Source organism: Citricoccus sp. NPDC055426, assembly GCF_040677445.1.
Lineage (GTDB): Bacteria > Actinomycetota > Actinomycetes > Actinomycetales > Micrococcaceae > Citricoccus.
In genome coordinates, this window is the sequence record NZ_JBFARZ010000001.1 from 1 (window position 1) to 114,448 (window position 114,448).

Annotated in this window: 104 protein-coding genes and 3 tRNA genes (1 of these 107 cut by a window edge); 55 read left to right on the plus strand and 52 right to left on the minus strand. The window is 70.1% G+C overall.

Features of this window, described 5'->3' with window-relative positions:
* Positions 1-141: 141 nt before the first annotated feature.
* The 5 genes from hpt to dacB all read right to left on the minus strand — a co-directional run bounded on the left by hpt (position 142) and on the right by dacB (position 5,340).
* On the minus strand, positions 142-693 hold the full coding sequence (hpt, locus tag AB0K08_RS00005; RefSeq protein ID WP_363350379.1) for a hypoxanthine phosphoribosyltransferase: 552 nt from the start codon (positions 691-693) through the stop codon (positions 142-144).
* Between the two features lie 27 nt (positions 694-720).
* Positions 721-2,019, minus strand: coding sequence for a tRNA lysidine(34) synthetase TilS (tilS, locus tag AB0K08_RS00010; protein WP_363350381.1), 1,299 nt, complete (start codon positions 2,017-2,019; stop codon positions 721-723).
* Complete coding sequence (locus AB0K08_RS00015; RefSeq protein ID WP_363350383.1) at positions 1,989-3,170, minus strand: zinc-dependent metalloprotease; 1,182 nt, start codon at positions 3,168-3,170, stop codon at positions 1,989-1,991. Before AB0K08_RS00015 ends, tilS begins: the two co-directional genes overlap by 31 nt.
* Before the next feature lie 44 nt (positions 3,171-3,214).
* Complete coding sequence (locus AB0K08_RS00020) at positions 3,215-3,685, minus strand: DNA-binding protein (RefSeq protein ID WP_363350385.1); 471 nt, start codon at positions 3,683-3,685, stop codon at positions 3,215-3,217.
* 119 nt (positions 3,686-3,804) lie between these two features.
* Positions 3,805-5,340, minus strand: coding sequence for a D-alanyl-D-alanine carboxypeptidase/D-alanyl-D-alanine-endopeptidase (gene dacB, locus AB0K08_RS00025; RefSeq protein ID WP_363350387.1), 1,536 nt, complete (start codon positions 5,338-5,340; stop codon positions 3,805-3,807).
* 119 nt (positions 5,341-5,459) lie between these two features.
* On the opposite strand from dacB, the gene AB0K08_RS00030 reads away from it, so the two are divergent.
* Positions 5,460-6,038, plus strand: a complete 579-nt coding sequence (locus AB0K08_RS00030; RefSeq protein ID WP_363350389.1) for an inorganic diphosphatase — start codon at positions 5,460-5,462, stop codon at positions 6,036-6,038.
* 28 nt (positions 6,039-6,066) lie between these two features.
* Complete coding sequence (locus tag AB0K08_RS00035) at positions 6,067-6,723, plus strand: hypothetical protein (RefSeq protein WP_363350391.1); 657 nt, start codon at positions 6,067-6,069, stop codon at positions 6,721-6,723.
* 74 nt (positions 6,724-6,797) lie between these two features.
* Here the strand turns inward: AB0K08_RS00035 and AB0K08_RS00040 are convergent, their stop codons facing one another.
* Both AB0K08_RS00040 and serS read right to left on the minus strand, forming a co-directional pair.
* Positions 6,798-7,625: an HAD family hydrolase gene (locus tag AB0K08_RS00040; protein ID WP_363351804.1), complete on the minus strand. Its 828-nt coding sequence runs from the start codon at positions 7,623-7,625 to the stop codon at positions 6,798-6,800.
* 120 nt (positions 7,626-7,745) lie between these two features.
* Positions 7,746-9,032 (minus strand): serine--tRNA ligase, encoded by a 1,287-nt coding sequence (serS, locus tag AB0K08_RS00045; RefSeq protein WP_363350393.1) that lies wholly within the window; start codon positions 9,030-9,032, stop codon positions 7,746-7,748.
* A 62-nt stretch (positions 9,033-9,094) separates the two neighbouring features.
* Between serS and AB0K08_RS00050 the strand changes: the two genes are divergently transcribed.
* A complete protein-coding gene (locus tag AB0K08_RS00050; protein WP_363350395.1) occupies positions 9,095-10,327 on the plus strand; it encodes a diacylglycerol kinase family protein in 1,233 nt (410 codons plus the stop codon).
* Positions 10,328-10,390: 63 nt separating this feature from the next.
* Here the strand turns inward: AB0K08_RS00050 and pheA are convergent, their stop codons facing one another.
* On the minus strand, positions 10,391-11,314 hold the full coding sequence (gene pheA / locus AB0K08_RS00055; protein ID WP_363351806.1) for a prephenate dehydratase: 924 nt from the start codon (positions 11,312-11,314) through the stop codon (positions 10,391-10,393).
* Positions 11,315-11,382: 68 nt separating this feature from the next.
* The gene (locus tag AB0K08_RS00060) at positions 11,383-11,709 is read right to left on the minus strand and encodes a rhodanese-like domain-containing protein (protein ID WP_363350397.1); all 327 of its coding nucleotides are present in this window, start codon (positions 11,707-11,709) and stop codon (positions 11,383-11,385) included.
* A gap of 25 nt (positions 11,710-11,734) precedes the next feature.
* Here AB0K08_RS00060 and AB0K08_RS00065 point away from each other — a divergent pair, with 25 nt between their 5' ends.
* Both AB0K08_RS00065 and AB0K08_RS00070 read left to right on the plus strand, forming a co-directional pair.
* A complete protein-coding gene (locus AB0K08_RS00065) occupies positions 11,735-13,795 on the plus strand; it encodes an AarF/UbiB family protein (RefSeq protein WP_363350399.1) in 2,061 nt (686 codons plus the stop codon).
* A gap of 41 nt (positions 13,796-13,836) precedes the next feature.
* A complete protein-coding gene (locus AB0K08_RS00070; RefSeq protein ID WP_363350401.1) occupies positions 13,837-15,240 on the plus strand; it encodes an amidase in 1,404 nt (467 codons plus the stop codon).
* A gap of 98 nt (positions 15,241-15,338) precedes the next feature.
* On the opposite strand, the gene AB0K08_RS00075 is transcribed toward AB0K08_RS00070, so the two are convergent.
* Positions 15,339-15,902: a DUF4190 domain-containing protein gene (locus AB0K08_RS00075; protein ID WP_363350403.1), complete on the minus strand. Its 564-nt coding sequence runs from the start codon at positions 15,900-15,902 to the stop codon at positions 15,339-15,341.
* Between the two features lie 261 nt (positions 15,903-16,163).
* Between AB0K08_RS00075 and pgm the strand changes: the two genes are divergently transcribed.
* A complete protein-coding gene (pgm, locus tag AB0K08_RS00080; RefSeq protein ID WP_363351808.1) occupies positions 16,164-17,870 on the plus strand; it encodes a phosphoglucomutase (alpha-D-glucose-1,6-bisphosphate-dependent) in 1,707 nt (568 codons plus the stop codon).
* Between the two features lie 89 nt (positions 17,871-17,959).
* Here the strand turns inward: pgm and AB0K08_RS00085 are convergent, their stop codons facing one another.
* Positions 17,960-19,516, minus strand: coding sequence for an aldehyde dehydrogenase family protein (locus AB0K08_RS00085; RefSeq protein ID WP_363350405.1), 1,557 nt, complete (start codon positions 19,514-19,516; stop codon positions 17,960-17,962).
* Positions 19,517-19,639: 123 nt separating this feature from the next.
* A complete protein-coding gene (locus tag AB0K08_RS00090; RefSeq protein WP_363350407.1) occupies positions 19,640-20,497 on the minus strand; it encodes a glycerophosphodiester phosphodiesterase in 858 nt (285 codons plus the stop codon).
* Between the two features lie 107 nt (positions 20,498-20,604).
* On the opposite strand from AB0K08_RS00090, the gene AB0K08_RS00095 reads away from it, so the two are divergent.
* Complete coding sequence (locus AB0K08_RS00095) at positions 20,605-21,045, plus strand: universal stress protein (protein WP_363350409.1); 441 nt, start codon at positions 20,605-20,607, stop codon at positions 21,043-21,045.
* 1 nt (position 21,046) lies between these two features.
* Here AB0K08_RS00095 and AB0K08_RS00100 read toward each other — a convergent pair whose 3' ends face one another.
* Together AB0K08_RS00100 and AB0K08_RS00105 are read right to left on the minus strand one after the other, a co-directional pair.
* Positions 21,047-21,898: an HAD family hydrolase gene (locus AB0K08_RS00100; RefSeq protein ID WP_363350411.1), complete on the minus strand. Its 852-nt coding sequence runs from the start codon at positions 21,896-21,898 to the stop codon at positions 21,047-21,049.
* 1 nt (position 21,899) lies between these two features.
* Positions 21,900-22,850 (minus strand): carbohydrate kinase, encoded by a 951-nt coding sequence (locus AB0K08_RS00105; protein WP_363350413.1) that lies wholly within the window; start codon positions 22,848-22,850, stop codon positions 21,900-21,902.
* Positions 22,851-22,903: 53 nt separating this feature from the next.
* Between AB0K08_RS00105 and AB0K08_RS00110 the strand changes: the two genes are divergently transcribed.
* Positions 22,904-24,295 (plus strand): solute carrier family 23 protein, encoded by a 1,392-nt coding sequence (locus AB0K08_RS00110; protein ID WP_363350415.1) that lies wholly within the window; start codon positions 22,904-22,906, stop codon positions 24,293-24,295.
* A gap of 9 nt (positions 24,296-24,304) precedes the next feature.
* Here AB0K08_RS00110 and AB0K08_RS00115 read toward each other — a convergent pair whose 3' ends face one another.
* Both AB0K08_RS00115 and AB0K08_RS00120 read right to left on the minus strand, forming a co-directional pair.
* On the minus strand, positions 24,305-25,237 hold the full coding sequence (locus AB0K08_RS00115) for a LysR substrate-binding domain-containing protein (RefSeq protein ID WP_363350417.1): 933 nt from the start codon (positions 25,235-25,237) through the stop codon (positions 24,305-24,307).
* Between the two features lie 6 nt (positions 25,238-25,243).
* Complete coding sequence (locus AB0K08_RS00120) at positions 25,244-25,966, minus strand: dienelactone hydrolase family protein (protein ID WP_363350419.1); 723 nt, start codon at positions 25,964-25,966, stop codon at positions 25,244-25,246.
* Between the two features lie 180 nt (positions 25,967-26,146).
* Here AB0K08_RS00120 and aqpZ point away from each other — a divergent pair, with 180 nt between their 5' ends.
* The gene (gene aqpZ / locus AB0K08_RS00125; RefSeq protein ID WP_363350421.1) at positions 26,147-26,932 is read left to right on the plus strand and encodes an aquaporin Z; all 786 of its coding nucleotides are present in this window, start codon (positions 26,147-26,149) and stop codon (positions 26,930-26,932) included.
* Positions 26,933-27,039: 107 nt separating this feature from the next.
* Here aqpZ and AB0K08_RS00130 read toward each other — a convergent pair whose 3' ends face one another.
* Positions 27,040-27,603: a YceI family protein gene (locus AB0K08_RS00130; RefSeq protein ID WP_363350423.1), complete on the minus strand. Its 564-nt coding sequence runs from the start codon at positions 27,601-27,603 to the stop codon at positions 27,040-27,042.
* A 211-nt stretch (positions 27,604-27,814) separates the two neighbouring features.
* Here AB0K08_RS00130 and AB0K08_RS00135 point away from each other — a divergent pair, with 211 nt between their 5' ends.
* Both AB0K08_RS00135 and AB0K08_RS00140 read left to right on the plus strand, forming a co-directional pair.
* Positions 27,815-29,071, plus strand: coding sequence for an NAD-dependent epimerase/dehydratase family protein (locus tag AB0K08_RS00135; protein WP_363350425.1), 1,257 nt, complete (start codon positions 27,815-27,817; stop codon positions 29,069-29,071).
* Positions 29,072-29,146: 75 nt separating this feature from the next.
* A complete protein-coding gene (locus AB0K08_RS00140; protein WP_363350427.1) occupies positions 29,147-30,349 on the plus strand; it encodes a glycosyltransferase family 1 protein in 1,203 nt (400 codons plus the stop codon).
* Between the two features lie 10 nt (positions 30,350-30,359).
* Here the strand turns inward: AB0K08_RS00140 and AB0K08_RS00145 are convergent, their stop codons facing one another.
* From AB0K08_RS00145 to AB0K08_RS00155, 3 genes are read right to left on the minus strand one after another with little or no spacing between them, the layout of a single operon-like run.
* The gene (locus AB0K08_RS00145) at positions 30,360-31,415 is read right to left on the minus strand and encodes an ABC transporter permease (RefSeq protein ID WP_363350429.1); all 1,056 of its coding nucleotides are present in this window, start codon (positions 31,413-31,415) and stop codon (positions 30,360-30,362) included.
* Positions 31,412-33,046: a sugar ABC transporter ATP-binding protein gene (locus AB0K08_RS00150; RefSeq protein WP_363350431.1), complete on the minus strand. Its 1,635-nt coding sequence runs from the start codon at positions 33,044-33,046 to the stop codon at positions 31,412-31,414. Before AB0K08_RS00150 ends, AB0K08_RS00145 begins: the two co-directional genes overlap by 4 nt.
* A complete protein-coding gene (locus AB0K08_RS00155; protein WP_363350434.1) occupies positions 33,043-34,251 on the minus strand; it encodes a substrate-binding domain-containing protein in 1,209 nt (402 codons plus the stop codon). Before AB0K08_RS00155 ends, AB0K08_RS00150 begins: the two co-directional genes overlap by 4 nt.
* A 276-nt stretch (positions 34,252-34,527) precedes the next feature.
* Here AB0K08_RS00155 and AB0K08_RS00160 point away from each other — a divergent pair, with 276 nt between their 5' ends.
* The 7 genes from AB0K08_RS00160 (at position 34,528) to AB0K08_RS00190 (ending at position 41,606) form a co-directional block, all read left to right on the plus strand.
* On the plus strand, positions 34,528-35,547 hold the full coding sequence (locus AB0K08_RS00160; RefSeq protein WP_363350436.1) for a VOC family protein: 1,020 nt from the start codon (positions 34,528-34,530) through the stop codon (positions 35,545-35,547).
* 4 nt (positions 35,548-35,551) lie between these two features.
* The gene (locus tag AB0K08_RS00165; RefSeq protein WP_363350438.1) at positions 35,552-36,496 is read left to right on the plus strand and encodes a fumarylacetoacetate hydrolase family protein; all 945 of its coding nucleotides are present in this window, start codon (positions 35,552-35,554) and stop codon (positions 36,494-36,496) included.
* Entirely contained in the window at positions 36,493-37,500 is a 1,008-nt protein-coding gene (locus tag AB0K08_RS00170; protein ID WP_363350440.1) for a cyclase family protein, read from the plus strand. The genes AB0K08_RS00165 and AB0K08_RS00170 overlap by 4 nt, the downstream gene beginning before the upstream one ends.
* A 62-nt stretch (positions 37,501-37,562) precedes the next feature.
* Positions 37,563-38,687 (plus strand): FAD-dependent monooxygenase, encoded by a 1,125-nt coding sequence (locus tag AB0K08_RS00175; protein WP_363350442.1) that lies wholly within the window; start codon positions 37,563-37,565, stop codon positions 38,685-38,687.
* Entirely contained in the window at positions 38,684-39,751 is a 1,068-nt protein-coding gene (locus tag AB0K08_RS00180) for an amidohydrolase family protein (RefSeq protein WP_363350444.1), read from the plus strand. The genes AB0K08_RS00175 and AB0K08_RS00180 overlap by 4 nt, the downstream gene beginning before the upstream one ends.
* Positions 39,752-39,783: 32 nt before the next feature.
* The gene (locus AB0K08_RS00185) at positions 39,784-40,830 is read left to right on the plus strand and encodes a fumarylacetoacetate hydrolase family protein (RefSeq protein ID WP_363350446.1); all 1,047 of its coding nucleotides are present in this window, start codon (positions 39,784-39,786) and stop codon (positions 40,828-40,830) included.
* A complete protein-coding gene (locus AB0K08_RS00190; RefSeq protein ID WP_363350448.1) occupies positions 40,827-41,606 on the plus strand; it encodes an SDR family oxidoreductase in 780 nt (259 codons plus the stop codon). Before AB0K08_RS00185 ends, AB0K08_RS00190 begins: the two co-directional genes overlap by 4 nt.
* A 57-nt stretch (positions 41,607-41,663) precedes the next feature.
* Here the strand turns inward: AB0K08_RS00190 and AB0K08_RS00195 are convergent, their stop codons facing one another.
* From AB0K08_RS00195 to AB0K08_RS00205, 3 genes are all read right to left on the minus strand, one after another.
* Positions 41,664-42,446: an SDR family NAD(P)-dependent oxidoreductase gene (locus AB0K08_RS00195; RefSeq protein ID WP_363350450.1), complete on the minus strand. Its 783-nt coding sequence runs from the start codon at positions 42,444-42,446 to the stop codon at positions 41,664-41,666.
* Between the two features lie 68 nt (positions 42,447-42,514).
* Positions 42,515-43,471 carry a LysR substrate-binding domain-containing protein gene (locus AB0K08_RS00200; RefSeq protein WP_363350452.1) on the minus strand — a complete coding sequence of 319 codons (957 nt, stop codon included), beginning with the start codon at positions 43,469-43,471 and terminating at the stop codon, positions 42,515-42,517.
* A 128-nt stretch (positions 43,472-43,599) separates the two neighbouring features.
* A tRNA-Leu gene (locus AB0K08_RS00205) sits at positions 43,600-43,683 on the minus strand.
* Positions 43,684-43,918: 235 nt separating this feature from the next.
* On the opposite strand from AB0K08_RS00205, the gene AB0K08_RS00210 reads away from it, so the two are divergent.
* Genes AB0K08_RS00210 through pknB form a run of 7 tightly spaced genes read left to right on the plus strand, consistent with a single transcriptional unit; the run spans position 43,919 to position 53,769 of the window.
* On the plus strand, positions 43,919-44,833 hold the full coding sequence (locus AB0K08_RS00210; protein ID WP_363350454.1) for a DUF3662 and FHA domain-containing protein: 915 nt from the start codon (positions 43,919-43,921) through the stop codon (positions 44,831-44,833).
* Positions 44,830-45,366 (plus strand): FHA domain-containing protein, encoded by a 537-nt coding sequence (locus tag AB0K08_RS00215; protein WP_363350455.1) that lies wholly within the window; start codon positions 44,830-44,832, stop codon positions 45,364-45,366. The genes AB0K08_RS00210 and AB0K08_RS00215 overlap by 4 nt, the downstream gene beginning before the upstream one ends.
* Before the next feature lie 5 nt (positions 45,367-45,371).
* Entirely contained in the window at positions 45,372-46,946 is a 1,575-nt protein-coding gene (locus AB0K08_RS00220) for a protein phosphatase 2C domain-containing protein (protein WP_363350457.1), read from the plus strand.
* The gene (locus tag AB0K08_RS00225; RefSeq protein ID WP_363350459.1) at positions 46,946-48,361 is read left to right on the plus strand and encodes an FtsW/RodA/SpoVE family cell cycle protein; all 1,416 of its coding nucleotides are present in this window, start codon (positions 46,946-46,948) and stop codon (positions 48,359-48,361) included. Before AB0K08_RS00220 ends, AB0K08_RS00225 begins: the two co-directional genes overlap by 1 nt.
* Positions 48,358-49,806, plus strand: coding sequence for a penicillin-binding transpeptidase domain-containing protein (locus tag AB0K08_RS00230; RefSeq protein WP_363350461.1), 1,449 nt, complete (start codon positions 48,358-48,360; stop codon positions 49,804-49,806). Before AB0K08_RS00225 ends, AB0K08_RS00230 begins: the two co-directional genes overlap by 4 nt.
* Positions 49,803-51,596, plus strand: a complete 1,794-nt coding sequence (locus AB0K08_RS00235) for a protein kinase (RefSeq protein ID WP_363350463.1) — start codon at positions 49,803-49,805, stop codon at positions 51,594-51,596. The genes AB0K08_RS00230 and AB0K08_RS00235 overlap by 4 nt, the downstream gene beginning before the upstream one ends.
* Positions 51,597-51,645: 49 nt before the next feature.
* The gene (gene pknB / locus AB0K08_RS00240; RefSeq protein WP_363350465.1) at positions 51,646-53,769 is read left to right on the plus strand and encodes a Stk1 family PASTA domain-containing Ser/Thr kinase; all 2,124 of its coding nucleotides are present in this window, start codon (positions 51,646-51,648) and stop codon (positions 53,767-53,769) included.
* Positions 53,770-53,817: 48 nt separating this feature from the next.
* On the opposite strand, the gene AB0K08_RS00245 is transcribed toward pknB, so the two are convergent.
* Positions 53,818-54,480 (minus strand): aminodeoxychorismate/anthranilate synthase component II, encoded by a 663-nt coding sequence (locus AB0K08_RS00245; RefSeq protein WP_363350467.1) that lies wholly within the window; start codon positions 54,478-54,480, stop codon positions 53,818-53,820.
* Positions 54,481-54,695: 215 nt separating this feature from the next.
* On the opposite strand from AB0K08_RS00245, the gene AB0K08_RS00250 reads away from it, so the two are divergent.
* Entirely contained in the window at positions 54,696-54,983 is a 288-nt protein-coding gene (locus AB0K08_RS00250; protein WP_363350469.1) for a cell division protein CrgA, read from the plus strand.
* A gap of 31 nt (positions 54,984-55,014) precedes the next feature.
* Here AB0K08_RS00250 and AB0K08_RS00255 read toward each other — a convergent pair whose 3' ends face one another.
* The 3 genes from AB0K08_RS00255 to AB0K08_RS00265 form a co-directional block, all read right to left on the minus strand.
* The gene (locus AB0K08_RS00255; protein WP_363350471.1) at positions 55,015-55,626 is read right to left on the minus strand and encodes a DinB family protein; all 612 of its coding nucleotides are present in this window, start codon (positions 55,624-55,626) and stop codon (positions 55,015-55,017) included.
* Positions 55,627-56,021: 395 nt separating this feature from the next.
* Positions 56,022-57,083, minus strand: coding sequence for a rhomboid family intramembrane serine protease (locus AB0K08_RS00260; protein ID WP_363350473.1), 1,062 nt, complete (start codon positions 57,081-57,083; stop codon positions 56,022-56,024).
* A 6-nt stretch (positions 57,084-57,089) separates the two neighbouring features.
* The gene (locus tag AB0K08_RS00265) at positions 57,090-57,635 is read right to left on the minus strand and encodes a peptidylprolyl isomerase (protein WP_363350475.1); all 546 of its coding nucleotides are present in this window, start codon (positions 57,633-57,635) and stop codon (positions 57,090-57,092) included.
* Between the two features lie 198 nt (positions 57,636-57,833).
* On the opposite strand from AB0K08_RS00265, the gene AB0K08_RS00270 reads away from it, so the two are divergent.
* Positions 57,834-58,664, plus strand: coding sequence for a hypothetical protein (locus AB0K08_RS00270; RefSeq protein ID WP_363350477.1), 831 nt, complete (start codon positions 57,834-57,836; stop codon positions 58,662-58,664).
* Positions 58,665-58,801: 137 nt separating this feature from the next.
* Here the strand turns inward: AB0K08_RS00270 and AB0K08_RS00275 are convergent.
* The 10 genes from AB0K08_RS00275 to dnaA form a co-directional block, all read right to left on the minus strand.
* Positions 58,802-58,874: transfer RNA gene (locus AB0K08_RS00275), tRNA-Ala, on the minus strand.
* Between the two features lie 9 nt (positions 58,875-58,883).
* Entirely contained in the window at positions 58,884-59,051 is a 168-nt protein-coding gene (locus AB0K08_RS00280; RefSeq protein ID WP_363350479.1) for a hypothetical protein, read from the minus strand.
* Between the two features lie 47 nt (positions 59,052-59,098).
* Positions 59,099-59,172 (minus strand) — tRNA-Ile (locus AB0K08_RS00285).
* A gap of 199 nt (positions 59,173-59,371) precedes the next feature.
* Positions 59,372-59,965, minus strand: coding sequence for a DUF3566 domain-containing protein (locus AB0K08_RS00290; protein ID WP_363350481.1), 594 nt, complete (start codon positions 59,963-59,965; stop codon positions 59,372-59,374).
* Positions 59,965-62,604, minus strand: a complete 2,640-nt coding sequence (gene gyrA / locus AB0K08_RS00295; RefSeq protein WP_363351810.1) for a DNA gyrase subunit A — start codon at positions 62,602-62,604, stop codon at positions 59,965-59,967. Before gyrA ends, AB0K08_RS00290 begins: the two co-directional genes overlap by 1 nt.
* A gap of 236 nt (positions 62,605-62,840) precedes the next feature.
* Positions 62,841-64,985 (minus strand): DNA topoisomerase (ATP-hydrolyzing) subunit B, encoded by a 2,145-nt coding sequence (gyrB, locus tag AB0K08_RS00300; protein WP_363351812.1) that lies wholly within the window; start codon positions 64,983-64,985, stop codon positions 62,841-62,843.
* Between the two features lie 376 nt (positions 64,986-65,361).
* On the minus strand, positions 65,362-65,955 hold the full coding sequence (locus AB0K08_RS00305; RefSeq protein ID WP_363350483.1) for a DciA family protein: 594 nt from the start codon (positions 65,953-65,955) through the stop codon (positions 65,362-65,364).
* Between the two features lie 10 nt (positions 65,956-65,965).
* Entirely contained in the window at positions 65,966-67,120 is a 1,155-nt protein-coding gene (gene recF / locus AB0K08_RS00310; RefSeq protein ID WP_363350485.1) for a DNA replication/repair protein RecF, read from the minus strand.
* Between the two features lie 30 nt (positions 67,121-67,150).
* On the minus strand, positions 67,151-68,281 hold the full coding sequence (gene dnaN / locus AB0K08_RS00315; RefSeq protein ID WP_363350487.1) for a DNA polymerase III subunit beta: 1,131 nt from the start codon (positions 68,279-68,281) through the stop codon (positions 67,151-67,153).
* A gap of 671 nt (positions 68,282-68,952) precedes the next feature.
* Positions 68,953-70,401 (minus strand): chromosomal replication initiator protein DnaA, encoded by a 1,449-nt coding sequence (gene dnaA, locus AB0K08_RS00320; RefSeq protein WP_363350489.1) that lies wholly within the window; start codon positions 70,399-70,401, stop codon positions 68,953-68,955.
* A 402-nt stretch (positions 70,402-70,803) separates the two neighbouring features.
* Between dnaA and rpmH the strand changes: the two genes are divergently transcribed.
* The 8 genes from rpmH to AB0K08_RS00360 all read left to right on the plus strand — a co-directional run bounded on the left by rpmH (position 70,804) and on the right by AB0K08_RS00360 (position 78,507).
* Entirely contained in the window at positions 70,804-70,941 is a 138-nt protein-coding gene (rpmH, locus tag AB0K08_RS00325; RefSeq protein WP_115932474.1) for a 50S ribosomal protein L34, read from the plus strand.
* 37 nt (positions 70,942-70,978) lie between these two features.
* Complete coding sequence (gene rnpA / locus AB0K08_RS00330) at positions 70,979-71,386, plus strand: ribonuclease P protein component (RefSeq protein WP_363350492.1); 408 nt, start codon at positions 70,979-70,981, stop codon at positions 71,384-71,386.
* Positions 71,383-71,748, plus strand: coding sequence for a membrane protein insertion efficiency factor YidD (gene yidD, locus AB0K08_RS00335; RefSeq protein ID WP_363350494.1), 366 nt, complete (start codon positions 71,383-71,385; stop codon positions 71,746-71,748). Before rnpA ends, yidD begins: the two co-directional genes overlap by 4 nt.
* Before the next feature lie 6 nt (positions 71,749-71,754).
* A complete protein-coding gene (yidC, locus tag AB0K08_RS00340; protein ID WP_363350496.1) occupies positions 71,755-72,723 on the plus strand; it encodes a membrane protein insertase YidC in 969 nt (322 codons plus the stop codon).
* 2 nt (positions 72,724-72,725) lie between these two features.
* Positions 72,726-73,403, plus strand: coding sequence for a R3H domain-containing nucleic acid-binding protein (locus AB0K08_RS00345; protein WP_363350498.1), 678 nt, complete (start codon positions 72,726-72,728; stop codon positions 73,401-73,403).
* Positions 73,404-73,473: 70 nt separating this feature from the next.
* Positions 73,474-74,136 carry a 16S rRNA (guanine(527)-N(7))-methyltransferase RsmG gene (gene rsmG, locus AB0K08_RS00350; RefSeq protein ID WP_363350500.1) on the plus strand — a complete coding sequence of 221 codons (663 nt, stop codon included), beginning with the start codon at positions 73,474-73,476 and terminating at the stop codon, positions 74,134-74,136.
* Positions 74,137-74,277: 141 nt separating this feature from the next.
* A complete protein-coding gene (locus AB0K08_RS00355) occupies positions 74,278-75,165 on the plus strand; it encodes a ParA family protein (RefSeq protein ID WP_363350502.1) in 888 nt (295 codons plus the stop codon).
* A 1,815-nt stretch (positions 75,166-76,980) separates the two neighbouring features.
* Positions 76,981-78,507 carry a ParB/RepB/Spo0J family partition protein gene (locus tag AB0K08_RS00360; RefSeq protein WP_363350504.1) on the plus strand — a complete coding sequence of 509 codons (1,527 nt, stop codon included), beginning with the start codon at positions 76,981-76,983 and terminating at the stop codon, positions 78,505-78,507.
* A 111-nt stretch (positions 78,508-78,618) separates the two neighbouring features.
* Here the strand turns inward: AB0K08_RS00360 and trxA are convergent, their stop codons facing one another.
* From trxA to AB0K08_RS00385, 5 genes are all read right to left on the minus strand, one after another.
* The gene (gene trxA, locus AB0K08_RS00365; protein ID WP_363350506.1) at positions 78,619-78,942 is read right to left on the minus strand and encodes a thioredoxin; all 324 of its coding nucleotides are present in this window, start codon (positions 78,940-78,942) and stop codon (positions 78,619-78,621) included.
* 42 nt (positions 78,943-78,984) lie between these two features.
* On the minus strand, positions 78,985-79,959 hold the full coding sequence (trxB, locus tag AB0K08_RS00370; protein WP_363350508.1) for a thioredoxin-disulfide reductase: 975 nt from the start codon (positions 79,957-79,959) through the stop codon (positions 78,985-78,987).
* 233 nt (positions 79,960-80,192) lie between these two features.
* Entirely contained in the window at positions 80,193-82,064 is a 1,872-nt protein-coding gene (locus AB0K08_RS00375) for a hypothetical protein (RefSeq protein ID WP_363350510.1), read from the minus strand.
* A 184-nt stretch (positions 82,065-82,248) separates the two neighbouring features.
* Positions 82,249-84,087: a lipid II flippase MurJ gene (locus tag AB0K08_RS00380; RefSeq protein ID WP_363350512.1), complete on the minus strand. Its 1,839-nt coding sequence runs from the start codon at positions 84,085-84,087 to the stop codon at positions 82,249-82,251.
* A complete protein-coding gene (locus AB0K08_RS00385; RefSeq protein WP_363350514.1) occupies positions 84,084-84,683 on the minus strand; it encodes an NUDIX hydrolase in 600 nt (199 codons plus the stop codon). The genes AB0K08_RS00380 and AB0K08_RS00385 overlap by 4 nt, the downstream gene beginning before the upstream one ends.
* A gap of 106 nt (positions 84,684-84,789) precedes the next feature.
* On the opposite strand from AB0K08_RS00385, the gene AB0K08_RS00390 reads away from it, so the two are divergent.
* The gene (locus AB0K08_RS00390; protein ID WP_363350516.1) at positions 84,790-86,373 is read left to right on the plus strand and encodes an HD domain-containing protein; all 1,584 of its coding nucleotides are present in this window, start codon (positions 84,790-84,792) and stop codon (positions 86,371-86,373) included.
* A gap of 138 nt (positions 86,374-86,511) precedes the next feature.
* Here the strand turns inward: AB0K08_RS00390 and AB0K08_RS00395 are convergent, their stop codons facing one another.
* The 4 genes from AB0K08_RS00395 to AB0K08_RS00410 form a co-directional block, all read right to left on the minus strand.
* Positions 86,512-88,302, minus strand: a complete 1,791-nt coding sequence (locus AB0K08_RS00395) for a formate--tetrahydrofolate ligase (RefSeq protein WP_363350518.1) — start codon at positions 88,300-88,302, stop codon at positions 86,512-86,514.
* 190 nt (positions 88,303-88,492) lie between these two features.
* A complete protein-coding gene (locus tag AB0K08_RS00400; RefSeq protein WP_363350520.1) occupies positions 88,493-88,654 on the minus strand; it encodes a hypothetical protein in 162 nt (53 codons plus the stop codon).
* Between the two features lie 249 nt (positions 88,655-88,903).
* Positions 88,904-89,026, minus strand: coding sequence for a hypothetical protein (locus AB0K08_RS00405; protein WP_363350522.1), 123 nt, complete (start codon positions 89,024-89,026; stop codon positions 88,904-88,906).
* Between the two features lie 239 nt (positions 89,027-89,265).
* The gene (locus AB0K08_RS00410) at positions 89,266-90,351 is read right to left on the minus strand and encodes an inositol-3-phosphate synthase (protein WP_363350524.1); all 1,086 of its coding nucleotides are present in this window, start codon (positions 90,349-90,351) and stop codon (positions 89,266-89,268) included.
* Positions 90,352-90,591: 240 nt separating this feature from the next.
* Between AB0K08_RS00410 and AB0K08_RS00415 the strand changes: the two genes are divergently transcribed.
* From AB0K08_RS00415 to rplI, 6 genes are all read left to right on the plus strand, one after another.
* Positions 90,592-92,196: a glycosyltransferase 87 family protein gene (locus AB0K08_RS00415; protein WP_363350526.1), complete on the plus strand. Its 1,605-nt coding sequence runs from the start codon at positions 90,592-90,594 to the stop codon at positions 92,194-92,196.
* Between the two features lie 5 nt (positions 92,197-92,201).
* A complete protein-coding gene (locus AB0K08_RS00420) occupies positions 92,202-93,593 on the plus strand; it encodes a M18 family aminopeptidase (protein ID WP_363350528.1) in 1,392 nt (463 codons plus the stop codon).
* A 272-nt stretch (positions 93,594-93,865) separates the two neighbouring features.
* Entirely contained in the window at positions 93,866-94,180 is a 315-nt protein-coding gene (rpsF, locus tag AB0K08_RS00425; RefSeq protein WP_363350530.1) for a 30S ribosomal protein S6, read from the plus strand.
* A gap of 86 nt (positions 94,181-94,266) precedes the next feature.
* Positions 94,267-94,845: a single-stranded DNA-binding protein gene (locus AB0K08_RS00430; RefSeq protein WP_363350532.1), complete on the plus strand. Its 579-nt coding sequence runs from the start codon at positions 94,267-94,269 to the stop codon at positions 94,843-94,845.
* Between the two features lie 217 nt (positions 94,846-95,062).
* Positions 95,063-95,302 (plus strand): 30S ribosomal protein S18, encoded by a 240-nt coding sequence (rpsR, locus tag AB0K08_RS00435; protein ID WP_010144869.1) that lies wholly within the window; start codon positions 95,063-95,065, stop codon positions 95,300-95,302.
* Between the two features lie 31 nt (positions 95,303-95,333).
* The gene (gene rplI, locus AB0K08_RS00440; protein WP_363350535.1) at positions 95,334-95,798 is read left to right on the plus strand and encodes a 50S ribosomal protein L9; all 465 of its coding nucleotides are present in this window, start codon (positions 95,334-95,336) and stop codon (positions 95,796-95,798) included.
* A 117-nt stretch (positions 95,799-95,915) separates the two neighbouring features.
* Here rplI and AB0K08_RS00445 read toward each other — a convergent pair whose 3' ends face one another.
* Positions 95,916-96,359, minus strand: a complete 444-nt coding sequence (locus AB0K08_RS00445; RefSeq protein ID WP_363350537.1) for a DUF1801 domain-containing protein — start codon at positions 96,357-96,359, stop codon at positions 95,916-95,918.
* Between the two features lie 627 nt (positions 96,360-96,986).
* On the opposite strand from AB0K08_RS00445, the gene dnaB reads away from it, so the two are divergent.
* The 3 genes from dnaB to AB0K08_RS00460 all read left to right on the plus strand — a co-directional run bounded on the left by dnaB (position 96,987) and on the right by AB0K08_RS00460 (position 99,792).
* Positions 96,987-98,363, plus strand: coding sequence for a replicative DNA helicase (gene dnaB, locus AB0K08_RS00450; protein WP_363350539.1), 1,377 nt, complete (start codon positions 96,987-96,989; stop codon positions 98,361-98,363).
* Between the two features lie 86 nt (positions 98,364-98,449).
* A complete protein-coding gene (locus tag AB0K08_RS00455) occupies positions 98,450-99,175 on the plus strand; it encodes a M50 family metallopeptidase (protein ID WP_363350541.1) in 726 nt (241 codons plus the stop codon).
* Positions 99,176-99,198: 23 nt separating this feature from the next.
* Positions 99,199-99,792, plus strand: a complete 594-nt coding sequence (locus tag AB0K08_RS00460) for a GNAT family N-acetyltransferase (protein ID WP_363350543.1) — start codon at positions 99,199-99,201, stop codon at positions 99,790-99,792.
* A 78-nt stretch (positions 99,793-99,870) separates the two neighbouring features.
* Here AB0K08_RS00460 and AB0K08_RS00465 read toward each other — a convergent pair whose 3' ends face one another.
* Positions 99,871-101,142 (minus strand): patatin-like phospholipase family protein, encoded by a 1,272-nt coding sequence (locus tag AB0K08_RS00465; protein WP_363350546.1) that lies wholly within the window; start codon positions 101,140-101,142, stop codon positions 99,871-99,873.
* 128 nt (positions 101,143-101,270) lie between these two features.
* Between AB0K08_RS00465 and AB0K08_RS00470 the strand changes: the two genes are divergently transcribed.
* Positions 101,271-103,391, plus strand: coding sequence for an FAD-dependent oxidoreductase (locus AB0K08_RS00470; RefSeq protein ID WP_363350548.1), 2,121 nt, complete (start codon positions 101,271-101,273; stop codon positions 103,389-103,391).
* Positions 103,392-103,443: 52 nt separating this feature from the next.
* Positions 103,444-103,767: a 4a-hydroxytetrahydrobiopterin dehydratase gene (locus AB0K08_RS00475; RefSeq protein ID WP_363350550.1), complete on the plus strand. Its 324-nt coding sequence runs from the start codon at positions 103,444-103,446 to the stop codon at positions 103,765-103,767.
* Between the two features lie 44 nt (positions 103,768-103,811).
* On the opposite strand, the gene AB0K08_RS00480 is transcribed toward AB0K08_RS00475, so the two are convergent.
* Both AB0K08_RS00480 and AB0K08_RS00485 read right to left on the minus strand, forming a co-directional pair.
* On the minus strand, positions 103,812-104,300 hold the full coding sequence (locus AB0K08_RS00480; RefSeq protein ID WP_363350552.1) for a pyridoxamine 5'-phosphate oxidase family protein: 489 nt from the start codon (positions 104,298-104,300) through the stop codon (positions 103,812-103,814).
* Between the two features lie 178 nt (positions 104,301-104,478).
* Positions 104,479-105,672, minus strand: coding sequence for a ScyD/ScyE family protein (locus AB0K08_RS00485; RefSeq protein WP_363350554.1), 1,194 nt, complete (start codon positions 105,670-105,672; stop codon positions 104,479-104,481).
* A gap of 200 nt (positions 105,673-105,872) precedes the next feature.
* Between AB0K08_RS00485 and AB0K08_RS00490 the strand changes: the two genes are divergently transcribed.
* The 4 genes from AB0K08_RS00490 (at position 105,873) to AB0K08_RS00505 (ending at position 109,182) form a co-directional block, all read left to right on the plus strand.
* A complete protein-coding gene (locus AB0K08_RS00490; protein WP_363350556.1) occupies positions 105,873-106,808 on the plus strand; it encodes an NADP-dependent oxidoreductase in 936 nt (311 codons plus the stop codon).
* Positions 106,809-106,891: 83 nt separating this feature from the next.
* Positions 106,892-107,326, plus strand: coding sequence for an OsmC family peroxiredoxin (locus AB0K08_RS00495; RefSeq protein ID WP_363350558.1), 435 nt, complete (start codon positions 106,892-106,894; stop codon positions 107,324-107,326).
* 10 nt (positions 107,327-107,336) lie between these two features.
* The gene (locus tag AB0K08_RS00500; protein ID WP_363350561.1) at positions 107,337-108,476 is read left to right on the plus strand and encodes a serine hydrolase domain-containing protein; all 1,140 of its coding nucleotides are present in this window, start codon (positions 107,337-107,339) and stop codon (positions 108,474-108,476) included.
* Positions 108,477-108,510: 34 nt separating this feature from the next.
* Complete coding sequence (locus AB0K08_RS00505; RefSeq protein ID WP_363350563.1) at positions 108,511-109,182, plus strand: DUF6198 family protein; 672 nt, start codon at positions 108,511-108,513, stop codon at positions 109,180-109,182.
* A gap of 28 nt (positions 109,183-109,210) precedes the next feature.
* Here the strand turns inward: AB0K08_RS00505 and AB0K08_RS00510 are convergent, their stop codons facing one another.
* Complete coding sequence (locus tag AB0K08_RS00510; RefSeq protein WP_363350565.1) at positions 109,211-110,239, minus strand: MsnO8 family LLM class oxidoreductase; 1,029 nt, start codon at positions 110,237-110,239, stop codon at positions 109,211-109,213.
* Positions 110,240-110,345: 106 nt separating this feature from the next.
* Between AB0K08_RS00510 and AB0K08_RS00515 the strand changes: the two genes are divergently transcribed.
* The 4 genes from AB0K08_RS00515 (at position 110,346) to AB0K08_RS00530 (ending at position 113,288) form a co-directional block, all read left to right on the plus strand.
* Positions 110,346-110,912 (plus strand): dihydrofolate reductase family protein, encoded by a 567-nt coding sequence (locus AB0K08_RS00515; protein WP_363350567.1) that lies wholly within the window; start codon positions 110,346-110,348, stop codon positions 110,910-110,912.
* A gap of 68 nt (positions 110,913-110,980) precedes the next feature.
* On the plus strand, positions 110,981-111,325 hold the full coding sequence (locus AB0K08_RS00520; protein ID WP_363350569.1) for a PadR family transcriptional regulator: 345 nt from the start codon (positions 110,981-110,983) through the stop codon (positions 111,323-111,325).
* The gene (locus AB0K08_RS00525) at positions 111,325-112,317 is read left to right on the plus strand and encodes a hypothetical protein (protein ID WP_363350571.1); all 993 of its coding nucleotides are present in this window, start codon (positions 111,325-111,327) and stop codon (positions 112,315-112,317) included. Before AB0K08_RS00520 ends, AB0K08_RS00525 begins: the two co-directional genes overlap by 1 nt.
* A gap of 260 nt (positions 112,318-112,577) precedes the next feature.
* Positions 112,578-113,288 (plus strand): C40 family peptidase, encoded by a 711-nt coding sequence (locus AB0K08_RS00530; protein WP_363350573.1) that lies wholly within the window; start codon positions 112,578-112,580, stop codon positions 113,286-113,288.
* A 111-nt stretch (positions 113,289-113,399) separates the two neighbouring features.
* Here the strand turns inward: AB0K08_RS00530 and AB0K08_RS00535 are convergent, their stop codons facing one another.
* Positions 113,400-114,448, minus strand: partial view of a hypothetical protein gene (locus tag AB0K08_RS00535; protein WP_363350575.1) — the final stretch only. 1,618 nt of this gene lie beyond the right edge of the window; the window shows 1,049 of its 2,667 coding nt (coding positions 1,619-2,667); its start codon lies off the right edge, out of view; its stop codon occupies positions 113,400-113,402.

Below are 114,448 nucleotides of genomic sequence, written 5' to 3' on the forward strand. Positions count from 1 at the left end.
CAGGATCGCCAGCGATCCCTCGTCCAGGTCCGCCTCCTGGCCGGAGGTACGCAGCGCGTTCGTGCCGGACCCCTGCTGCCCGGCGGCCGCCAGGAACCCCCCGAGATTTTTCGGGCCAGTACGAACGCCGGACAAGTGGCCTCAGGAGTAGACGTGCGGGGACAGCGTCCCGATGAAGTCCAGGTTGCGGTACTTCTCGTCGAAGTCCAGGCCGTAGCCGACCACGAACTCGTTGGGGATGTCCCGGCCCACGTACTTGCAGTCGATCTCGACCTTCATGGCCTCGGGCTTGCGCAGGAACGCACAGATCTCCACGGAGGCGGGGCCGCGGGACTCGAGGTTGGTCTTCAGCCAGGACAGGGTCAGGCCGGAGTCGATGATGTCCTCCACGATCAGCACGTGGCGGCCCATCAGGTCCGCGTCCAGGTCCTTGAGGATCCGCACCACGCCGGAGGACTGGGTGCCGGAACCGTAGGACGATACGGCCATGAAGTCCAGGGTGACGTGGGAGTGCAACGCGCGGGAGAGGTCGGCCATGATCATCACCGCCCCCTTGAGCACCGCCACCAGGAGGACGTCCTTGCCCTCGTAGTCTCGGTCGATCTGCGCTGCGAGGTCCTTGACGGTGTCCTGGATCTGCTCTTTGGTCATGAGCACGTGATCCAGGTCGCCATGCACGTCCTGTGCTTCCATGCGGGCTGCTCCTGCGGGGTGTATTCGCTACGGGAAGACGCCTTCGGCCGGCCCGGTCCGACTCGGACTGAAGGGCCTGACGGCGCTGAAGACCAGTCTCGCATACCCGCCCGGGCCCCGGCGGTGGGAGACGACCCCGCCCGCCAACTCGACCGGGCCCGCCGAGGATCCCCCCGTGGATCGGGTGGCCACCAGGCGGTCCACGGCCAGCACGCGTTCCCGGCTGGGCCGCTCGCCCCCGGCGTCCAGCACGGCGTAGCCGATCACGCGGTACCGGATGGCCTCCGGCAAGGCGGCCAGTTCCCCCAGAGGCAGGGAGACCGGCGCGGGTGAAGAGGCAGGTGGAGCGGCGGGAGAGGAGGACGCGGCGGGGCACGACGACGGCCGGAGACCGGGTGCCTCCCCCGCCTCCCGGAGGCGGTCGAATTCCCGTGCGGCCCAGTCCTCCAGCGCCGCCGCATCCTCGGCCGCGATGTCCGCGCTGCGGGCCAGGGCGGCGGACAGTCCGGGGCCCAGACCGTGGTGCGGGTCCTCGAGGACCGGCAGCACGCGGGTCCGGATCCGCGAGCGCAGATACGCCGGGTCCGCGTTGGTGGGGTCTTCCCACCAGCGCACGCCCGCCCAGGCGCAGATCGACTCGGTGTCCTGCCGCGTGAGGTCCAGCAGGGGGCGCAGCAGCATCCCCCTGCGGCGGGGGATCCCCGCGAGCGAACGGGTGCCGGAGCCTCGGGCCAGGCCCAGGAGCACCTGTTCGGCCTGGTCGTCACGGGTGTGGGCCAGCAGCACGGCGTCGGAGCCCAGCCGGCGTGCCGCGGCCTCCAGCCCGGCGTGGCGTGCGGCGCGGGCCTCAGCCTCGGGCCCCTCCCCGGTGACCGGGACCTCCACCCGCGCCACGGTCACGGGGTCAAGCCCCAGGGCGCGGGCCACGGTGGCCGCGCGGCGCGCCACGGCGTCGGATCCGGGTTGCAGGCCGTGATCCACGATCACGGCACCCACGCCGGCCGCCAGCGTCGGGGCGGCCCGGGTGCGCGCGGCCTCGGCTGCGGCCACGGCCAGTGCCAGGGAGTCGGCCCCGCCCGACAGGGCCACGAGCGGCAGGGTCCGACCCTGGGCGGCGTCGGCGAGCGCGCGGACGGCGCGGTGCAGGGGCTCCGGCCACCGGGTCGGCGGTGGCCAGGTGGAGGGTCCGGCCGGAACTCCAGGCCCGGCCACAGCGGGCGGCGAGGCGTCCTCGGCAGGGCGACCGGCCGGCGTCGTGCCCGGTCCGGGGTTGCTCCCGCCGTCCGGGACCGGGTTCAGTCCCGCCCCCGGATGCGTGCGACCCACTGCTCGGGATGCTGGATCTCCTGCTCGCTCGGCAGGTTCTCCGGGCCCTCCCACACCACGTTGAAGCCGTCCATGCCGAGGTCCCGGACCGCCCGCTTCACGAAGCGCTGGCCCTCCCGGTACTGCTGCATCTTGGCGTCCATGCCCATGAACCGGCGGATCCACCGGTCCAGTGAGGACCGGGTGGAGGTGCGGTGGTCGAAGCGCTGGCGGATGGTCTTGACGGTGGGGACCACCGAGGAGTCGATGGCGTCCATGACCACGTTGGCGTGGCCCTCGAGCAGGGACATCATGGCGTTGACGCGGGCGAGCCGCTCCTTGTCCTCCGGGTCCTGGAAGAGTTCGACGAGTCCCATCGACGCGGGGCGGCCGTCCGTGCCGAGCTCGGCGGAACCGCGGCCCTGTTCCACGGACCCGGGGTCCGCCTCCGGGCCCTTCAACAGCGCGCGGACCCGGGCGGAGAGCCGCTCGGGAAGCGTGTCCGCCTTGTCGAACATGCCGGAGACCAGCTCGGTGAGGTTCGCCTGGAGGTGGTCGCGCAGCCACGGGGCCGCGGCGAACTGCACCCGGTGGGTCTGCTCGTGCAGGCAGACCCACAGCCGGAAGTCCTCCGGGTCCACGTTGAGCTCCACGCGCACCTCGGCGATATTCGGTGCCACCAGCAGCAGCCGGCCGCCCTCCGGGCCGGCGGGGCTGCCGTCCGGTCCGGGCAGGGCGCAGAACGGCTCGTACTGGCCGAGGACCTTCGAGGACAGGAAGGCGAGCACGGCCCCGGCCTCCAGGGCGGTGGCGGTGGTGCCGAACCCGCTGGTGGCGCGTGCATACTCGTCCGGGCGGGCCTGTTGCACGTACTCGAAGGCCGGGGCCAGCAGGGTGGAGAAGGCCTGCACGTTGGCCCGCGTCCAGGTGGGGCGGTCCACCACGAGCACCTCGGAGGCCCGCAGGTCCCGAGCGGCTTCCAGCCGCGTGATCCGGTGGACGTGGTCCACGGAGACCTCAGCCGCGTGGCGCAGCCCGGCGGCCTCGCGTTCGGCCTGGTGCGGGGTGAAGCGGGGACCGGCGGCGCACAGCCGGGCGGCGGTGCCGGCGGCCAGCTCCCAGTCCACGGGCGAGACGGCAGACGTGGCGGGCTTCACGGGGGTTGATTCCATGGTCCCATCCCATCACACGCGGCTGGGCGCACGCAGGGTCGATCTCAGCCGCCGACGGCGGCGGCGCGCTCCAACAGGGACCCCAGCTCGGCTGCCCCGGCTGCGTGGGCGGCCTCGGCCGTGGCCTGCAACTGTGTGGTGGTGGCCAGCCGGCTGAGCTGGGCGGCCGGGTCCGCAGCCGGGGCCGGGCCGGCCTCCGGCCGGCGGGACCGGGAGCTGTGCGTGGCCAGGACGGGCTCGGAGGCCTGGACCTCGTCGAGGACCCGTTGCAGGTCCGTCTCGTCCTGGCGTTCCTCGAGCATGACGAACCGCTCGTAGACCGCCGGGTTGCCGATCTTGATGCGCTGGGCGTTGATGAGCTGGGAGAGCATCGGAGCGGACAGGCCCAACACGCGGGCCAGGGAGCGCTGACTCAGCCGGTAGGCCGCCATGAGGTCGCCGAAGCGTTCGGCCAGGGGGATCCCGTAGATGGCCCGTTGTCTGGCCAGGCGCTGATCGGTCTCCGGCGAAGGCATGGGAATCACTCTAGCCGATTATTTGCTAAGGCAAAGGCTGCCCGCGGGTCCCGACGCAGCCACCGCGGCCGGCCGCGTCTCCACCGGTGACGTCTCCACCGGCACCTCTACCGGCGGCCCTACCGGCACCCGCACCCGGCCAGCACCACGGCGGCCCGGTCCACGGCGAAGCGGGCGTCGTCCAACACGCCCGGCTGGCCGTTGGCGATGAAGCTGAACAGCAGGGTCCGGCCGTCCTCCGTCTGCACGGTCCCGGTCAACGAGGCCACCGAGCTGAGGGTGCCCGTCTTCGCCCGGACCGCGTCCTCGGCGGCGGTGCCGACCATCCGGTCCGACAGGGTCCCCTCCTTCCCGGCTGCCGGCAGCCCGGTGACGGCCGCCTGCAGGTCCGGGTGCGTGCTCGCGACCTGCAGGGCATCGGTCAGCTGTGCGGCGGAGACGCGGTTGGCTCCGGAGAGCCCGGAGGCGTCCACGAGGTCCAGGCCCCCCGTGTCCACGCCGAGGCCCGCCAGGGTGTCCTCGATCGCCTGGGACGCGCCCGCGAAGCTGCCCGGTTCACCGGCGGCCAGGGCGAGGTTGCGGCCCGTGGCCTCGGCCACCTGGTTGTCCGAGGTCTGCAGCATGTACGTCATCTGCTCGGCCAGCGGGGCGGACTCCACCTCGGCCAGCACCGTGCCGCGGCCCTTCAGCGCGTCACGGACCACCTCCGTCTCCACGGTGAGGTCCAGCCCGAGGGCCTCAACCCGCGCGGTGAGCTCGCGGCGGAACACCTCGGCCGCGTAGAGCGCCGGGTCGTGCAGCCGGTCGGTGTGCCGGCTGGGGTAGGCACGGCCGCCGTACGTGGCGATCGGCTGCACGGTGGAGGCGTTGCCGGAGGTGACGATGTCACTGCTCCAGTCCGGGGACTCGCCCGGTCCCTCGTAGCCGGAATCGTCCACCCCGATGACCACCATGCCGGTGGCGCCCCGGTCCTTGAGGGCCTGCGCGGTCTGCCCGGCGAGGGTCCCCAGCCCCGCCCGACCGTTGGCGTCCTCTGCATTCTCCCCGGTGCCCAGCAGCACGTCCCCGCCGGCATCGAGCACGACGGCGGCGCTCTCGTCCTGCAGGGGCCGGATCACCGCCGCGGTGGTGTAGCGGTGGTCCGGGCCGAGCGCCTGAAGGGCGGCGACCGCGGTCAGGATCTTGACCGCGGAGGCCGGCACCACAGGCTGGTCCGGGCCCTCGGCGTAGAGCAGCTCGCCCGTGAGGGCGTCCCGCACGGCGGCGGACATGGTGCCGCTGTGCAGGGCCAGCGCCTCGTCCAGCAGCGGGTCCAGCGCCTCGGGGTCCGGCCTGGGGACCAGCAGGGGCGAGAGGTCCGGGAAGTCCACGAACTCCGCCAGGGCAGCGGCCGCGGAGACGTCCGCGAGCGGTTCGGCCGTGCTGCTCGGGGAGGCCGGGGAGTTGGAGGCCGCCGGGGACTGGACGGCGGGCTGGGAGCCGCCGGCCGGCGTCGTGCCCGGGGTGCTCACGGTGGCGGGTGCCCCGGAGGCCGCCGGGACGGGGATCACGGTGCATCCGGCCAGCCCGACCGCGGCCATGACTGACAGCGCTGCCGCCAGCAGTCCCGCCACCGCGTTGCGGGCGGGCCGGCGCGGGGCAGGGCATGGGTTCACGATGGGACTTTCCTGATCGGGCGCGGGATACCCTAGATTCTAGACGCCGTGCCCTGCAGCGCCATCCGGCGCGGCGAGAACTGAAGCCCACCGTGAAGCAGCGCCGAGGAGCACCTCCCATGATCCATGACGTCACCATCGAGATCCCCGCCGGATCCCGCGTCAAGTACGAGTTCGACCACGAGTCCGGCCGCCTGCGCCTGGACCGCATCCTCTTCACCTCCATGCAGTACCCCGCCCACTACGGGTACTTCGAGGACACGCTCGGCGAGGACGAGGATCCGCTGGACGCCATGGTGTTCCTGCCCGGCTTCGACCTGGTGCCCGGCGTGATCGTGGAGGCCCGTCCGATCGGCGTGTTCAACATGACCGATGACGGCGGCGGCGACGCCAAGCTGCTGTGCGTCCCGGCGGACAAGCGCTTCGACCACATCCAGGAGCTCGAGGACATCGACGAGTGGCTGAAGAAGGAGATCGAGCACTTCTTCACCCGCTACAAGGACCTGGAGCCCGGCAAGTGGGTCAAGGCCGAGGGCTGGGAGGGCCGGGCGGCCGCCGAGGCCGAGCTGGAGGCCTCCATCAAGCGCTTCGACGCGGTCGGCGAGGAGACGCCGGAGGACGAGCCGCAGGGCCGCGACGTGGACACCGACCAGGAGGATCCGGCGGCCTCGGGTTCCCCGCAGGGCCGGGATTCCTGACGCCTCCCGTGCCGGCGGGATCGGGGCCATGCCCAGCTACGTCCTGACGATCAACCAGCGTGATTCGCGGGAGGTCGGGGACCTCGTCGGCGAGCTGCTGCGCTCCCTGCGGCCCGTGGACACCGTGGTGCCCTTCCAGCGCTCCGTCGGTGACGAGGCCATCGGGATCGTCCCGGATGCCCGCTCCGCCGTGGACGCGGCCCTGATCGCCCTGCGGCATCGTCGCTGGAACGTGGGGATCGGCGTCGGGGCCCTGGGGCCGGCGGCCCCGGATGGCTCGGCTGGCGGTGGCGGAGGCGCCCTGCCGGACACCCAGGACCTGCGCGACGTCGGCGGGCCGGGTCTGGTCTATGCGCGGCGGGCCGTGGAGGACGCCGCCAAGGCCGGGGTGCGGGTGCCGGTGGCCGTGGACGGTCCCGATGGGCAGCTGGCTGAGGAGGCCCAGTCCGTGCTGCGGCTGATCGGACAGCTGGTGCTGACCCGCACGGACGCCGAATGGGCCGTGCTGGACCTGATGGTGCCCGGGGTGCGCGGCCAGCAGAAGCCGGTGGCGGCGGAGCTGGGGATCACGGTGCAGGCCGTGTCCAAGGCGGTGCAGCGCTCGTTCTGGAACGAGGAGCACGCCTGCCGGCCCGCCGCCGAGCGGCTGCTGGCGCTGGTGGACGCGGTGGAACTGCCCCGCTGACCCCGGCCGCGTCCCCGACCCACCGCCTCCATCGCTTTGAGGGCGATCCCCACCGGTGGGGATTGCCCTCAAAGTCAGGAGATCAGCGAGCGCAGGACGGTGGCCGCGCCGTGCTCGTTGACGTGGCCGGTGACCTCGTCGGCCACCTTGACGACCTCCGGCGGGGCCTGTCCCATGGCGACCCCGCGGCCGGCCCACGCCAGCATCTCGATGTCGTTGCGGCCGTCCCCGACCGCCACCGTGTGGTCGATGTGGACGCCGAGGTGGTCCCGCAGGGCCTCCAGGCCCGAGGCCTTGGAGACGCCGGCGGCCGCGATGTCCAGCCAGGCGGACCAGCCCACCGAGTAGGTCACGCCCTGCAGGCCGATGGACTCGACCGCCTCACCGAACTCCTCGGCGGAGGAGTCCGTGGAGAAGACGACCAGGCGGGTCGCGCTGGCGGCCATCATCTCCTCGAAGGTGACGCCCTCTGCCTGGACGCCGAAGCTCATGTCCTGGAAGCGCTCGGTGGAGAGGAACCGTCCGCGGTCGTCCTCCACGGCGTACTTGGCGCTGGGCAGCCGGTGGCGCAGGGCCCGTAGCGCGGGGCCCGGGTCGAAGGTCCGGCGGTCCACCACCTCGTAGCCGTCCTCCAGATCCGTGGAGAGACGCAGGGTGACGCCGCCGTTGCTGCAGATGCTGTAGCCCTGCTCCTGCCCGATCAGCTTGAGGATCGGCAGGGTGGCCCCCAGCGAGCGGCCGGTGGCGATCATCACGTGGTGGCCCGCCTCCACCACGGCTCGGGCGGCTTCCCGAACCTCGTCGTCCATGTGGCCGTCATGGTCCACGAGGGTTCCGTCCACGTCCAGGCAGACCATCTTGCGGACCCCGTCGCCGTTCGGCCGGGCGCCGGAGGAGGTCATGTCCGAGGTGGGCCGGTAGGAGGCCCGGAGGGAACCGGTGATCGGGTTCCGGTCTTCGGTGCCGGCGTCCTGTGAGTTGAGCATGTCTCCAGTCAAGCAGACGGCGCCGATACCCAGTAGTCAGAGGACCGGCAGGACCTCGAGTCCGCCCAGGTAGGGCTGCAGGGCCCTCGGCACGTTCACGGAGCCGTCCGGGTTCTGGTGGTTCTCCAGGATGGCCACGAGCCAGCGGGTCGTCGCCAGGGTGCCGTTGAGAGTCGCGGCCATCCGGGTGCCGCCCTTCGAGCCGTCCTGGTTCACGAGGCGCTCCCGGATGTTGAGCCGACGGGACTGGAACGTGGTGCAGTTCGAGGTGGAGGTCAGTTCCCGGTAGGTCTCCTGGGTGGGGACCCAGGCCTCGCAGTCGAACTTGCGGGCGGCGCTCATGCCGAGGTCGCCGGCCGCGGTGTCGATCACGCGGTAGGGCAGCTCCACCTTCGCGAGCATCTGCTCCTCCCAGTCCAGCAGGCGGGCGTGCTCCTCGGACGCCTGTTCCACGGTGGTGTAGACGAACATCTCCAGCTTGTTGAACTGGTGCACCCGGATGATGCCCCGGGTGTCCTTGCCCGCGGAGCCGGCCTCGCGCCGGTAGCAGGTGGACCAGCCGGCATAGCGGATGGGCTCCTCGCCGAACTCGAGGATCTCGTCCGCGTGATAGCCCGCGATGGCCACCTCGGAGGTGCCGACCAGGTACAGGTCATCCCGCTCGAGCTTGTAGATCTCGTCGTCATGTTCCACGTCGAAGCCGGTGCCCTGCATGGTCTCCGGCCGCACCAGCGTGGGGGTCATCATGGGGGTGAAGCCGTTCTGCAGGGCCAGGTCCAGGCCCATCTGCATGATCGCCAGCTCGAGGCGGGCCCCCACGCCCTTGAGGAAGTAGAACCGGGAGCCGGAGACCTTGGCCCCGCGCTCCATGTCGATGGCGCCGATCAGCTCGCCGATCTCCAAGTGGTCGCGCGGAGTGAAGCCGTCCGCCGAGAAGTCGCGGGCGGTGCCGACCGTCTTGACGGTGGTGAAGTCGTCCTCGCCGCCGGCCGGCACCCCGTCCTCGATGAGGTTCGGGAACCGTCGCTGGAGGGACTCCATGCGGGACTTCGCCTCGGCCGCGGTGGACTCGGCGGCCTTGACGTCGGCGGCGAGCTCCTTGACCTCCGCCAGCAGCTGCTGCTTCTCATCACCCTGTGCGGCGGCCACCTTCTTGCCGAAGGCCTTCTGCTGCGCGCGCAGCTCCTCGAAGGAGGTGATCGAGGCACGGCGTTCCGCGTCGGCGGACACGATCTGGTCCACCAGGGACTCGTCCGCCCCGCGGGCGCGCTGCGAGGCCGTGTAGAGGTCTGGATTCTCGATGAGGTGCTTGACGTCGATCACGGGGTCCAGCCTAGCGTCGAGCACTCCTCCGTGCCGTCACCACCGGCCCGTAGACTGCCGCCATGCCCCTTGACATGACCCTGGCCATCGTCGCACTCGTCCTGGTGGTGGCCGCCCTGGCCTTCGCCACCGGCTTGTGGACCGGCCACCGGCGCCTGCGCAGCCGCATGGACCACCTGGACGGGCGGGTGACCAACCTGCACGGCAACGTACGCACCCTGCCGGAGCGCATGGCCGCGCTCACGGGGCAGCTCCAGGCCCTGGACGGTCAGGTCAGTGAGATCGCGGACGCTCCCCTGGTCGCCCGCGCCATGGACCACCCCCGGCGCATCGCCCTGGTGTTGAACCCGTCCAAGTCCGGGGCCGCCGCCATCCGTGCCCAGGCCGCGGCCGCCGTCGCCGAAGCCGGACTGCCCGAGCTGGCCGTCTACGAGACCACCGTCCAGGACCCGGGTGCGCAGATGGCGCGGGATGCGATCGCGGACGGGGCCGACGTCGTGATCGCCGCCGGCGGGGACGGCACGGTGCGGTTCGTGGCCGAGGAACTCGCGGGCACGGACGTGACCCTGGCGATCGTGCCGATGGGCACCGGCAACCTGCTGGCGCGGAACCTCAAGGTCCCCCTGGACGATCACCGGGCCTGCATCAACACGGCGATCCACGGCGCCACGCGGGAGATCGACACCGTCACCATCAAGCTCGAGGGCACCAACGGCCAGGTCACCAAGAACACCTCACTCGTGATCGCGGGGGCCGGCATCGACGCCGACGTGATGGGGGACACCCGGGACGACCTCAAGGCCAAGGCCGGCTGGCTCGCCTACGGCGAGGCCGGGATGCGTCACCTGCCCGGCCAGCGCAAGGAGATCTCCGTGTCCCTCGACGGCGGCGCCCCCCAGAGGCGCAAGGTCCGCTCCGTCATGGTCGCCAATTGCGGCGAGCTGACCGCCGGCATGGACTTCGTCCCGGATGCCCGGTTCGACGACGGCCTGCTGGACGTGGTCCTACTCTCCCCCCGCCACGTGGGCGACTGGGTGCGGATCGCGGCGAAGACGGTGACGAAGTCCAAGCACAGGATCCCCGTCATGGAGACCCATCAGGCCACCCGCTGCCGGGTGGTGCTGCACGAACCGATGACCGCCCAGCTCGACGGGGACGCCATCATGGAGGTCAAGGCGATCGACGCCCGCGTCAAGCCGGATTCGCTGCGGGTGCAGATCCCGGCCACGGACGTGCCGGACTCCGCGGCGGCCCCGGCCATGAGGCCGGAGTCCGCCCCGGAGGCCACGGGCTGAACGGGGCGCGGGTCCGCGTGTGACCGAGCGGCTCAGTGTCCTTGTGGATAACTGCCGTGACTCTTACCGCCCCAGCAGCCCCGCCACCCACTCCTGCCCCGCGCGGTAGGCGGCGTCCTTGGTATGGGAGGGCACGGTGTACTTCAGCTTGTCCGCGCGCGGGTAGGAGCCCAGGAACCGGATGCCCGGGATCAACCGGTACAGGGCGGCGAGCGCGGCCTTGACCCGCTCCTCGGCCACATGCCCTTCGAAGTCGATCGAGAAGAAGTAGCTGCCCAGCCCGGCCCCCGTGGGCCGGGACTCGATCCGCGAGAGGTTGATCCCGCGGGTGGCGAACTGGTCCAGGATGTCCATCAGCGCGCCGGGGTGGTCCTCCGGCAGGGGCACGACGACGGTGGTCTTGTCCGAGCCCGTCGGCGCCGGGACGGGGCCCGGGCGGGAGACGAGGACGAACCGGGTCACGGCCCCGGCGGTGTCCTCGATGGCGGAGGCCAGCACAGGCAGGCCGGTCTGGGCGGCCACCAGGGGCGCGCAGACGGCCGCGTCGAAGGTCGTGGCCTCGTCCAGCAGGCCGCGTGCCGCCTCGGCGGTGGACCCGGCGGGCAGGAACTCGGCCTGCGGGAGGTTTGCGGCGGCCCAGTTGCGGACCTGCGCCCAGCCGTGCGTGTGGGTGGACACGGTCCGGATGTCCGCCAGTTCCATGTCCCGCCGGCCCAGCAGCACGAAGCTGATCGGCACCAGGATCTCGCGCTGGATCTGCAGGTCGTCGTCCGCCGCGATGTCGTCCAGGGTGGCGGTGACCCCGCCCTCCACGGAGTTCTCGATCGGGACCACCGCGAAGTCGGCCTCGCCGCGGCGCACCTGCGCCAGGGCGGTGATCACCGAGCCCACGGGGACCCGCTCGGCCTCCTCCGCGCCCGGGACCTGGCGCAGCGCGGCCTCGGTGAAGGTGCCCTCGGGGCCGAGGTAGACAAAACGAGACCGCAGACCTTGCGCACCCTGCGCACCCGGGGTGACCGGGCCGGCGTCGGGCCCGTCTGCCGGAACCGTACCGATCACTTGACGGTCGGCTCGGCGCCGCCGTCCGCCTCCATGGGCCGGCCGGACTCGAGCCAGGCCCCGGAGCCACCGGCGATGTTGATGGCGGAGTACCCACGGGCGACCATGAAGTCGGTGGCCCGGCTGGACCGGCCGCCGGTCCGGCAGATCACGTAGTAGTCGGTGTCCGGGTCCAGCTCCTCGATCCGCTCGGGCAGCTCGCCCAGCGGGATGTGCAGGGCCCCGGCGGCGCGGCCGAGGACCCATTCGTCGTCCTCCCGCACGTCGAGGATGTTGGCGTTCTCGGGGACATCGCCCGCACTGACGGTTTCGAACATGCTCATGGGGCCAGCCTAATAGGCTGAAGGGGTGGAGAACTTTCTCGGAGAGCTCGGCACGGTCGGTTATTGGGTGGGATCCACCCTCGGCGCCCTGGTCGGGCTGGTCATCCTCGTGGCGATGGCCTGGCTCATCGCCACCACGGTGCGCCGGGTCCTCGGCGTGCCGGTCGGCTGGTTCCGCTCGCTCCTGGTGGCCTTCATCATGGTGCTGAGCACCCAGGTGGTGATGGACGCGGTCATCCACCAGATCAGCGGGACCTCGGGTGCACTCTCGGACGTGTCCATCCCGGCCGCGCTCGTGCTGATCATCATCGCCCTGCTGTGGATCTTCGGCCTCGGCACCGCCCTGTTGATGGTGCTGGAGATGGTGCTGCCCACCGGCACCCTGCCGAATCCCCTCCTGTGGATGGCGGGGATGCGCAAGACCTGGTCCCGCAACCGCCGCTACCGCCAGGTGGTCGCCACCTTCATCCGCCACGGGCTGGGCGCGAACCTGCGGGGCTTCGGACGGCGCGGGGAGGCCGATGAGCGCGCCCGGGGCAGCACGGCCACGGCCCTGCGCCGCGCCCTGGAGGATTCCGGGATCACCTTCGTCAAGCTCGGCCAGAACCTCTCCGCCCGCTCCGACCTGTTGCCTGCCTCCTTCGTCCGGGAGCTCTCCCACCTCCAGTCGGACGTGGCCGCCGAACCCTGGGAGTCCATCCGCCACGCCCTCGCCACCTCCCTGGGCTGCGACCCGCTGGACGTCTTCGACTCGGTGGAGACGACCCCGCTGGCCGCCGCCTCCGTGGCGCAGGTCCACCGGGCCCGCCTGCAGGACGGCACCGCGGTGGTCCTGAAGGTCCAACGTCCCGGCGCGGTGGAGGAGGTCATGCGCGACTCGGACATCGTGGTCCGCATCTGCCGCTGGCTGCAGAACAACACCACGTGGGGCCGCTCCCTCCGGATCCTCGAGCTGGGCCGGGGCTTCACCAAGTCCCTCGAGGAGGAACTGGACTACACCGTGGAGGCCGCCAACATGCAGGACATGGCGGCGGCCGTCACGGACCAGAACATCACCGTGCCCACCGTCTACCCGGAGTTCTCCTCCACCCGGCTGCTGGTCATGGACTTCCTGCCGGGCGCCTCGCTGGGCCGGGCGCAACCGCAGCTGCAGGCGCTGTCCCCCGCCGTCCGCCGCCGGCTGGCCCAGGACCTGACCAACTCGGTGATGCGCCAGATCATGGACGACGGCATCTTCCACGCCGACCTGCACCCCGGCAACGTGATGCTGCTGGGCGAAGGCCCGGAGACGCGGCTGGGCCTGCTGGACTTCGGGGCGGTCGGACGGCTGGACCCCCGCTCCCAGCAGCAGCTGGTGATGATCTTCGCCGCCATCGACCGCAACGACACCCGGCTGCTCAGTGACTCCCTCATCGAGCTGCTCGGGCGACCGGAGGACCTAGACGAGCGCCGACTGGAACGCGAGGTGGGCGAGCTGCTGGTGCGCTACCGGGGCGGGATGCGCGGCGGTTCGGCCTCCCGGCTCTTCGGCTCCCTGATGGGCCTGATCCTGGGGCACCGCTTCGAGGTACCCCAGGCCGTGGCCGCCGCCATGCGCTCCCTCGGCGGCATGGAGGGCACCCTCGGGCTGATCGATCCGGACCTCGAGCTCGTCAACGCCGCACGGGAGATCGGGGCGGACCTGCTCAAGCACCGGTTCTCGCCGGGATCGCTCAAGGAGTCGGCCACCACGGCGCTGCTCGAGGCCCTGCCGATCGTGTCCCAGCTGCCGCGGCGCGTGAACCGGATCGCGGACGACCTGCAGGGTGGCCGGATCTCGATCAACATGCGGCTGCTCGCCCATGACAACGACCGCCGCTACGTCACCTGGCTGTTCCAGCAGGTGGTGGTGTCCATCCTGGCCGGCTTCTGCGTGCTCGGCGGGATCGTCCTGCTCGTCTTCGGCGAGGACGGCCCGGCCATGACGAGCTACATGAGCTGGTACACCGCCATGGGGTACATCGTGTTGTTCGCCGGCTTCGTGCTGTCCCTGCGGACCGTGGCCCTGGTGATGCAGTGGCCGGACGCCGCCGGGGCCCGGCGGTAGCCGCGCCCGTTCCAGGAGCCCCCCTCGTTACAGTGGAGGCCATGACCTTTCAGGACGCTGACGCCGAACGGCCCGATCTGGCCCGTCTGACGGCACTGCAATTGCGCGACGCCCTCGCGGCCGGGCAGGTCTCGGCCGTTGCCGTCACACGGCACTTCCTGGCCGTGACCGCCCGGCGCAACCCGGAGCTGGGCGCGTTCCTCTCCGTGGCCCCGGAGTCAGCCCTGCAGCGGGCGGGGGAACTGGACGACCGCTTCGCCGAGAGCGGGCCCACCGGCGCGCTGCACGGGATGCCGCTGGCCTTCAAAGACCTGGTGGACGTGGCCGGGATGCGCACCACCTTCGGTTCTCGGGTCGCCGCCGAGGCCCCTCCGGCCGAGGAAGACGACCAGCTGGTCTACACGGTGCACTCCAACGGCGCCCTGTCCACGGGCAAGACCACGGTCCCCGAGTTCGGCCTGCCCTGCCACTCGGAGAACCTGATCTCCGCACCCGCGCGCAACCCCCTGGACCCCACGCGCACGGCGGGCGGGTCCACGGGGGGCGGCGCGGCCGCCGTCGCGTCCGGGATGCTTCCCTTCGCCCCCGGGTCCGACGGCGGCGGGTCCGTCCGCATCCCCGCGGCGGCCTGCGGGCTGGTCGGCTTGAAACCGGGCCGCGGCACCGTCCCCACGGATCTGCAGGAGGACTCGGTGCGCAACCTCACGGTGTCCGGTCCGCTGGCCCGCACGGCGGCCGACGCGGCGTTGTTGTACGACGCCATGCTGGGTGGCCCCGGCGGCGAGGGCCGCAGCCTGGCCCGTGCCCTGGAGGCGGAGCCGGGGCAACTGCGGATCGGGTATTCCACCGCGTCCCCGTTCTCCCCGGACCTGGAGATCACCCTGGCCCGGCCCGCCGTGGATGCCCTGACGGCCGCGGCCGCCGCCCTGGGCCGGGACGGCCACGAGGTGGTCGAGGCCGATCTCGCCTTCGCCCCCGGGTACCACGCGGACTTCCGGACCGTCTGGACCTCGGCGCTGACCAGGGTGCCGCTGCCCGAGGGGGCCGAGGGCCTGCTGGGGCCCCTCTCCACCCATTTCCTGGAACTGGCCCGGGGCTATTCCGCGTCCTTCCTCTCCGAGTCGGTGGAGCGGCTGACGGACTGGGCGGCCGACGCCCGCCGACAGCTGGCCGCGCACGACGTGGTACTGACCCCGATGCTGGCCTTCGCCCCACCGGCCATCGGCGCGTTCACGTCGCTGCCGCCCGCCGAGGACTACGAGTTCCAGTGCCGTTTCACCCCGTACACGTCCATGATCAACGTGATGGGGCTGCCGGCGGTCTCCGTTCCCGTGCTGCGGGACGCCGAGGGGCTGAACTGGTCCGTCCAGGCCGTCGGCCGGCCCGGGACCGAGAGCCAGCTGCTGGCACTGGCGGCCCGGCTGGAGCAGTTGCTGGCCCCCTGAGGCCTGCCGCCCCCCCATCACGAGAGCGATAACTGTCGACTCCTCCGGCGAGTCTCGACATCTGCTGCGGCCGTGATGGTGGCGGGTGGGCGCTATCGCTAGTAGGTGGCCATCAGCCCGATGAAGCCGATGATCCCGAGGACCCAGAACGCGGCGACGAGGTAGCCCATGACCAGGCCGGCGATCGCGAATCCCCGGCTGTGGCGATCCTTGTTCAGGCTGAGGTGGCCCAGGATGATCGCCAGGACCTGCGGCACGAACAGGAAACCGCCCGTCACCACGCCGATGATCCCCAGCACCATGGCGGCGACGGCCATGCCGTTGACCGGGGCACCTGATGCACCGCTGCCACCCGGGCCGGACGCCGGGTACGGGTTCCCGGGCTGACGCTGCTGGTTGGCGATCACCGGGTACTGGCCGTGGATGGGGTACTGCGGCTGGCCGTTGCCGTAGGGGCCCGACAGCGGCTGATCGGCGTAGGGGTTGCGCGCGGCCGCCTCCTGGCCGGGGGATCGCTGCGGTGCCGTCGGGGAAGCGGGCGGCACCGGCGCCGAACCGGCGGCGGCGGAGTACCAGGACGGGTGCTTCGGGTCGTTGAAGGGGCGGTACTCCTCCGGGGACCCGGAGGGCTGGCCGTGCTGGCGTGGGTCCGAATCGGACATGGTTCCCCTCCGGGGTGGTCGGCCTGTTCTACTCTGGCCCCCAGTCTACGGAACCACCCGGACTCCGGCCCGGTCCTCACACTCCACCGTCCCGCCACAGCCCCGTCAGGAGCGGTGCCTTGGGCGGCTCCCCGGACGCCTCGTGACGGGCCCTCGTCTCAGTTCACCGGGAATCTACCGCCGGTCTGCCGGACGTGGAACAGTGGAGCCATGACCGCCGAGAACGCCTCTGCCCCCGAGCACACCGCTGATGCCGAGTCCATGCTGCCCGCCGCCGAGCGCGCCGGCACCCGGGCCCTGCCGCAGGACCTGGTGGACGTGCCCGCACTGCTGGCGGCCTACACGCAGCGGCACCCGGACCCGACCGATCCAGCGCAGCGGGTCTCCTTCGGCACCTCCGGCCACCGGGGGTCCTCCCTGAAGACCTCGTTCAACGAGGACCACATCGCGGCCATCACGCAGGCGATCGTGGAATACCGGGCGGCCCAGGGCGTGACCGGCCCCCTGCTGATGGGCCGGGACACCCACGCGCTCTCCGGTCCCGCCCAGGACACCGCGCTCGAGGTACTGATGGGCAACGGGGTGCACACCCTGATCGACTCCCGGGACGGATACACCCCCACCCCCGCGGTCTCCCACGCGATCCTGGCCCTGAACGCGACAGTCCCGGCCGGCGTCGTGCCCTCCGGTTCCGGAAAGACCGGGCCGGCCGGGCAGGCCGACGGCATCGTCATCACCCCCTCCCACAACCCGCCCGCGGACGGGGGCTTCAAGTACAACCCTCCCCACGGCGGCCCCGCGGACTCGGACGCCACCGATTGGATCGCCGACCGTGCCAACGAGCTGTTGGCCGGCGGGCTGGCGGGCGTGAAGCGGATCCCGCTGGGCGAGGCCCGTGCCCACGAGGCGCTGGGCACCTACGACTTCCTGGACCGCTACGTCTCCGACCTGCCGACGGTGATCGACCTGGACGCGATCCGGCAGGCCAGGGTGCGCATCGGCGCGGACCCCATGGGCGGTGCCTCCGTGGGGTATTGGGGAGAGATCGGCGCCCGTCACGGCCTGGACCTGACGGTGGTGAACCCGGAGGTGGATCCGCAGTGGGGGTTCATGACCCTGGACTGGGACGGCAGGATCCGGATGGACTGCTCCTCGCCGAACGCCATGGCCTCGCTGATCGGGCGGATGGTCCCGGACGGTGCTGAGGGCGAGGTGCCCTTCGACGTCGCCACGGGCAATGACGCGGACGCCGACCGCCACGGGATCGTGACGCCGGACGGCGGGCTGATGAACCCGAACCACTTCCTGGCCGTGGCCATCGACTACCTGTACCGGCACCGACACGGCTGGCCGTCCGGGGCCGGCGTCGGCAAGACCCTCGTCTCCTCCTCGATGATCGACCGGGTGGCGGCCGGGCTGGGCCGGGACCTCGTGGAGGTGCCGGTGGGCTTCAAGTGGTTCGTGCCCGGCCTGTTGGAGGGCACCGGGGTGTTCGGCGGGGAGGAGTCCGCCGGCGCGTCCTTCGTCTGCTTCGACGGCAGCGCCTGGTCCACGGACAAGGACGGGCTGTTGCTGTGCCTGTTGGCCGCGGAGATCCGCGCGGTGACGGGGAAGTCCCCCACGCAGTACTACGCGGAGCTGGTCGAGGAGTACGGCGACCCGGTCTACGCGCGGATCGACGCCGCCGCCACCACCGAGCAGAAGACGAAGCTCAAGAGGATGTCCCCGGCGGACGTCACGGCGGACACCCTGGCCGGGGAACCGATCACCGCGAAGATGACGGAGGCGCCCGGCAACGGGGCAGCGATCGGCGGGCTGAAGGTCACCACGGCCAACGCCTGGTTCGCGGCCCGCCCCTCCGGAACCGAGGACGTCTACAAGATCTACGCCGAGTCGTTCCTCGGGGCCGATCACCTCGCCCAGGTCCAGGCGGAGGCCCGGGCGATCGTGGACGCGGTCATCGCCTGACCCCGCCCTACCCCTCCAACTGAGTAGCACGAAATGGCCCGGCAAGCGGCTGGTCGGGGCCAATTCGCGCGACTCAGATGCGGACCGGGTCAGAGCAGGCGCTTGAGGGCCTGGCGCTTGGCCCACGTGTAGGGCGGGTACACCATGCGCAGGGTGTCCACCTGGTCCGTCTTGGTCAGGGCCGGACGCAGCTGGGAGAACGTCTCGAAGCCGGCCCGCCCGTGATAGTTCCCCATCCCTGAGGGCCCCACGCCGCCGAAGGGCAACGAAGTCAGGCCCACCTGCAGCAGGGCCACGTCGAAGGCCATGCCGCCGGCGGTGACCCGCTCCTCGAACGCCCGGTGGTACCGGTGCTTGTCCGTGAAGAGATACGCCGCGAGCGGGTGGGGGCGGGCCGTGATGAACTCCACGGCCTCCTCGAAGGTGTCCACCCGGATGATGGGCAACACGGGCCCGAAGATCTCCTCGGCCATCAGGGCGCTGTCGGCGGGCACGTCCGCCAGCACGGTCGGTGCCAGGAAGCGGTCGGAGGCATCGGCCCGGCCGCCGTGCACCAGGCGGGCCGGGGCGCGCCCCTCAGCGCCGGCGAGGGCGTCCTCGAGCAGGGCCACGGTGCGCTCCAGGTGCTCCGCGTTGACCATCCGCCCGTAGTCGGGCGACTGCTGCGGATCCGCCCCGTAGAACTCCTCGATGGCCTTCGGCAGGTGCTTCTCCAGCTGGCGCTGGCTCTCCTCGCCCACCGCCAGCACGTAGTCCGGGGCCACGCAGGTCTGGCCGGCGTTGGTGAACTTGCCGAAGGCGATCCGGCGGGCGATCGCGGGCCAGTTCCGCCCGTCCGCGACCACGCAGGGGGACTTGCCGCCCAGCTCCAGGGTCACGGGGGTGAGCTGCTTCGCGGCGGCCTCGTAGACGATCCGGCCCACACGCTCCCCGCCGGTGTAGAAGATGTGGTCGAACCTCTCGGCCAGCAACGCCTGGACGGCCTCCGCACCGCCCTGCACCACGGCGACGGCGCGCGGGTCCAGGTACTGGGGGATGAGGCGGCCGATCAGCGCGGAGGTGGCCGGTGCCTTCTCGCTGGGCTTGAGCACCACGGTGTTGCCGGCGGCCACGGCCGCCACCAGCGGGGCCATCAGCAGCATGAACGGGTAGTTCCACGGGGCGATGACGAGCACCGATCCCAGCGGCCGTGCCTCGATCTTGGCGGCGGCGGGCCGGAAGCTGAGCGGGACCTTGGCGGACTGCGGCTCCATCCAGTCCGTGAGGTACAGCAGGGCGTGGTCCACCTCGGCGCGGGTGGGCTGGACCTCGGTGAGCATCGCCTCGGTGGCGGGCTTGCCCAGATCCGCGGCGAGCGCCGCGCAGATGGCCTCGGCCTCCTCCTCCAGCAGCCGGCGCAGCCCCTTGAGCTGGCCGGCCCGGAAGCGCCGCGGGTGGGCCAGGCGCAGGGTGGCGGCCTGACGCATGCGCACGACGGCGGCGCCCGCCTCCTCCGTGCCGGTCGCCACCGCGGGGCCCGAGGGCACGGGCAGCGCGGCGCCCGGATCGAGGTCGTCGCCCTCGGGCTCGGAGCCCGCCCCGAGGCGTCCGGGGGTCAGGGTCTGGTCCGCGATGAAGTCAGGGATCTGGGACGAAGGCTGGGTCATGCGACCACGGTAACGGCAGCCGGCCCATACCTCGCAGTCGTGCAGGTCACCGAGCCCGCAGCACTTTGAGGGCGATCCCCACGGTGACCCCAGGGTGAGGATTGCCCTCAAAACGACGGTGGCTCAGCGCTGCGGCCAGTAGCCGCGGGCCTCCATCACGGAGGCCAGGGCCTCGGATTCGTCCGTCATCAACCCGTCCACGCCCAGGGCCAGCAGCCGCTCCATCTCGGCCGGGTCGTCCACCACCCAGACGTGCACCTGCAGTCCGGCGGCCTGGCACCGGGCCACGAACGTCGGCGTCACCACGGGGATCGGGCCCTGCTTCACGGGGACCTGGACACAGTCGACGTGGGCCAGCCGGCGGCCGACGAACCCGGTCAGCCCCAGCGGTGCCGCCACCACGAGGGCCGCGATGGCCAGCCATCCCCCGGACATCGCGATCCGCCGCCCGGCCGCCCGGCTGAAGCGCCGCCGTCGGGCGTCATGGAAGGAGGCGATCAGCACCCGGTCCCAGGCGTCGTGGCGGGCGATGACCGGCACGATCGCCTCCGCCGCCGCGTCGTCCTTGAGGTCCACGTTCAGGCGCACGTCCGGCCACGCGGTGAGCAGGTCCTCGAAGCGCAGCAGGTGCTCGCCCTCGAGCGGGTCCGGGCCGGCCGTGCCCACCGCCGCGGGGCGCACAGCCCCGGCCGGGTCGATCACCCGCAGCCGGCTGAGCTCGTCCCACGTGTGCTCGCAGAGCCGTCCGGTCCCGGTGGTGTTGCGGTCCAGGGTCTCGTCGTGGAAGACCATCAGCACGCCGTCGGCCGTGGTGCGCACGTCGAGTTCGAGGTATCCGTAGCCCCGCTCCACCGCGTTGCGGAAGGCCGTCAGGGTGTTCTCCCGGGCCGTGTCCGCGCCGCGGTGCGCGAAGGCCAGGGGCCACCGGCGGCGGCCGGGCAGGGAGTCCTTCAGGTACGGAGGCCGGATGGAGCTAGTCACGCTGCCACCCTAGCGCCCGCTCGTCCCGCACCGGCCGGGGCCGCACCTGTTTGGGTAGACTCCGCCCTAGCCCATATCAGGGACGGGCCCATCGAAGGAGTCGGAACATGACCTCAACCATCATCACCGGAGTGGACGCCAGCGAGACGGCGGCGGCGGCTGCCCGCAAGGCCGCCGAACTGTCCAGCGGACTGGGTGCCACCCTGCACCTGATCTGCGCCTACGGCCGCTATGAGTCCACCACGTTCGAGAGTGGGCCGGAGAAGTTCCACTACAGCAACGAGGAAGAGGCCCTCAAGATCGCCCAGTCCGTGGCCCGGACGCTCCAGGGCGACTTCCCCGATGTCCCCATCCGCACCGCGGCCGCTGAGGGCAAGCCGGGCGACGCCCTCGTCCAGGCCGCCGAGCGGCTGAAGGCGGACGTGATCGTGGTCGGCAACAAGCGGGTCCAGGGCATGGCACGGATGCTGGGCAGCATCGCCCGGGACGTGGCCTCCCAGGCCCCGTGCGACGTCTACGTGGCCTACACGCACGAGCGCAAGGCCTAGCTCACTCCAGCCTCAAGAGGTGCTCGATCTCCCGGGCCACGCCGTCGTCATCACAGGCCCCGGCGGTCGCGTCGGCGGCGGCCAGCAGGGTGGGGTGCCCGGAGGCCACGGCGTAGCCGGTGCCCGCCCACGAGATCATCTCCAGGTCGTTGGGCATGTCCCCGAAGGCCACCACCTCGTGGGCCGAGATCCCGAGTTCCGCGGCGAAGCCCGCCAGCGTGGTGGCCTTGTTGACGTCCGGCCGGGACATCTCCACCAGGGCCAGGCCCGGTGCGGAGTGGGTGACGGCAAGCAGGTCGCCCAGCAGGTGGCGCACCTCGGCCAGGAAGGCGTCCGGCTCGCTGGACCGCGTCTTGGCCAGGAACTTCACCACCGCCGGGTCCTCCGGCAGCACCTCCTGGATGCGGGTGCCCACGCGGATCCCCGCGGCCAGTTCCGGCGGCGGGGCGCTCAGCGCGCCCCGTTCCAGGAAGGCCTCCTCGAGGTGGAAGCCCTCCACGGTCTCCACGCCGAAGGAGGCCGAGGGATCCAGGGCGGAGATCATGTCCCGCGCCTGCAACACCGTCTCGAAGTCCATGGGCTGGGACTCGATCACCTCATCCCGCACCAGGTCGTAGACCACGGCACCGTTGGAGCAGATCACGGGGCCGGCGTGCCCCAGGGCCTCGGCCAGGGGGGTCAGCCAGCGGATCGGCCGGCCGGTCACGAAGACCACCTGGATGCCGGCGTCGTGCGCGGCCTGGAAGGCCTCCATGGTGCGCGTGGTGATGAATCCGGTGCGGGTGTGGTCGTAGCCGATGATGGTGCCGTCCAGGTCGCTGGCGATCATCCGCGGGCGGCGCTGCTGGGGCATCTCAGCCCAGCTCGTCCCGGGTGGGCGGATCGGCGCCCAGCCGCGAGGAGGTGATCCCGGCGGCCCGGGCCGCATAGGCGAGCACGGAGGCGGTGTCCGCCGCGCCGATGCCCCGCAGCCGCTCCCGGTTCTCGGCGCCCAGCAGCCCCCGGTCCTTCAGGGCCACCAGCAGGGCCGCCGTGAAGGAGTCCCCGGCGCCCACCGTGTCCGCGACCTCCACCGGGCTCACCGGGTGTTCGCTCAGCCCGGCGGCGGTGGCACACAGCAGGGAGGCCTCCCCGCGGGTCACCACCACCATGGCCGGCTCGATCCGCTGCCATTCCACGATCACGTCCTCGAGGGAGCGCTCCGGATACAGCCAGGCGAGGTCCTCGTCCGAGGCGTGCACGATGTCCGCGAGCGCCACCGACTCCTCGGCCCGGCGCCGGGCGGTGGCGCGGTCCGGGACGATCGAGGGGCGGCAGTTCGGGTCGTAGCTCAGGGTGACGTCCGGCTCCAGGGTGGCCAGCAGCTCCATCACGGTGGAGGCACCGGGCTCGAGCATCGTGGCGATGGACCCGGTGTGCAGGTGCCGCAGGGTCCGGTTCCGGCCGCCCTCGTCCAGGACGCCCCGGACCAGCCGGGTGATCTCGGCGGTCTCGGGCAGGGACCAGTCCAGGTCGAAGTCGTAGTGTGCCACGCCGGTGGGGTCGAGGCGGGCCGTGGCCACGGAGGTCGGCAGCTCATCCGGCGCCAGCACCGAGACCACGCCGTTGCGCTGAAGGTGTTCGCGGACCATGGTCCCGTACTCGTCACAGCCGTAGCGGCCGGTGAAGAACACGTTCTCCCCGAGACGGGCCAGTCCCACGGCCACGTTGAGGGGACTGCCGCCGGCGTGGGCCCGCGGCGTCGCGGTATCGGAAAGGACGACGTCGACGAGCGCCTCGCCGATCACACCCACGTAATCAGTCACAAATCAACGGTACCCTACCGCTCAGTTGACCTCCCCTCCCCCGAAGGATCCCGATGAACTCTTCCGCGCACCATCCCCGCCCGTCAGGCGCCGAAAAACCGAAGGCACGACGTCGGCCCCGCGCCTCCCGGCTCGGCCTCACCTGGTCGCTGCACGGCGACGGGCGGCGCATCACCCCGGGGGAGGTGGTGGCCCCGGACGAGCGGCTCGCCTGGCCCCAGACGATCGGCGTGGGAGTGCAGCACGTGATGGCCATGTTCGGTGCCACGGTGCTGGTGCCCACCATCACCGGGTTCCCGGTGACGGCCTCCCTGTTCTTCTCCGGCGTGGGCACGCTGCTGTTCCTGATCATCACGGCCGGCCGGGTGCCCTCCTATCTCGGCAGCTCCTTCGCCTTCATCGCCCCCATCGGGGCGGCCATGAACCAGCACGGGATCGGTGGGGCCCTGGGCGGGGTGCTCGTCACCGGGGTGGCCCTGTTCCTGGTGGGGGCCATCGTGCAGAAGGCGGGCACGGGGTGGATCCACGCCCTGATGCCACCGGTCGTGATGGGCACCATCGTGGCGCTGATCGGGCTGAACCTGGCCGGCTCGACCACCGAGGCCATGGTCGAGGTCCCGCTGACCACCTTCTCCACGGCGCTGGCGATCGTGGTGACGGCCGTGCTGTTCAAGGGACTGCTGGGCCGACTGTCCATCCTGCTCGGGATCGTGGTCGGCTACCTCGTGGCGCTGGCCCAGGGACAGATCGACTTCTCCCCCGTCGGGGAGGCCGACTGGATCGGCCTGCCCCCGTTCCACGCCCCCGAGTTCCACTGGGACGTGCTGTTCCTGTTCCTGCCCGTGGTGCTGGTGCTCGTGGCGGAGAACATCGGCCACGTGAAGACGGTCGGGCTGATGACGGGCCGGAACCTGGACTCCTCCAACGGCCGGGCCCTGATGGCCGACGGCCTGTCCACGACCCTCTCGGGCCTGGGCGGCGGCGTGGGCACCACCACCTATGCGGAGAACATCGGGGTGATGGCATCCTCGCGCGTCTACTCCACGGCCGCCTACTGGGTGGCCGGGTTCTTCGCGCTGGCGCTGGCGTTCTTCCCGACGTTCGGCGCGCTGATCAACACCATCCCGGCCGGGGTCGCGGGCGGGGCCGGCATCATCCTCTACGGCATGATCGGCGTGATGGGCGTGCGCATCTGGGTGCAGAACCGCGTGGACTTCTCCAACACCATCAACCTGATGGCCGCCGGCGCCGGCCTGATCGTGGCCATCGCCGACCCGGTGCTGGACCTCGGGGGCATGACCTTCGGCGGCATCGCCCTGGGCACCGCCGCCGTGCTGGTGGTGTACCACCTGATGACGCTCATCGCCCGCTGGCGCGGCACTGAGCCCGTGCCCCTGGAGCAGGAGACCTCCTACGAGTCCTCCGAGCCGGGGCGCCTGGGGTAACGGCCTGGGTCAGCGGCGCCGGCCGCCCTTGGACCCCTTGCCACCCTTGCCGCCCGCGCTCCCCCTGCCGCCCCGGGCACCCCGGCCGCCCTGGCCGGACGTGCCCGACGCGCGGGCCGAGCCGGACGATCCCGCTTGCCCCGGGCGCGCGCTGCCGGATCCCGCCCCGGACCGGCGGGGCGGCGTCGTCCCGGTGGGGGCCTCCCGGAGGTGGTCGTTCCGGGAGGAGCCGGGGCGCCGGCCCTTGGCGGCCCCGATGAAGTCCTGCACGAGCTGGGAGTCCACGGTGCGCAGCCAGGCCAGGCCCACGCCCCAGCCAGGATGGTCGGTGTCCCGGGCCAGCGGCAGCACCACCACGTCCTTGCGTCCGAACATCCGGGCCACGGAGGCCGGCAGCACCACGTGGCCGGCACCGCTGGCCACGATCTCCACCGCCATCCGTTCCCCGGAGCCGGGGACCTCGGGGGCGTCCAACGGGTCGGCGGGGGGCTCCGGGGCGAAGCGCTCCGGGTCCATGTGCTCCGCCGGGTCCAGCTCGACGCCGGGCACCGGTCCGTCCGCCGCGGGGTCCCAGGCGGCCAGCAGGTGGTCCTGGCCCACGCAGACCACGGGCTCCTCCTCGTAGAACCGGACCACGTGGATGTCCTCCGGGTCCACGCCGGCCGCCGCCAGCAGGGCCTCCGGGGTGGAGTCGAGGCGCCAGCGCAGGTAACCCAGCTGCGGGAGCCCGCGCGGTGCCGAGCCCCCGGGGCCGGGGGCCAGGAACGCCACCTGCGCGCCGACGTCGTGGTTCACCAGCTGCACCCGGCGCTCACGCGAGGTGAAGCGCTCCACCCACTTGGACGGCGAGGCACCGGGGACGGTGGAGAGGAAGAGGGTGTCCGGGACCGGCGCACCGGCGGGTCCGGACGCCCCGGAGGGGACCGCGTCAGCGGGGGCCACGGGCGGTTACTTGACCTTGTCCTGCAGGAACTGCACGGTGCGGGACCAGGCCAGCTCGGCCTCCTCGGGACGGTAGTTGCCCTGGGGGTTCTCGTCGTTGTGGAAGGCGTGCGGGGCGTCGTAGAAGTGGTACTGAACCTCGGCCCCCGATTCCTCGCGGATCTGCTGCTCCTGGGCGCGGGCATCCTCCGGCGGGAACATGGAGTCCAGCTCGGCGTAGTGGCCCTGGACGGCGGCCTGTACGCCGGCGTAGGAGTCCGGCACGGCCTGGCCCACGCCGTAGAACGGCACGGCCGCGGAGACCTTCTCGCCCTGCTCGGCGGCGAGCGCCAGGACGAAGCCGCCGCCCATGCAGAAGCCCACGGTGCCCACGGTCTTCGAGGTCACCGAGTCCAGGCCCAGCAGGTAGTCCACGGCACCGGCCAGCTGGTGGGCGCCGGCCTCGGCGGGAAGGTTCTGCATCATCTCCCCGGCCTCCTCCCCGTCATGGGCCACCCAGCCGCCGTAGAGGTCCGGCGCCAGGGCGGTGAACCCCTCGGCGGCGAGGCGGTCGCAGACGTCCCGCACGTGGTCCGTCAGGCCCCACCACTCCTGGATCACGATCACGCCGGGCCCGGAGCCGGCCTCGGGGGTGGCCAGGTATCCGTGCCCGAGGTGCAGGCCGCCGTCGGAACCCTCCTTCTCCGGCAGGGTGAAGGTGGTGTTCTGGTGCGGGGTCTTTCCGGCCATGTCGGTCCTCCTCAGGTGCCGCGCCCGGTGGCGCGGTGCATCGGCTGGTGGTCGTCCCCGCCAGTCTAGGGGTGCCTCCGGACGGCACCAGTGGTGATACTGGCTTCAGCGACCAGCCGTACTGCCTGCCGCTCGGCGGGCGGGCGGCGGCACGCCGTCATCACACCGGAGGTCCGCACCATGTCATCCGCATCCCCGCACAGCTCCACCGCCCGCTGGCTCGCCGAGTTCATCGGCACCTTCGTCCTCGTGTTCGGCGGATGTGGCACCGCCGTCTTCGCCGCCCAGGTCCTGGATGAGGGGGCCGGCGTGAACATGGGCGTCGGCTACCTCGGGGTGGCCCTGGCCTTCGGGCTGACGGTGGTGGTCATGGCCTACGCCGTGGGCCACGTCTCCGGCGGTCACTTCAACCCGGCCGTCACGCTCGGGACGGCCCTGGCGGGCCGGACCAAGTGGTCCGACGTCGGCCCCTACTTCCTCATCCAGATCCTCGGCGCCACGGCGGCCGGGGCCGTGCTGCTGGCCATCGCCTCGGGCAAGGCCGGGTTCAGCGCCGTGGAGTCCGGCTTCGCCACCAACGGCTACGGCGAGCGCTCCCCGGACGGTTACCCGCTGCTGTCCGTGCTGCTCATCGAGATCGTCCTGACCGCCGTGTTCCTGTACGTGATCCTCGGGGCGACGGACCGGCGGGCGCCCGCCGGGTTCGGCCCGCTGGCGATCGGGCTGTCCCTGACGCTGATCCACCTGATCGCCATCCCGGTCTCCAACACCTCGGTCAACCCCGCCCGCTCCCTCGGCGTGGCCTGGTTCGCCGGCGGCGAGGCGCTGGGCCAGGTGTGGCTGTTCCTGGTGGCCCCGCTCGCGGGCGCCGCGATCGCCGGGCTGACCTACAACCTGATGTTCCCGATCCGGCCGGACGTGGATCGGGGCCTCGCCCAGCACGAGGCGAACGACGCCACGGCCTGATCCCCGGGGCCGGGTCTTCTGGAGGTCGAAAGAGGCCCGTTGTCCCGGGAAAATCCGGGACAACGGGCCTCTTCTGACCTGCAGTTGCGCAGGAGTCGGGGTCAGGCTCAGGCCTGGGCGCCCTCTTCGGCCGGCAGTACGAAGGAGGCGTCGATCTGGATCTTGACGGCGTCGGAGACGAGCACGCCACCGGCGGCGGCCTGCAGCGGTGCGTTCCAGTTGATGTTGAACTCCTTGCGGGAGATCTCGCCGGTGGCCTCGAAGCCGGCGCGGGTCATGCCGAAGGCGTCGATGGTCTGGCCACCGAACTCGGCCTTGAGCTCCACCGGCTGGGAGACACCCTTGATGGTGAGCTGGCCGACCAGGGTGAACTCGCCGGCGGCGTCGCCGCGCACCTCGGTCGACTCGAAGAGCATGTTCGGGTGGGCCTCGGTCTCGAAGAAGTCGGCCGACTTGATGTGGCCGTCACGGTCCGGCTGGCCGGTGTCGATGGAGTTGGCGTCGATGGTGACCTTCACGGAGGAGGCGTTGTGGTCCTCGCCGACCACGAGGGAGCCCTCAACGGCGTTGAAGGTGCCGCGCACCTTGGAGATGCCGGCGTGACGGACGGTGAAGTCGACGTCGGTGTGGGTGGCGTCCAGGTTCCAGGTGCCGGGGGTCATTGCGGTCATAGGGGTGTCTCCTCTGAGATAGCAGGTGGCGTCCGGACCGCGGCCCGGGCGTTCCACCATTTTTGGTTGAACATTCAATAGAACTATACCCGGGTCGTTTCTATTCCCCGCCGGGGATGAACGTCCGGTGAACGGGTCGGCGCCATGGCGACGCCTCCCTTGGATAGGCTCGAGGAAGACCTTCCCCACCCAACCAGCAACGGGAGTCCTTGTGAAGATCGTGATCCTCGGCGGCGACGGCTTCTGCGGCTGGCCGACCGCCCTGCACCTCTCAGACCAGGGCCATGACGTGGTCATCGTGGACAACTTCTCGCGCCGCGTGATCGATGAGGAGCTCGAGGCCGATTCCCTGACCCCGATCCGCTCGCTGTCGGAGCGCCGGGCGGCCTGGCACGAGGTCTCCGGGAAGGAGATCGGCTTTGCCTTCCTGGACGTGGCCCAGGACTACGAGGCCCTGGTGGAGTTCTTCCGCTCCGAGCGGCCGGACGCGGTGGTCCACTTCGCGGAGCAACGCGCCGCCCCCTATTCCATGAAGTCGCCACGCACCAAGCGCTACACCGTGGACAACAATGTCAACGCCACCCACAACCTGCTGACCGCCACCGTGGAGTCCGGGCTGGACATCCACCTGGTCCACCTCGGCACCATGGGCGTCTACGGCTACGGCACCGCGGGCATGAAGATCCCCGAGGGCTACCTGGACGTGGAGGTCACGGCCGACCATGGGGCAGCGGACGCCGAGGGCGGCCCCGCAGGCGGCCCGGACGAGCCGCACCGGATCGAGCAGCAGATCCTGTACCCGACCAATCCGGGCTCCATCTACCACCTGACCAAGGTCCTGGACCAGCACCTCTTCGCCTACTACGTGAAGAACGACTCGCTGCGGATCACCGACCTGCACCAGGGCATCATCTGGGGCACCCACACCGAGCAGACTCAGCGGGACGAGCGGCTGATCAACCGCTTCGACTATGACGGCGACTACGGCACCGTGCTCAACCGCTTCCTCATGCAGGCCGCCGTGGGCCACCCGTTGACGGTGCACGGCACCGGCGGGCAGACCCGTGCATTCATCCACCTGCAGGACATGGTCCGCTGCATCCAGATCGCCCTTGAGAACCCGCCGGCCACCGGTGACCGGGTCAAGATCTTCAACCAGATGACCGAGACCCACCGTGTCCGGGACCTGGCCCACCTGATCGGCCGGATCACCGGCGCAGAGGTGGCGATGGTGCCCAACCCGCGCAAGGAGTCCGCAGAGAACGATCTCCACGTGGTCAACGACACCTTCCTGGACCTGGGGCTGAACCCGACCACCCTGTCCGAGGGGCTGCTGCTCGAGGTCGAGCAGATCGCCCGCAGGTACCGGCACCGCGCGGACCTGTCCAAGATCCCGGCCACCTCGCTCTGGACCGCCGGGCAGCAGGCCGGGGTCCCCGAGCGAACCGCGGCGCCCGCCGCCCCGTAACCCCACGGGAAAGTGCCCGACGACGGCCCGGCACCGGCCGCCGTCGGGCACCCTCCGTCCGGCGCAAGGAGCCGCATGCGCATCGCGATGTTCACCGAGGTCTTCCTGCCGAAGATCGACGGGGTGGTGACCCGGGTGGTGCGCACCCTCGAGCATCTCGGCGAGATGGGCCACGAGGTGCTGCTCTTCGCCCCCGGGGAGCCCCCGGCGGAGCATGCCGGGCACCGGGTCGTGCGGGTGCGCAGCTTCTCCCTGCGCTACCTGTACCCGGAGCTGAAGGTCGGGGTGCCCACGCCGGCCATCGCCCGGCGCATGGAGTCCTTCCGCCCGCACGTGGTGCACACCGTCAACCCCGTCTGGCTAGCCGCCTACGGCGTGCTCTCCGCCGGCCGGCGCGACCTGCCCCTGCTGGCCAGCTTCCACACCGACGTGCCCCAGTACACGGAGTCCCTGCGGATCGGGGCGCTGCGCCACCCGGCCGAGTCCTGGATCCGGTTCCTGCACAACAAGGCGGAGGTCAACCTGTGCACCTCCGGGCCCATGGTGGACCGGGCCCGGCAGGTCGGCATCGAGCGGGTGGACCTCTGGCCCAAGGCGGTGGACACGGCGGGCTACCGCCCCTCGAAGGCGACTGGTGAGATGCGGGCCAGGCTCACCGACGGGCATCCGGAGGCCCCGCTGGTGGCCTACGTGGGCCGGATGAGCCGGGAGAAGGACCTGGGCCGGCTGGTGGAGGTGATGCGGCGGCTGCGCGAGCGGGTGCCCGGGGCCCGGCTGGCCATGGTGGGCTCGGGCCCGTACCTGGACGAGTTGAAGAAGCGCTTCGACCCGGGGCACACCGTGTTCACCGGGTACCTGTCCGGGGCGGACCTGGCGGCGGCCTATGCCAGCGCGGACGTCTTCGCCTTCCCTTCCACCACCGAGACACTGGGGCTGGTGGCCCTGGAGTCCATGGCCTCGGGCGTGCCGGTGGTGGGCGCCCGTGCGGGCGGGATCCCGTTTGTGATCGACGACGGCGCCACCGGCTTCCTGGTGGAGTCCGGCGACGTGGGGGGCTGGGTGGACCGCCTGGCGCTGCTGCTCACCGACACCGGCCGGCGTGCGGCCATGGGCCGGGCGGCCCGCGCCGAGGCCGAGCGGCACTCCTGGCGGGCGGCCACCGCGGCCGTGGTCGACTACTACGGGCGGGCGATCGAGACCCACTGGTCTGAGCACCGGCCCTTGAACGGGCCGTTGCTGGACCGCTTCGCCAAGCCGATGCCGCGGGCCGTGGACTGAGGTTGCCGGTTCAGCCGTTGCCGCCCGTCCGTCGCCGCCGGAGGTAACTGGACAGACCCACGGCCACCAGGAGCGCCGCACCGTTGAACACCTGGTCGACCCAGTTCTGGGCGCCGCTCAGGGTCAGGCCGCTGACGCTGACGGCCACGAAGAGCACGCCCACGATCGTGCCGAGGACGTTGAACCGTCCGGGCAGGATGGCCGTGGCGCCGAGGAATACCGCCGTCAGCGCGGGGAACAGCAGGTAGGTGCCGTTGTCCGCGTTGGCCCCGCCGGTGCGGGCGGCCAGGAGCACACCGGCCATCGCCGCCAGGATGCCGGAGAGCATGAACGCGGTCAGGACGTGTCGGGTGGTCGGCAGCCCCACCAGCGCGGCGGACCGGGCATTGGAGCCGATGGCGTACAGGGCCCGGCCGTAGGGCGTGTGGGTCAGCAGGTACCAGACGCCCAGCACGATCACGGCCACCACGAACACCACCCGAGGCAGTCCCAGCCAGGTGCCGGAGCCGAAGGCCATGAAGCCGGGGTCCACGCCGATGATCGCCAGCCCGCCGGTGTACCACTGGATCAGTCCGCCCAGCAGCGTGGCCATGCCCAGAGTCGAGACGAAGGCGTTCATCCCGAAGCGGGCCACCAGGATCCCGTTGACGGCGCCGATCACCGCCCCGGCGGCCACGCCCGCCAGGCAGGCCACCCACCAGGGCAGGGCGAAGTGGGCCATCCCCGCGGCCGTGACCACACTGGCGAACACGGCGGTGGATCCCACGGAGAAGTCGAAGTGCCCGCAGACCAGTGGCAGCATCAAGCCGATCGCCACCAGGGTGACCACGGCCTGGTTGCCGAGCACCACGCCGATGTTCGCCCCGGAGAGGAAGACCCCGCTGCTGGGCGGGAACAGCGCGAAGAACACGATGATCACCACCAGGAGCAGCGGCAGCGCCCACCGTTCCAGGTGGTGCCCCAGCGGAGCGGACCGCCCTCCCTGCCGGGCAGGCCGGTCCTTCGTGGGCTCACCCCGGCCGGGCCGACTGGGCCGGGTGACGGACGTGGAGGTGCTGGTGCTCATGTCTTCTCTGTTCCCTTCGTTTCCTGCGCGGCGGGGGCGCCTGTCAGGACGGCTGCCGCCAGTTCCTCCCGGCGCAGCCCCCGGGCATGCAACTCCGCGGTGGGACGGCCGTCGGTCAGGACCACGATGCGATCGCAGAGTTCCATCAGTTCGTCCAGGTCGCTGGACGCCACGACCATGGCGCATCCCTCCGCGGCGATCTCGTGCAGCGTGGCGTAGATCTCCCGGCGGGACATCACGTCCACGCCCTGGGTCGGCTCATCCAAGAGCAGGAGGTCCGGGTCCTGTTGCAGCCACCGTCCCAGGACGACCTTCTGCTGATTGCCCCCGGACAGGGAGGCCATCGGCAGCTCGGTCCCGGCGGTGCGAATGGCATGCCGTTCGATGAGGGAACGAGTCTCGGCCCGTTCCGTCCTCAGGTCCATCACCAGTCGGCGCCAGTAGCGGCCGATCCTGGTCATGGTGGCGTTCTCCCGCACGGACATGTCCAGGAACGCCGCGTCCCGGACGCGGTTCTCCGGCACGAACGCGACGCCGGCCGATACCGCATCGCCCGGGCCCGCCGGTTGATGGGGCCGGCCCATCAGGTGCATGGACCCGGCCTTCAGCGGAAGATCGCCGAAGACGGCCCGCAGAACCGAGGAGCGCCCCGAGCCGGCCAGTCCGGCCAACCCGACGATCTCGCCGCGCGAGACCGAGAGGTCGAGGCCGGCCAGCGACCCGGCGACGAGCCCCCTCGCGGTGAACACGGATTCGGCAGGCGTGCCGCTCGTGGCCCGGGAGGGGGCGGCCGTCGGGGCCGGCCGCGTCGGGGCGGCTGGTGTCCCAGTGATTCCGGCGGCCGAGCCGGTCATGAGGTCCACCACGCGATCCGAGGACATCTCCCCGACCGGACCGGTACCGGCGACCCGCCCATCCCGGAAGACGGTCACGTCATCCGCCACCGCCTCGATCTCCCGGAAGCGGTGACTGACCAGCACGATGGTCTGCCCGGCATCTGCCCGCGACCGCAGGGCCCGCATGAGTTCGGCGGACTCGTTCTCGGGCAGTGAGGCGGTGGGCTCATCCAGGATGAGGATGTGCCCACCGGCGTCCCTGTCGCGCTGGTCGGCGAGGGCCCGCGCGATGGCGACCATGGTCTGTTGGCTGGGCCGCAGCTCGCCGACGGTATCGGTGGGCCGGACCCTGATGTCGAACCGTTCCAGCAGTGCCTCGGCCCGATCGTGGAGGTCACGCCACCGGATGCCCTGCCAGGCCGTCGTCGGGAATCCGTCGCTGAGCGCCAGGTTCTCGGCCACCGTCAGGGAGGAGAACATCCCGAGGTCCTGGTGGACGAACCGGAGGCCGGCATCCCGGGCGGCCCTCGGGGTGATCTGAGCGGCCGGCATGGCGGAGCCGTGGACGGAGACCACCCCGGCGTCGGCCGTGTAGACCCCGGCCACGCACTTGATGAGGGTGGACTTCCCGGAACCGTTCCCGCCGAGCAGGGCGTGGATCAGTCCCGGTGCCACGGTGAGGTGCGCCCCGCGCAGGGCGGGCGTCCCCCCGAAGGACTTGTCGAGGTCTTGCGCCTCCAGCGCCCAGCGGGTGGCCGCCGGGCGCTGGGGGACGTCGAGGGGAGTCGAGGTCACTTCCCCCACACCTCTTGGTAGGCCGACGTGAAGTCGACCTCGGGGTTGTAGGCGAACGCCTCACCATCGGCGGGCATGTTGTGCTCGGCGTCCACGACCTGCATCCCGACACCGGCAGGCTGGATGTCCTGGTCCGCCATCAGGCGCAGGGCCGTGTCGATTCCGGACCACCCGTTCCACTCCATGCTGAAGGCGACGGTGGCGTCCTGGCCCTGGCCGGCGGCGATCAGCTCCAGGTTGGCCTGCTGGCCGAAGGCGCCGATGACGGAGAGCTCGTCCGAGCGCCCGGAGGACTCGATGCCCTGGGACAGGCCGGCCATGAACCAGCCGTCGATCGGGATGGCGATCGCGTTGACGTCGGGTGCCTGCACCAGGGCGCTGGAGAGCTTCGGGGCCAGCTGGCCGCTGGCCGCATCCTGGTTGCCGAGGTTGACGCTGGCCACCACCTCACAGGCCTCGCAGTCCTCGAGCCCGGCGTGGAGCCCGGCGTTCATCCACGGGCCGAAGCGCGTGTCCTCGAACTTCACGTCGAGGAGCTTGACGTTGCCCTCGGTCTGCTCGATGAGCCAGGCCGCCTGGAGCTCGCCCATGGTGTTCCACCACTGCTCGCTGGTCATGTCCGCGAAGTCGGTCGTGGTGCCCGAGTACAGCGGCTCCCCGCCGTCGATGTCGCAGTCGTTGGCGCCCACGCCGATGGTCATGATGCCTGCGTCCTTGGCCTCCTGCAGGGGGCCCTGGAAGCTGGAGCAGTCCTGGCCGATGACGAGGATGACGTCTGCGTCCGCGGCGACGCCCTGGCGGATGCAGGCGGACCAACCGTTGGGATTGAGCTGGCCGTCGCAGATGTTCGACTCCCAGCCGATCACCTCGGCGGCGTCCGCGGCGCCCTGGGCGGGGGTGGAGCAGGTGGCCTGGGACTGGCCGCAGGACACCACCCAGGCGGACACGTCCTCCGGCACGGCGACCGACTCGGTCGGCGGCGCACCGACGATGCCCTCGTAGGCGGTCAGCTCCGCCGAGGCATCCCCGGCCGAGGCCTCCGGAGACTGGGCATCTGCCGCGGGTGACGAGGCGGAGGACTCGGAGGCGGATCCGGCCGGGACGGAGTCCCCGGCCGGTGCCGAGCAGGCGGTGAAGGTCAGGGCGGCGGCGGAGAGGCCGACCGAGGCGATGAGCAATCGGGGAGAACGCAACACGTGGCGCATGGACAACTCCAGAGGGTGAGACGGCGGAGCAACCTGTGAGGAAGGTCACGATAGGTCCCACCAATGTGCCCGTGTCGGCTCCGCGGCGGAAGGCGGCACAACAGATATCACCTATCCACCAACCCGATAGTGGCCACAGGTTTTGCTATCCACGGAATGGATGAAAGGTATCCGGTTTCCCGCCTTCCGAGAACTTCCTGAGAGCAGCAGAGTGGTGAGCCAGATCACCACTACGGGTCCTCATCGGGAGGGCCCTGAACCCGAAGGACCGTTCCGATGGAAAAACTCCTCTCCCACCTCGCCCACCTCGAGATCGCCAGCCCGGACGTCGAGGCCTCCGCCACGTTCTACGCGGAGAGGTTCGGCATGCGCATCGTGGACCGCGTGGACGGCGCCGTGTACCTCCGCGCCTGGGGCGACTACTACGAGTACAGCCTCGTCATCGTCTCCGGACCCGAGCCGGCCCTGACCCGGATGGCCTGGCGGACCGCCAGCGCCGAGGCACTGGAGGTCGCGGCCCGCCGCGTCCAGGAGGCCGGCATCGAGGGCACCTGGGTCCAAAGCGGCCACCGGTTCGGCCGGGCCTTCGAGTTCACCGGGCCCTACGGCCATCCCATGCGCCTGGTCTACGAGCTGCAGCGCTTCACGGCGGACGAGACCACGCGGTCCATCTACCCGGACCGCCCGGAGAAGCGCAGCCAGCACGCGGCCGCGCCCCGATTCCTCGACCACGTCACCGTGGCCACCTCCGATGTCCGCGGCATGGCCCAGTGGTACAGCGACGTCCTCGGCTTCCGCATCATGGCCTTCACCGACCTCGAGGAGGCCCCCATCACCGTCTTCTCCGTCATCACCACCAATGAGAAGTCCCACGACCTCGGCATCGTCCTGGACACCTCGGACCGCCCCGGCCGCGTCAACCACATCGCGTTCTGGGTGGACACGCTCGAGGACCTGTTCCGCACGGCCGACGTCCTGATGGAACACGGCACAGACATCGAATACGGCCCCTCCGTCCACGGCATCGGCGAGCAGAACTTCCTGTACTTCCGCGAACCGAGTGGACTGCGCGTGGAGCTGAACTCCGGGGGCTACCGCAACTACGTCCCGGATTGGGAGGCCAACACCTGGTTGCCGCACCAGGGCTCGAACAACTTCTTCCGCAACGGCGAGATGCCGCACTCCATGACCGAGTCCTTCCCGCCGGCCGAAGGCCACACCGCCACGGAGGAGGGCGCCTCGGAGGAGATGAAGGCGGCCCTGCTCAACCCCTACGCCCAGCACGGACGGGGCTGATCGCGTGCCCTCCTCCTTCTCCTTCATCCGATTCGCGGAGCACGACGGCGGCGAGGCTCGCCTGGGCCTGTCCGTCCGGGACCGCGTCCTACCCCTCGAGGGCACCGTCAACGACCTGATCGCCGGGTGGCCCGGTGAGCAGGACCGCCTCCAGGCCCTGGCGGACGGCCCGCAGGACGGCTGGCTCGACTATGCGGAGCTGACCGTCCTGGCCCCCGTGGAGCCCCGCCAGGTCATCCAGGCCGGCGCCAACTACCGCACCCACGTCATCGATCTGGGCGTGGCCCACCGCTCGCCCGATGACCCACGGACCGAGGAGCAGGTCCGTGAGGACACGGCCCGGATGATGGACCAGCGGGCCGCCGAGGGCATCCCCTACTTCTTCATCGGTCTGCCCACGGCGATCGCCTCGGCCACGGACGACCTGGTCCTGCCGTCCTACAGCCAGAAGCACGACTGGGAGCTCGAGCTCGCCGCGGTCATCGGCACCACCGCCCACCGGGTCACCGTGGACGAGGCCCTCGGCCACGTCTTCGGGTACACCATGGTCAATGACGTGAGCACCCGGGACCTGATCTTCCGCAAGGACATGCCGGAGATCGGCACCGACTGGTACCGGGCCAAGAACGCCCCCGGCTTCCTGCCCACGGGACCGCTGCTGACGCCCGCCGCGTTCATGGGGGATCCGCAGGACATCACCTTGAGACTGGACCTCAATGGCCGGACCATGCAGGACGAGTCCACGGCGGACATGATCTTCTCCGTGGCCCAACTGGTCTCGCACGCCTCCCAGAACATGCCCCTGCTGCCCGGGGACCTGGTCCTCACGGGCAGTCCGGCCGGCAACGGGATGCACTGGGGCCGGCTGCTGCGCGAGGGTGATGTCATGGAGGCCACCATCACCGGATTGGGCACCCAGCGTGTGGCCTGCGTCGGGGGTGCGGCATGACCGCAGCTGAGGCCGAGCGGGTCATCATCGATCCCGCCGATCCCCTGGGCACCATCTCCGCCGTGGCGGACCGGCACAACAACTGGGGCCGCTGGGGTCAGGACGACGCCCTGGGCACGCTGAACTTCATCGACGAGTCCAAGCGGGTGGAGGCCGCCGCACTGGTGCGCAATGGCCGGACCTTCTCCCTGTCCCAGCCGTTCAACACGGATGGGCCCCAGAAGGGCTGGCGCCGCCGCACCAATCCGGTGCACACCATGACCGATACCGGCATGGAGGCACAGCACGGCAACCAAGGCTTCCCCCACGGCTTCGGTGGCGCCGATGACATCATCGCCATGCCGCTGCAGTGCTCCACCCAGTGGGACGGCCTGGGTCACATCTTCGACCGGGGTGTGGCCTGGAACGGCCGGGCCGCCGGGGAGGTCGTGACCTCCGAGGGCGACCAGGTCACGGGCATCGAGACGGCGGCGGACAGGGTGGTCACCCGCGGGGTCCTCCTGGACGTCGGCCGCGCCCTCGGACCGTCCCTAGGCCGGGAGGATGGCGAGCTGCCGGACGGTTTCGCCATCACCCCGGAACACCTCACCCGGGTCATCGAGCTCCAGGGCCCGAGCTCACAGGTGCGCCGCGGGGACATCGTCCTGGTCCGCACCGGCCAGTATGCCCGCACGCGCCGCGAGGGCTGGGGTGAGTACGCCGGCGGACCGGCGCCGGGACTGTCCTTCACCACCGCACCGTGGCTGCACCACTCCGAGATCGCCGGGATCGCCACGGACACCTGGGGGTTCGAGGTCCGGCCCAATGAGTTCGAGGACGCCTTCCAGCCCCTGCACCAGATCGCCATCCCGAACCTGGGGCTGTTCCTGGGCGAGATGTGGGACCCCGAGGCCCTCGCGGAGGACTGCGCCGAGGACGGCCGCTATGACTTCATGCTCGTGGCCGCGCCACTGGCCATCACCGGGGCGGTCGGGTCACCCGTCAACCCCATCGCCATCAAATAGCCCATTGAAGAGGCCTGCCGGGGCACCCCCGCCCCGGCGGCATCCGTGACAAAGGAGCCACCATGCCAGCCATCCAGAACGTCGGAATCGTCGGATCCGGTGCCGCCGGCCTGACCGCCGCCATCCTGCTCGCCGAGGGGGGTCTCGACGTTGAGGTCCTTGAGCGGACCGACGGCCCCTCCACCGTGGGATCGGGCATCACCCTGCAGGGCAACGCCCTGCGGGTCTTCCGCGAGCTTGGCGTCTGGGAGCAGATGGAGGACCAGGGATTCCCCTTCAGCACCCTGGGGCTCCGTGCCCCGGACTCGGACGGCACGGTGCTGGCCGTCCTCGACGACCAGCGGACCGGCGGCGACGACCTCCCCGCCACCCTGGGGATGTACCGCCCCGAGTTGGCCCGGATCGTGCGCGATCGGGCCGAGGAAGTCGGCGTGTCGATCCGCTACTCCAGCGCGGTGGTGGAGGTCGTGGACCACCCGGAGCACGTGGACGTCGTGCTCGAGGACGGCACCACCCGCTCCTACGACCTGTTGATCGGTGCCGATGGCCTCCACTCGGCCGTTCGTCAGGCCATCGGGATCGACGTGGAGCCACAGCCCACCGGCATGGGCATCTGGCGCGCCTTCGTCCCCCGGCCTGCCGAGGTGGTGCAGACGGACCTGGTCTACGGCGGTCCCTGCTACATCGCCGGCTACTGCCCCACCGGCCCGGACTCGATGTACGCCTACCTCGTCGAGGCCGCCCAGGACCGGCACAGCGAGCGGGACTCACACCTCATGGCCGAGCTGGCCGCCGGTTACGGCGGACCGTGGCGCCAGATCCAGTCCAGTCTCGAGCAGGGTGCCCCCGTGAACTACACGAAGTTCACCGCCCACCTCGTGGAGGGTGCCTGGCACCGTGGACGCGCCGTCATCATCGGCGACGCCGCCCACAGCTGCCCTCCCACCGTTGCCCAGGGCGTCGCCATGGCGGTGGAGGACGCCGCCGTCCTCGCGGAGCTCCTGTTGCGGGCGGATTCCTTCGACGAGTCGATCCTGCAGGAGTTCCACGACCGCCGCGTGCCCCGCGCCCGGAAGGTCGTGGAGTCCTCCGTCCAGCTGGGCCAGTGGATGCTGGACGGGAAGAAGGACGCAGATGTCCCCGGACTGATGGCCGGGGTCTCCGCCCTGGTGTCGGTGCCGGCATGAGCGCGCTGCCACCCGTCGTCGACGTCCACGCCCACGTGCTGTTGCCCGGGCTCGCCACGTTCGCCGAACAGGCTGATCCGGAGGGCTGGACCCGGGCCCGGGACCTGGAGGTCCGCCGCAACGGGCCGGCGTCGATGGCCACCTCCGGTGACATGGTCGGCGAGCGCATCCCGCAGCTCACCGACCTCGACCGCCGGCTGGCGGACATGGACGCCACGGGCGTGGACGTGCAGATCGTGTCCCCGTCGCCCTCGCACTTCTACTACCACCTGGAGCGAGAGCCGGCGCTCGAGGCCGCCCACCGGGCCAACCAGGCCGTCCGGGACCTCGTCGAGAGGGCCCCGGGCCGCCTGAACGGCCTGGGGCTGGTCCCCCTGCAGCACCCCGAGCTGATGGTCGACGCCCTCGAGCACGCCGTCACCGACTGCGGGCTGCTGGGCGTGGAGATCGGCTCCTTCGCCCCGGAACCGGCGGCCACCGCCGAGCCGGAGGCCGGGGGCACCACGGTGGAGTTGTCCGATGCTCGCCTGGACCCCTTCTGGGCCCGGGCCGAGGAGCTGGGCGCGCTCGTCTTCCTGCATCCCTTCGGATGCTCGCTGGACGAGCGCCTGGACCGCTACTACCTGGCCAACACGGTCTCACAGCCGGCCGAGAACGCGGTGGCCCTGTCCCACCTCATCTTCTCCGGGGTCCTCGACCGGTTCCCCGAACTCAGGCTGCTGGCCGCCCACGGCGGTGGCTACCTGCCCACCACCCTCGGGCGGTCGGACCGGGCGTGGGAGGTGCGACCGGAGGCCCGGGAGTGTATCCATCCGCCCTCGTCGTACGTGCGGCGCATCTGGTTCGACTCCCTCGTCCACTCCCCCCGGGAGATCCGGGCCCTCGTGGACGCGGTCGGCTCCAGCCGGGTGCTGCTCGGCTCCGACTACCCCTTCGACATGGGCTCGGACGACCCGGTGGCCGATCTGCGGGCCGGATCCCTCTCCGGTGCCGCGGAGACGGCCATCCTCGCCGGCAATGCGAGCGCACTCGGCCTGGGTCCGGCCTCCCGGAACACCGACTGACGACAGTACGACGAACGAGAGAAGACAACGTCATGGTCACCATTGCACGCTGGATCGAGAACGACGCCGGCCGGTCGGGAGGATCGGTCCGCCCGCCCGAGCCGGTGAGCGGCTTCGTGGCCGAGGGCCGCTGCCACCCGCTGACCGGCGGGCGGAGCAGCAACGACCTGCTCGAGCTCGGCCTCGACGCCACCCTGCGCCTGGCCGCCGAGACGATCGGCGCGGTGCCCTCTGCCCCCCTGGACGAGGTGACCCTCCTGGCGCCGCTGCTGCCGGCGACCATCCGGGACTTCGTCGCCTTCGAGGAGCACGTCGAGGGCGTCCGGAAGAGCATCGACGGCGTGGCTGGCGTGGTGGAGGAGTGGTACGAGGCCCCGACGTTCTACTTCACCAACCCCCACACGGTGCGGCCGACCGGGGTGGAGATCGGCATCCCGGCCGGGTGCCGGGAACTGGACTTCGAGACCGAGGTCGCGGCCGTCGTCGGGCATGTCCCCGGCAGTGACGGGACGAACCTCGAGGCCGCCGACGCGCACCGGCACATCTTCGGGTACACGGTCCTCAACGACTGGTCCGCGCGCGACCTCCAGCGCCGGGAGATGAGGGTGAGCCTGGGGCCGTGCAAGGGCAAGGACTTCGCCAACACCCTTGGTCCGTGGATCGTCACCGCAGACGAGTTCGAGAACCAGCATGACGCCGAGGGCTTCCTGCCCATCGCCATGACGGCGGAGGTCAACGGGGAGCTGATCGGCACCGACCTGCTGTCCAACATGGGCTGGCCCTTCGCCGAACTCGTCGCCTATGCCTCCCAGGACTCCGTGGTGCGCCCCGGTGATGTGCTCGGCTCGGGCACCTGCGGATCGGGATGCCTGGCGGAGCTCTGGGGCCGCCAGGGCGAACAGAGTCCGCCACCGTTGCAGGCCGGGGACTCCGTCCGGCTGACCGTCGAGGGCATCGGCAGCATCGAGAACACCGTCGGGGCCCGCCGCGAGGCCACCACCCGCGTGCCGGCCCGCTCGCGGCCCCGGAATCGCCGGCGGGAAGCAGCAGCCGAAGGGGCAGCCGAGGGGGCACGGTGAACCTCGATCTGGCGGGCCGGGCCGTAGTGGTCACCGGTGCGGGCCAGGGCCAGGGACTGGCCGAGACCCAACTACTGCTCGAAGAGGGTGCCACGGTCGTGGCGGTGGACCTGCCCGCCGAACCCGCCGCGGAGCTGTCCGGACTCGCCACCGCCCATCCGGGGCGCTTCGCCTACCATCCAGCCGATGTCGCGGACGCCGTCGCCTGGCAGGGACTGTCCGCCCGGCTCCCGGATGTCCTGGCCGGCCGAGCCCTGCACGGGCTGGTCAACAACGCAGGCATCACCCGGCGCGGCCGCCTGCTGGAGGTCGGGGCAGAGGACATGGCGCGTGCCTACGAGGTCAACGTCACCGGCGCCCTGCGGGGCATCCAGACCCTGGCGCCCCTGATGGCCGACGGCTCGTCGATCGTCAACGTCGGCTCCGTCGCCGCGCTGAGCGCCCACTACCCGGTGGCCTACACGGCCAGCAAGTGGGCGCTGCGGGGACTGTCCCGGGTGTCCTGCCTGGAGCTGGGCCCTCGCGGGATCCGGGTCAACACCATCCACCCCGGATACATCAAGACCCCCATGACCGCCTCGGCGGCTCCGGTCTTCCTGGACGCGACGATCGCGGAGACCCCCTTGGGCCGCGGCGGCGAGCCGGCGGAGGTGGCCCGCGTGGTGGCCTTCCTCCTCAGCCCGGCCAGCTCCTTCGTGACCGGCGCGGAGATCCCCGTCGACGGCGGCCAGTCCTCCCACGGCGGGGCCAAGTCGGTCTCCGACGCCCTGCGGTAGCCGGCACCGGGTTCCACGGGTGGACCGCACGGGAGGGGGTCCCGCCCCGAGCGGGACTCAGCCGGGCAGGACGGCCGACCAGCCGCCGTCGACCATCAGGTTGGCTCCGGTGACGTAGGAGGCCTCGTCGGAGGCGAGGAACAGGGCGCAACGGGCCACCTCCTCCGGGGCGCCGATGCGGCCCATCGGGATGTGCTCGGCGATGCGGGCCATCGGGTGTTCGGCCGCGAGCAGATCGCTCTCCGTGGCCGGGGTGCGGATCATGCCCGGGCTGACCGCGTTGACCCGGATCCCGTGTGGGGCACCCTCCGCCGCCAACTGCTTGGTCATCGCGACGACGGCGCCCTTGGTCGCCGTATGGGCCAGCCGCCCGTTGGTCACGGACCCGGTGACTCCGGCTGTGGAGCCGACCAGGACGATGGCCGAGCGGTCCGCCGCCACCAGCGAGGCCCAGAAGTGCCGGACGGGCAGGAAGACGACGTCGAGCTCGTGCTCCAGGTTCCAGCGCCAGTCCGAGAACTCGAGCTCCGCGATCGGCGCGAAGCGCGTGGCCGCGGCATTCGCGTAGAGGATGTGCACGGGACCGTGCTCGGCCGCCGTGTCCGCGGCCCAGAACCGGACGGCGTCCTCATCGGTGAGGTCCACGGCCCGGCCGAAGGCCTCACCGCCGTTCTGGTGGATCTCCTCGACCGTGCTCCTGACGCCCTCGTCCTGCAGGTCGCAGCCGATGATGCGGGCGCCCTGCTCGGCGAAGAGCAGGGCCGCGGCCCGCCCCTGGCCACCGGCGATCCCCGTGATGACGGCGGTCTTCCCGGCCAATCGTGCGTCGGATGACGGCATGGTGCCCCTCTCGTGTGCTCATGACCACTGTGCCCGGGACGCCGGGCGCCGTGAAGACCGATCTCCGACTACGTGCCATCCGGCGCGCCGATAGTGACCCCGTGCGGCCGCCCCGCAAAGGTCTGGTGGAGGTCCGCGCACGCGCGTTGGACCACCGACCGCAGCCATTGACTGGCCGGATCGCCTGACTTCGAGGGATGCCAGAACATCGTCTCGACGAGCGAGGGCTCAATCTCCTCGTCGAAAACCAGCATGCCCAGATCCGTGCCGCGTTGGGCCCGCGCGGCCAGCATCCGGGGCAGGAGGGCGAGCAGGTCGGTGCCCTCGACCACCTGGGGCAGGGGCAGGAAGCCGGCCAGTATCGCGACTTCCCGCGGCTTGAGCCCACGGTGGTCGAAGAGCAGGTCCGCGGGGGTCCGGATGTCATCCCCGAAGAACCCCACGGCGTGCGGGGCGTCCAACAGGTCAGCCAGCATCAGCCGATCCCGCTGCAACAGAGGGTTCTCCTGATCGACGATGGCGACGAAACTGTCCCGGAACAGGTGCCGGCTGCTGCCTTCGAACTGGTACTCCGGGGGGCCGATCAGCAGGTCGATCCGGGCGAAATCGGACAGCACACCGCGCAGACCGCCATTGGGAACGAAATCCACCTGGACGCCCGGGGCCTCCCCTCGCAGGAGGTGACGCAAGGCACCGATGACCAGCGTGGAGGCATAGTCAGAAGCCGCGATGATGAAGGTCCGCTCGCTGGTCGCCGGATCAAAGCCAGACCGGCCCTCAGTCGCCCGCTGCGTGTGGACGATCGCCTCGTCCACCAGCGGCACCAAGGACTGGGCAAAGGGTGTCAGTTCATAGGTCCGCCCCACCCGGACGAGCAGGTCGTCGTCGAAGTACCGCCGGAGCTTGGCCAGCGCCGCACTCGTGGCCGGTTGGCTCCGCTCCATCCTGTCGGCGGCCTTGGAGACGTTCCGGACTTCCAGCAACACCTGCAGGGTGGGCAGCAGGTTGAGATCGAACTGCGTCATTCCCCCACGCTATCCGTTCGCCCCGCCCCGGTTGGCCGGTCACAGGTTCGACGCCGCACCAGCCCCGCAGATGAGAGAAGGCCCCGGATCAGTGATCCGGGGCCTTCTGTGTCTCATTACAACTCGCGTGCGCGAGGGGGGACTTGAACCCCCACGTCCTTTCGAACACTGGCACCTGAAGCCAGCGCGTCTGCCAATTCCGCCACTCGCGCGAGGTTTTGGTCTGTCTTCCCGGTCGAAAGGCCTGTATGGAATCCTTCGTACCGGTCAGAACAGCAGGATCCATCCTATCCCGTTCCCCGCCGGAATCCCAAATCGGCGTGCTGCCTGCCGTCTCCCCCGTCCCATCGACACCGCATTGCAACCCGTCAACGGCCTGTTCCTCACGGAATGCTCATGCGTGCCGCGTACTATCGTCAAAGACATCTGCGGAAAGGACTACCCCTCGTGGGTCTTCTGGATAACCTCGAGCGCGGCCTGGAGAAGGCTGTGCAGTCGGCCTTCTCGGCCGGCGGCTCCCGGGCAGTCAAGCCGGTGGAGATCGCCAATGCCCTGAGACTGGCCATGGACGACGAGTCCATGGTCCTCTCCGAGGGCCGGACGTTCGTGCCCAATGTCTTCACCATCAGGTTCGCCACGGCCGACTTCGACCAGGCCCGCAAGTGGGGCTCCGCCCTGGCGGAGGAACTCTGCGACGAGGCCATCCGCCACGCACGCGACCAGGGCTACACCCTGCACGGACCTGTCCGGGTCACCTTCGTGGAGGACGCGGAGCTGCGCGCCGGCAAGCTGGACATCGAGACCGCATCGGACAAGACCGGCGGGTCGGCACCATCGAACGACGCCGGCCGGGCACCCACCGGGACCGGCTCGTCCGCCGCGGTGGGCCAGGCCCCGGTGGACCGCGAGGCACCGGTCCCCGCTGCCGCTCCCGTCCCGCACCCCGTCCCCCCGCCGGCCCCGCGGCCGGAGGTACGGCGGCCGTCCCCCAGCCCCTCCCCCCAGCGTCCCGCCCCACCGTCCCAGCCCGCACGTCCGGAGACCCCGCTGCAGCCGGTCCTCGAGATCGACGGCCGCAAGTACGGGCTCAACGCGGACTCGATCGTGCTGGGCCGTGCCGCGGACGCGGACATCCTGGTGGAGGACACCGGCGTCTCGCGGCGCCACCTGGAGATCATCACCCGGGGGAGCACCGTCATGGCGGTGGACCTGGGTTCCACCAACGGCTTCCACGTCAACGACCGCAAGGTGGACGGATCCACCGTCCTGCGGGACGGCGACCGTATCAGGATGGGGCGGGTGAGCATGGTCTTCCGCATGCTGCCGGCCCGGCAGACCCCCGGCCAGGGAGGCCCCCAGTGAGCGAACTCGCCGTTGCCGCACTCCGGCTGGGCCTGCTGTTGGTCCTGTGGATCCTGATCATCTCGATCGTCTCCTCCCAGGGACGTGACCTCATGGTGGGCGCGCGCAACAAGGTCCGCCCGCGGGGCAGCTCTGCCAGCGCCGCCCCGGCAGCCGCCGGCGGGGCATCCGGCGCGTCCTCCGCCGCACCCGGCGCGGTGGGCTCCGCGGGGAACACGACGGGCCAGCAACAGGCCCGGCCGCTGCCGACGCGACTGCACGTCACCGAGGGCCCCCTGAAGGGTTCGGTGGTGGACCTGCATGGCGCACCCCTGTTGCTGGGCCGCGCCCAGGAGGCCGACCTGGTTCTGGATGACGACTACGTCTCCGGCCGGCACGCCCGGCTGTTCCCCCAGGGCTCCCGGTGGTTCCTCGAGGACCTCGGCTCCACCAACGGCACCTACGTCTCCGGCGCCCAGCTCACGCGCACCGTCGCCGTGGACCCGGGCACCGCCATCCGGATCGGCAAGACCGTGCTGGAACTGGGGTCCTGAGCTCCATGCCACTGGTCCTCCGCTTCGCCGCGCGATCCGATGTGGGTAGCGTCAGGTCGAAGAACGACGACTCCGCCTACGCCGGACGTCACCTGGCCGTCGTCGCCGACGGCATGGGCGGGCACGTGGGCGGCGACGTCGCCAGCGCCTCCACCGTGCTGGACCTGGCCCCCCTGGACGCCACCGGCTATGCCAGCCCGGCCACCGTGTTGCCGGACGAGATCCAGAACGCGAACCTGATCCTCAACGACCTGGTGCATGCCAGCCCCAAGCTGGCCGGGATGGGGACCACCTGCACCGCCCTGCTGCTGGCCGGCGAGACCATCCATGTGGCACACATCGGCGACTCACGGGCCTACCGGTTCAAGGACGACGCCTTCGAGCAGATCAGCATCGACCACACCTTCGTCCAGCGCCTCGTGGACGAGGGCCGCCTGGACCCCTCCGAGGCGGAGTCCCACCCGCACAAGAACGTGCTCATGCGGGTCCTCGGTGACGTGGACGCCTCCCCCGAACTGGACATCTCCGCCCTGGACGCCTCGCCCGGCGAGCGCTGGCTGCTCTGCTCGGACGGCCTGACCGCCGTGGTGCCGCCCGAGGTGATCGAACAGAAGCTGCGCCACCGTGCCGACCTCCAGTCGGTGGCGGACGAGCTCGTCGAGCTGACGCTCGCCGGGGGAGCCCCGGACAACGTCACGGTGGTGGTGCTCGAGGTCCACGAGTCCGTCGAGGACGAGCCCGAGACCCGCACCCCGGCGCAGCTCTCCGAGCAGGCCCTCGCGGCCGCCACCCCCACGCAGGCCGGGCCCGTCTCCGCCTCCCTGCTCCGCGAGGACCTCGAGTCCCGCCCCCACGTCCTGGTGGGGGCCGCCGACCTCGCCACCCAGACCGGCAAGATCCCGATCGTCACGCGGCGCAGCACCCAGAAGCGGGCGGCTGCCCTGCTCACCGGCGCCCCCTCGCTCGGTGAACAGGCGGAGGGCACCCACCCTCCCGTCGCCGCCGGGACGGCCACAACCGCCACCGCCGACGTCGCCGCCTCATCCTCCTCGGACCTCGTCGAGGGACACCGCGATCCGGAGGGTGCCACCTCGGCGGATTCCCCCTCCGACCCGCGGGGCCGGGAGGGGACCCGGTACGAGGACCGGCCGCGCCGGCGTCGTTCCGTGTTCATCCCAGTCTTCACCGCCCTGCTGGCCCTGATCTTCGCGGTCCTGCTGCTGTGGGGCTACCTCTGGACGCAGACCCAGTACTTCGTGGGGGCGAAGGACGGCCGAGTGGCCATCTTCAACGGCGTCTCCCAGCGGCTCGGCCCCATCGAGCTCGCGCACCTGGACACGGAGACCGAGACCTCCCTGGAGGAGCTGCCGGCCTACTCCCGCCAGCGCGTCGAATCCGGGCTGCCGGCCCGGGACCTGGAACACGCCCAGCAGATCGTGGAGCAGCTGGAGAACTCCCTGGCCCCGGATCCCACCCCGTCCCCGACCAGCACGCCCACCCCGTCCGCGTCCCCCAGCGCCTCGCCGTCGGGCTCCGCCGCCGCCACACCGCCGCCCAGCCCCTCAGGAGGTGATCGCTGATGCCCCAGGATCCAACGCTTCCGCGCCCCCGCCGCAACACCGAGCTGGTGCTGCTGATCCTCGGACTGTGCATCGGGATCGGGGCCAGCCTGCTCGCCGGCCTCGGCATGGACCGCCCCATCACCTCCGACTACTGGGTGCAGGGCGCGGTGCTGGCCATCATGGCCCTGGTCTTCCACCTCGTGCTGCGCCTGCGCGCGCGGTACGCGGACCCCTATATCCTGCCGATCGTCGTGACGCTCAACGGCCTGGGCATCGCCATGATCCACCGCCTCGACGTGGCGGAGGGGGACAACGCCGCCGGGCGCCAGCTGATGTGGACCGTGGTGGCGATGGGCGCGGCCATCGCCCTGCTGTGGCTGCTCAAGGACCACCGCGTGCTGCGACGCTGGCCCTACCTGTTCCTGGCCGCCTCGGGCATCCTGCTGCTGCTGCCCCTCGTCCCGGGCCTCGGCCTGACGATCAACGGGGCGAGGATCTGGATCAACCTCGGCCTCGGCACCTTCCAGCCCGGCGAGGTCGCCAAGATCACCCTGGCCGTCTTCTTCGCGGGTTACCTCTCGGCCAACCGGGACCTGATCCTGCTGGCCGGCAAGAAGATCGGCCCGGTGACATTCCCGCGGTTCCGGGACATGGGACCGCTGATCATCGCCTGGCTGATCTCCATGGGCGTGCTGGTCTTCCAGCGGGACCTCGGGTCCGCCATCCTGTTCTTCGGCCTGTTCATGGCCATGATCTACCTGGCCACCTCCCGGGTGTCCTGGATCATCCTCGGCCTGGTCCTGGTGGCCGTGGGCGGGCTGCTGGCCGTGAACACGATCTCGCACGTGGGCCTGCGGGTGGACGCCTGGCTCAACGCCTTCGACCCCGAGGTCTACAACCGGGGCGCCGGCAGCTATCAGATCGTCCAGGGGTTGTTCGGGCTCGCCTCGGGGGGGCTCGTCGGCACCGGGCTCGGCGGGGGCCGGCCGGACATCGTGGCCTATGCCAACTCGGACATGATCATCGCCTCCTTCGGCGAGGAGCTCGGCTTCATCGGGCTCTCCGCCATCCTCATGCTCTTCGTCCTGCTGGTCACCCGCATGCTGCGTGCCGCCCTGGGCACCCGCGACGCCTTCGGCAAGCTGCTGGCGGCCGGGCTCGCCTTCACCATGGCCATGCAGTGCTTCGTGGTGATCGGCGGCGTCACCATGGTCATCCCGCTGACCGGGCTGACCACCCCGTTCATGGCGGCCGGCGGCTCCTCGCTGCTGGCCAACTGGATCGTGGTGGCCCTCGTGCTGATGGTGTCCCAGTCCGCCCGCAAGCCGGTGGCGGTGGGGCCCATGGTCAACGCCTCCGGCTCCGGATCCGGTCACCAGGACCGCACCGTGGGCGTCCCCCTGACCACGCCGGCGGGAGGTGTCACCGCATGAACCAGGCCATCCGCAACACGTGGGTCGTGATCATCGCCATGTTCATGGTGCTGATCGTGGCCATCTCCGTCATCCAGGTCCTCGCCGCGGATGCGCTGAAGAACAACGACTTCAACTCCCGCCAGCTCTACCAGGAGTTCGGTTCCGCCCGCGGGCCGATCCTGGTCGACGGCAACCCGATCGCCGAGTCGGTGGAGTCCAACGACGACTTCAACTTCCAGCGGGTCTACCACGACACGCACCTGTACTCCGGCCTGACCGGCTTCTACTCCTTGACCTACGGCGCCACGGGCCTGGAGGACAAGCTCAACCGGTATCTCGCCGGCTCCTCGGACGGGCAGTTCGTGGACCGGCTGGTCCAGCTGTTCTCCGGCACCCAGATGGAGGGAGCCCAGGTGGAGCTGACGATCGACCCGCAGATGCAGGAGCTCGCCTACTCCGCCCTGCCGGACGGGGTGCAGGGCTCCGTGGTCATCTCCGACCCGGCCACGGGGGAGGTCCTGGCGATGGCGTCCAAGCCGAGCTACGACACGAACCTGCTGGCCACGCACAACGGGGCAGAGGCCTCGGCCAACATGGAGAAGCTGCAGGCCGTGCCCGGGTTGAGCCCCTACATCAACCGGCCCACCGCCTCCCTGCCCGCGCCGGGTTCCACCTTCAAGCTGATCGACACGGTGGCCATGCTCGAGTCCGGTGAGTACCAGCCGGACCAGGTCCTGGACGTCCCGGACTCGATCACGCTGCCCGGCACGAACACCCCGCTGGGAAACTTCGGCGGCGGGCTGTGCGGGAACATGGACCGGGCGAGCCTCGCGGAGATCTTCGCCCAGTCCTGCAACACCCCCTTCGCCACCGCGGCCATCGAGCTGGGCCAGGACCGGATCCGCCAGACCGCGGAGAACTTCGGGTTCAACCAGTCCTTCGAGATCCCCCTGACGGTGGCGGCCTCACAGTTCCCGAGCGACCTGGACGACGCCGCCCTGGCGCAGTCCGCGATCGGCCAGCGGGACGTCAAGGCCACCGCCCTGCAGATGAACATGGTGGCCGCCGCGATCGCCAACGGCGGGACCCTGATGAAGCCGCAGCTGATCGACACGATCCGCGGCTCCGACCTGACCCTGTTGGAGGACGTCCAGCCGGAGGTCTTCAAGCGCTCCACCACCCCGGAGATCGCCGAGCAGATGACCGAGCTGATGCGCGGCCCGCTGGACGGCGGCACGGCCTACCGCGCGAGGTCCGAGACCGTGGACATCGCCGCCAAGACCGGCACGGCCCAGTTGGGTGCGGACAACGACCTGGTCAACTCGTGGATCACCGGGTTCGCGCCCGCGGGTGATCCGCAGGTGGCCGTCACCCTCGTGTACCAGAACATCGACTTCGACCAAGGCAGCGCGCTGACGTCGACCAACCTGAAGAAAATCATGGAGGCGGTGGTCACACAGTGAGGCCGACATCAGGTATCACGCTGGGCGGCAGGTACCAGCTCACCGAACGCATCGCCATCGGCGGCATGGGCGAGGTCTGGAAGGCCAAGGACAAGGTCCTGGGACGGCAGACGGCGGTGAAGATCCTCAAGGAGGAGTACACCGGGGACGCGAACTTCCTGCGCCGGTTCCGGGCGGAGGCGCAGCACACCGCGCTGCTGAACCACCCCGGCGTCGCCAACGTCTTCGACTACGGCGAGGAGGACGGTTCCGGCTACCTCGTCATGGAGCTCGTGCCCGGCCCGCCGCTCTCGGCGATCCTGGACAAGGAGAAGGTCCTCTCCCCGGACCGCACGCTGAACATCATGGCGCAGACCGCGCGGGCCCTCTCGGCCGCCCACGCCCAGGGACTGGTGCACCGCGACATCAAGCCGGGGAACCTGCTGATCACCCCCCACGGCCGCGTCAAGGTCACCGACTTCGGCATCGCCCGGCTCGCGGACCAGGTGCCGCTGACGGCCACGGGCCAGGTCATGGGCACGGCGCAGTACCTCGCCCCGGAGCAGGCCACCGGCCAACAGGCCACCGGCTCCTCGGACATCTACTCGCTCGGCGTCATCGGCTACGAGTGCCTCGTGGGCCACCGCCCCTTCTCGGGCGAGTCCCAGATCGCGATCGCGTTGGCCCAGGTCAACGACCCGCCGCCGCCGCTGACGGACTCAATCCCCGAGCCGGTGCGCGCCCTGATCATGTCCATGCTCGCCAAGGAGGCCCACGAGCGGCCCGCCAACGCCACCGCCCTGGCCGAGGCCGCCGAGGCGCTGCGCCGCCAGGACACGGCCTCCGCCGCCGCCGCGGTGCCCGGCATGATCCCGTTCCTCACCGGTGGCGCCGCCGCCGCGGCCGCCGCCGCGCAGGGCGCACCCACCCAGGCCATGACGCAGGCCGTCGACTACTCGGGCATGTCCCAGACCCACGCCACCGAGGTCATCAGCGGTGCGTCCGGCTCGGACGGGACCGGCACCTCCGCGCTGCCGGTGGCCGGTGCGGCGGGCGCAGCCGGTGCCGGCGGAGCGGCCGGCGCCATCTCCGCCACGGGACGTCCCGACGACGGCCCCGGCACCGGTGAGCCCGGCCCGCCGGACGCGGAGCCGGGGTACAACGACCAGCTGGACCGCACGGCCGGGCGCAAGAGGCGCAGCCCGTGGACGTGGCCGATGATCGGCCTGCTGGCCCTGATCGTGTTCGTCATCCTCGGCGTCTGGCTGGGGCCGATGCTGGCCGGCGGCGGTGGGGAGGAGTCCTCGTCCGCCCCCGCCACCACCGCCTCCGAATCGCCGTCCTCCAGTTCCTCGGGGCCTGAGACCGTGTCCATCAGCGCAGACTCCTATGTGGGCTCGGACATCAGCACCGTCGAGGCCGCGTTGCGGGACCTGGGCATGGACGTCACCAGCCAGGAGGTCCCCGGCCAGGAAGCCGCCGGGACCGTACTCACCCTCTCGCACACCGGGGACGTGCCCGTGGGGACCCTCATCACCGTCAGGTTCTCGGCGGGCCCGGAACCGGAACCCACGCCGACCCCCACCCCGACGCCGACGGAAACCCCCACCCCGACCCCGACGCCGACACCGACGGACACGCCCACGTCGACCCCGACGCCGACGCCGACGGACACGCCCACGTCGAGCCCTCCGCCCACCACGGAGACAGCCTCCTCGGCTCCGCAATCCGCGCCGTCGACCGAACCCGGCGACGACGACTCCGCGACACCGGAGGCTGCGTCGGACACCGACGGGGAGCCTGCCGCCTAGGCCGGCGGCCGCCCCACCAGGACCTTCTGCGAGAACAGGACGAACCACAGTGCCACATCAACGCATCCTCAACGGCCGGTACGAGGTCGGTGACCTCATCGGCCGGGGTGGCATGGCCGATGTGTACCAGGGGCGGGACCAGAAGCTCGGCCGCAAGGTGGCCATCAAGCTCATGCGACCGGACCTGGCCCGGGATCCCCAGTTCCAGTCCCGTTTCCACCGCGAGGCCCAGTCCTCCGCCGCGCTGAACCACCCCAACATCGTCTCCGTCTTCGACACGGGGGAGGAGCTGTTCGAGGACGGAGGCTTCGAGGGTGTCTCCTGCCCGTTCCTGGTCATGGAGTTCGTGGACGGGCGGACCCTGCGGGACCTGTTGCGCCATGACGAGATCACCGTGGAACAGGCCGCAGAGTGGACCTCCGGGGTCCTCACCGCCCTGAACTACAGCCATGAGGAGGGGATCGTCCACCGGGACATCAAGCCCGCCAACATCATGGTCACCACCTCCGGCGCGGTGAAGGTCATGGACTTCGGGATCGCCCGGGCCCTCTCCGACTCCGCCGCCACCATGACGCAGACCCAGGCCGTGGTCGGCACCGCCCAGTACCTGTCCCCGGAGCAGGCCCGCGGCGAGTCCGTGGATTCACGCTCTGACCTGTACTCGGCCGGTTGCCTGCTCTTCGAGCTGCTGACGGGACGGCCGCCCTTCGTGGGGGACTCCCCCGTGGCCGTGGCCTATCAGCACGTGCGTGAGCAACCCCCCGCGCCCTCCACCCTGAACCCCACGGTCTCAGCCTCCCTGGATGCCGTGGTCGCCAGTGCCCTGGCCAAGGACCGCGTGGAGCGCTTCCAGTCCGGGCTCGAGTTCCGGGCCGCCCTGCGGAGGGCCCTGGAGAATCCCGACGCCGGCCTCGCACCACGTGCTGCGGGTGCGGCCGGTGCTGCGGCGGCCGCAGGGGTGGCCGGAGCGGCGGCCGGCGCGGGCCTGGCCGGTACCGACGGGGACCGCCCCACCGAGGCCATGACCTCCGTGGCCCCCCTGGAGGACCCCGCGACGGCGACACTGGCGATGGCCGCCGTCGGGAACGGGCCCTCCGAGGAGTACTACTCGGCCACGTCCCGGCCGGGCCACCGGGACATCCCCACCGCTGCCACCCCCGCCGAGCCGGCCGAGACCACCGGGCATCCACTGGACCTGGACGGGGCCGCCGCCCCCGGGCGGGCCCCCAAGAAGCGCAAGAGCCATCGGGTCTGGGTGCCGGTCCTGGTGGTCGTCCTCGCCCTGGCCGCCGTGGCCGGCGGCTGGTTCCTCATGGACGAGCTGAACCGCCGCAACGTGGAGGCCAACCAGGTCACCGTCCCCGCAGTGGCCGACCTGACCCAGATCGAGGCGCAGAACGCCCTGACCTCGGCCGATCTCCGCCCCATCCTGGAGGAGGTGCATGACGACGAGGTCCAGCGGGACCTGGCGGTCGGCACCGAGCCGGCTGAGGGGACGACCGCCCAGAAGGGCCAGGAGATCACCCTCTTCATCTCCATGGGCCCGGAACAGATCGAGATCCCCACGGATCTCGCCGGGCAGTCCGAGGCCACGGCCCGGGACACCCTGGAGGGCCTGGGCCTGTCCATCTCCTCGGTGCGCTACGTCCCCTCCGCCGATGTCCCGCGCGACCGCTTGGTCGGCACCTCCCCTGAACTCGGGGCCACGGTGCGCTCCGGGTCGTCCGTCGAGCTGCAGATGTCCTCCGGCAACGTGGAGGTACCCCAGCTGGTCGGCAGCACCCAGGAGGAAGCCCAGGCGGCCCTCGACGAGATCGGCCTGAGCATGACGGTGTCCACGGTGGAGCGTGAGGCACCGACCGAGCCGGGGACCGTCGTCGGTCAGGAACAGGCCGAGGGCACGGAGGTGCCCCAGGGCTCCTCGGTCACGGTCGAGGTGGCGGAGGCCCCCGCCGATCCCTCCCCGTCACCGTCGAGCGAGTCCCCCAGCCCCAGTGACCCGCCGTCTCCCTCGGACTCGCCCTCACCGAGCGATTCCGGGAGCGCCTCGGAGTCCCCGGATGAGTCGCCGGCGGCCGCACCCGGCCCCGGCAACAGCAACGGGCGCGGCAACGGGCCCGGAAGCAACAACGGCGGCAACGGCAACAACAACGGCCGCGGCCCGAACGGCTGACGGTCCGGCTGACGGTCCGGCTGACCGTCCGGCGTCGACGGACCGGCCTCAGCCGACCAGCGGCGAGAGCGTGTCCGCCCGGGCGGCCGCGCCGACCATGCCGAGGGAGTCCAGCCAGTTGCCGAGCATCCGGTAGCCGCTCTCCGTCAGCACGGATTCGGGGTGGAACTGCACGCCCCACAGCGGGGCCGTCCGGTGGGCCACGCCCATGACGATCCCGCCCTGGGTCTCGGCGGTGATTTCCAGCTCCTCCGGGACCGTGGCGCGGACGGCCGCCAGCGAATGGTACCGGGTGGCCGTGAAGGGATCCGGCACGCCGGCGAACATCTCGTGGGCTCCGTGCAGCACGCGGGAGGTCTTGCCGTGCATCAGCTCCTGGGAATGCGTCACGGTGGCCCCATAGGCCTCGGAGATCGCCTGATGGCCCAGGCAGACGCCGTAGAGCGGCTTGGACTGCGCGGCGGCCCATCGGACCAGGGGAACGCTGACGCCGGCCTCGGCCGGGGTGCCCGGCCCCGGTGAGAGCAGGATCCCGTCCCGTTCTGCCGCCAGCTCGGTCGCCTCCTCGAGGCTCACGGCGTCGTTGCGGACCACGAGGGTGTCCGCGCCGAGTTCCCGCAGATAGCCCACCAGCGTGTAGACGAAGCTGTCATAGTTGTCCACCACGAGGATGCGGGCGGCCGAGGGGGTGGTGGCGGTCGGGGAGGTCATGCGGGGGTCCCATCGTGTCTGGTGGCGGTCGGGGCATCGTGCGGGGTACCGGGCCCGGGTGGCGCCTGGAGCCTACCGGCCGGCGGCCGGGGTGGCCCCCGTGCTCGGGCGGGGTTCGCCGCTAGACTGGCCCGGAAGTCTTCGTCAGAAGCAGACTACGCCGTGACCGGTTCCGGTGCGGCGACGTGACCGACCGACCGTGAACAGGAACCGACGTGCCCGAGTCCAAGTCCCGCAAGACCGGCCAGAACAACACGAAGGCCGCGAGGGCCGGTCGAGCCCGGGAGCGGGCCGAACGCCGCGCGCAGGAGCAGGAGCCCGGGCCGCTGCCCACCTGGTACAAGGCCATCATGTTCGGCCTGATGATCGTCGGTCTGATCTGGATCGTCATCTACTACCTCACCATGGGTGTTGCTCCCATCCCCCAGGCGGGTGGCTGGAACATCGGCATCGGCTTCGGCATCGCCTGCGTCGGCTTCCTGATGACCACCCGCTGGCGCTAGGCCGCCCCGGACCCGCCACCCGCCGGCGGACTCACGTCCGGTCCGCGCGGTACAGGTCCCGCAGCAGGCACATCTCCGCCCCGTGGTGGATGACCTCACGGTTGATGTGCAGCACCAGCTCGAGCATCGGGTGCTCCGCCCACGGCCCCTCCGCCTCGCCCACCGGCTGGTCCAGCTCTGCCGGTCCCAGCGTGCCCACCGCATCGCACCAACTCCCGACAGCGGCCCCCAGACTCGCGTACGCCGCCTCCGCGGTGCCCGGATAGTCATAGGTGAAGTAGTCCATGGCCGGGCCGCCGAAGTGGCCCGCCATCCGGGCGCCGAGCACCCCGACGAGCACGTGCCCCGCCCGCCAGGCGATCGTGGTGAGCGGCGGTGGACTCGGCTCCGGGACGGCGAAGTCCACCAGCCATTCGCCGCTGCCCGCCCGGACCGCCCCGGCGTACTCTGGACCGCTGGCCCCGCGGGGCCTGACTCCCCAGGCTCCGCGTGCCGGCTCCCAGTGGTACTCCTCATCGCTCATCCCCTGCAGCCGCTGGGCGAGGTGATGTTCCCAGTACCACCGCAATTGGTTCGCGAGTTGCTGGGAGGCACCTGTGGAATCGTTCCCCAGGCCTGTGGATACGTCTCCGCTGTCGACCATGGTCCAATCCTCCTGCTGCCCCCGCAATTGTGGAAGACTTCCGGCCGGTACCCCACGAAACGCCCGAGTTTTCCCCAGGGTGTTTACAGCCGAAAATACCGGTCCTGACATGGACTTTTATTGTCCACAACCCTATCCACAGTGTGAACAACACTGCTGTGATTCATCCACACTGTGGATAACCCCTGTGGATAACTCTGCGGTCGAATGACAACCGTGTCATTCCATCCACATCCGTGGAAAACCCTGTGGATAAGCACCCCTCCAGACACGAAGGACCCGTGAGGTGCGGCCGGCCAGGGGCCGGCCCCTCACGAGTCCGTGTCGCCGGGGATCCCTCCGGGATCGGGGTGCCTCCGGCGTGGATCCGGGGTGGATCCGGCGGGAGTGTGCCGCTACCGGTCCAACGAGCTCTGGATCAGGGTGGGCTCATCCAGCCGCGCCACACCGATCACCGTCAGGACCACCAGCACCACCAGGACGGCGCCCAGGGCCACCCACTGGACGGTGGCGGCCCGTCCCGTCACCCGGGCGGACCATCCCGGCCCGTGCTGGCGCCGGGGCAGGTACGCCAGTGCTGCGGCACAGGCCGCACCGGCCACCAGCCCGCCCACGTGGCCCTGCCAGGAGATGTTGGCCCCGGGGACGAAGGAGATCACCAGGTTGATGCCGATCAACGCCGCGATCCCGGTGACGTTGCCACCGGTCTTGCGCATCACGATGAACAGGGCTGCGAAGAGCCCGTACACGGCCCCCGAGGCGCCGACCACGGGGATGTACGGGTTGGACAGCAACAGCACCGCCACCGAGCCGCCGAACGCGGAGATCAGGTACAGCGCCAGGAAGCGGGGCCAGCCGAGGACGGGTTCGAGGATGCGGCCCATGAGCCACAACGTGTACAGGTTCAGCACGATGTGCAGCGGGTTGCCCAGGGAATGCAGGAACGCCGAGGTCAGCATGCGCCACGGTTCCATCTCCACGGCGGAGGTGAACAGGCCCGCGTAGAAGAACTGCTCGGTGACGCCCACCCGCTGGCCAGAGGTGACCCACTGCAGGGCGTACATCACCACGCACAGCCCGATCATGGTCCACGTCACCCACGGTCGGCCGGCCCGGGACACCGGTCCCCGAGGCGCCCTCGAGGGGGCCGGGGCCGGAGGGCCCCAACCGGCCTGGGCACCGGCCGCCTCGGTGACACCGGGCCGGAACCCGGCCGGGCCGGCGTCGTGCCCGGGGTACTGGACGGTGGACGGGGCGCCGCCGGGTGTCACCGGCCCGCGCCCGGCCACGCAGTCCACACAATGGATCCCGACGGCGGCCGGCCGCTGGCATTCGGTGCAGGTGGGCTGCCCGCACCGCTGGCAGCGGATGAACGAAGGGCGGTCCGGGTGGCGGGGACAGACCGGCAACGGCCGATCCGCCCCGCCGCCCGGACCGCCCGAGGTCTGGTGGGACAAGGAGACTCAGGCTTCCTTGATCTCGATGGACTCGATGGAGACCGCCTCGTGGGGCTTGTCCCGGCCGTCCGTGGCCACGGAGTTCAGGGTGTCCACGATCTTCTTCGAGGCCTCGTCCTTCACCTCGCCGAAGATGGTGTGCTTGCCCTGCAGCCACGTGGTCGGCACCGTGGTGATGAAGAACTGGGAGCCGTTGGTGCCGCGGCCGTTCTGGAGGCCGGCGTTGGCCATGGCCAGCTTGTAGGGGCTCGCGAAGTCCAGGTCGGGGCTGATCTCGTCGTCGAACTGGTAGCCGGGGCCACCGAAGCCCTGGCCCAGCGGATCGCCGCCCTGGATCATGAAGTCCTTGATGATGCGGTGGAACACGGTCCCGTTGTACAGCGGGGTGCCGTTGTGGGTCTCCCCGGTCTCCGGGTGCTTCCACTCCTGCTCGCCGGTGGACAGGCCGACGAAGTTCTTCACGGTCTTCGGGGCGTGGTTGCCGTAGAGCTCTACGACGATGTCCCCGGCGGTGGTCTTGATGGTGGCAATGTGGGTTGCGATGGCAGTCATGGACGTCATTCTTCCATCCCAGCTGGCCGCCGGACCCGCAGGGCGGCAGTCGGGGCGGTGACTTCGCGCAGGGCCGAATCACGGCGCCAGGGACCGCCGTGCCGTGCGGGCGTGGAACCCGTAGGCTAGGGGCAGGACCGGCTGACCGGTGGGATGCCGGCACAAACCAGTGCACAGCCGCACGTCATGGAGGTTCAGATGAGCAAGAAGACGACTGTTCCGAGCATTGAGGACCGCTTCAACGCCGGCGTGGACCACGCCGCCCATTGGGCCGCACCGAAGGTCGAGGCCGCACTGGCCTGGGCGGAGCGGGGCCTGGGCGAGGGCAAGGTTCAGGGCAGGATGGCCGGCGAGATGCTGGCCCCGCAGGTGAAGGCCGGCCTGGCCCAGGCCAATTCCGCGTTCTCCGACGCCGTGGAGAAGGTCTCCCCCCAGGTCCAGGCCCAGCTCGATCGGCTGTCACCGGCCCTCGATCAGGCGCGCAGCAAGGTGGAGCATGACTATCTCCCCGCCGCCTCCGCCCGCCTGGCCGGTGTCGCTGGCCAGGCCTCCAAGGCCGCCCACGGCGCCAAGATCTCCCCGGCCGTGGAGAACGCCCTCATCAACATCACCGGTGACAAGAAGGCCGTCAAGAAGCTGCGGAAGGCCGCCGAGCAGTACGCCTCGGCCGCCGAGAAGCAGCTGAAGAAGCAGGCCAAGAAGTCCAACAAGGGTGGCAAGGGCTGGCTCGTGGCCGGTGTCATCGTGGCGGCCGGCGCGGCCGCCGTCGCCGTCTGGCAGCTGACGAAGCCGGTCGAGGATCCGTGGAAGACCCCGGCCCCGGCCCCCCTCCCGAAGCCGGCCGCTCCCGCACCGGCCGCCAGCACCGGCACCGATCCCGACCTGACCGCCGAGGCCCCCTCCGCGCCCGTGGCCCCCGCGGCCGGAACCCCGGCGCCCAGCGTCGCCGCCGGCAACGCCACCGTGGACAGCGTGGACGGCGCCGAGGAGAAAGTCCAGGGCATCCCCGCCCCGAAGTCGGCGGAGTGAGCTCGCGGGCCGTCAGCTGACCGGGCACCGGAGCTGACGGCCCCGGGCCTGTCCACTGTCCCGGGTTCACACACCGGGGCGGTGGGCAGCCGAAAGGGCCCGGGACACCTGATGGTGTCCCGGGCCCTTTCGTTCGGTGGAGGCAAGGGGACTCGAACCCCTAACCCCCTGCTTGCAAAGCAGGTGCGCTACCAATTGCGCCATGCCCCCGAGGGATCTTCAGTTATCCGGTCCAGCCTGATTCTCGCGTGGGGTGCCCGGGCTGTCCAGCGCATCCGTGGCCGAGCTCCAGACCTGCTTGCCGCGCTCGTTCTCACGCCACGAGCGGACTCCCAGCACAGCGGCGATGCCGGCTGCCACGACGGCCAGTCGTACTACCGGCTTCATGGTGCCACCTTCCCCGGCCGAACGGCCGGATGGGGGAACTGCGTGGGTGGGCGTACCAAGACTTGAACTTGGGACCTCTTCGTTATCAGCGAAGCGCTCTAACCGCCTGAGCTATACGCCCTCATGTCTCGAGAAACGCGATGTCATCGCATCCTCGGAACGAGAATCAACATTACCCCAGCCCGGCCGACCGTCAAAATCGGCCCGTTCGAGGTCGCCTCGGCCGCTCGGGTCCCCCTGCCTGCACCCCGGCCTCCGGGCCCCGCCTCCGTCACTTTGAGGGCGATCCCACCGGTGGGATCGCCCTCAAAGCGAGAGGATCAGTCGTCGGTGAGGGTGACGCCGATGCCGCCCACGAGGGTGGAGGAGATGTTGTACAGCACGGCGGCGAGCATGCTCAGCGCCGTCAACAGCACCACGTTGACCACGGCGATGATGGTGGCGAAGGACGCCACCTGACCCAGCGAGATCAACTGCTGGACGGTGAACGAGCCCCCCTCGGAGCCGAGCACCTGGGCGAGCAGGTCGTTGACCTGGTCGAAGATCCCCGTGAGGTCCATGACGGTCCAGAGCACCACGGCTCCCACCACCGTCACGATCCCCAGGGCCACGGACAACAGGAACGCCATCTTCAGCACCGACCAGGGATCCACCTTGGAGACCAGGAGCCGGGCCTTGCGGACCTTGGCCTTGGGCGCCGGGCGGACGAGTCCCTGCTGGGTGGGACGCTGGGCCGGCCGCTGGGGCCGGGCCGGTCCGTTGCCCGTGGGGCGGGGACCCTGTGAGCGCGGACTGCCCTGACGGGCACCCTGGCTCGAGGTGCGCTGCTGCGGTCCGCGGGGCGCGGCTCCCTTGGCCGCGGAACCGCCGGCCGGGCGCTGTCCTCCGGAGCGGGGTGTTCCGGATGTGCTCACTACTGTCCTCCGTCACTCTCCGCATCCGGATCGGATTCGACCGGTGCGGATTCGGTGGCTGTCACGGTCGTGTCGGCCCCCTCCGAACTGGCGGGGGCGGCCGTCTCAGTGTCCAAGGGTACTTCACCCCCGGTGTCATCCCCTTCAGCGCCGTCCTCGTTCTCGGCGGCCGCGCCGTTGAGCTGTTTCTCGTTGTTGAGGGTGACCGCGATGATCTGGTCCTTCTTGTCCGGCTTGGCGAAGATCACGCCCATGGTGTTGCGGCCCTTGGCCGGGACCCCGGCCACGGCGGAGCGGACGACCTTGCCGGAGTTCATCACCACCAGCACCTCGTCGCCTTCCTCCACCACGAGTCCTCCGGTGAGCTCCCCGCGGTCCTCCACGAAGTTGCCGACCTTGATGCCCAGCCCGCCACGGTTCTGCACGCGGTACTCGTCCACGGAGGAGCGCTTGGCGTAGCCGCCGTCCGTGACGGTGAAGACGAAGGCGTCCTCCCGGATCACGTCGGCCGTCAGCAGCTCGTCACCCGGGCGGAACTTCATCCCCGTCACCCCGGAGGTGGCGCGTCCCATGGGACGCAGCGCCTCGTTGGTGGCGTTGAACCGCAGGGACTGCCCGTTCTTGGAGATCAGGATCAGGTCGTCCTCCTCCGAGACGAGCTGGGCGGAGACCACCTCGTCGCCCTCGCGCAGCCGGATGGCGATCACCCCGGCACTGCGATTGGTGTCGTAGTCCGCCAACAGGGTCTTCTTCACGAGCCCCGCCCGGGTGGCCAGGGCCAGGTACGGTGCGCGGCCGAAATCGGCCAGCGGCAGCACCTGGGCGATCCGTTCCTCGGGCTGGAAGGCCATCAGGTTGGCCACGTGCTGGCCCTTGGCGTCCCGGCCGGCCTCCAGCAGCTCGTAGGTCTTGATGCGGTAGACCCGGCCGAGGTTGGTGAAGAACAGGATCCAGTGGTGGGTGGAGGTGGTGAAGAAGTGCTCCACCACGTCGTCCTCCCGCAGGGTGGCTCCCCGCACGCCCTTGCCGCCGCGGTTCTGGGCGCGGTAGTTGTCGATCCGGGTGCGCTTGATGTAGCCGCCGCGGGTGATGGTGACGACCATCTCCTCCTCGGGGATGAGGTCCTCGATCGACATGTCCCCGTCATAGCCGTACAGGATCTCGGAGCGGCGGTCGTCGCCGTACTTCTGGTCGATCTCGGCCAGTTCCACCGAGACGACCTCGCGCTGGCGTTCCGGGGACTCCAGGATCTTGTTGTACTCGGCGATCTTCGCCTGCAGCTCCTCATACTCGTCCTGGATCTTCTGCCGCTCCAGGGCCGCCAGGGACCGCAACTGCATGTTGAGGATGGCCTGAGCCTGGGCCTCATCGATGTCCAGCAGGGCGATGAGCGCCTCGCGGGCCGCATCCGCGCTGGCGGAGGCCCGGATGGTGGCGATGACCTCGTCCAGCATGTCCAGGGCCTTGAGCAGGCCCAACAGGATATGGGCGCGCTCCTCGGCCTTCTTCTTCCGGTAGGCGGTGCGCCGGACGATGACCTCGATCTGGTGCATCACCCAGTGGTGGATGAAGCCGTCGAGGGACAGGGTGCGCGGCACGCCGTCCACGAGGGCCAGCATGTTCGCGGAGAAGTTCTCCTGCAGCTGGGTGTGCTTGTAGAGGTTGTTCAGCACGACCTTGGCCACCGCATCGCGCTTGAGCACGATGACCAGGCGCTGGCCCGTGCGGCCGGAGGTCTCGTCCCGCATGTCCGCGATCCCCGAGAGCTTGCCGTCCCGCACCATCTCGGCGATCTTGGACGCGAGGTTGTCCGGGTTGGCCATGTACGGCAGCTCGGTGACCACCAGGCAGGTCCGGTTCTGGATCTCCTCCACGTTGACCACGGCGCGCATGGTGATCGAGCCGCGGCCGGTGCGGTAGGCCTCCTCGATGCCCTTGCGGCCCAGGATCTGGGCACCACTGGGGAAGTCCGGCCCCTTGATGCGCTGCATCAGGGCTTCCAGCAGCTCCTCGCGGGTGGCCTCGGGGTTCTGGAGGTACCACTGGACCCCCTCGATCACCTCGTGCAGGTTGTGCGGGGGGATGTTGGTCGCCATCCCCACGGCGATCCCGGAGGAGCCGTTGACCAGCAGGTTCGGGAACCGGGCCGGCATGACCGTGGGTTCCTGCTGCTTGCCGTCGTAGTTGTCCTGGAAGTCGACCGTGTCCTCGGCGATGTCCCGGACCATCTCCATGGCCAGCGGGGCCATCTTGGTCTCGGTGTACCGCATCGCCGCGGCCCCGTCATTGCCGGCGGAGCCGAAGTTGCCCTGGCCGAGGGCCAGCGGGTACCGCATGACCCAGTCCTGGATCAGGCGCACGAGGGCGTCGTAGATCGAGGAGTCACCGTGCGGGTGGTAGGTGCCCATCACCTCGCCCACCACGCGGGCGGACTTGTTGAAGGAGCGGTCCGGGCGGTAACCGCCGTCGAACATGCCGTACAGCACGCGGCGATGCACGGGCTTGAAGCCGTCCCGCACGTCCGGCAGCGCCCGGCCCACGATCACGGCCATGGCGTAGTCCAGGTAGGACCGCTTCATCTCGGTCTGCAGGTCCACCTGCTCGACCTTGTCGTGCTCGGTGAGGATCGGGGCGATCACCGCCGCCTCGCCCCCGGGAGCCGCGAGGCCGTCGTCGGGCCTCTCCGGGGTGCCGTCAGCCTGCGCGTCCTGCGTGTTCTCGGTCTCGTGCTCGGGGTTCTGTTCGTCAGCCACGGACGTGGTCCTCGATTCTGTGTGGTCATGGCGCCGGATTCCGGCGGGGGCGGGCTACGGCGGAGGGGCCCGACGCGCGGGCGGCACCCTCCTGCGGCAGCCCGCCGGGGAGAGGGGTCGGCTCAGATATCCAAGAAACGGACGTCCTTGGCGTTCTGCTGGATGAAGTTCCGGCGTGACTCGACGTCCTCACCCATCAGCATGGAGAAGATCTCGTCCGCCGCGGCGGCATCGTCCATGGTGACCTGCAGCAGGGTCCGGTGCTCCGGGTCCATGGTGGTGTCCCACAGCTCCTGGTAGTCCATCTCGCCCAGGCCCTTGTAGCGCTGGATGCCGTTGTCCTTCGGGTAACGCCAGCCCCTCGCCGCGCCGGCGGCGAGTGCCTGGTCCCGCTCCTCGTCCGTGAAGACGTAGTCGTGCGGGGCGTTGGACCACTTGATGCGGTAGAGCGGCGGCTGGGCCAGGAACACGAAGCCGTTCTCGATCAGCGGGCGCATGTAGCGGAACAGCACCGTCAGCAGCAGCGTGGTGATGTGCTGGCCGTCCACGTCGGCATCCGCCATCAACACGATCTTGTGGTACCGCAGCTTGGTGATGTCGAATTCCTCGCCGATGCCCGTGCCGAAAGCGGTGATCATCGACTGGACCTCGGCGTTGGACAGGGCGCGGTCCAGGCGGGCGCGCTCCACGTTCAGGATCTTGCCGCGCAGCGGCAGGATGGCCTGGGTGGTGGGGTTGCGGCCCTGCTTGGCCGAGCCGCCGGCCGAGTCGCCCTCCACGATGTAGACCTCGCACTCGACGGGGTTCTTCGAGGAGCAGTCCGCGAGCTTTCCGGGCATCCCGAAGGACTCGAGCGGGGACTTGCGGCGGGCGTTGTCCCGGGCCTTGCGGGCGGCCAGGCGGGCCTGGGAGGCCAGCTGGGCCTTGCGGATGATGTCCCGGGCCGGGCCGGGGTTCCGCTCGAGCCAGTCGCCGAGCTGATCGGTGACGATCTTCTGGATGAAGCCCTTGGCCTCGGAGTTGCCGAGCTTGGTCTTGGTCTGCCCCTCGAACTGCGGCTCGGAGAGCTTGACCGAGAGCACGGCGGTCAGGCCCTCGCGGACGTCGTCCCCGGAGAGGTTGTCATCCTTGGCGCGCAGGATCTCCTTGTCCCGCGCGTAGCGGTTGACCAGGGAGGTCAGCGCGGCGCGGAAACCCTCCTCGTGGGTGCCGCCCTCGTGCGTGTTGATGGTGTTCGCGTACGTGTGGACGGACTCGGAGTACGCCGTGGTCCACTGCATGGCCACCTCGGCGGCCATCTTGCGGTCCGTGTCCTCGGTCTCGAAGGCGATGACGTCCTCGTGGACCATCTCGACCTTCTTGTTCGCGTTCAGGTGCTGGACGTAGTCCAGCAGCCCGTTCGCGTACTGGTAGTCGACCATCCGCTTCTTCGGCGCGGGCATCTCCTCGCCGATCACGTCCGCACTGCGCTCGGCGTCCGCCTCGGCCTCGAGCGCGTGGTCCGCCGCGGTGCCCGGGACCCCGTCACCGTCGGTGTCCCCGGCGATCTCGTCCTGCTGGATCTCGTTGGTCTGGATCGAGCGCTCGTCCGTCAGCGTGATCCGCAGTCCCTTGTTCAGGAACGCCATCTGCTGGAAGCGGGCCCGCAGGGTCTCGAAGTCGAACTCGACCGTGTCGAAGATCCCGGCATCCGGGTAGAAGGTCTGGGTGGTCCCCGACTCCTCGGTGTCCCCGAGCCGGATCAACTCGCCCTGCGGCATCCCGCCGTCGGCGAAGTTCATCTGCCAGGCGGCACCGTCGCGCCGGATCTCCGTCTGCACCCGGGAGGACAGCGCGTTCACGACGGAGATGCCCACGCCGTGCAGGCCGCCGGACACGGCGTAGCCGCCCCCGCCGAACTTGCCGCCGGCGTGCAGGATCGTCATGACGACCTCCACGGTGGGCCGGCCCTCGGTGGGGTGCATCTCCACGGGGATGCCGCGGCCGTTGTCCTGCACCTGGACGCCGCCGTCAGCCTGCAGGGTCACGTGGATGGTGTCGCAGTACCCGGCAAGTGCCTCGTCCACGGAGTTGTCCACGACCTCGTACACCAGGTGGTGCAGCCCGCGAGGGCCGGTGGAACCGATGTACATACCCGGCCGCTTGCGGACCGCCTCCAGCCCCTCCAGGACGGTGATGTCCCCGGCGCCGTACTCGTGTTCCACCCTGCGGTTGGCCTCGGTGATCTGCGTGGAGGGGGTGGTGTCCGCCTCCGCTGCCTCTCCCATGCCGGAATCGACCGGCTCGGAGCTCTCGACTGCGGGATCCTGCGGAATGCCGCTCTGATCTGTGCCGTTGTTCTCTTCGGCCACGGGCGTCTACGGCTCCTCTGGTGGTGGGACTGGACTGGACAACACTCGTGCCGACGCGGGCCCCTGCACGCTGGGCGAGGGGAGATCCCACTTCGGCACGTTTCCTTCACATTCTACCCCCCGGGACCCCGTTTCGCGGCCTCATTCGGGCCACTCCGGGGATTAAACAGGCCTTCTAAGAGACAGAACCGACGTTCCGATGCACGGAAGAAGCCACTATCCGGTCCCCGTTCACCCACTGGGGGTCCAGTTCGCCAAATCGCCGTTGACGGGCTCCGCCTCCCGGGGCCCGTCAGCCGTACGTGTCCCGGGGCCCCCTGCCCTTGACCACCCGGGGTCCCTTGCGCCATGACGGGGCGGCCGGGCCGTTGACCCGAAGACTCGTGACGATCCCCGGTCCGAGGGCCTGCTCGAAGCGCTGCAGCAGGGCCGGGGTGAGGAGCTTGAGCTGGGTAGCCCAGGCCGTGGAGTCACACCGCACGGTCACCACGGCGTTCTCAAAGCTCTCAGGCCGGCAGTGCAGTCCGATGTCCGCCCCCACCAGCTCGTCCCACCGGGACAGCACCGACCCCACCGCCACCGGGGAGGACCACCCGCGTTCGGTGACGAGCCGGCCGAACACGTCGCCGACCATCCGGGGGTCCCGGGCATCCAGGTCACGGCGCCGGCCCCGGCCGGATCCGCCGGGGCTCCCCGGCCCTGCGGTGCCCGCAGCGGTGCCGCGATTGCTGGCAGCCGGTTTCCGCCTCCGGACCTCGCCCCGGGACTCGGCGGCCTGCCGCACCCGGTTCAGGGCCACGACGGCGGCATCGGGCTCATCCTCGATGCCGTCCGGTGATGTTTCCCGCTCCGGGAGGGGGCCCCGATCTGCACTGCCGGCACTCATGGTTCGCAGCTCACGGCTCGATCTCACTGCCCTCGTCCTCGAGGACCACACCGATCCGGGGGCCGTCCAGTTCCCCGGGGATGTCCCCCGCGACGGCCGCTGTCACCAGGAGTTGTTCGGCCCCCGCGGTCAGGGCCGCCAGCCGGCTCCGCCGCTCGGCGTCGAGCTCCGCGAACACGTCGTCCAGGATCAGCACGGGGCGGGCGTCCGGGTCCGGGTCATCGGCGACGAGGACCTGATAGCTGGCCAGTTTGAGGGAGAGGGCCATGGACCACGTCTCGCCGTGGGAGGCGTAGCCCTTGACGGGGGCCGGGCCCAGGGTCAGGGCCAGGTCATCCCGGTGCGGCCCCACCAGGGTGACCCCCCGGTCCCGTTCCGGCTTGCGGTGGGACTCGAGCTCGGCCAGCAGCGCCGCGTGCAGGGTCTGCTCGTCCGGGATCTCCTGGTGTTGGCCCGCGGCCAGGGGCACCGTGGATTCGTAGCTGAACCCGGCGGTCTTCCGCCCCTCGGCCAGGGCGGTGTAGGACTCGGTGAGGGGGCCGGCCAGCATCTGCAGCACGTGGAGCCGGCCGTTCAGGACCCGGGCGCCGGCCCGGGCGAGGTGTTCGTCCCAGACCGCGAGGGTGTGTCCGTGGTCCTCGGTCCACGTCCCCGAGAGCTTGGCGTTCTTCAGCAGTGCGTTGCGTTGTTTCAGCACCCGGTCGTAGTCGCTGCGGGCATCCCCGAGCGCCGGGCGCAGCTGCACCACCAGGTCGTCCAGGAACCGGCGCCGGACGGAGGGGTCCCCCGTGATCAGGGCCAGGTCCTCGGGCGCGAACAGCACGGAGCGCAGCAGTCCGAGGCCGTCCCGTGCCCGCTGTGGGGCGCCACGGTTGACCGCCGCCCGGTTGGACTTGCCCGGGTTGATCTCGACCTCGAGGGACACGGCCCGCTCCCCGCGGTGGATCCGACCCCGGATGATGGCCTGTGAGGCCCCGAAGCGTACGAGCGGGGTGTCCTGGGAGACCCGGTGTGAGGCCTGGGTGGCCAGGTAGCCGACGGCCTCCACGATGTTCGTCTTGCCGACCCCGTTGGATCCCACCAGCACGTTGGGTCCCGGCACCAGGGCGAGATCGGCCTGGGCATAGGAGCGGTACTGGGTCAGGGAGAGGTGCGAGAGGTACACGGGGCAGGCGTCGGCGTCCGGGCGGACGGGTCAGTTGGCCAAGCGCACCGGCATCACGAGGTACCGGTAGTCGTCCTGCTCGGGGGCGTCCGGCTCCTGCTGCGCCGTCATCAGGGCAGGCTTGGGCGCCGTGGTGAAGGAGAACCGGACGTAGGGGGAGTCGATGACGTTGAGCCCCTCACCCAGGTAGGAGGGGTTGAAGGCGACGGTGATCTCCTCACCCTCCAACCCGGCGTCCAGGGACTCGTTGGCCGAGGCGTCGTCACCGGCACCGGCGTCCAGGGTCACCTGCCCGTCGGAGAAGACCATGCGCACGGCCGTGTTGCGTTCAGCCACCAGGGCCACTCGCTTGACGGCCTCCACGAGGGGCGCGGTGGGCACCACGGCGTGGATGGGGCTGGTCTCGGGGAACAGGGCCCGGATCTTCGGGTACTCTCCGTCCACCAACAGGCTCGTGGTGCGGCGACCACCGGAGGCGAAGCCGACCAGGTCCGAGGTGTCGGACTCCTTCGGCAGGCGCAGCTGCAGCTCCCCACCGCCGGCCAAGGACTTGGCCACCTCGTTCAGCGTCTTCGACTTGACCAGCAGGGACGTGGAGATGGACGGGTCAGCTGGAGACCAGTTCAGCTCCTTCATGGCCAGCCTGTACCGGTCCGTGGCCAGGAAGGTGATGCGATCGCCCTCGATCTCCAGCTTCACGGCCGTGAGGATCGGCAGGGTGTCGTCCCGGGAGGCCGCCACCGTCACCTGGGCCACGGCGTGGGCGAAGGCATCGCCGTCCACGGTGCCTGCGGTCTCGGGCATCTCGGGCAGGGCCGGGTACTCCTCGACCGGCATGGTGGCCAGTGCGAAGCGGGAATTGCGGCAGGTCAGGACAACCTTCGTGCCGTCCGTCTCCACGGTGACGGGAGCCGCCGGCAGGGAACGGACGATGTCATTGAGCAGGCGGCCGGAGACCAGGATCTTCCCGGGCGTCTCGATGTCCGCCTCGATCTCCAGTTGGGCCGAGGTCTCGTAGTCGAAACCGGCGATGGAGACCAGCTGGTCCTCGGCGGTGATCAGCAGACCGGAGAGCACCGGCACCGGGGGGCGAGGGGACAGGGAGCGTGCGGTCCAGGAGACGGCGTCCGTCAGGATGTCTCGCTCAACGGTGAACTTCACAGAAGTTTCCGCCTTTCTCGTAGACGGCAGGTGATGGTGGTCAACGTCCTTGGGATACCCCCGCCGGGCATCCTTCGTACACACGCCGATGCCGTGTGCTGTGTCAGCTTACCGTGACTCGCCGGGGTGACGAATGTTGGCATTTGGCCCTCGGATGTGGTTGTCGATGTGGGCGGCCGGTGCCTCGGCGTGCTGTTGCCCGGGGTTGGTCCGTCGAGCTCGTGCCGTGGTGTGAGGGCCCGGGGTGAATGTTCTTGGGATTCATTCTTAACAGGGATCAGTAGTGTTAATAAGTCCTGTGGATACTGTGGATAACCCGATCCAGCCGTGCCGTTCGGCCATTGTGCCTGTGGAGCGGGCGGTGGACGCCGTCCGTGGTGGCTGTGCACCGCCCGTGCATAACTTCAGGGCGGCTTCCCGTGGATTCACAGGGAAGCGTGTAGTTATCCAGAGAATCGCCCGGACGGTCCACTTAAGTGTCCACAGGGTTGTCCACAGCTGTGGGTTGCTCCGTCAGAGGGTCCGGGAAAGCCTGTGGATATCTGTGGATGACTGTGGACAACACGGCCGGGGGGAGGTGATGCCGGGCTTCTGGCTGTGGAGAGACCCTGCCGTTAAGGCTCAAGGTTGTCCGGGCCGGGCCGGGCCGAGCGTGGAGGCGGCGCGGGGCCTCAGCGGGCGCGCTGCTGCTGCTTGATCCGGTTGGTCAGTTCGGTGACCTGGTTGTAGATCGTGCGGCGCTCGGCCATCAGCTCTCGGATCTTGCGGTCGGCGTGGATCACCGTGGTGTGGTCGCGGCCGCCCAGCTCCTGGCCGATCTTGGGCAGGGACATCTCCGTCAGCTCGCGCAACAGGTACATGGCGATCTGGCGGGCCGTCACGAGCGTCCTCGTCCGTGACTTGGAGGTCAGCTCCTCCATCGTCAGGTTGAAGTAGGCCGCCGTCTCGTTGAGGATGGTCGGCGCCGTGATCTCGTGGGCGTCCTCGTGGGTGATGAGGTCCCGCAGGACCTGCTCGGCCAGCTGGATGTCCACGGGCTGCTTGTTGAGCGAGGCGAAGGCGGTGACGCGGATCAGCGCGCCCTCCAGCTCACGGATGTTGGTGGAGATGTTCGAGCCGATGTACTCCAGGACCTCCGGGGGCGCCGTGAGCCCCTCGGCCTCGGCCTTCTTCCGCAGGATGGCGATCCGGGTCTCCAGGTCCGGCGGCTGGATGTCAGTGATCAGGCCCCATTCGAAACGCGACCGCAATCGATCCTCGAAGCCGGAGAGCTGCTTGGGGGGCAGGTCGGAGGTGATCACGACCTGCTTGTTGTTGTTGTAGAGCGTGTTGAAGGTGTGGAAGAACTCCTCGACGGTGGCTTCCTTGTCCGCGAGGAACTGGATGTCATCGATGAGCAGGATGTCCACATTGCGGTAGACCTGCTTGAAGCTGGCACCCTCGTCATGGCGGATGGAGTTGATGAAGTCGTTGGTGAACTCCTCAGAGTTCACATAGCGCACTCGCAGCCCCGGGTACAGGTGCCGGGCATAGTGGCCGATCGCATGCAGCAGGTGGGTCTTGCCCAGCCCGGACTCCCCGTAGATGAACAGCGGGTTGTACGCCTTGGCCGGCGCCTCGGCCACGGCATTGGCCGCGGCGTGGGCGAAGCGGTTCGAGGACCCGATGACGAAGGTCTCGAAGTGGTAGCGCGGGTTGAGCCTGCTGGTCTCGTCCGAGGTCGACGGCGGCGCCGGCGCTGGAGCGGAGGACGGTGCCGGGGTATGCGGGGAGGGAGCGGAACGGGTGCGGGGAACCTCACGGACCGGCGGCGCCGGGGTGGCGGGAGGCGGTGAGTCGTCCAGCAGGGGGGACACCAGGGCCGAGTCGATGGAGTAGGCACAGAGGATCTCGGTCCGGAACACATTCTCCAGCGCCTCGGCCAGCGGGTCCTTGAGCTGCGTCTGCAGGACCTCACGCGTCAGTTCGTTCGGGACGGCGAGCAGGAGGGTGCTGCCGATCAGCCCCTGGGGCTGGGCGAGGCCGACGTGACCGTACTGCCTCGGGGTCACCCGGTGGTCTTCCTCCAGGGTGCGGGCCACCTTGCGCCACGAGCTGCTGACAGCCTCATCTGCAACCATGGGGCGGGGGTCCTTCCGTTGGCGTCTGGGCCGAGTCTACCGGCAATCCACAGAGTTATTCACAGGCAGTGGATAACTTCGGGCAGGGTACCCGCCGGGGCCCGGGAATGGCTACCGGGATGAGGTTCTCTGGGCGCGGGGCAGGGGGCAGGAAGGGTAATTTGACCGCGATGGGGCGTTATCCCTAAACTTGATTGGTCCCCGCGGGGTTGTTCAACCGTGCTCTGAAACGTCCGCCCCGTGCGGACCGTCCCCAGGGCGCAGTCAACCGGCGGACACCGTCAGGCCCACCTGGAAGTGGGCCGGTGTCACAGCGCGGGGAAGTCCTAGTCAGAGCGTCTACCGGTTCTTCCCCCAGGTACAACGGGTCCGGGCGCATACACACGTTGTGGAGAGATCAAAGTGAGCAAGCGGACTTTTCAGCCGAATAACCGCCGCCGGGCCAAGAAGCACGGCTTCCGCGCCCGGATGCGTACCCGCGCCGGCCGCGCCATCCTGGCAACCCGTCGGACCAAGGGCCGCACGGAACTGTCCGCCTGATCCGGCTCCGGCCGATCAGCCAGAGCGGACCATAGGCGTGCTGCCCCGCGCGAAACGGGTACGCACCCCCGCGGATTTTTCCCAGACACTGCGTTCCGGCGCCCGGACGGGGCGCCGGAACCTTGTCGTGTCCGCACGCCTCTCCGATCCCACGAGCACCGAGTCCTCCACCGGACCGGTGCGCGTGGGTTTTGTCGTCTCCAAGGCCGTCGGGAACGCCGTGGTCCGCAACCGGGTCAAGCGCCGGCTGCGGGCCGCCGTGGCGGAGCAGCTTAACGGGCCCCTGACGGACCACCCCGGCGGGACCGTCGTGGTCCGTGCCCTGCCGCCGTCGGGAACGGCCGGATGGGCCGAGCTGAAGGGGGACCTGGACTCCGCGCTGGCCGGTGCCCTGCGGAAGGCTGCCGGCCGGCGTCGTCCCGGGAAGACCGGGACCGAGGCATGACGGTCCAGTCCCCCTTCACCACGCGGCCCGGGGCCGTCCAATGGAATGTGCTCAGAGCACTGCCCTCCACCCTGCTGGCCTGGCTGCTCATGGCCTACCGCGCCGTGATCTCACCCCTGTACGGCCCGGTCTGCCGGTACTTCCCGTCCTGTTCGGCCTACGGCCTCGAGGCCGTCCACGTGCACGGCGCGGTGAAGGGATCCTTCCTCACCGCGTATCGGCTGGCCCGCTGCCACCCGTGGTCTCGGGGCGGCGTGGACGCGGTGCCCCCCGGCCGCAGGATTTGGCCGCCCGGGCGTCGACCCAAGATCATTGACCTAAACCATCCCGTCATCCCACCGGATCCTCCGGCGGAACAGTAGGAGACCATGGACTTCTTCGAAATCATTCTCTGGCCCTTCAAGTGGGTGATGTCCTGGATCCTGGGCGCGGCACACACCGCACTGGACTGGATGGGCATGGACCCCGACAGCGGGTTCACCTGGACGCTCTCGATCATCCTGCTCGTGATCGTCGTCCGCGCCGCGTTGATCCCGCTGTTCGTCAAGCAGATCAAGTCGCAGCGGGCCATGCAGGCCCTGCAGCCGGAGATCAAGAAGCTGCAGACCAAGTACAAGGGCAAGACGGACCAGTTGTCCCGTCAGGCCATGGCCATGGAGCAGCAGGCCCTGTTCAAGGAGCACGGGACCAGCCCCTTCTCCGCCTGTCTGCCGATGCTCGTGCAGATGCCGTTCTTCTTCGCCCTGTTCCGGATCCTCACCGAGGCGGGCGGCGCCGCCGAGCGGGGCGAGGGTGAGGCCGCGCTGTCGGTGGAGCAGGTGCGCTCCTTCGGCGAGGCCATCTTCCTCGGCGCTCCCATGCAGGCCACCTTCCTGGGGTCCACCGGCGAGAACCTGGACGTGGCGGTCATCATCGTCGCGATCGTCATGATCATCCTGATGTCCGGTTCCCAGTTCTTCATGCAGAAGATGCTGATGAGCAAGAACATGTCCGAGGCTGCCATGACCGGGCCGTTCGCCCAGTCGCAGAAGTTCATGCTCTACATCCTTCCGCTGGTGTTCGGCATCGGCGGCATCAACTTCCCCATCGGTGTGCTGATCTACTGGACCGCCACCAACTTCTGGGCCGTGGGCCAGCAGATGTGGATCATCCGGAACAATCCCACCCCGGGGTCCCAGGCTGAGATTGAGCTCAATGAGCGCCGGGCCGTCAAGGGCCTGCCACCCGTGGGCAAGGCCGCGCAGGAAGCGGCCGCGAAGGCCGAGGCAGAGGCCGCCAAGCCGCAGCAGACGGGTCAGCGCAACCAGCCGAAGCGCAAGACCAAGAAGAGGAGATAGCCGTGACCGATGCATCAGCCACGCCGCCCGAGGCCACCCCGGAATCGGTAGCAGGCACCGATCCCTCCACCGTCCAGGCCACGGAGCCGTCGGTGGACGCAGCTGTGGATAACTCTGGGGACAACTCTGGGACTGCTGTGGATGAGGCTGTGGATCCCACGTCCGCGGACCAGAAGGCGTCCGACGCCGCGGAGGAGACCCCCTCGAGCGCCCGCCGCCTCGAGGAGGAGGGGGACATCGCCGCCGACTACGTCGAGGAACTGCTGGACATCTCCGACCTGGATGGGGATATCGACATCGAGGTCCGTAACGGCCGCACCTATGTCTCGGTCATCGCCGAGGAGGGCGACAACCGCCTGCGTGATCTCGTGGGTCGGGACGGCCAGGGACTGGAAGCCCTGCAGGAGCTCGTCCGGCTCGCCGTCCTCTCGGCCACTGGTGTCCGTTCCCGGTTGGTCCTGGACGTCGCGGGCCACCGGGCCGAGCGGGCCAGGGAACTGGAGAAGGTGGCCCAGGACGCCATGGAATCGGTGCGAGACAGTGGCGAAGCCGTTCACCTCAAGGCCATGGGCGCCTACGAGCGCAAAGTGGTCCACGACGTCATCGCGGCCGCTGGGATGGTCAGTGAGTCGGAGGGCGAGGGCCCCCGCCGTCACGTGGTGGTCTCCGCCGGTGAGTGATCGCGTGCCCGCCGGGGGGCCGGAGGCTCAGGGTCAGCCGGCGTCGCCAGAGGCCCCGCCTGTTCCACCCGTGCCGCACGAGGACCAGGAGCCTCCGGCGCTGGAGGGCGGGCTGCGCCATGCGGCCGAGGAGCTGTTCGGCGACCGGTTGGAGCTGGCCGTCCGGTTCGTGGAGCATCTGTCCTCCACGGGGATCGAGTGGGGCCTGCTCGGCCCACGTGAGGTGCCCCGTCTCTGGGAGCGGCACGTGCTGAATTGCGCCGTGGTGGGTGACCTCCTTCCAGAGGGGGCCCTGGTGGCCGACGTCGGCTCGGGCGCCGGGCTGCCCGGCCTCGCCTTGGCCTTGGCCCGGCCCGACAGCCAGTTCATCCTGATCGAACCCCTGGAACGGCGTGTCGCCTGGCTGGACATGGTGGTGGCGGATCTGGGTCTGGAGAACGTCGACGTGGTGCGGGCACGCTCCGAACAGGTCGTGGGCAACATCGCCGTCGATATCGTGACGGCACGTGCCGTCTCTGCGTTGAAGTCCCTGATCCCCCTGACCGTTCCACTCCTGGAGGGCTCCGGGGAGCTGCTGGCCATCAAGGGCAGGAGTGCGGGCAACGAGATCGCCGCCGCTGCCAAGGCCCTGAAGAAGTTCAAGGCATCGGCACCGGTGATCGAGACGGTGGGCGAGGATCTGCTCGCCGAACCGACCACCGTGGTGCGCGTGCGTGTGGGTCACCGGCGCTGACCAGTAGGCTGGAGAGGCTGGAACCCACGGCTACAGGAACGTCATGCCGTCTATCAACCTCGGGAGGTTGTTCTCTTGACCAATGAGTCAGAAGTTTCACGGGAAACCCCTACCGCCGTGGACTCGTCCGTGGTGGATGAGATGGAGACCCCCCTTGCTCGGGAACTGGCTCAGGAGAACCGGCGGCGGGACAAGCTGAAGGGGCGTCGGCTGCCGCCCCCGGCGACGACGCGCATCCTCACGGTGTCCAATCAGAAGGGTGGGGTGGGCAAGACCACCACCACGGTGAACCTGTCCGCGGCTCTCGCTCGCGCCGGCATGCAGGTCCTGGTGGTGGACATCGACCCCCAGGGCAACGCCTCCACCGCCTTGGCGATCCCCCACAACTCGGATGTGGACAGCGTCTACGACGTGCTGATCGACGAACTGCCGATGGCAGACGTGGTCAAGCCGTGCCCCGACGTGGACGGCCTCGTGGTCGCCCCGGCCACCATCGACCTGGCCGGGGCCGAGATCGAGCTGGTCTCCCTCGTGGCCAGGGAGCAGCGTCTCTCCCGTGCTCTCAAGGAGTACTTCGCGTACCGCGAGACCCAGGGTCTGCCGCGGATCGACTACGTCTTCATTGATTGCCCCCCGAGCCTGGGGCTGCTGACGGTCAATGCGTTCGTGGCCGCGAATGAGGTCCTCATCCCCATTCAGACCGAGTACTACGCGCTGGAGGGGCTCTCCCAGCTCCTCAACAACATCCGGATGATCCAGAAGCACCTGAACTCGGCACTCGAGGTGTCGACGATCCTGCTGACGATGTACGACGGCCGTACCAACCTCTCCACCCAGGTGGCGGAGGAGGTTCGGGAGCACTTCCCCGAGGAGGTCCTGAACGCCGTGATCCCTCGTAACGTGCGCATCTCCGAGGCACCGAGCTTCCAGCAGACGGTGCTGACCTACGATCCACAATCGACCGGTGCCCTGTCCTACCGCGAGGCCGCCACGGAAATCGCCGACCGAGGGCACGCGAAGGGCCGCTAGCCCGTCCGATCAGCTGTTATGAGTTGATGTCGCTGTAGCCTCGCCGATCTGTGGCGTTTCACGTGAAAACGCTCCTGTAGTTTTCGGCCAGGCGTCGATGCCTTCTCCCATGGCTTCGGTGCATCTGCCTCGACCAGCGCTTGCCTACTCAGGACCCGCACTTTGTTCCGGGTCGTCATCCTCGAGGGCTGGGGCTTGCGGCTGGTGTCGTGTTCCACGTGAAACCCTGCAAGTGGGCTGGTCACAGCGGCATGCGTCATGCATTCGCGACTGTGGATTTGCGTTCTGTGGTTCCGGATCCTGCTCGGCCAACCACATCGCCGCCCGTCCTAGGCCGCGGGCTTCACAGAAGACATGAACACCGGCACTGAGCCCTAAGCAAGGCCCTGTAGGCAGCAACGGGCGTCTCTCCGGTCCTCTTAGATCGATCCATCCGGTCCTCAGTTGGTCCGGTGGCGCCGGCTTCTGAGTTGAACCGGTGGCGCCGGCTCTCCAGTTGGCTTGGTGGCGTCGGTTGCTCTGTTGGCCGGTGGGGTCAATAGTGGAGCCTGTGTGTAGCGGCGTGGTCCATTCATCCGCCTGCTCGGCTACTGGGAAGCCTTCTGGCTAGCGGGAAGCCACATGTGCTGCTCTGTTTCACGTGAAACAGGGTCGGGTCTGTTGATCCGCGTCAGTTCGATGTAGTGGTTCATACGCCTCGAAGGTGCGCAGACCGTCGAGAATCCGCATGGGAATCAAGCCCTCGGTCCGTTTCACGTGAAACCGTCGTCCCGACGATGCTGCCGTCGATCGGAAGGCCCCCTCGGTTGGACTCTGCTGTCGCCACAAGGGGCCAACCGCAACCGGACCTGGCTGCCCAGACGAACTGGCTGCGGATCCAATCGAGGTTGTGATGGGCCAGCCAGGGGTGTAATGCGCAGGAGACCCATCGGACTCTCCCCGTGAGATCAGGTTCAGCAGTCGTCGCGGTCGATGGGTAGCGCCCTTGGAGTGACTCTGTGTCGGATCGGCGCGGCTACCCGATCTGGGACCCTTGGCTCTTGGCGCGGCCCTGGGGTCGTTTGCCGTCGTGGTAGCGACCTTGGGGGCATTCCGAGAGTAGGTCGCCTCAGGGAGGCCCACGCGGATGTTCTTGGTTGGGGGTTCCAGCTCGGCTTGGTCGTCAGAGGCTAGCCGTCCACAGGCGTGTTCTGCTTTGCAGTCGCGTTTCACGTGGAACAACGGCGTGCGGCTGTGCTGGGGTAATCGGGCTTTCAGTGGTGTTCAGTAGTGGGATCTGGCTTCTCCTGCTGTAGAGGCCGTAAGCGCGTTCGGCACCGTATCCTCTGTTTGGTTGCGCACGGCGAACTCCCTCTGAATTCGTGACCACCCGCTCTCATCGGGTTTCACGTAAAACGGTGCGGCTTCATTCAGCCGAGGAACTGGCCGTGGAACGGCTCGATCGTGGACGGCCCGTGTTTCACATGAAACTGCAGGCGCGGGTTGATTGCAACGAGGGTCGCTTCTGCGCTTCCAGGCGCGCATTGAATGTGGATGCTGCTTCCTCGGCTGCTCACTACCATTCGCCTCTCACGCGATGTGCTGTCCCGCCTTCGCTAGGCGGCGAGACTCATCCGACGCGCTCCGCCGAAGCTCACCCATCTCACATACCCGTATTCTGGTTGATCAAGTGCGTTCCCCGATCCGATGAAGGATTGAGTCATCCAGGTTCGTCATCTGTCACCGAATCGGCGTCCCGTTAGCAGACCGACTCCTGTTTCACGTGAAACGACAGTAGAATGGTGGACGTTGCAGGGCCCGGAGTAAGGAGTTTGTGTGAAGAAGAACCGACGTGGATTAGGTCGAGGCCTGGAAGCGCTGATCCAGAGCACTGCTCCGATGGAGGAGTCTGACTCCGCGGCGTGGGGAGAGGCAGCGGACGAGTCGAACCCGATGGGCGCAGAATCTCCGTCAACTCCCGAGGAAACAACGGATATCGCTCCAGTTGTCGAGGAGCAAGGATCTCGATCGGACGCCGAGACTGGATCGGAGCCCCGAGAGGGCACCGCCGGCAGTTCGTCCGAGGCCGGTGCACCGGCCGACTCGGTCGACCTGGAAGCGTCTACGGCGGCTCCCTCCACACCACGACCAGAGCGCTCCAGGCAGTCCCGCCCGGATCTGACGAGCCGTTATCTGAGCGGACGATCGAACGCTGGCGCGGGTGACTCGGTTCCACGTGAAACGCGACGGCCCGTGGATGTCTTCTTCCCAGACCGCAGGAGCGACGAGGAGGTCGATCTCGTGGGGACCGGGGGTTCGACGCGAAAGACACGTCAGCGCGCCACCATGCCTCCCCTCCAGCCCCGGGGTAAGTCCGGCCCGAAGCCTGAGACGGAAACTGACTCCGCTAATGAAGGTGAAAAGGTTGAGGTCGGCGCGCAGAGCAGCACTGCTCCGGTCCCCCCGCGCCCGGCTGAGGCCTCTGCTGGCCCGACCGTCCACGAGCGTACCTCCGGCCACGGTGCCTCGATGGGGTCGGCCGGCGACGCCGAACTCCGGCTGATCCCCGTTGGGGAGATCCATCCGAATCCGCGCCAGCCCCGTGACATCTTCGATGAGGACGACATGGATGAGCTGGTCGCCTCGATCGGCCAGGTCGGAGTGCTTCAACCCATTGTGGTGCGTGAGGTGGACGGTCCGTCCCCGTACGAGCTGGTGATGGGTGAGCGTCGTTGGCGGGCGGCCCAGGTCGCCGGACTGGACGAGATCCCGGCGATCGTGCGCCACACCGCGGATACGGATCTGCTCCGGGATGCGCTGCTGGAGAACCTTCACCGGAGCCAACTCAATCCCCTGGAAGAGGCCGCGGCCTACGAACAGCTGTTGGAGGATTTCAACTGCACGCAGGATGAACTCTCGTCCCGCATCGGTCGTTCTCGACCACAGATCACGAACACCCTGCGTCTCTTGAAGCTTCCCCCGCTGGTCCAGCGGCGAGTGGCCTCGGGCGTCCTGTCCGCCGGTCATGCCCGCGCACTGCTGTCCCTGGTGGATCCGGCGGAGATGGAACGACTGGCCCAGAAGGTCGTCTCGGAGGGACTGTCCGTGCGTGCCACCGAAGAGCTGGTGTCCCTGCAGGACGGGGTACGTCAGGTGAAGCCCCAGTCGAGGGCCAAGAGGACCGATCGTCATGAGCGGTTGGACTATCTGGCGAACTCCCTGACGGACCGGCTCGATACCACGGTGAAGATCACGCTGGGTGCGCGCAAGGGCAAGATCGCCATCGACTTCGCGTCGGTGGACGACCTCAACCGCATCATGGACCTGATCGGCCAGTCGCAGGCACACCAGAGTCAGGTCTAAAAGCCAGTTGAGATCTGAGAAAAGCGTCCAGCTGACAAGGTCTAGACGCAGAAGAGCCCCGGTCCAGCAGGACCGGGGCTCTTCCCTTCTGACGATGTCAGCAGAGACTGATCACTTGAGGTACTCGGCGAACTCCGTCTCAAGGACCTGCTTCGGCTTGGCGCCGATGGACGAGGCGACCTTCTGCCCGCCCTGGAACACCATGACGGCGGGGATGCTGGTGATCCCGTAGGTGGACGCGGCCTGCGGGTTGTCGTCCACATTCAGCTTGGCGACGGTGATCTTCTCAGAGTGCTCGGTGGCCATCTCCTCCAGGATCGGGCTGAGCATGCGGCAGGGGCCGCACCACTCGGCCCAGAAGTCGACGAGTACTGGCTTGTCCGAGTTCAGGACCTTTTCCTGGAAGTCCTGGTCGGTGACGTCAATGGTGCTCATGGTTCCTCCTGATGGGATGGGAAGGTGGTACGGACCGGAGGTCTAGACGGCGCTGGCCGCCAGCTCCTTCACGTCCGCAAGGTAGTGCTCCACGTCCTGAGCGGCGATGCAGCCGGTGCCGGCTGCCGTGATCGCCTGTCGGTAGGTGGGGTCGGTGACATCTCCGGCGGCGAAGACACCGGGGAGGGAGGTACGGCTGCTGGGGTGCTCCACGTGGATGGTGCCGTCCGGATCCAGGTCGAGCTGGCCCTTGACGAGCGTGGTGCGGGGGTCGGATCCGATGGCCACGAACAGGCCGGTGACATCCATGCTGGATTCCTCGCCGGTCTTCAGGTTCCGCAGGTTCAGGGTCTTGAGCTTCTCGTCGCCCTCGAGCCCGGTCACCTCGGTGTCCCAGACGAAACGGATCTTCTCGTGGGCCAGGGCGCGGTCTGCCATGGTCTTGGAGGCTCGGAGTTCGTCCCGGCGGTGGATCACGGTCACGGTGGAGGCGAACTTCGTCAGGAACAGCGCCTCCTCCATGGCGGAGTCACCACCCCCGACCACCGCGATGTTCTGGTCCCGGAAGAAGAATCCGTCGCACGTGGCGCACCAGCTCACCCCGTGCCCGGAGAACCGCTTCTCGCCCTCCACGCCGAGCTCGCGGTAGGCGGAGCCGGTGGAGAGGATCACTGAATGGGCCCGGTACACGGTGCCGTTGCCCAAGGTGACGATCTTCGGTGAGGCCTTCAGGTCCACCTCGGTGACGTCCTCAAACTGCACCTCCGCCCCGAAGCGGGTGGCCTGCTGCTCCAGCTGGGACATGAGCTCGGGTCCGAGGATGCCTTCCGGGAAGCCGGGGAAGTTCTCCACGTCCGTGGTGTTCATCAACTCGCCACCGGCCGTGACCGAACCGGCGACCACGAGCGGGTTCAGGTTGGCGCGCGCAGCGTAGATGGCGGCGGTGTATCCCGCAGGTCCAGATCCGATGATGACGACGTCCCGGACGGCGTCGGTGGACTCTACAGCCTCGGTCACAGTGATTCCTTCACGGTAGGCAATGGGGACTCTGATGGGTGGAACGCACTCCGGGGGGAACCTATTCCAAGCGCGGCCCACCCAGGTGGCTGTCCAGGGCGGACACGGCACTGAAGCCCCGTCCCAACCAGTGTGCACCAGCCGGGCTGGCGCCGCCTCCATCCTAGGCGGGTGTGCCGGGGGTCGGTCCCGTTCGTTCCGTCAGGCGGATCCCCGGTGCTGGACGCCGGGGACTACTCGACGGCGACTTCCGCGATGCGCAGGCCGTAGGGCAGGTTGCCCGAGGCGTTGGACAGTTCCGGCAGCTCGGTGAAGTTGAGGATGACGTACTGGGCCTCGGCCGGCCCACCCTCGCCCGCCGGGACAGGAACGCTGACCTGGGGTCCCGTGAAGGATCCCTCCGCGATCTGGCGTGCACTGTCCAGGTCCGGGGAGTCACTGAGCAGGACCGAGAACGAACCGCCGCTGCCGTTGTTCTGGGTGATGTCCACCTGGGACACCGCGCTGGGCTCCTCCAGCTCGATGACGAGGGCCATGCTGGACGCGTAGCCGCCGAAGGCCGGCTGGGCGAAGGAGTAGGTCTGCCAGGCCGTGGCGGGGTTGCCGTCCACGGCGTTGGGCAACGTGTTGTCCGTCTCCGCGCTCAAGGCCGGATCATCCGGGACCAGGCGGGTGGCGCCGGCGATGACGGGGTCCGGAAGCTCCGAGTCCGGTGTCGTTTCCTCGACGGGGCTCTCGGACTGGCTTCCGGGGTCATCCGAGGATTCCCCGTCGGCCTCCGGACTGCGGTTGTTGCCGAGGATGTTGAAGGCGAAGACGGCGCCGAGGATCAACAGCAGGACCAGGATGCCGCCGACCAGCCAGCGTGCGCCGGTGGGCTTGTCCTCCTCGTCCTCCTCCTCGAAGTAGTCGCCGAACTCAGCGTCCTCGTCAAAGTCCTCGTACTCGGAATCCTCCGGGGCCCGTCCGCCGGAGTGCCCCTGCGCACCGCGGGCCGGGCCCCCGGCGGACCCCGCGGAGGCTGCCGCAGCCGCCCCGCCGGCAGCCCCAGCGGCAGCGCCGGCCGCCAGACCCGCACCCACGGCGCGGTCACGCTGAGGCTCATCCTCCTCCCAGAGGGTCACCTTGGGCCGGTCAGCGGCCCGCTGCTGCTGGTCCTTCTCCGGGCGGGGGCTGTGGCGCCCGACGGCCGGGGAGGCGACGGCGGCCGTGGGGGTCTCGTCCGTCTGCGGGCCCTGGTCTGTGGCCCGCTCGGCGTCTGTGGCCGGCTCGGCGTCCTGGGCTGGCTCCTGGCCAGCGTCCTCCTCCGGCTCAGGCGTCGGCTCAGCAGTCGGCCCCTTGTGCGGCTTCGCGGCACGATCGCGAGCCACGGTCACCTCGTCCTGGGCGCCGGTCCAGTCGTCGTCGCTGACCGACTCGGGCAGGGGTTTCTCGTCCTCGCGGCGCACAGCGGAACGGTACGGGTCCTGCTCCTCGACCGGGCCGGCGTCGTGCCCCTGGCCGTCCCGGGCGGCAGCGGCACCCGCGCCCCCCGCCACACCGGCTGCCCCGGCCGCGGCGCCACCGGCCACGGCGTCCTTGGCCGCGTCCTCGGAGCCGATCCGCTGGCTCAGCCGATCCGAGATGCCCCGGAGGAACTTGGGGCGGCGCTTCTCCGTCTCCTGCTCGACGAGTCCGTCGTCCAGGTCCTCGTAGTACTCCTCGTCGTCCTCGTAGACCTGGGGCTCGTAGGTACGCGCCTCCCCGAAGATCTCGGAGCCGAGCGTGTCGGTGTAGAACGGCTCAACGTAGACCTGCTGTTCGCGGGTCATGTCCAGCAGTTCCTCCGCGGCCGGGTTGCCGCCGGCGATGAGGTAGGTGCGGCCCTCACTCAGGCCGAGGTCGAGGACCTGGACGGTGCCCTGGCGCTCACCGGTCGCGAGCTCGCGGGCCGAGGCGGCCACCTGGGAGGCGTGTTCCGCCGAGGCCACCAGGATGGAGACGTCCCGGTTGAGCACCTGGTCCCGGCCGTCCAGCACCATGTCCTGATCGGCGGACGTCAGCACATGTCCGGTGACGAGGTAGCGGCCGCCGAGGACCATCCCCTCTTCAATGGGCTGTGTCACGGTGTTCCTCCAGGTCAGTGGCCCGGATCCGTGGAATCGTGGTGGCCGTCCGGGAGGACGGTGGAGCCTGGGGGCGCCACTGCCGGCAGGGGCAGGCCACGGATGGGCCGGGGTGCGGTCGGGACCATGCTACGGCCGTCAACGCGCTGTCCAGCGGTGAACCGCCGAACGGATCGGCAGGAAATTACCGGGCCAGCCCGGGAATCCGGCGGGCCAGAGGCCCCAGGAAGTCGGTGAGCTCGGGCAGGCGCATGGCCCGCAGCAGCAGGAAGTACACCACCGCCATCACCACGCCGACCACCGCGCAGCTGACCAGTGAGGTGATGATCGAGGTCCAGGGGAATCCCCCCGAGTAACCGCCCATCAGCCACAGGACCAGGGCGCCGGCGGCACCGGCCGTCAGGGCGGCCACCCCGGTGCGGATGTAGGTGTCCAGCACGTGGCCGGAACCGTAGTCCCCGTAGTGGCGGCGGACCAGCACGTGCATCCACACGAACTGGACGATGTGCAGGAAGGTGAAGACCGAGACCATCAGGTAGGCCATGGACCACATCGGCATGAACACCGAGGCCACATAGGCGATGACGAGGGTGCACAGGGCGATGCCGACCTGCACGAACATGGGGATCCGGGCGTTCTCCGAGGCGTAGAACAGCCGCGTGAGGTAGATGTGGGCGGAGCGGAACGGCATGCCCAGGGCCAGCAGGATCAGCAATTGGCCGATCGCCACGCCGGAGGCCGTGGCCGTGGCCGAGGAACCGCCGAAGATGCGGCCGAGGGGTCCGGCCAGCACGAGGATCGCCACCATGGCGAACATCATCGGCACGGCGAAGCTGCGCAGGCCCCGGCTGACGGTGGCCAGGGCCCCGGGGAGATCGTTCTGGTGCAGGTGGCGCGTCAGCTGGTTGAACAGCACGGTGGCCAGGGACAGCACGAACACCGAGTGCGGCAGCACGGTGATCAGCTGGGCTGTGTTCAGGGCGTAGAGACCGGGGATGGAGGCCTCGACGGCGGCCGGGTCCAGTCCCTCGAAGGGGCCCCCGGCCTGTGCGGCCTCACCGATGGAGGACCGCGCCTCGGTGGCACCGGAGACCAGCCGGGCCACGAGCAGGTTGATGACGTTGCCGGCCATCATGGTGACCAGGGTGTAGCCGGCGAGCTTGCCGGTGGATCGCAGGCCCATGCCCTTCCAGCCGAACTTCGGCCGCAGCCCGAGCCCGAGCCGGCTGAGGGGGATGAACAGGATGAGCGCCTGGACCACGATCCCCAGCGTGTGGCCGCCGGCCAGCAGCACGGTCTGGGCCGTGCTCCATTCGGCCAGCTGGTCGCCACCGGCCTGGAAGGAGCCGAACATCACCAGGTACAGGCCGATCACGCCGATCGCCACCACGTTGTTGGCCACCGGGGCCCACATGTAGGCACCGAAGCGGCCATTGGCGTTGAGGACCTGGCCGATCACCGCGTATACGCCGTAGAAGAAGATCTGGGGGAAGGTCCAGAGCGCGAACGCGGTGCCCAGGGCGAGCATGGGCTCCGACCAGTTGCTGGTCAGGGCCACCATGATCGGCGCGGCCGCCGCGGTGATGACCAGGGTGGCGCCCGCCATCACCAGCACGGCCAGGGTGATCAGCCGGGAGGTGTAGTCGGAGCCCCGGTCCGGGGCCCGGGCCGCCTTGATGAGCTGCGGGACCAGCACCACGTTGAACACGCCGCCGGCCAGCAGCATGTAGATGATGTTGGGGATCGTGTTCGCGGACTCGAAGATGTCCGCGGCCATGGCGGTGGAGCCGATGGCGATGGCCAGCAGGGCGGTGCGGACGAAGCCGAGGATGCGGGACACCAGGGTGCCTGCGGCCATGATGGCACTGGCCTTCGCCGTGCTGTCCCTGACAGCGGCGGATGAGGCGGCGGCGGATGAGGCGTCCGGTGGGGTGCCGTCAGGGGAGGCAGCGGCGTCCGGCGCACCGGTGCCCTGGCCGCGGCCCGGGGTGTCCGGCGTCGCGGTGGGGTCGTCCGGCTTCACCGCAGGGATTCCGGCAGGTCGTCGAAGCCGTCCAGGTGGTCCGGGAGCACGTCCCGGGCCAGGTCCACGATCCGGCGCTCGTTCGGGAAGGAGAGCTTGGCGTTCAGCACGTCCAGGTCCACCCAGGCGACGTCCACGGCCTCGTGGTCCGGATCGTTCTCCGTGGTCAGCTCGCCGCCGGTGGCCTGCAGCAGGTAGTGGTGCACGGTCTTGTGCACGCGGTGGCTGGAGACGGTGAACCAGTAGTCGATGGATCCGAGGGAGGCCAGGATGTCCCCGGCGATGCCGGTCTCCTCCTCGACCTCACGGATGGCCGCCTCACCGTGCGTCTCCACGCCTTCCGGATGACCCTTCGGCAGGCACCACTCCAGCCGGCCGCCGCGGTTGTAGCGGGCGATGATGGCGACCTCGAGCCGACCACCGATCTTGCGCACCACCAACCCGCCGGCGGAGACCTCTTCCACCGTGGGCAGCGATCCCTGCGGGGTGTCCCCGGAGCCCGGGGCCCCGGGCTGCCCAGGGCGCCGAGGCACACGCCGGCCCACCGATGCGGTGAGCGGGGTGCGCTTGGGAGCGCTCGGAACAGGATGAGCCATGCATTCCACTGTAGCGGGCCGAATCAGAACCGCATCGAGGCGGCTCCGCCGGCCGGGTGCCAGTTGTCCTCAGGAGACCTCGGGATCTGGCACCCTTAAACACACGATGAATCCCTCCGCCGCATCCCCGCCCCCGTCCGGCACGCCCGCCTCCGAGCTGGTGGCCCTGCCCGTCGGGTTCCCGACCGGTGCCGGGCTGCCCCCCGTGGTGCTCGAGTTGGGCCGCCTGTTCGAGGCCGCCGGCCACGAGCTGGCCCTGGTGGGCGGGCCGGTGCGGGACCTGTTCCTGGGCCGGATGTCCCCTGACCTGGACTTCACCACGGACGCCGATCCGGACACCACCCTGGGGATCGCCCGGAGGTGGGCGGACGCGCACTGGGACATCGGGAAGAAGTTCGGCACCATCGGCTTCACCAAGGGCGGTTGGCAGCTCGAGGTCACCACCTACCGAGCCGAACAGTACGATCCGGATTCCCGCAAGCCGCAGGTGGCGTTCGGGGACACCCTCGAGGGCGACCTGGTGCGCCGCGACTTCACCGTGAACGCCATGGCCATCCGCCTGCCGTCCCTGCAGCTCGTGGATCTGCACGGCGGGGTCAAGGACCTGGCGGCCGGCCGGCTGCGGACACCGGGCACCCCCGAGGAGTCCTTCTCGGATGACCCGCTGCGGATGATGCGGGCGGCGCGGTTCGCCGCCCAGCTCGGGATCGGTGTGGATGAGGCCGTGACCGCGGCCATGACCGCGATGGCCGAGCGGATCACCATCATCTCCGCCGAACGCGTCCGCGAGGAGCTGGTCAAGCTCGTCAACGGCGCCCACCCCCGCGCCGGCATCAACCTCCTGGTGGACACCGGCCTGGCGGACCACGTGCTGCCCGAACTGCCGGCCCTGAAGCTGGAGACGGACGAACACCACCGTCACAAGGACGTCTACGAGCACTCCCTGACCGTGATGGAACAGGCGATGGGCCACGAGTACCCCGCCGCGCTTCAGGAACAGTGGGACGCGGAGCACCCGGTGGGGGCCGAGCCGGCCGCGCTGGAGGGTGAGGCGGCAGCGGAACGGTTCGCGCCGCCGTCGGGCACCTATGTCCCCGCGCCGGACTTCGTCCTGCGCTTCGCCGCCTTGATGCACGACGTCGGCAAGCCGGCGACCCGGCGCTTCGAACCGAACGGGGCGGTCACCTTCCGCCACCATGACGTGGTCGGCGCCAAGCTGGTCAAGCAGCGGATGCGGGCGCTGAAGTTCGACAACGACACGATCAAGGCTGTGGCCCGGCTGGTGGAGTTGCACATGCGGTTCTACGGCTACGGGGACGCCGGGTGGACCGATTCCGCCGTACGCCGGTACGTCACGGACGCCGGGCCGGTGCTGCCGAGACTGCACGCCCTGACCCGCTCGGACGTGACCACGCGCAACCGCCGCAAGGCGGACCGGCTGGCCTTCGCGTACGACGACCTGGAACGTCGCATGACGGAGATCGCCGAGCGGGAGGAGCTCGAGGCCGTCCGCCCCGACCTGGACGGCAAGCAGGTCATGGAGATCCTCGGCATCAAGCCCGGGCCGGTGGTCGGCCGGGCCTACAAGCACCTGCTGGAGTGGCGGCTCGACGAGGGGCCGCATGACGAAGACGCGGCCACGGCCGAGCTGTGGCGCTGGTGGGGCGAGCAGCCGGAGTCGACGACCTGATCACGGCAGTCTGGTCAGGGCGGTCTGATCACGGCAGTCTGGTCAGGGCGGTCTGATCAGGTCGGTCTGATCACGGCACCGATACCTGTCGATCGCCTCGGCGTGTCTCGGCGTCGACTGCGCTCATGATGCCGGGCGTCAGAACAGGCCGGTGACGTTGCCGTGGGGATCCACGTCCATGGAGTCGGCGGCGGGCGTGCGGGGCAGGCCCGGCATGGTCATGACGGACCCGGTCAGCGCCACCACGAACCCCGCCCCGGGCCGCAACGCCAGCTCGCGCACCATGACGGTGAAGTCCTCCGGCGCCCCGAGCACCGATGGATCATCCGTGAAGGAGTACTGGGTCTTGGCCATGCAGACCGGGAGGTGGTCCCAGCCCTCCGCCACCAGCTGGTCCAGCTGGGCCCGGGCCGCCGCCGTGTACTCGACGCCGGCCCCGCCGTAGATCTGCGTGACCACGGCCTCGATCCGCTGCGCCACCGTCATATCCTCGGTCCACAGGGAGTGCCAGCCGGACTCCTCGCCCTCAGCGGGCAGCACCTCCACGAGCCGGCGGGCCACCTCCAGCGCACCTTCGCCGCCGCGGGCCCAGACGTCCGCCACGGCGGCGGGGACGCCACGGCGTGCACACCAGCTGGTGAGCCACTCGAGCTCGGCCTCGGTGTCCTGCGGGAAGCGGTTGACCGCCACCACCACCGGCACCCCGTAGGCGGCCATGTTGCCGATGTGCCGGGCCAGGTTCGCGACCCCGGCCTCGAGGGCCTGAAGATGGGGCTGCTCACCGGCCTCCGTGCGGTGGTCGAGGTCCCCCAGCGCCATGCCGCCGTTGAGCTTGAGCGCCCGCACGGTGGCCACCAGGACACTGGCCGCCGGGGGGAAGCCTCCCGCCACCGCGGTGATGTCCATGAACTTCTGCCCGCCGAGGTCCGCGCCGAAACCGGCCTCGGTGACCACCACGTCCGCCAGCTGCCGGGCGGTGTTGGTGGCCGTGATCGAGTTGGCGCCGTGGGCGATGTTGGCGAAGGGGCCCCCGTGGACGAACGCGGCCGAACCGCCGAGCGTCTGGACGAGGTTGGGCTTCAGGGCATCCTTGAGCAGCACCGCCATCGCCCCCTGGGCGCCGTGCAGGCCCAGGTCTCCCACGGTGACGGGTTGGCGATCGTAGGTCCGGCCGATGATGATCCGGGAGAGCCGGTCCTTGAGGTCCTCCAGGTCAGTGGCCAGGCAGAACACGGCCATGGTCTCCGAGGCCACCGTGATCTCGAAGCCGGACTCGCGCGGCACCCCCTCGGTGCGTCCGCCGAGGCCGATGACGGTCTGGCGCAGGGAACGGTCGTTGGTGTCCAGGGCGCGCTTGACGGCGATGGTGCGGGGGTCGATCCTCAGCTCGTTGCCCCGGTGCAGGTGGTTGTCGATGAGCGCGCAGAGCAGGTTGTGGGCCGAGGTGATCGCGTGGAAGTCGCCGGTGAAGTGGAGGTTGATGTTCTCCATCGGCACCACCTGGGCGTAGCCGCCGCCCGTGGCCCCGCCCTTCATGCCGAAGACCGGACCGAGGGAGGGCTCTCGAAGGGCCGCCATCGCCGTCTTGCCGGCCCAGGATCCCGGGGCGTCGTCGGCGCGGGCGAGGAGGTTGAGACCGTCCACCAGGCCTACGGTGACGGTGGACTTCCCCTCGCCGGCCGGCGTCGGGTTGGTCCCGGTGACGAGCACCACGCGACCGGTCCGGCGCGGGCTGCTGCCCGGGCCGCCGGTCGGGGCGCCGTCGGCCGGGCCGTTCGCGCCGGTGCTGCCGGCCGTCAGGCGCGAGGTGTCCACCTTGGCCATGTAATGGCCGTAGGGGATGAGGGCCTCGGCGGGGATTCCGGCCCGGTGGGCGACATCTGCCACCGGTTCGAGCGTCGCTGCTGCGGAGATCTCGGCGTCGTTCATGGGCAGATCCTCGCATAGGGGCACCGGGCCGGGGAATGGCCGGGAGATGGCCGGGCGGCGGCGGAGGGTGACGGTCGGCACGGGCCCTCCTCCCTCCACGCATGGAACTGGCGGTCGAATCCGGCCTGTCTACTCGTGGGTAACCGCGAGAAGTGGGCCGGATTCGACCGCCAGTGGTGCCGGCGGGTCACTACCGGATGTGGATGATGAAATCCGGCGGCAGGGGGATGTCGTCCCGGCTCGGGGACCGTTCCTGATCGGGGATGAAGGGTGCCGGGCGGAAGATGGTCCCGAAGCGCTGCTTGGCAGATCGACGGCGAGGCTTGCCGGGGTCATGGGAGTGCTCACTCACGTGCTGTCACCCCCTCTCCAGATGCGAGGGGGTCCGGAGGGGGACACCGGGAGGACCACCGGGAGGTCGACGGTCAGGATGGAGGGTTCAGGGGTGTGACGGATGACGGACATGGCTGGGTGCTCCCTGGCTCGGGATGCCTCAGCGATGGGTCAGCGGCTGGAGTGGGAAGTCCACCGGACCACCGAGGTGGTCTGGCTGACGGTCCTTCTTGTCAGTGCCCCGGAGGAAAGTCCGGGTGGCGGCTGCTCAGCTGCGTGCGTTCAGCGCGGAGGCGGGGATGGACGGATTGATGGCAGCGATCCCTGGATAGGCCAGGTGGACGCCGGACGCGGCGGTGCCGCCGTTCGCGAAGTCATGCTGGATAGTCATCAATTTCCCCACCTCCTTCAGATGAGTCAGTCCGCCGATGAGGGGCGGAAAAGCCGACAAGGAAGCGCGCCAAGTTCCCAGAGGATCTCGGGCACCCGAAGAGACTATCAGGACCGTGTGACCCGTAACACCCCTACTGGCGGGTAGTTAAAAACTGGCGGTCGATGGGTGGCCCGAAACCCGGACTTCCCGGGGATTTCGGTCACCCATCGACCGCCAGTTGCGGAGGGAGGGGAGCCTCAGCGCTCGATCTCTCCGCGGATGAAGGCCTCCACGAGCTCGTGGGCCACGTCGTCGTGGTGCTGCACCGGCGGGGACTTCATGAAGTAGCTGGAGGCCGAGAGGATCGGACCGCCGACACCACGGTCCAGGGCGATCTTGGCGGCCCGGACGGCGTCGATGATCACGCCGGCGGAGTTCGGGGAGTCCCACACCTCGAGCTTGTACTCCAGGGACACGGGGGCGTCGCCGAAGTTGCGGCCCTCGAGGCGGACGAAGGCCCACTTGCGGTCATCCAGCCAGGAGACGTAGTCCGAGGGGCCGATGTGCACGTCGTCCTCGCCCAGTTGCGCGGAGGTGTTCGAGGTGACGGCCTGGGTCTTGGAGATCTTCTTGGACTCGAGGCGCTCGCGCTCGAGCATGTTCTTGAAGTCCATGTTGCCGCCCACGTTCAGCTGGTAGGTGCGGTCCAGGGTGACCCCGCGGTCCTCGAACAGCTTGGCCATGACGCGGTGGGTGATGGTGGCGCCGATCTGGGACTTGATGTCATCGCCCACGATCGGCACGCCGGCCGCGGTGAACTTCTCCGCCCAGGCCGGGGTCCCCGCGATGAAGACGGGCAGCGCGTTGACGAAGCCGACCTTCGCGTCGATGCTGGCCTGCGCATAGAACTTCGCGGCCTCCTCGGAGCCCACGGGCAGGTAGCAGACGAGGACATCCGCGCGGGTGTCCTTCAGGACCTGGACCACGTCCACCGGTTCCGCGTCCGACTCCTCGATGGTCTCGCGGTAGTACTTGCCGAGGCCGTCCAGGGTGGGCCCGCGCTGCACGCTCACGCCGGTGGCCGGGACATCGGCGATCTTGATGGTGTTGTTCTCCGAGGCGTTCAGGGCCTCGGAGAGATCCACGCCGACCTTCTTCGCGTCCACGTCGAAGGCGGCCACGAACTCGAGGTCCGAGACGTGGTAGTCGCCGAACTGGACGTGCATCAGGCCGGGGACCTGCTCGTCCGCGGAGGCATTGCGGTAGTACTCCACCCCCTGGATGAGGGAGGTGGCGCAGTTGCCCACGCCCGCAATGGCCACACGAATCGGGTTCTTCGACACCGGTACTCCTTGTTGTCCTGATGGTCCTGGGGCCGCACGCCGGGCGCGGCGGACCTCGGTCCCGATCACTCGGGACGAGAATGCTGATGGGTGCCGAGGACCCGAACGGGCACGGCACAACCCCGTCTACTTTACGCCGGATGACACGGGCAGACGGCATCCGTGTCCAACGACCGCTGCCCGGCCGATATTCCCTGCAGCTGGCGGGCCCCGCCCGGTGCCCCTCCTAGGATGGACCCCATGAGCCTGCGCACCCCGGGGAACACCACCAGGCCCGACGCCGGCTCCCCCCTTCCAGCGTCCGTCCCGTCCCGCACGGACGGGCTCGCGCGCCGGATGCGCGGGATGCTCGGCGGCCCGGCCGGCCGGCACACGCTTTCCGGGCGGATGGCAGGGACCTTCTGGACGCCGATGCGCGTGCTGATCGCGGTGACGACCCTCTCGGCCGTGGTCGCGGTGCTCTTGAAGTCCCCGTGCCGGCTGGGCGGCTGGGGGCAGCCCGCCGTCTACTACGGCGGGTGCTATTCGGATTGGGCGGCACTCTACGGCGGACGCGGGTTCGCGGAGGACCCCTTCGCCCCGTTCGCCGCGGGTGCGAGCTTCGAATACCCGGTGCTGATGTCCGTGGTCGCCTCGATCGCTGCGGTGATCTCCCAGACGTTGCCGTTCTCGGACCTGAACCCCTCGCTGGCCTACTGGGACGTGAACTTCGTCTTCACCGCGGTGCTGTGGATCATCACGGTGGTGGTCACCGCCAGGTCCGCCGGGCGCCGGCCCTGGGATGCGCTCATGGTGGCCGTGGCCCCGGGCATCATCCTGGCCGGATCCGTGAACTGGGATCTCTGGGCCGTGGGACTGCTCGCGGTGGGGATGTGGCTCTTCGGCGGACGCAAGCCTCTGCTGGCCGGCATCCTCTTCGGCCTCGGGGCCGCGATGAAGCTCTACCCGCTGCTGATCCTGGGGGCGCTGTTCATCCTGGCCGTGCGCTCGCTGCGGTGGTCCCCGTTCCTCTGGGCGACCCTCGGCACGGTGGGGGCGTGGCTGGCGGTCAACCTGCCGATGATGATCGCCAACCCTGCGGCGTGGGGCGTGTTCTTCACCTTCTCCGGTGAACGCGGCCCGGGCCTGTCCTCCGTCTGGCACGCCTGGAACGTGACCCTGGAGAAGATCGGCGGTCCCACCGTGGCGGCCGAGCAGCTGTCCGTGCTGGCCTACGGCGCCTTCTTCCTGTGCTGCTGCGCCATCTTCGCCCTCGGGGTCACGTGCCGGTATCGGCCCCGGGTGGCGCACCTGGCGTTCCTGATCGTGGCGGCGTTCGTGCTGTGCAACAAGGTGTACTCGCCCCAGTTCGTCATCTGGCTCGTGCCGCTGGCCGCACTCGCCGTGCCCCGCTGGCGGGACTTCCTGATCTGGCAGTTCTTCGAGGTCCTGCACTTCTGGGCCATCTGGATGTACCTGGCCAAGGGCGCCTCCGGTTCCGAGGTCCAGCACTCCATGGACGACACCTTCTACGTGCTGGCGGTCCTGGGTCACATGGCGGCCACGGTGTACCTGATGGCCCGCGTGGTGGAGCAGATGCTGCATCCCGCACAGGACCAGGTGCGGGCGTCCCTGCCGGGTGGCCGGATCTGGCGGGACGCCCAGACCGGTCAGGGAACGGTGCGGGCGGCCGCCCGGCTGGAGGCCCTGGGGTTCGACCCGGCCGAGGCGCGGAGGCTGCCGGTGGACGACCCGCTGGGCGGGGCCTACGACGACGCCCCGGACCGCGCCCCCTGGCTGCTCCGGGCCCACGGCGAGGCCCGGCACACCCCGGGTCATCCCGCCGGACGGCCCCCAGTACGGTAGGAGCCATGACCGCTCTGACCCCCCACCTGCAGGACCTGTCCGACTTCGTGCTGGCCAGCCCCTCGAGTTACCACGCCGCCCACGAGGTCGCCCGCCGGCTGGAGGCCGTGGGCTACGTCCGCCTCGACGAGCAGCAGGACTTCCCCGCGGAACCCGGCGGGTACGTGCTGGTGCGGGACGGCGCCGTGATGGCGTGGAAGATTCCCGACGCCGGCCGGCCGGCTGGGCGGTCCGGCCCGGCTCCGGTGTTCCGCATCCTCGGGGCCCACACCGATTCGCCGACCTTCAAGCTCAAGCCGAGACCATCGACCTCCCGGGAGGGCTGGTTGCAGGCCGGCGTGGAGGTCTACGGCGGCCCGCTGCTGAACTCCTGGCTGGACCGGGACCTCTGCTTCGCCGGCCGCATGGTCTCCGTGGACGGCCGGGAGCACCTCGTCCGGACCGGGCCGATCGCCCGCTTCCCGCAGCTGGCCATCCACCTGGACCGCGAGGTCAACAACGGGCTGACCCTGGACCGGCAACGGCACCTGAACCCGATCTGGGGGGTGGAGCCGGCGGTCGACGGAAACGTGGGAACCGGTGGAACCGCCGGCCGGGAGGCGGACTCGTCCACCGACCTGCTTGCCGTGCTGGCGCGCACCGCGGGCCTGGACGCGGACGCGGTGGCGGGATTCGACGTCGTGATGGCCGATACCCAGGCCCCCGGGCTGTTCGGGGCCGCCGGGGAGCTCTTCGCCTCCGGCCGGCTGGACAACCTCTCCTCCGTGCACGCGGGGCTCGTGGCGATGGCAGCCCTGTCCCCCGAAAGTCGAGGTGGGGGGATGGTGGTCGCGGACGGCGTGGCCGGGGAGTCGGCCGGGGCGCCCGTGATCCCCGTGTTGGCGGCCTTCGACCACGAGGAGCTCGGCTCCGCCTCCCGCTCCGGCGCGGCCGGACCGGTGCTGGAGGACGTGCTGCGCCGGGTCCTGGAGGCGCTGGGCGTCCAGGGACAGGGCGCGGCCCGCTCCTTCGCCGGATCGTGGTTGCTCTCCGCCGATGCCGGGCACCTGGTCCACCCGAACTACGCCGAACGCCACGACCCGGTGAACCACCCGCGGCCCAACGGCGGGCCGCTGCTGAAGATCAACGCCAACCAGCGGTACTCCACGGATGCCGCCGGGGCCGCCGCCTTCGCCCGTTGGTGCGGGGTGGCCGGGGTGCCGTTCCAGGAGTTCGTCTCCCACAACGGGGTGCCCTGCGGATCCACGATCGGGCCGATCTCCGCCACCCGGCTGGGTATCCGCACGGTGGACGTGGGCATCGGACTGCTGTCGATGCATTCCGCCCGCGAGATGTGCGGCGCCGAGGACCCGGAGCGGCTGACGGCGGCCGTGGGCGCGTTCTACGCCGGCGTCTGACGGGCCGTGCTGTGCACCCGTCCGTCACTGCACAGCCGCCCGTGGCCGGCGGGTCGTCCACCGCGGCCCCGGGCGTCGCTGGCACCGCACCGCGGGGCGGCTCAGACTGGGGATGTGGCCCGCGCTTTCGGTTCGCGGCGGTAGCGGGGACAGGGTAAGATGGCCAAGGTTTTCTGCGTGCCGTCCCATGACGGACCCCGCGCAGGGACCATCGCACAGAACCTCCTGTTACGGAAGTACCGTGACCGTCAGCCCAAAGGAGGTGGGTTCGCATGCGTGCATATGAACTGATGGTGCTGGTTGATCCCGATGTGGATGAGCGCACCGTTGAACCGACCCTGCAGAAGTACCTGGAGGTCGTCACCAAGGACGGCGGCTCCGTGGACAAGTTCGATCTCTGGGGCCGGCGTCGCCTGTCCTACGAGATCCAGAAGAAGGCTGAGGCCATCTACGCGGTCATCAACTTCACCAGCTCCCCGGAGACCTCCAAGGAACTGGACCGACTGCTGGGTCTGAACGAGACCATCCTCCGCACCAAGATCACCCGCCCGGAAGAGCAGAAGATCTCCGCGGAGCCCGCAGAGTAATGACCGGGTCGGCACCCCTGAGGTAGCCGCACCCACGCCGATATCACCGCCGAACAGCACTGACTCAAGGCTCTACAGGAGGCACCATGGCCGGAGAAACCGTCATCACCGTTGTTGGAAACCTGACGTCTGACCCGGAGCTGCGGTTCACCCCATCGGGTGCAGCCGTGGCCAACTTCACCATCGCCTCCACGCCGCGGACGTTCGACCGCCAGGCCAACGAGTGGAAGGACGGGGAGACCCTGTTCCTCCGCGCGTCGATCTGGCGCGAGGCGGCCGAGAACGTGGCCGAATCGCTGACCAAGGGTGCCCGCGTGGTGGCCCAGGGACGGCTCAAGGCCCGCAGCTACGAGACCCGAGAGGGCGAGAAGCGGACGAGCTACGAGCTGGACGTCGATGAGGTCGGCCCCTCGCTGCGCTACGCCACCGCGAAGGTCACCAAGTCCAACCGCTCCGGCGGGGGCGGCTTCGGTGGCAACTCGGGTGGCGGCGGCTTCGGCGGCGGTCAGCAGGGTGGCGGCTTCAACCAGGGTGGCGGCGGCCAGGGCGGCGGAAACGCTGGCTGGGGCGCCGGAGGCGGCGGTCAGCAGAACGATCCGTGGGGTGGTTCCTCCACCTCCGCCGGTTCCTGGGACACCCCGGGGAACAACGAACCGCCGTTCTGATCCCGCGCCTCCGATCCGTCACCGGATCGGAGCCGTCACTGAAACATCCGGGGCTGGTGTCACGCCAGTCCCACCCCCGGCCCCCGGAGTCTTCCGGCTCCACGGTCCGGATGCCGTGTGGGAACCGTTTCCCGCGCGGCTCGCAGGTGGCTCGCCACCCGCGATCCCATCCCGCAGAACCGTTCTGCGGGCTCCCGAATAACGAAGGAGCACCACGATGGCGAAGGCTGAAATCCGTAAGCCCAAACCAAAGTCCAACCCCCTGAAGGCCGCTGACATCACCGTCATCGACTACAAGGATGTTGCACTGCTGCGCAAGTTCATCTCCGACCGCGGCAAGATCCGTGCCCGTCGCGTGACCGGCGTGACCGTGCAGGAGCAGCGCAAGATCGCCCAGGCCATCAAGAACGCCCGTGAGGTTGCCCTGCTGCCTTACTCCGGCGCTGGCCGCGGCTGATCGCCCGAGTCGAGGAAGGAACAGATACCAGATGGCAAAGCTCATTCTGACCCAGGAAGTAACTGGCCTGGGCTCCGCCGGTGACGTCGTCGACGTCAAGAACGGCTACGCCCGCAACTACCTGCTGCCGCGCGGTTTCGCCACCATGTGGACCAAGGGCGGGGAGAAGCAGATCGAGTCGATCAAGGCTGCTCGCCAGACCCGCGCCGTGAAGTCCCTCGAGGAGGCCCAGGCCCTGGCTGCGAAGCTCCAGGCGTCCCCGGTCAAGCTCGAGGTCACCGCCGGTGAAGGCGGCCGTCTGTTCGGCGCCGTCAAGGCCGCCGACGTGGCCGGCGCCGTGGAGGCTGCCGGTCTCGGCAGCATCGACAAGCGCGTGGTGACCCTGCCGACCGCCATCAAGGCGACCGGCCGGTTCCAGGCCCATGCCCGCCTGCAGGAGGATGTCCTGGCCGTGATCGACCTGGACGTCGTCGCCGCCAAGGCCGCCAAGAAGTAAGGCCACTGCTGAGGCGGCGATCTCGTCCGCCCCGGTACTGTCAGCGAAGGCCGGCCGTTTCCCCGCGGGGAAGCGGCCGGCCTTCTGCTGTCCGGCCAGCCTGGGCTGCCGGGCCCCTCAGCGGTCCGGGGCCGGAGGCCGGTGGAGCTCCTGGGTCACGAAGCGGTACCCCGTCCGCATGAGCTCCTCGAGGACGTCCACGTCCACATCCGCGAGCTTGTTGACGTAGAGGCAGCCCTTGCCCATCCGGTGCTTGCCGAGGCGTTCCAGGAGCTGGGCGGCCTCTGGCTGCATGGTCAGCCCGTACAGGGAGAGACTGGCCTTGCGGGGTGAGAAGCCGACCGCGAGGGCATCGCCGCTGTGACCGGAGTCGTACTCGTAGTGGTATGCGCCGTACCCCACCATGCTCGGCCCCCACATCCGCGGCTCCTGATCCGTCACGCGCCGGAACATCTCATCCAGGGCCGCGGCATCGGTCCGCCGGACGGGATGCTCCACCTGGGCGATGAACTTGTCCACGGGGGTCTCGGTGGGCTTCGTCTTGTTCTCGTAGCCGGTCATGCCCCTATCATCCCAGTCCCTCTGCCTGGAGGGAATGTGAAACCGCCGTGGGGTGAACGGGGGATGAACCCCACACGGACGTGACTGGTGTGACAGGCGGTGGGCCCGTCCGGTGTGCCGGGTGCCGGAATGAGCGCGGGTGTGGCATACAACCACCGGTACAAAGGCTGTGGACAACGTGTGGATAACTCTGAAAACCCACGGGGCCGCCTTGCACAGAACCGGCGGGCGGTGATACATACCCCGGAGTAATCCCCAAGGAAATTCTTTTCTATCCACAGCTCGAGAGTGCCAAAATCCCTTGTCATCCGGCATATCTGTGGGTATCTCCGGAGTAATCCCCGGAGTTGTCCCCACGCTGTGCACACAACACGCCGGTGAATCCACACCTTATCCACAAGGGCTGTGGAACACGCGGTTGAGGCGCGTCCTGCCGACGAGTAGTGTCACGTGGTATCCCCTTCAGGCGAAGCCGGGTATTGGCCGTGGATCCACGGCGCACATCCGGCGCAGCACGTCTGCGGAATCCGCCGTCTCAGCTAGGACTGATGCGGCGGATTCCACTTGGGGATGTCGCACCGCGAGGAGTTGCCGGGCCGTCCGGTTACGGGAGAGGGAATCAAGTACTTGGCACCACAGGATTTTGATTCCACCGACGGCGCCGGTGGCTCGCGGGCCGGCCTGCTTCCACCGCAGGACCTCGTAGCCGAGCAGTCCGTGCTCGGCGGCATGATGCTCTCCAAGGATGCCATCGCGGACGTGGTGGAGCTGCTGCGCGGCAATGACTTCTACAAGCCCGCCCACGAGATGGTCTACGAGGCGATCATCGACCTCTACGGCCGCGGCGAGCCCGCTGACGCCGTCACCGTGGCCGACCTGCTGAACAAGCGGCAGGAACTCTCCCGCATCGGCGGCCCCGCCGTCCTGCACGAGCTGGTCCAATCCGTTCCGACGGCCGCCAACGCCGGCTTCTACGCGGAGATCGTCCGGGAGAAAGGCGTGTTGCGCCGCCTCGTGACGGCCGGGACCAAGATCGTCCAGATGGGCTACGGCCAGGACGGCGAGGTCGAGGAGATCGTCAACGAGGCCCAGGCCGAGATCTACAAGGTCGCCGAGACCCGCCAGTCCGAGGACTACGTGCCCCTGTCCGGGATCCTCGAGCACACGGTGGACGAGATCGAGGCCGCAGGCTCCCAGGGCGAGGGGATGACCGGCGTGCCCACGGGCTTCTACGAGTTCGACGAGCTCACCCAGGGGCTGCACGGTGGCCAGATGATCGTCATCGCGGCCCGTCCGGCCGTGGGCAAGTCCACCCTGGCGCTGGACTTCGCCCGGGCCGCCGCCATCAAGAACAACATGACCTCCGTGTTCTTCTCCCTCGAGATGGGCAAGAACGAGATCGCCATGCGCCTGCTCTCGGCCGAGGCCACGATCGCCCTGCAGGACCTGCGCAAGGGCACCATCCGGGACGAGCAGTGGTCCAAGATCGCCGCGACGGTGGGCCGCCTCAACGACTCCCCGTTCTTCATCGACGATTCCCCCAACATGTCCATGATGGAAATCCGCGCCAAGTGCCGCCGGCTCAAGCAGAAGCACGACCTCAAGCTGGTGATCCTGGACTACCTGCAGCTGATGAGTTCCGGCAAGAAGGTCGAGTCCCGCCAGCAGGAGGTCGCCGAGTTCTCCCGCGCCCTGAAGCTGCTCGCCAAGGAGCTCGAGGTCCCCGTCATCGCACTGTCCCAGTTGAACCGTGGCTCCGAGCAGCGCACGGACAAGAAGCCCCAGGTCTCCGACCTGCGCGAGTCCGGCTCGATCGAGCAGGACGCGGACATGGTCATCCTGCTGCACCGCGAGGACATCTACGACAAGGAGTCCCCGCGCGCCGGTGAGGCCGACCTGATCGTGGCCAAGCACCGTAACGGCCCCACCAAGACCATCGTGCTCGGCTTCCAGGGTCACTACTCCCGGTTCTCCAACATGGCGCCCGACGCCGGCGGCTTCTGACGGGCCCCAGGGTGACCGCCCTGCCGGCCCCCAGGGCGGCTTCGCCGGTGGACGGTGTGGACGGTGCGGGCGGTGTGATCGAGGCCGTGACCGGTCTCTGGGAGCGGGCCACCGCCATCCACGCGCCCCTCGACCTGCCGCTGGTCCTGGCCCTGGCCGGAGCCGCGCTCCTGCTGGCCTGGACGCCGTGGGGCTACCGGGTGATCCGCCACCTGGTGACGCTGGTCCACGAGGCCGGGCACGCCCTCATGGCCGTGATCGCCGGGCGCCGGCTCACCGGCATCCGGCTGCACTCGGACACCTCCGGGGTGACCCTCTCGAGGGGCCGGCCGCGAGGCCCCGGCATGGTCCTGACGCTGGCCGCCGGCTACCCCGCACCGGCTCTGGCGGGCCTGGCGGGCGCCTGGCTCGTGGGCGCAGGCTATGCCGCGGGCGGTCTGTGGCTGCTGGTCCTCACCTGTGCCCTCATGCTGTTGCTGGTGCGCAACCTCTATGGGCTGTGGGTGGTCCTGGTGACCGGGGTGGCCGTGGGTGTGCTGTCCTGGGCCGCACCTCCGGTGGTGATCCAGTCCGCGGCCTACCTCGTGGTCTTCTCGCTGCTGCTGGCCGCCCCGCGCTCGGTGGTCGAGATGCAAAGGGCACGACGCCGGCCCCGGCACCCGCGCGGCAGCGGCCGGTGGGGCGGTGCCCCGGCCAGTGACGCCGACCAGCTGGCGGGGCTGACCCACCTGCCCGCGGGCCTGTGGACCGGGGTGTTCTGGCTGGTCTGCCTGGCCTGCCTCGGGGCGGGCGGATGGATCCTGTGGCCCTGAGAATCCCCGCTAGCCTCGGGTGCATGGAATTCCGCGCCGCCCCAGCCACTGCAACGAGCCCGACGAGCCCCACGACCCCGACCGTCGCCGTCCGTTCGGCCCGCGTGGGCGAGGCCGCCGCCCTGGCCGGACTGGCCGCGGCCACCTTCCCCGATGCCTGCCCGCCGGAGATGCCGCCGGCGGACATCGAGGACTTCATCGCCGAGCACCTCTCCGTGCGAGCCTTCGCCGGCTACCTGGCGGATCCGCGGTTCCTCGTCCTGGTGGCGGAGCCGGTTGATGCCGCAGGCCCGGACGCCCCGTTGTTGGGCTACACCCTGCTGGACCTGTCCCCCGTGGAGGAGCCCCCAACGGACTGGGGCACCGCGAACGCGTACCTCAGCAAGATGTACGTGCGGGACACCGCCCGGGGCACCGGGGCCGCCTCGGCGCTGATGCGCGCCACCCTGGACGCAGCCCGGCGGCGAGGCCACCGCCGGGTGTGGCTGGGCGTGAACCAGGCCAACACCCGGGCCGGCGCCTTCTACGGGAAGCTGGGGTTCGAGGTGGTGGGAGAACGGACCTTCGCCGTGGGCGGGGCCACGGGCACGGACCACCTGCGCGCGGTCGAACTCTGACCCCCTCGTGGGTGGTCAGGACACGCCGATAACGAGCCCCTCGTCCCCGGCGTGTCCGGACCACTCACGGCCGGCAGGTCAGCCGTCGGTCACCGAGAAGCGGGTCACCCGGCCGTCGTGGAAGGTCGCCGCGACCCTGGCGCGGATCCGGGGGTCCCGGACGGACCGCACGGTCCAGCTCACCTGGTCCCTGCAGACCCGTTTGCGGGCCGTCTCCACGCGGAGTCCGTGGTCCTCCAGGAAGTCGTGGATGCGCTGGGGGTCGTTGGTGGGCTCCAGCGGGGCCAGGGGATGGGTGCTGACCACGGTGGTGTCCGGATCGAACCGCTCCACGAGGGGCCACAGGTCCTCGTCGTCCCAGGCCTGCTCGAATCGGATGGCGTCCACCATCCGCTGGGCCTGGACCTCTCCCAGCTGCATGAGCTCCCGGATGAACTCGGGATCCCGGTTGAGCTTGCTGGTGTAGCCCCACTGGCTGGTGGACTCGGTCCGGTTCATCTCCAGGATGCGCACGGTGGTGTGCCTCACGGAATCCGACCGGATGGTGCCGTCCGCCAGCCAGTCCGAGACCTGTTCCATGAACCCCAGCTCCTGATACAGGGACAGGTTGCCGGCCAGCTCGTTGCGGCGCGTGGTGATGTCCCCGATCAGGGTGGGCTCGTCCTCGATCTGCGAGGGATTGATCTGGATGACCCAGATCTCGTCCGGTTCGGCCTCCCGCAGGGCCCCGACCGGTGGGTTCTGGGAGAAGAGCCCGTCCCAGTAGACGTCCCCGTCCACCCGCACGGAGCGGAACAGGCTGGGGATGGCGGCCGAGGCCAGGATCGCGTCGGTGGAGATCTGCCCGTCCCGGCTGTCGAAGGTGCGGAAGCGGCCGTTCAGCACGTCGACCGCGCCCATCAGCAGCAGGGGCGGGTCCACGGAGGCGGTGGCGCGTTCCTGGGCTGCCCGCAGGTCCACCGTCTGGTCCACCAGGCGCGCCAGATGGTTCGACGCCCAGGTGGCACCGGAGTTCAAGTAGGGGCTCACGGCCGGCACCGCCACCGTCTCGGCCACCCGGCTGCCCCAGAGGATCATGGCGTTGAGCATCTGGTCCGGCCAGGTCTGCGCGCTGTTGGCCTCCCAGAAGGAGCGCAACAGGCCCGCAGCCTGATCGGGCGTGCGCTCCAGCAGGGTGGTCCACGCGATGGCGGCGCAGATGGCACCACCCGAGGTGCCGCTCAGGCCCACGATCCGGTGGTCTTCCAGGACCTCCGGGGTCAACAGCCGGGACAGGGCCCCGGCCGTGAAGGCCGTATGGCTGCCACCCCCCTGGCAGGCGATGGCGACACGACGTTTCTCGGAGGGCACGTCACCGATGCTAGGGCATCCCCGGTCAGCTCCACAGGCCGCGGACCGACGGTGGCGGGCGCATGACTGGTGGCTCCCCGCCGATGGCCCCTGCCGCCGGAGCCCTCGCGGCACCTAGCATGCGGTCCATGAGAATCGTGGTGCTCGGTGCCTCTGGAACCCTCGGAACACTCCTCGTGGACATGCTGCGTGCGGACGGGCACGAGGTGCTGGCCGCCAGTCGCTCCACCGGTGTGGACGCCTTCACAGGACGCGGCCTGCAGGAGGCGTTCGCCGGTGCGGACGCCGTGATCGACTCCCTCAACCAGGTCAGCCTCAGTGCCGCGAAGTCCATCGGGTTCTTCACCACCACGGCGGGGAACATCTGCGCGGAGGCCCGCCGGGCCGGCGTCGGGCGTCTGGTGTGCGTGTCCATCGCCGGGGCCGCGGACGGCGAGGTCAACAAGGCCTACGGGTACTACCAGGGCAAGGCCGCGCAGGAGCACGCGTACCGATCCTCCGGCCTGCCGGTGACCGTCATCCACTCCACCCAGTGGTTCGAGCTGGTGCCGATGATCCTGCAGATGACCACGCTGGGGCCGGTGGCCCTGATGCCGACCATGAGGATGGCGCCGGTCGCGGCCCAGTCCGTGGCGCGTCTGGTGGCCCAGGAGGCCGTGCGGCCGGCCGAGGTCCAGGCGGAGGGGCCCGACGCCGGCCGGGAACCCCCGGTGCGCACCGTCGCCATCCGTGGGCCCGAGACCGCGACGGGGGCCGAGGTGGCTCGGAGAATGGTCGAGGTGCTGGGTTCGGCCGGAGGCAAGGCCCCGCGGCGGATCCTCGAGGCGCCCCTCTTCGGCCGGGCGATGGCCGGTGGCGGGCTGATCCCGGAGCCGGCGATCGTGGACGGCGTGACCCTGGACGAGTGGATGGAGCGGCAGCGTTCAGCGCCGTACGGCTCGGGGGACTCGGAGGCTGCAGTGACGCCGGCCCTGGACCCGAGTGCCGAGGGCGTGCACACGGACGAGGTGCTGGACGCCTACGACTATGTGATTGTGGGGGCCGGCATGGCCGCGGCGAAGGCGATCGAGGGCATCCGCGCCGAGGATCCGATCGGCAGCATCGGGGTGTTCGGCACGGACACCGCCGCACCGGTCTACCGCCCGGACCTGTCCAAGACCCTGTGGGTGGACCCGGAGGCGTCCCTGGAGGGATCGCTCATGATCTCCGGCGCCGCCGGCTCGGACTCCGCCCCGGACGCCGGCACGCAGGTCCATCTCGGCACCACGGTGGCGTCCCTGGCCCCGGACGAGCGCTCGATCACCCTGGCCGGCGGCCGGTCCGTGCGGTACGGGAAGCTGCTGCTGGCCACGGGCGCTGAGCCGCGGACCGCAGGCCTGGAGCCCGGGGACCGGGTGATCTACTACCGGACCGTGGCCGACTACCGACGGTTGCGGGCGCTCGCGGTGCCCGGGGCCCACGTGGTGGTGGTCGGCGGCGGATACATCGGCTCCGAGGTCGCGGCCGTGCTGACCCAGAACCGTGTCCGGGTGACACTCGTGGCCACCGGCGAGCCGCTGTTGGCCCAGATGTTCCCCGAGTCACTGGCCCGGACCCTCACGCGCCGGTTCCGGGATCGTGGCGTGGAGATCGTCGTCGGGCGCCTGGCCGGCGGGTCGGAGGGGGCTGAGGGGGTCACGGTCCGCCTCGAGGACGGGACCGAGATCGCGGCGGACGCGGCCGTCGTCGGGGTGGGGGTTCAGCCCCGCACGGAACTGGCCAGGGCCGCCGGGCTGGCCGTGGACGGAGGCGTCCTGGTGGACGACCGTCTGCGCACCGGGGCCCACAGCATCTACGCGGCCGGGGATGTGGCCCGGTACCCGGACCGGCTCCTGGGGATCCGCCGGGTGGAGCACGCCTCCGCCGCGGAGACCATGGGCAAGGTAGCCGGACGCAACATGGCCGGGGCCGACAAGCCCTACCGGACCACCCCCTTCTTCTGGTCCGACCTGTTCGACTACGGCTACGAGGCCGTGGGAGAGGTGGACACCCGCCACACCACGGTGGAGGACTGGGCCGCGGGCGCGGACGGGGATCCGGACCACTCCACCGGCGTGGTCTACTACCTCAACGCCTTAGGGTCGGTGCGCGGGGTGCTGCTGTGGAACGTCTGGGACTCGGTGAAGCAGGCCCGCGAGCTGATCGCCCGCACCGCGGACGAGCCGGTGGCCGATCCGGGGTCGCTGCGGGGGACGATCCCGCTGGGGTGACGCGGAGGAACGGGGCTGGCCACGGGCCGGTGCCCGGCGGGAGGATGGGGGCATGAGTGACACGAAGCCAGACCCGAAGAAGACCCTCACCTCCGCCGAGATCGCCGAGGCCGGACTGGACGGCTGGACCGAGGACGGCGGCACGCTGACCGCCACGTTCGCCACGAAGTCCTTCGCCACCGGACTGGAGCTCGTCAACCTCATCGGCGCCTCCGCCGAGGACAACAACCACCACCCGGACCTGCTCCTGACCTACCCTTCCGTGCAGGTCACCTGGTCCAGCCACGACGTCGGCGGCATCACCAGCCGGGACGTGCGCCTGGCGCGGGCCACCAGCGGGCACGCTGAGGCGCTGGGGGTCTCCGCAGGCGGGTAGGGCATCCCACCCCGGTCGGCGAGCCCGCCTCCGAGGACGGGACCCTACTCCTCCGCCGCCGTTGGGACGTCCTGTAGCGGGGTGCGCCACCACTCGGGGGAGACGATGGGGAAGCGGCGGCCGGTGACCTCGGTCGGGACGATGCGGACGAACTTGCCCTTCTCCCCGCCCTGCCAGGGGAACAGGGGCAGGCGCACGGTGTCCATGAGGCCGGCGGTGTCCGTGATCTGCTCCGCCCGGCCCTTGACCACCACGCTCCACGCGGTGCCGGACTCGGCATCCGGGCCGTCGGTCTCCAGGGCCACGGCTGAGCCCCCCAGGGCCGCTGAGACCTTGGTGCCCTCGGCGGTGCGGAACACCAGGGCCCCGTGGTCCACCGCGAAGTTCACGGGGAAGATCTCCGGGTGGTCCTCCACCCACACCGCCAGGCGGCCGATCTCGGCGCGACGCAGCAACTCCCAGCACTGCGCCTCGCTGAGCGTCTCGACCTGCGCGTCGGCGCCCTCGGCACCTTCCATCCCTCGCTCCGTCACGTGGTCCTCCTCGGTGGGGTCGGTGTCATCAGCCGGCGCCGGGGATGCCCCGGGCCCGGCATCGCCCGGCGGTCACCGGACACCATCAACTGTGGTGGGACGGCGACCGCCGGGCAAGGGACGGTCGGCTGGCTCAGTGTGACCTTGGGCGCAGCGGGGCTGTCAGCTCAGCGGGCCATCACCTCCGTCCCCGATGCCGGTAGTCGACCTTCACCACGGCGCCGTTGCCCTCATGGTCGAAGACGCCGGTGGTCGCGTACACCGTGTTCCCGTGGACCTCCACGTCCCCGGGGGAGTCGGCGGTGAAGAGCGTGGTGGCCTTCCGGGACCCCTGAGGGATGACCGAGACCTTGCCGCCGAACATCTCCGCGGCGAACACGGTGCCGTTCGAGGCCACGGCCACGCCGGTGGCACCGTGCAGACCGGAGGCCACGGTGCGGATCTTCCCGCGTTTCGGGTCGACCTTGTAGACGTGGCTCAGCGGGATCGACTCACCGGCCACCCCGGCCAGCGTGGTGACGTAGAGCTGACCGTCCCGGCCCATCTCCACGTCCGTGGGCACGGGCTCACCCACGAAGGTCTTGCCGAGCAGGCAGTCGGGCGCCGTGGTGCCCGCCGGCAGCTGCGGCATCCCGGCCAGCGCCGCGTTGAGGGCACCCATCAGCTCCGGGCCGGCGGTGACCTTCACGGGCGGCAGCACGGCCACCGTGGAGATCTTCCCGGACCTCGGTGACACCTTCAGCAGGGCATTGGCCCCGGCGTCGGCCACATAGGTGGCGTGCCGGGTGACGTCCAGCTGGTAGGCGTGGGAGAAGTCCTCTCCGGGGGCCTCGCTGACCATGCGCTGGCCGAGCTGGGCCTCCAGGGCCGCCAGATCGCTGGCGCACTGGCCCCTGAGCCCCACGAAGCCGTACTTCACCTTCCCGTCCGGGTTGGTGCTGGCCTCGTGGGCGAGGAAGTCCCGGCTGACCACGGAGCGCTTGCCCTTCGAGGACGTCTTGACGATGTGGCTGAACCCGGCCACGTAGTCGGTCTCGATGTGGAACGTGGACCCCTTGGAGTAGTCCACGCCGGCGATCTCGTTGGAGGGTCCCTGGGGGCCGGGCTCCCCCGGGGGCATCTGGGCCACCGTGGAGACCCTGCCCCGCCGGTCGATTGTGGACAGGTTACCCAGGAAGCTCTGGGTGACGAACAGCTCATGGTGGTCCCCGAACGCCAGGGCCAGGGGGCCGGCGAGCCCCTCGGCGACCGTGGCGGGGGCGGGTGGCGCGGGTGAACGGTGGGCGTGGGCAGGCGCGGCAATCAGGGTGGCCGACAGGGCCAGACAGCTGGCGGCCGCGAGGGCGGACGCGCGCAGGGGGTTCTTGGGCATGGTGGACTCCGGTGGAGACGGACGTACATGGCACGGCGGAAGGGTCAGGCTCGGTGCTGGCCAGGGAACAGCGACGGCACCGGTGCCTGTGGCTGGGGCGCGGGCCGCGGCCTCAAGGCGGCGGCCGGAGTGGGAATGGCAGGACAGTAGACCCGCAGTGCCCACCGTGTCCACGGCTGGCGTTCTGATTGACTGGACCTATGCGAGCCTTCGGATTCACAGAGTACGGCGGACCTGAGGTCACCCGGCTGATCCCCGTGGAGGACCCCGTCCCCGCGGCCGGCCAGATCCTCATCCGGCTCCGGGCCTCCGGGGTCAATCCGGCGGACATCAAGGTCCGCTCGGGGCTGCGGCAGGGCCGGATTCCGGTGCGGTTCCCCATGGCCATGGGCCGCGAGGCGGCCGGTGAGGTGCTCGACGTCGGCCCGGGCGTCACCGGGTTCGCCGCCGGCGACGAGGTGTTCGGCTCGACGGTCACCGGGACCGGATCGATGGCCGAGCTGGTCCTGCTGGAGGCCGCGGCCACGGCCCACCGGCCGCCCGTGGTCCCCGCGGGGCAGGCGGCCTCGATCCCCGTCTCGGTGGCCACGGCCTACGACGGCCTGGACGAGCTGGAGTTGGCCGAGGGCTCCACGCTGCTGGTCCTCGGGGCGGGCGGGGGTGTGGGCACGGCGGCCTGCGGCCTGGCCCGACTGCGCGGGCTACGGGTCCTGGGCGTGGCCTCGGAGTCAAAGCGGCCGGCCGTGGAGGGCCTCGGAGCCGTGCACGTGCCCAAGGGCGAGGGCTGGACGGACCGGGTGCGGGCGCTCGCCCCCGAGGGAGTGGACGGCGTGATCGACGCGGTGGGCGGGGACGTCCTGCGTGAATCCACCGGACTGCTGCGTGCACCCGAGAGCGCCGGCGGCGGGGTGCTGCCGGTGCGCAGCGTGGCCGACTTCGGCCTCGTCTCGGAGCTCGGGGGCCAGCGGATCGACCGGCGCCGCACAACGGAGGTCTTCGCCCGGGTGGCGGGGCTGGTGGCCGCCGGGCACTTCACCCCCGTGGTCTCCGCCGCCTGGCCGCTGGCCGAGGCCGGGAAGGCCGTGGCCGCCGTCGAGCATCACAGCCCGGTGGGCAACGTGGTGGTGACGGGCTGAACCCTGACATCTCCCCGGGTTTCTGGATACGGTGGCCACGGTAGCGGAATCAGCTGCCCCCCGACGTCTGTAGGAGGAACACCATGCCCCGTCCGATCGTCAGCCAGGCCAGCACCTCATGGGACGGAGACCTGTTCACCGGCTCCGGTTCCACCACCCTGAAGACCTCCGGCTCCGGCACCTTCGACGTCAACTGGAAGGCCCGCGCCGAGGAGGCCGGTTCCACCACGAACCCGGAGGAGCTGCTCGCCGCGGCCCATGCCACCTGCTTCACCATGCAGTTCTCCAACATGCTCAAGGAGAACGGCACCGCCCCCACCCACCTGGACACCACCGCGGACGTCACGTTCGAGGCCGGGGTGGGGATCTCGAAGATCCTTCTGGTCGTCAAGGGCCAGGTCGAGGGGATCTCCACGGAGGACTTCGTGAAGATCGCCAGCGACGCCAAGGAGCAGTGCCCCGTGTCCCAGGCGCTCGCCGGGGTCAAGGACGTCAGCGTGGACGCCACCCTGGCCTGAGGTCCCCTCGGTGACGGGCCTGATCGAACGGGTGGGCGCGGAGATGCGCGCCGCCGTGCAGGACATGCAGTTCCCCGGGCTGGTCTGGTCCCTGACCACCGGGGACGACGCCGGCCGGCAGGTGGCGCTTCAGGCCCCCGGTGGGGTGCCGGAAGACGCGCTGATCCGCATCGCCTCGGTCACGAAGCCGATCGCCGCCGCGGCGACCCTCGCACTGGCCGAGGAGCGGGTTCTGGCTCTGGACGACCCGGTGGAGCGGTTCGTGCCGGCGTGGGCCGGGCGCCGCGTGCTGGCCGCCCGGAACGGCCCGCTCACCGAGACGGTGCCTGCGATCCGCCCGACCACGGTGCGTGACCTGCTGGCCATGGGCTTCGGGCTCGGCTACGACCTGGGCGCCCCGGAGTCGGACGCCCTCACCGCCGCCACCGCGGAGGCCGGACTGTACTCTGGCTGGCAGGTCCCCGGCCTGGACCCGGGCACCTGGGCCGAGCGGGCGGCAGGACTGCCGATGGCCCACCAACCCGAGCAGGGATGGCTCTACCAGTCCTCGTTCGACGCGCTCACCGTGGTGCTGCAGGCGGCCACCGGCCAGGGCTTCGAGGCGATCCTGCGCGAGCGGATCCTGGGCCCGCTGGGCATGGAGGAGACCGGGTACACCGTGCCTGAGGGGCAGCTGGACCGGGTGCCCCGGCACGGCTTCCCGGACGCCGGCGGCGGGCCGGCGGAGATCCTGCCGGCCGGCGACCGCTCCCTGCTGGAGCCTCCCGACTTCCCCTCGGCCGCCACGGGCCTGGTCTCCACCGCGGCCGACCTGATGCGCTTCGCCACGATGCTCCTGGATGGCGGGAGGGGCCCAGACGGGCCGGTGCTGTCCGAGGACTCCGTGCGGGCGATGGCCACGGACACCACCACCGAGGCCGCCCGCCAGATGGGCCGGGGCTTCCTGCCCGAGGGCCACGGTTGGGGCCTCGGCGTCGGCATCGACCGCCGGGGCCGGTTCGGTTGGGACGGCGGGACCGGCTCGAGCCTCTGGGTGGACCCGGCCGCCGGCGTGGCCGGGGTGCTGCTGACCACCGAGGGGATGGCGTCTCCCGAGCCGCCCCAGTACCTGCAGCGCTTCTGGCGGGCGGTGCGGCACCGGCCCGCCTGAGTCTGCCCGGATCCGCGTGGCCTACAGTGGATCAGTGCGAATAGAGGCAGAGCAGGCATCACCGGGGCGATCTCTTCTGTGGCGGTGGGTGCGGTTCCTGGTGGGCGTGTGCCTGATCGCGCTGGGAGTGGCCCTGAGCATCCGCGCCGGACTGGGTGCCACGCCGATCTCCACCATCCCCACCGTGCAGGCCGAGGTCACCCCCATCACGGTCGGCACGTTCCTGATGGGCATGAACGTGTTCTTCGTGGTGCTCCAGGTCCTGCTGCTCCGACGCCGGTTCCCGCCCTTCCAGCTCATCCAGGTCCCCATCGCCGTGGTCTTCGGCCTGATGTGCGACGTCGCGCTCTGGGCCACCCGCTGGATCACCCCGGAACACTACGCCGAACAGGTGTGGTGGACGGTCGCCAGTGTCCTGGTGATCGCGGTGGGCGTCTACATCGAGGTGGCGGCCCGGGTCGCCTACCTGCCCGGGGACGGCATCGTCTTCACCCTGCATCAGGTGACCCGGATCCGCTTCGGCACCGTGAAGCAGCTCTTCGACTGGTCCCTGGTGGTCCTGGCCGTCGTGCTGTCCTACCTCCTGCTCGGGGAGCTGTTCGGCGTCCGGGAGGGGACGGCCCTCTCGGCGCTCGGCGTGGGCGCCGTGGTCAAGGTCATCGAGCGGATGCACTCGAGGTGGTTGATCCGGCGGCGCAACGCCTGACGTCCGGTGCAGCGGAGTTCAGCCGCGCTCAGGCGAACAGCCCCGCCACCAGCTCATCCGAGCGCCGCTGGCCGGCGAGATCGCTCATGCCGCCGGTCACCATCACCTCGTCGGCGCCCGTGAACGCCACCAGCGCCTCCACCTGACGGCGCACGTGCTCCGGGGTGCCGTGGATGCCGGAGGCGAGGTGCTCCGCGACCCGCTGCCGGTCGCGCTCGGTGACGGAGCCGCCGTCGTGCTGGGCCTTGATCTCCGCCGCCGGCATCAGGGGCCGGAACTCGCCCGCGACCCGCGACTGCGCCAGCGCCCAGGCCTCCGGCAGGACCAGGTCCCGGGCAGCCTCGGGCGTGTCCGCCGCCGCGAGCGTGGCCGAGACGATCACATACGGTGCGGGGAACCACCGCGAGGGCCGGAAGTCGCGGCGGTAGCGCGCCAGCCCCTCGTGCCCGGCCAGCGGCGCCTCCGGGGTCCCGCGCCGGAAGAGGGACGGCCCACCCACGACGACGGCCAGCCCGGCGTCCGCGGCCCACCTCAGCCCCTGCCCGGTCGCCAGCACGAACACCGGGGTGGCGCCGTGGTCCCGCGGGCGGGCGGTGAACGGCGCGGAGCCACCCAGGAACCCGAGGAGCTCGGCCAGGTCCTCCGGGAACTGCTGCGCCGCGTCCTTGTCCCGGCGCAGGGCCCGACGCACGGCCGGGGTGAACCCGACCGAGCGGCCCAGGCCGAGGTCGACCCGCCCGGGGAACAGGGCCTGGAGCGTGGCGGCCTGCTCGGCGACGACCAGCGGCTGGTGGTTGGGCAGCATCACCCCGCCCGAACCCACCCGCAGGCGTTCCGTGGCCGCCGCGATCGCGGTCATCAGCAGCGTCGGCGCGGAGCCGGCGATGCCCGGCACGCCGTGGTGCTCGGCCACCCAGAGGCGCCGGTACCCCAGGGCCTCCACACGCCGGGCCCGGGCGATGACCCCGTGGAGGACCGCGGACTCCGTGACCCCGGACAGGGAGTTGGCGCGGTCGAGGAGGGACACCGGGAGGCCGGAGAGGGAGTGCGAGGTCATACCCTGCCCAACGAGAACCGGACCGGGAATATTGCCGGGCCGCGAAAGACCGCCGGCCGACCGCGAGACCTGCCGGCCGGCGTCGGGCCCTTGTTACCGTGCGCGCATGGCCGTCATCTACGAAACCGCCGCCACGCTCAACGGCTTCCTCGCCACCCGGGACGACTCCCTGGACTGGCTGTTCGAGATCCCCGGCGAGCAACCGGACCTCAAGCCCTTAATGGAATCCGCGACCGCCCTGGTCATGGGATCCACCACCTATGAGTGGCTGCTGGACATGGAGGACCTGCGGACCCACCCGGAGAAGTGGCAGGACAGCGTGGGCACCCAGCCCGTCTTCGTGTTCTCCAGTCGCGCCCTGCCCGTGCTGGAGGGTGCGGACGTGCGGATCCTGGCCGGTGACGTCGGCCGGCACCTCCCCGAGATCCGCGCGGCTGCCGGGGAGGGGGACATCTGGATGATGGGCGGGGGCGGGCTCGCCGCCCAGTTCCTGGCCGCCGGGGCACTCGACCGGATCGTCCTCACGCTGGCCCCGGTCACCCTCGCCGCGGGAAAGCCCCTGTTCTCCGGGGACGTGACCTGGGACCGCCTGCGGCTGCGCTCCGCCGAGAAGATCGGCGAATGGGCCCGGCTTGTCTACGACGTGACCCCGCTGTCGGCAGTGTCGGCCTGAAGACCCCTTGCCTCACGCATTACCCCCTTCTGTTGCAATAGTGTGTGGCGCACAGTATTGTATGAGGTGTGAACGATGAACTCGCCTCCAGCCTCGCGACCCACCGGCAGGAACTGCGACGCGGCACCCTCGTGGTCGCCGCGCTGCTGGCCTGCCGGACCCCGCGCTACGGCTACGCGCTGCTGGAATACCTCGGGACGGTGGGCCTGGACGCGGAGGCCAACACGCTCTACCCGCTGCTGCGCCGGCTCGAGGGCCAAGGGCTGCTGCGGGCCGAGTGGAACACGGACGAACCCCGTCCTCGCAAGTACTACAGCCTCACCGAGGACGGTGCCGGGATGGCGGACGAGCTTCGGAACGAATGGACACGACTGACGGCCAGCATGGCCGCACTCTGGAAGGAAACCCCCTGATGGCCACCCTGACCCGTCGTTACATCGACCAGGTCGTCGCCCACGTGCCCGACGGCCAGCGCGAGGACCTCTCCCGGGAACTCCTCACCCTCACCTCGGACATGCTGGACGAACGGCTGGCCGGCGGGGCCGAGGAGGGTGCCGCCGAGCGGGAGGTGCTCGAGGAACTCGGGGACCCCGCCCGCCTGGCCGCACGATATCGCGAGGCGCCGAACTACCTGATCGGCCCGGAGGTCTTCCCGCTCTACACCCGGCTGCTGCGTTGGGTACTGGTCCTGGTCCTGCTGGTCTCGCTGCTGGCCAACGTCATCGTCTACTCCGCCACGGTGCCCGAGGGTCACCTTGGCGGGCTGATCGGCCAGGCCGTCAGCGAGGCCGTCGTCGCCCTCTTCATCGCCTTCGGCGCCGTCACCGGGTTCTTCGCCGTCTTCGAGCGCGTGGTCCCCTCGGCGGATCGGGGCCGTGCCGGCCGCAGCGCCGAGCGCCGGTGGAGCGTGGAGGACCTGGATCTGGAGGTGGTCAACGCCCGGGACGCCCGATCCGAGGCGATCTCCAGCCTGGTCTTCCTCGGGATCGTGGCACTGCTGCCCCTGGTGCCCACCACCTTCCTCTACGTGGGTCACCTCAACGGCGGCGGCTCCTTCGTCAACCCCGCCCTGTGGGACTTCTGGCTGCCGGCCTACTACGCGCTGATCCTCCTGGCCGCCGCCCTGGCCGTGTGGACCCTGTTCAGGGGCCGCATGACCCGGTGGCAGGTGGTGGCGCGCGCGGCGCTGGACGTGGTGGCGGCCGTGTTCTTCACCGTGCTGGTGCTGACCCAGGAGGTGCTGGACCCCGCCATCGACTCCGGGATCCTGCAGACCTCCGGCGGGGCGGACTGGGTGGACGTGCTCTACGTGGCGGTGATCTGGATCGTGGCCCTCTGGGACCTGTACATCTGCGTCAGGTACTGGCGGACGCTGCGGTCCCAGGACCCCTTGGTCACGGCGTGATAACATGACGCCTCGACCGGGTGAGCGGATGGGCGGCGGCGTGGGCCATCGTGGGGCTGATGGGGCAGGTGTGACACACAGGAGCTGCACAGCTCGGCATAAGGTTGCGGTTTCATAACAAACCTGTACCTTTTAATAACGGTCCGATAACCCCCGCGATGCCGGGAGGGCGGCCACCGGCCCCGTGGGGACGGTGCGGTCTGACCCGCCGGCATCGGGGACCGCCGTGTGCTCACCGACGTCTATCAAGGTATGAACCGATGAACTTCTCCACCCGCCGTGACCGCCTAGCCGCCGAGCGGCAGGCCCGCCGCTCCCACGCCCGCCGACGCCTGGCCGTGGGCACCCTCGGGGTGACCACCGCCTTCGGCGCCGTGCTCGCCGGTGTGGCCCCGGCCTCCGCGAACGACGGCTCGCAGCCGGCCGCCAGCTACCAAGACTGGAGCTATCAGGGCGATTCGACGGGCTCGGCCTCCTCCGGGTCCTCCTCCGCCTCCTCGTCCGGCTACGCCACGGACTACTCCACCGCCTCGACCGGTTCCGCCAGTGAGGGGGCCACCTACCAGCTGGCCTCGTACACCTCGGCGTCCGGCTCCTACGGTGCGGCCGCCGACTGGGCCGTGGCCACGGCCAACGACCCCTCGGTCGGCTACGCCTACGGCGGCAACGGCCCCTCCGCGTACGACTGCTCCGGCTTCACCCAGAACGCCTTCGCCCAGGCCGGCGTGGACCTCCCCCGGACCTCCGGCGCGCAGTTCTCCGGCGCCAACCAGTACGTGGGGCTGGACGAGCTGCAGGTCGGTGACCTGGTGTTCTGGTCCAACAACGGCGCGGCCTCCGGCATCTACCACGTGGCCGTGTACGTGGGTGACGGCAAGATCGCCCACGCCCGCAACTACACCGAGGGCGTCTCCGTCACCGACGTGGACTACAGCCCCTGGAACATGTTGGGCACCGCCGCGCGGTACTGATGTGGTGCTGAGGGGCACTGACACGACCCCGTCTGTGACCCACCTTCGTTTTGAGGGCAGTTCGTGGGGGTGCGCCCCCGGCGCAACCCGCACGAACTGCCCTCACAACGGTTAAGAACCGAAGCGCTGGGCGTGCAGCAGGTCCTCGGCGCGGCGGGACACGCTGGCCTCCCGCGAGCTGAGGGTGTCCACCATCGTCCGGACGCGGAGGACCCGCGACTCCCAGGCCTGACCGCGCTGCTCCTTCCGGGGCAGCTGCCCCAGCGCGTCGACCTCGCGCCAGGCGGTCACCAGGCCCATCTCGTAGAGCCGCTGCTCGGACTCCTCGGCCCGGCCGCCGGTGGCCGAGTCCAGGCCCAGCACCGCCACCATGTCGAGTCGGGACAGGTCCAGCCCGAGGGCCAGTTGGTTGAGCTCCTGCTGCAGCCCGGCCAACTGGCGCCGGAAGGCCGCGGTGCCCACCCGCCGTCGGGCAGCCTCCGCGGCCGCCAGGCCGAGCATGATCACGGTCAGCAGCCCGGTCCACGAGCTGACGGCGACCGCCCAGAACACCGCCGCGGGGCTCACGTTGTCCATGGTCAGGTGGTTGTACTCCATGGCCCGGCCCAGATCCCCCAACCGATACCCCACCCACCAGCCGAGGGACACGTTCTCCATGTCGCCGGTGCCGTAGACCGTGGGCTCGGTCCCGTTGAAGTAGTAGGCACCCATCCGGCTGCTCACGCCCACGCTGAACTCCCCGGTCAGGAAGTTGTCGAAGGCGAAGGTGCCGTCCGTGAGGACCCAGACGGGCAGGATGGCCTGCCCCAGGGCCACGTCCCCCGTGCGCGGATCCACCACCTCGGGGAACCGGGCCGCCACGTCCTGCTTGACCTGTTGTTGGGCCCCCATCAGGTCCCAGTAGTCGATCGCGATGCGGTGCTCGTACTTCGGATCGGGTGAGTAGCTGAGGTACTCCTCGGCGGGGAGCACCGCCACCGTGAGGGCGAGCTCGGCGGGCAACAACGCCGCCTCATCACTGCGTTCCACGCGCGTGGTCATCTGCTCCCGGACCAGCTCCAGGGAGAGGCTCTCGGTGTGAGACTGCGGCTCGTTCTCCCGGGGTTCCACCGGCGCCCGGAGCGCCCCGGGGTCGCCGTAGACCTGCAGCCCGGCCAGGG

Excerpts from the sequence above, each read along its gene's own strand:
- hpt (WP_363350379.1), bottom strand. The coding sequence starts at position 693 with ATGGAAGCACAGGACGTGCATGGCGACCTGGATCACGTGCTCATGACC.
- AB0K08_RS00015 (WP_363350383.1), bottom strand. The coding sequence starts at position 3,170 with ATGGAATCAACCCCCGTGAAGCCCGCCACGTCTGCCGTCTCGCCCGTG.
- AB0K08_RS00020 (WP_363350385.1), bottom strand. The coding sequence starts at position 3,685 with ATGCCTTCGCCGGAGACCGATCAGCGCCTGGCCAGACAACGGGCCATC.
- AB0K08_RS00030 (WP_363350389.1), top strand. The coding sequence starts at position 5,460 with ATGATCCATGACGTCACCATCGAGATCCCCGCCGGATCCCGCGTCAAG.
- AB0K08_RS00035 (WP_363350391.1), top strand. The coding sequence starts at position 6,067 with ATGCCCAGCTACGTCCTGACGATCAACCAGCGTGATTCGCGGGAGGTC.
- AB0K08_RS00040 (WP_363351804.1), bottom strand. The coding sequence starts at position 7,625 with ATGACCTCCTCCGGCGCCCGGCCGAACGGCGACGGGGTCCGCAAGATG.
- AB0K08_RS00050 (WP_363350395.1), top strand. The coding sequence starts at position 9,095 with ATGCCCCTTGACATGACCCTGGCCATCGTCGCACTCGTCCTGGTGGTG.
- AB0K08_RS00060 (WP_363350397.1), bottom strand. The coding sequence starts at position 11,709 with ATGAGCATGTTCGAAACCGTCAGTGCGGGCGATGTCCCCGAGAACGCC.
- AB0K08_RS00070 (WP_363350401.1), top strand. The coding sequence starts at position 13,837 with ATGACCTTTCAGGACGCTGACGCCGAACGGCCCGATCTGGCCCGTCTG.
- AB0K08_RS00075 (WP_363350403.1), bottom strand. The coding sequence starts at position 15,902 with ATGTCCGATTCGGACCCACGCCAGCACGGCCAGCCCTCCGGGTCCCCG.
- pgm (WP_363351808.1), top strand. The coding sequence starts at position 16,164 with ATGCTGCCCGCCGCCGAGCGCGCCGGCACCCGGGCCCTGCCGCAGGAC.
- AB0K08_RS00085 (WP_363350405.1), bottom strand. The coding sequence starts at position 19,516 with ATGACCCAGCCTTCGTCCCAGATCCCTGACTTCATCGCGGACCAGACC.
- AB0K08_RS00095 (WP_363350409.1), top strand. The coding sequence starts at position 20,605 with ATGACCTCAACCATCATCACCGGAGTGGACGCCAGCGAGACGGCGGCG.
- AB0K08_RS00100 (WP_363350411.1), bottom strand. The coding sequence starts at position 21,898 with ATGCCCCAGCAGCGCCGCCCGCGGATGATCGCCAGCGACCTGGACGGC.
- AB0K08_RS00110 (WP_363350415.1), top strand. The coding sequence starts at position 22,904 with ATGAACTCTTCCGCGCACCATCCCCGCCCGTCAGGCGCCGAAAAACCG.
- AB0K08_RS00120 (WP_363350419.1), bottom strand. The coding sequence starts at position 25,966 with ATGGCCGGAAAGACCCCGCACCAGAACACCACCTTCACCCTGCCGGAG.
- aqpZ (WP_363350421.1), top strand. The coding sequence starts at position 26,147 with ATGTCATCCGCATCCCCGCACAGCTCCACCGCCCGCTGGCTCGCCGAG.
- AB0K08_RS00130 (WP_363350423.1), bottom strand. The coding sequence starts at position 27,603 with ATGACCGCAATGACCCCCGGCACCTGGAACCTGGACGCCACCCACACC.
- AB0K08_RS00140 (WP_363350427.1), top strand. The coding sequence starts at position 29,147 with ATGCGCATCGCGATGTTCACCGAGGTCTTCCTGCCGAAGATCGACGGG.
- AB0K08_RS00145 (WP_363350429.1), bottom strand. The coding sequence starts at position 31,415 with ATGAGCACCAGCACCTCCACGTCCGTCACCCGGCCCAGTCGGCCCGGC.
- AB0K08_RS00155 (WP_363350434.1), bottom strand. The coding sequence starts at position 34,251 with ATGCGCCACGTGTTGCGTTCTCCCCGATTGCTCATCGCCTCGGTCGGC.
- AB0K08_RS00160 (WP_363350436.1), top strand. The coding sequence starts at position 34,528 with ATGGAAAAACTCCTCTCCCACCTCGCCCACCTCGAGATCGCCAGCCCG.
- AB0K08_RS00170 (WP_363350440.1), top strand. The coding sequence starts at position 36,493 with ATGACCGCAGCTGAGGCCGAGCGGGTCATCATCGATCCCGCCGATCCC.
- AB0K08_RS00175 (WP_363350442.1), top strand. The coding sequence starts at position 37,563 with ATGCCAGCCATCCAGAACGTCGGAATCGTCGGATCCGGTGCCGCCGGC.
- AB0K08_RS00180 (WP_363350444.1), top strand. The coding sequence starts at position 38,684 with ATGAGCGCGCTGCCACCCGTCGTCGACGTCCACGCCCACGTGCTGTTG.
- AB0K08_RS00185 (WP_363350446.1), top strand. The coding sequence starts at position 39,784 with ATGGTCACCATTGCACGCTGGATCGAGAACGACGCCGGCCGGTCGGGA.
- AB0K08_RS00195 (WP_363350450.1), bottom strand. The coding sequence starts at position 42,446 with ATGCCGTCATCCGACGCACGATTGGCCGGGAAGACCGCCGTCATCACG.
- AB0K08_RS00200 (WP_363350452.1), bottom strand. The coding sequence starts at position 43,471 with ATGACGCAGTTCGATCTCAACCTGCTGCCCACCCTGCAGGTGTTGCTG.
- AB0K08_RS00220 (WP_363350457.1), top strand. The coding sequence starts at position 45,372 with ATGCCACTGGTCCTCCGCTTCGCCGCGCGATCCGATGTGGGTAGCGTC.
- AB0K08_RS00225 (WP_363350459.1), top strand. The coding sequence starts at position 46,946 with ATGCCCCAGGATCCAACGCTTCCGCGCCCCCGCCGCAACACCGAGCTG.
- AB0K08_RS00230 (WP_363350461.1), top strand. The coding sequence starts at position 48,358 with ATGAACCAGGCCATCCGCAACACGTGGGTCGTGATCATCGCCATGTTC.
- AB0K08_RS00245 (WP_363350467.1), bottom strand. The coding sequence starts at position 54,480 with ATGACCTCCCCGACCGCCACCACCCCCTCGGCCGCCCGCATCCTCGTG.
- AB0K08_RS00255 (WP_363350471.1), bottom strand. The coding sequence starts at position 55,626 with ATGGTCGACAGCGGAGACGTATCCACAGGCCTGGGGAACGATTCCACA.
- AB0K08_RS00265 (WP_363350475.1), bottom strand. The coding sequence starts at position 57,635 with ATGACTGCCATCGCAACCCACATTGCCACCATCAAGACCACCGCCGGG.
- AB0K08_RS00270 (WP_363350477.1), top strand. The coding sequence starts at position 57,834 with ATGAGCAAGAAGACGACTGTTCCGAGCATTGAGGACCGCTTCAACGCC.
- AB0K08_RS00280 (WP_363350479.1), bottom strand. The coding sequence starts at position 59,051 with ATGAAGCCGGTAGTACGACTGGCCGTCGTGGCAGCCGGCATCGCCGCT.
- gyrB (WP_363351812.1), bottom strand. The coding sequence starts at position 64,985 with ATGGGAGAGGCAGCGGAGGCGGACACCACCCCCTCCACGCAGATCACC.
- AB0K08_RS00305 (WP_363350483.1), bottom strand. The coding sequence starts at position 65,955 with ATGAGTGCCGGCAGTGCAGATCGGGGCCCCCTCCCGGAGCGGGAAACA.
- dnaA (WP_363350489.1), bottom strand. The coding sequence starts at position 70,401 with ATGGTTGCAGATGAGGCTGTCAGCAGCTCGTGGCGCAAGGTGGCCCGC.
- yidD (WP_363350494.1), top strand. The coding sequence starts at position 71,383 with ATGACGGTCCAGTCCCCCTTCACCACGCGGCCCGGGGCCGTCCAATGG.
- yidC (WP_363350496.1), top strand. The coding sequence starts at position 71,755 with ATGGACTTCTTCGAAATCATTCTCTGGCCCTTCAAGTGGGTGATGTCC.
- AB0K08_RS00355 (WP_363350502.1), top strand. The coding sequence starts at position 74,278 with ATGGAGACCCCCCTTGCTCGGGAACTGGCTCAGGAGAACCGGCGGCGG.
- trxA (WP_363350506.1), bottom strand. The coding sequence starts at position 78,942 with ATGAGCACCATTGACGTCACCGACCAGGACTTCCAGGAAAAGGTCCTG.
- AB0K08_RS00385 (WP_363350514.1), bottom strand. The coding sequence starts at position 84,683 with ATGGCTCATCCTGTTCCGAGCGCTCCCAAGCGCACCCCGCTCACCGCA.
- AB0K08_RS00390 (WP_363350516.1), top strand. The coding sequence starts at position 84,790 with ATGAATCCCTCCGCCGCATCCCCGCCCCCGTCCGGCACGCCCGCCTCC.
- AB0K08_RS00395 (WP_363350518.1), bottom strand. The coding sequence starts at position 88,302 with ATGAACGACGCCGAGATCTCCGCAGCAGCGACGCTCGAACCGGTGGCA.
- AB0K08_RS00405 (WP_363350522.1), bottom strand. The coding sequence starts at position 89,026 with ATGACTATCCAGCATGACTTCGCGAACGGCGGCACCGCCGCGTCCGGC.
- AB0K08_RS00415 (WP_363350526.1), top strand. The coding sequence starts at position 90,592 with ATGAGCCTGCGCACCCCGGGGAACACCACCAGGCCCGACGCCGGCTCC.
- AB0K08_RS00420 (WP_363350528.1), top strand. The coding sequence starts at position 92,202 with ATGACCGCTCTGACCCCCCACCTGCAGGACCTGTCCGACTTCGTGCTG.
- rpsF (WP_363350530.1), top strand. The coding sequence starts at position 93,866 with ATGCGTGCATATGAACTGATGGTGCTGGTTGATCCCGATGTGGATGAG.
- AB0K08_RS00430 (WP_363350532.1), top strand. The coding sequence starts at position 94,267 with ATGGCCGGAGAAACCGTCATCACCGTTGTTGGAAACCTGACGTCTGAC.
- rpsR (WP_010144869.1), top strand. The coding sequence starts at position 95,063 with ATGGCGAAGGCTGAAATCCGTAAGCCCAAACCAAAGTCCAACCCCCTG.
- rplI (WP_363350535.1), top strand. The coding sequence starts at position 95,334 with ATGGCAAAGCTCATTCTGACCCAGGAAGTAACTGGCCTGGGCTCCGCC.
- AB0K08_RS00445 (WP_363350537.1), bottom strand. The coding sequence starts at position 96,359 with ATGACCGGCTACGAGAACAAGACGAAGCCCACCGAGACCCCCGTGGAC.
- AB0K08_RS00460 (WP_363350543.1), top strand. The coding sequence starts at position 99,199 with ATGGAATTCCGCGCCGCCCCAGCCACTGCAACGAGCCCGACGAGCCCC.
- AB0K08_RS00470 (WP_363350548.1), top strand. The coding sequence starts at position 101,271 with ATGAGAATCGTGGTGCTCGGTGCCTCTGGAACCCTCGGAACACTCCTC.
- AB0K08_RS00475 (WP_363350550.1), top strand. The coding sequence starts at position 103,444 with ATGAGTGACACGAAGCCAGACCCGAAGAAGACCCTCACCTCCGCCGAG.
- AB0K08_RS00485 (WP_363350554.1), bottom strand. The coding sequence starts at position 105,672 with ATGCCCAAGAACCCCCTGCGCGCGTCCGCCCTCGCGGCCGCCAGCTGT.
- AB0K08_RS00490 (WP_363350556.1), top strand. The coding sequence starts at position 105,873 with ATGCGAGCCTTCGGATTCACAGAGTACGGCGGACCTGAGGTCACCCGG.
- AB0K08_RS00495 (WP_363350558.1), top strand. The coding sequence starts at position 106,892 with ATGCCCCGTCCGATCGTCAGCCAGGCCAGCACCTCATGGGACGGAGAC.
- AB0K08_RS00510 (WP_363350565.1), bottom strand. The coding sequence starts at position 110,239 with ATGACCTCGCACTCCCTCTCCGGCCTCCCGGTGTCCCTCCTCGACCGC.
- AB0K08_RS00515 (WP_363350567.1), top strand. The coding sequence starts at position 110,346 with ATGGCCGTCATCTACGAAACCGCCGCCACGCTCAACGGCTTCCTCGCC.
- AB0K08_RS00525 (WP_363350571.1), top strand. The coding sequence starts at position 111,325 with ATGGCCACCCTGACCCGTCGTTACATCGACCAGGTCGTCGCCCACGTG.
- AB0K08_RS00530 (WP_363350573.1), top strand. The coding sequence starts at position 112,578 with ATGAACTTCTCCACCCGCCGTGACCGCCTAGCCGCCGAGCGGCAGGCC.